The sequence below is a fragment of the Pseudomonas qingdaonensis genome (assembly GCF_018398475.1).
Taxonomy (GTDB): domain Bacteria; phylum Pseudomonadota; class Gammaproteobacteria; order Pseudomonadales; family Pseudomonadaceae; genus Aquipseudomonas; species Aquipseudomonas palmensis.
Map to the genome: position 1 here is coordinate 3874010 of NZ_CP074676.1, position 115343 is coordinate 3989352.

The window sequence follows — 115343 nt, forward strand, 5'->3', positions numbered from 1 at the left end:
CGTCCCTGTAGTAGCCGAGAAGGCAGGGAAGAACAATGGACCGAATACTAGCGCGGCGACAAAGCCGTATAGGAAGAAATCATACCATTCCATAATGGTACCGATCATGCTGGCCACGGCTACTCGTGTGGGCGTCACCGCGGAGGGGGTGCCGTTTTCTATTGTATTTGCCATGATTTGTCTCTCCATAATTAAAGCTATTGCTTTAATTTTTTTGTTTTTGTAAGAATGCAGAGGGAGGTCGACGTAAGTTTAAGCTGCGGCTTGACTGCTTTTCTCATCTCCATCGGCTTGCGGCGTGGGCTGCCCGCTTTCAATTATGGATATATATCTGCCCCTCGTCCACTTCAACGCTATAGGTCTCCAGTGACTCTTCCGCGAGACCTATAGGCTCGCCCGTCTCCACTTTCCATTGCCATAAGTGCTGGTGGCAAGTCAGTACTTCGCCATCAAATAGACCTTCCTCCAAGCAAACTTCTTGATGAGGGCAGAAGCTTTGGCATGCGTAGAAGCTCTCGTTTGAGTTAAGAATCAATACCCTTTTTGAGTCATCCAAATCGAAGACCTTCATACCATCCTTCGGAACCTGGTCTACTTGGCAAACCAATTTACGTGTCATTTTGAATACTCACTTCAACTGAATTTGTCGTACGCAATAAGCTTAGGATCCAACTTCGCCGTTATTACAAGTTGTCGAATAGATGCTTCTACGGATGGTGCAGGTCCGGCTAGATAAACCTGCACGTTCTTGTACTTTCCTTCCATATGTTTAGCGGCAATTTCGTGAATCATTCCGAAGTCGAATGAGAGTGATGGGTATTGCGCCTTATCCTCGTCCGTCGCGGCAACCGCAGAAAGGCCAATGACGATCTCCAGCCCTTTATCGGAAGCCAGCTTGAAAGCGGACAACTCCTCAAGAAAAAAAGCATCCTGCATAGTGCGTACACCAAAGAAGACGTAGCCTTTGTATTGTTCAAAATAGCCCTCTTGGGTGGCTCGGGCCAGGATTGACATGATGCCGGCTATGCCGCTGCCGCCTGCAATGCAAAGAATATTTTTTTTCAAGCCAGGGCTGAATATTGCGCGTCCAAGCGGTGCAACGACTTGCACTGTCCTACCGACGGGATTTTCCGAAAAAAGTGCGTTGGTCAGCTTTCCTTCCGGCGTTTTCTTCGTAAGAAAAGTTAGCTTTCTAGTCGATCGATCAAAATCGACCATGGAGTAAGCCCGATAGCCGTCCACGCCAGAAAAGCTAATCAACGCGAATTGCCCCGAATTGAACTCGCAAACTTCGGAAAGCTCCACTTCCCACAGCGCGACGTCACTGACCAACGTGCGCCAGCTGGTTACGACGCCGTTTAGCCGTCTCGGGAGGATTGTCCCAGGATCTGTACGGTAAACAAAATCTGGTACTAAGATTTCGAACTCGCCGTCGGCCAGTGCAGAGCACTGGCAAAGAAGAACCTCTCCGGCATCGGCATTCAACTTGGCCTTTCCCGGCGCATTGGCCCAATTATCCGTTACGTTACCGGAGATCAGCTTGGCTTTGCATGTGCCGCATGTGCCGGTGGCACATGCGTATGGCAGATCTAAACCCTCACTGAGCCCAGCTAAAAGAAGGCTTGTACGGTCTTCTGTTTGAAGCTCGTAGGCTCTGCTTTTAGTGTGTATTTTGAGGTTCATCGCTAGAGTTCCTTCAAAAAGGTACGTGGTAGCCCTTGCCCAGCATTCGGGTCTGAAGCCGCACTTCTCGATCGACGAGTAGCGGGCCTTCTGACGTAACGCGGACCTTGTCGCGATACTCTCCAATTGCCACCAATGAGGTTTCACCGCCGCTGTGCTCAGTACGGAACACTTGCAGCGTAGAGCGGATGTCATGTGTATTGTCTTGAGCGGACGAGACAGTACACATACTGAAATGGCGCGTAAGAGGTGTGCTATCCAAGTTCTGCTTTGGCAGTAGATTTATCATTGCTGCCATCCCTTCTTTGTCTTTCTCAAGCCAAACCATCTCTTTTTTTATTTCAGGGCTGTAAACCGCAATGCGATAATTGAAATCAGCGGCACATAACGCCAAATAACCATCGTAGTCAGCGCGATCCAGACAGACACAAAGTTGTGCAATAAGTTCGCGAATTGATTTTTCGAATTCCATGTGAGCGGGTTCCTTATCAGAAATTTTTTGCATGATCAAAGCCCTTCCTACTTCTCTGAGGCGAATGGGTTGGATGCACTTCTTCCCAGTCGACGTCCCCACTCTTCATAGAAGTGACGCATACCCACTTCGTCGTGAATTTTGTTATTTTCCACGCGGGCGTGCAGGATCATAGGGGCTTCCGAAGGATTAGCGAGGGCACGACCCTGCCCTACAATACCCATCATGTCTTCCGGTAGATTGCGACCAAAGGGTCCCCAGACCGAATTGTGATGGCGTATACGAGCTGCCCGCTCCTCTGGCGTGTCGCTTTTCAACCCGAGCCCCCTGTATTCGATGCATAATTTATTAGGACCCAGGGGAATTACCGTATCAATCCTCATGGCGGGAGAGCGGATGTTGTAAGTAATACCTGGAAAAAGATCTACGAGAGCCCATCGATTTGGGCCTAAACCAGGCCAGCCAAGCGACTGTTTCTCGTGCCCTTTCATCGCATCATATTTAAGGAGCATATCTGTAACTTGGGCATGGCCGCCCTTGAACGTACGGAATTCGCGATCGAAGTAACCGGGTTGCAACATTCCTGTGACACGGTTGTGGTAATGAAGATAGTCGTGATATAGCTCGCTGTTGGTGTCGTGCCACATCTTGAAGTTTGCATCCACGATAGCTCGGTTGTAGTGGAACACCTCCAATGGTTCAGACAACATTTCAGCCAGTGGGTCGAGCGCGCCGTTCAGCGTTTCGGTTAGCGGCAGGGCGCTGTCGTCAATGTTGACCCATACGAAACCGCCGTAGGCAACCTCAGACTTAAACTCCCGGAGAGAGTAATCGCATTGCTTCACTCGATCTTGATAGCCATCCTTTTGTCGAGGAATGTCTACACAGTTCCCTTGAGCATCGAATGACCAAGCATGAAAGATGCAAGTAATACGTTTTGGCCCGCCTGCAGGAGACGCATTTCGAATCGATCCGGCAGCATCAAAGATTAATAAGTTGCCGCGGTGCGGGCAGATATTGTTGTACGCATGGATCCGATTATCCTCATCACGGAGGATAATGATATTGTGCCCGCCTGGATGTTGATATGTACGGTAGTCCAAAGGCTCAGGGAGTTCGCTTTCATGACAGGCGATTAGCCAGCACTTATCGAATATTTTCTCCTGCTCCTCACGAAAAATTGTTTCGTCCGTGTACACCCTTGGATCCACATATTGGTTTGATTCCAGGTCGGGTTTTTTAGTCCACTGATTGTGATCTCGTGACATGTCTCTCTCCTTTGTTTTTGTTGGAAGCCTTTACGACTGAGCAATGCCCATGCCAACTTGTATTTTTTCTGCACTTAACGCTTAACAAAGGAGTGAGCGCTGAGCTTTCATTTTTTAGCATCGTGCACATTGTCCCTATAAGACACATTCATGCGTCAAATTGTCCCAGCTGGGACAACAGAGGAAGACGCAGGAACTTGCCAATGATGAGATTTTTTCGACTTATGCTCTAAGCCCAGTGCTCCTAATCCGAACGCTACTCCATTCCGGCATGCGTATTGCTTTACATGAGTGGAGGCCATCACCGGTCAAGAGGATCGGTATACCGCCGGCAGAGTAAGTCCCCGCAACCCTGGACTGTTCACATTGGAGAGACAATGAGTAAGCAATATAAGAGCTTTATTAATGGTGCCTTCGTTGCGTCCTCGTTGGACGCGGTGATCGAGGTATTTAATCCGGCGACAGAGGAATTAATCGGTAGCGTGTCGAATTCAACGGCTCATGAGATCAACGCAGCAGTTGAGGCCGCACGAAATGCGCAACCCGCTTGGGAGAAACTGCCCGCTATTGAGCGGGCAGGTTACCTGCGCAAGATCTCGAATGCGATTCGTGAAAACGTTGATTATCTGGCTGAAATTATCGCCAGAGAACAGGGCAAGACAATGGACCTTGCCAAGGTCGAAGTAAACTTCACAGCAGACTACATCGATTACATGTCAGAATGGGCGCGCCGAATCGAAGGGGAAATTATAACCAGCGATCGGCCAAATGAAACTATATTGCTAATGCGAAAGCCGATTGGGGTGGTGGTTGGCATATTGCCTTGGAATTTCCCGTTCTTCCTTATTGCTCGAAAGATGGCACCGGCGTTGATCACCGGTAATACAATCGTGATTAAGCCGAGTGAAGAGACGCCGCTCAACGCTTTTGCGTTTGCCGAAATCGTCGCCGGCCTCGATCTTCCTCCGGGAGTATTTAACCTGGTCTTTGGCGACGGACGTTCTGGTGGGCAATTGGTAACTCATCCAAAGGTCGACATGGTTTCTTTTACCGGTAGCGTGGCCACTGGGAAACGCATTATGCAGGCAGCCTCTGTAAACCTGACAAGAGTCAATCTTGAACTGGGCGGTAAGGCGCCCGCTATTGTTCTGGCCGACGCCGATATCGATCTCGCCGTCAATGCTATTCATCAGTCGCGCGTCATAAACTCCGGTCAGGTGTGTAATTGTGCTGAGCGCGTTTACGTTGAGCGCGCCGTGCTGGAAGAGTTTGTCGATAAGATGGTCCATAAGATGCGAGGCACGAAGTTCGGCGACCCCTTGGCTGGGCAGCCCCTGGACATGGGTCCGCTGATTAGTCGAGCTCAATTGGAGAAGGTAAAGAGCGCTGTGGACATCGCTGTCGAGCAGGGTGCAGTGGTGGCGGTCGGCGGGAAGGTCGCAGATCTGGGCAAAGGATATCATTATGAGCCCACAGTGCTCGTGAACTGCACCCATGATATGGACATTATGCGGAACGAGACGTTCGGGCCGGTTCTGCCTATTCAAGCAGTCGACAATCTTGATGAAGCCATAAAATTTGCAAATGATTCAGAGTACGGCCTCACTTCTTCGATATTCACTCGCGACATCAATGCGGCAATGCAGGCATGCCGTGAATTGAAGTTTGGTGAAACGTACGTCAATCGGGAGCATTTCGAGGCGATGCAGGGCTTCCATGCAGGGCGGCGCAAGTCGGGTATCGGCGGAGCGGATGGCAAGCACGGGCTCTACGAGTACATGGAAACACATGTCGTCTATCTCCAGAGCTAGCAAAGACACATTCGTTTTGCGCAAAGAGCGATCCACGCGTAACAGAGCCCTGAATAATGCGGAGTTTCATATCCTTGACTCCGCTTTTTTATAATCGTGTTTTTTAAGGGTCGCCAATTGGGGAGCCGAATACTTATTCGGCTCCAGCGTGATCTGATGAACAAGCGGGCCCTTACTGTGTCACCCGTTCCTTTCTCTATAATCGCAACTATCGACGCTCTATACGCGCTCGCAGAACGGCGCGCCTCATGTCTTTTAACAACTATGTCGATTCGGGCTCTTTGATCGAATCGAATTATTTTGCGAGCCAAGCTGGTCATGGCAGTACGTACTGAAACCCTACCGGAATCATTGCGTACTTTGCATTAATCGCCTGATTGGGCAAAGCCAGACCGATAATGTTGCCTTCGTCATCTATGAGGGCGTCACGAGACTTGCCTCGCTTCAACCAGTGAGAACAACCATGATCATCTCTGCCTCCACGGATTACCGCGCTGTCGCCAAACGCAAGCTGCCGCCGTTCCTGTTCCACTATGTCGATGGCGGCGCCTACGCCGAATACACGCTTCGGCGCAACGTTGACGATCTGGCCAGCATCGCCTTGCGCCAGCGCGTGTTGCGTAATATGTCGGAACTGAGCCTCGAAACCGAATTGTTTGGCGAAACCCTTTCGATGCCGGTTGCCCTCGCACCGGTCGGGCTGACCGGCATGCTCGCCCGCCGGGGCGAAGTTCAGGCGGCCCGCGCTGCCGACAAGAAAGGCATCCCCTTCACCCTGTCCACCGTATCGGTCTGCCCAATCGAAGAAGTCGCCCCGGCGATCAAGCGGCCGATGTGGTTTCAGTTGTATGTACTGAAAGACCGCGGCTTCATGAAAAGCGCCTTGGAACGCGCCAAGGCTGCGGGCGTCACCACGCTCGTGTTTACCGTGGACATGCCAACGCCGGGGGCCCGATACCGCGATGCGCATTCCGGCATGAGCGGCCCGAACGCCAATATGCGCCGCATGGTACAGGCCATGACTCATCCGTTCTGGGCTTGGGACGTTGGCCTGCATGGCAAACCACATGATCTCGGCAACATCTCCACCTATCGAGGAAGCCCGACGGGGCTCGAGGACTACATCGGCTGGCTCGCTGCAAACTTCGATCCGTCGATCTCCTGGAAGGATCTGGAGTGGATTCGGGAGTTCTGGGACGGCCCGATGGTGATCAAGGGCATCCTCGACGCCGAAGATGCCCGTGACGCTGTAACCTTCGGTGCGGACGGCATCATCGTGTCCAACCACGGTGGCCGCCAGCTGGACGGCGTGCTCTCCAGCGCCCGCGCCATGCCGGCCATCTCGGATGCGGTCAAGGGCGACCTGAAAATCATGGCCGACTCCGGCATCCGCAATGGTCTCGACGTCGTGCGCATGATTGCCCTGGGCGCCGACATCGTCATGCTTGGCCGCGCCTTTGCCTACGCGCTTGCAGCGGCTGGCGAAGCAGGCGTAACCAACCTGCTCGACCTGATCGAAAAGGAAATGCGCGTAGCCATGGTGCTCACTGGCGCCAAGTCCATCAACGAAATCACCATCGACTCCCTTGTCGGCGAACTGGGGCGGCATCAGACCACCAAACACGTCGGATAAAAGTACGAGGAGAGACCTTTCTGCCCTCTGTGCACAGAGGGCGAAAGCCTTGATCAGAGCCGGATCTTGGGATTGACCTGCAAAGCGGCTTTTCTCAGCTGCCTGAGCGAATCCTCTTCAAACGGCCGATGCGGTTGGCTCAATTGAGCGCGGGGAATGCAATTAGCTTCGAGTAACGGTCAAGTAAACCAATTAACGAGGCGGTGATGCGCTGTTGCGTACCGACGCTACCAGAACGCCAGGGTGTAGCTGAGAATCAGTCGGGTTTCATCAAGGTCGCTGCCGAAGTTGCTTCGCACGGTGGCGTTGCGGACTTTCATACCCAGGTTCCTCAGCGGACCGCTCTGCACGACATAGCCGATGTCGGTGTTGCGCTCCCATTCTTTACCTTCACCAGCTGCCAGGTTGACGTTGTCGCCGGACACATAGCGCGTCATCAAACTCAGACCGGGCACGCCCATGGCTGCGAAGTCGTAGTCATAGCGGACCTGCCAGGAATTCTCGTCTTCGTTGCCGAAATCGTTGATCTGCACGAGGTTGATCAGCATGTTGTCGCCGCCGCTGACGTAGGCAAAGCCGGTGTCGCCGCTCATTTTCTGATAGCCGGCGCTAAAGCCATGCCCGCTGAGTCGGTAGGTGAAGATTGCACCGAAGGCGTTGTTGTCGACGTTACTGCCACCGTCATCGGTAGAACGCATGTAGCGCAGGTCGGACTTGAAGCTCTGATTGTCACCCAACGGCGTTACGTGCACGAGATTGAAACTGTGCTGTTTATAGATGCCGTCCAGGCCGCCGTAATAGTAGCTGCCGGTCAGTGCGGGCATGAACTGGTAGCGTGCGCCGGTAAAGAGGAAATCGTCACTAGTTGTCGCGCTGCCCAGCGTGATGTTTCGAGCGCCAGCATTGAAGACGGTCATTTCTTCGCTGTCCGACGAGTCACGATAGTTGATGCGGTTGAGCCTGCCGATGTCGAACGTCAGCCCGTCGAGCTCTTTGCTCTGTATCCAGGCGCCGCGATAGGTGTTGGGCAGCAGGCGGCCGTCGTTGCGCATCAGGACCGGCAGAACTGGCTGCAAGGTGCCGACGTGAAGCGTGGTATCAGACAGCCTTGCCTTGGCGGTCAGGCCAGAAGAGCCAAAATCGTCTTGGGCGCGATTGGGTGCTTGCCGGTCGCGTTGCAGGATTCCGGTGCCGGTCCGATCGGGACTGGAATCGAGTTTGACGCCCAGCAAGCCAACCGCATCCACACCGAAGCCGACCGTGCCTTCGGTGTAGCCAGACTCGATTTTCATGATGAAGCCCTGAGCCCACTCCGCGGCCTTGGACTGAGTAGCGCCGCTTTGTCGGAAATCGCGGTTCATGTAGAAGTTGCGAAGCTCGACGCTGGCCTTGCTATCATCGAGGAACGCGGCGGACACCATCGTCGAACCGCTTAGCGCGCTGGCGGCCAGACTGTTGAAGACGAAGAAACGGCGTAAAAGCTTCAGGTGCTTAGTCATCTCTTATTATTCTCTTGAGTGATGCAGTCGTTAGATCGGCCTCGCTCCAGCCGGTCCCGCTTTACCGCAGTTGCGATAACTCGATTGCTGCCGCTCAGCCCGCGGCAGCCTTGGGTATGCGACCCAGCAAATAGAACTCCTCGTCGGGCGGTATCCTCGACATCGACACCTGGCTTTTCGTAAAACCCAATAGCGGATGCATATCGGCGACCTGGCGATCATGGATGACGAGGGCTACAGGTGAAGCAAGCTGACCGCGAACAAGCCGCCGATCATAAGCATGACGAACAGACACAGCGCGAGTACGAAGGGCTTGATGCCCAGCGAGGCGAGTTTCTCCAAGCGTGTTTCATAGCCGAGGGCGGCCATCGCCATCGCCATCGCAACCTGACCGGACAGAACCAGCCCTTGATGCAGGCTTACCGGCAGCGTGACAAAGCTGTTGAAGATGACCATCGCCAGGAAGCCAAAGGCGAACCAAGGGATGACCAGACCGGTTTTGCTCGACTCGCTGGTCGTGCTGCGCCGCTGCCACCATTGGTCGACGATTAATAGGAAGGGGATCAATAGCATTACCCGCACCAGTTTGACGATCACTGCGTTTGTCAGCGCCGCCGGCCCGACCGCATCTCCAGCAGCCACAACCTGTGCCACCTCGTGAACGGTGGCACCGATGTAGATGCCGAATAAACCTTCATCCATGCCGGTCAACGGATAAAACAGTGGGTACGTCAGCATTGCCAGCGTACCGAACAGCACGACGGTCGCTACTGCCATCGAAGTGGCCGCGGGCCGCGAGCGGATGGTCGCCTCGGTGGCGAGGACGGCAGCCGCACCGCAGATTGCGCTGCCAGCGCATGTCAGCAGCGTAACATCGCGTTCCATTTTCAATATCCGCGTACCGAAGAAATAGCCGACCACCAGCACGCTGGTGATGACCGCTATATCAAGCACCAGGATTTTTGGACCGAGCGCGAATATCTGCTGGAGTGTCAACGAAAGACCAAACAGTACGATGCCGCCACGCAAGAGCCAGCGCATGGAGAACAGCAGTCCGGGCCGAACATTTGGCACGCTGCGAGTCATCGGCAGGTTGCCGGCAACCAACCCCAGCAATAACGCGAATACCAGCGGACTAAAGCCCCCGCCAGCCAACCCAGGCGCCTTTGTCAGTGCGTAACCGCCTGCCGTCAGCACCCCACATAAAGCCAGACCTTGCCACATTGGATGCTCCTTGTGCTTGCCAATGAGGTCAGGGTATGGGCAGATAACAAAAGCGGAAAACGGGTTATAACGATATAACTAAATGGAAAAACTGATATGCACCCGAGTGTGAGTTTTCGACAATTACAAGTCTTCGTCGTCGTGGCGAAAGGCGGCACGGTGGCAGCTGCGGCCAGAAATCTCAATCTGTCCCAGTCGGCAACGAGCCAGTCACTCTCGGATTTGGAACGACAGTTGGGGCAGGTACTGTTCGAGCGGCTGGGTCGCCGGCTGCAGCTCAACGATGTTGGTCGCCGCTTACTGCCACGGGCCGAGAGGCTGCTTGATGATCTGATTCAGTTCATCGAGGCCTCGCAGGAGCCGGAAGGCTCGCTGCAGGGTTCGCTGACCGTAGCGGCCAGCGCCACCATCGGTACTTACCTGATCCCATCATTGGTTTGCCGTTTCGGTGAACTGCACCCCGGCGCCGACATCCAGATGCGGCTTCGCAATACTGGCGAGGTGGTGGGAGAGGTGCTGCGCTTCGAGGCCGACCTCGGTCTGATTGAAGGTCAGTGCAGTGAACAGCGGTTGATTTCTGAAGTGTGGCGCAAGGATGCAATGGTAATCATCTGCGCGCCGAACCACCACCTGGCTGCCGCCGGATGTCTGAGCGACAAGGATCTGGGCGAGGAACAGTGGATTCTCCGAGAGTCTGGCTCTGGATCTCGTGCCGTGTTCGAGTCTGCGATTATGCATCACGCTGAGCGATTGCGGGTGCGCATGGAACTTAACCAGCACGAAGCCATCAAGCAAGCGGTGCTGGCTGGGTTTGGCCTGGGCTGCATGTCGCGTCTCAGCGTGGCCGGCGAGCTGGAGCGGGGCGAACTGATAGCGTTGTCCAGCGATCTCGAACTGACCAGAACATTCTCTTTGATCTGGCACCCGGATCGCTATCGCAGTCCACTGTGGCAAGCCTTCAAGGTGTTTCTACAGGAAGCGAATTAGTCCCAATGAAAGCCAGCCGACCACGCTATTGACGCCACCCAATGGAGTACAATTAAGTTGCAAACCTACCTTCTGAATGGTAGCTTTTGATAAAAGCAACAAGGGACCAAACTTCAAGGTTTGTTGACATTAACTGCTAGTGGCTAGCAGCAGCCGCCTCCCCAAGCTGGTACTCCTGGCGATGAAAAGTACTACATCCCGCCCCTCAGGAGCCTGGTTTGATGATTTCACCCTGTTTACCTCGCCATTGTGTCCGGAACGATTGCCTCAGGCGTTGGTTATGCAATCTGGTACGCGGCGATACGTTCGCTTTCATCGTTCCGAGCAGCAACCATCTAATTGAGTGTTCCTGTTCTAGCGTCTCTCGCTGGGGTGTTCATCCTGGGTGACACCTCACGCTTCGCTTAGCACTGGCATCGTTAGAAGTGTTAGCAGTGTTAGCAGTGTTAGCAGTGTTAGGAGGAATTGGATTGGGGCTTAGCGACAAGCTTGGCAAATGGCGCTAACTGATGTTTCGGCTCCCGGTCGCTACGGGTGGGCATTGCCCAGGGGCGGACGTCGGTTCTTCATCGATCCAGATGGAGTGGTCGTATGGCGGGGAAACGAATCGAATGATTTGTCCGTTCGGCACTTTGTAGGTTGATTTTCAGGCTTGCCATTGAAACACTGCATACCGACCGATCGGTACAGGATAAGGTGCCGATGGGCCGCCATACTTGTTGATCAGGAGAACAAAAATGAAGAACGACTCAACAGATGACAAAACCGGGATGGCCACAACCTTGGCTCGCCGAGACTTCCTCAACAAAACAGGGATGATTGTCGGCACAGCAGCACTCGGCTCAGCATTTGCACCCTTTGTGCGGGCTACAGAATCCTCTGTCAGCAGTTCAGTCGGAGGAGAGCAGCTCGAGGTACCGGTCTGGACAAAAACCTTAGGTGGCCCTACTGCGGTGCCTTACGGCAAACCTTCCAGGTTTGAGACCGATGCAGTACGCAACTTGTACCCTGGGCTGAAGGAGCCCATGTCGGCCTATAGCACTTCTCCACTACAGGAATTGGATGGAATCATCACGCCCAATGGTCTGTTCTACGAACGCAATCACGCTGGGGTTCCAGAGATCGACCCTGCGAATCACCAGCTGGTGATTCACGGACTGACTAAAGCAGCACTTGTATTTACAGTGGATGAAATAAGACAGTTTCCAGCCATCTCTCGCATTCACTTCATAGAATGCTCGGGAAATCCCTCTTTTTTACCACCATGGGGCAAAACTGCGGCTGAAGTAGCAGGCTTGGTCAGTTGTGCCGAATGGACTGGTGTGAGCTTGAAAACGCTGCTGGAAGAAGCAGGTCTCAAACCTGAGGCGAAATGGGTAATTGCCGAGGGTGCGGATGGTGCAGCCATGACTCGAAGTATACCGATCGAGAAATGTCTGGATGACGTAATGGTCGTATACAGCCAGAACGGTGAAAGGCTTCGTCCCGAGCAAGGGTACCCGATTCGCCTCTTGGTACCTGGTTATGAAGGCAATACCCACATCAAGTGGTTGCGGCGCTTACATGTAACCGATGCCCCTGCTTATAGCCGTGAAGAGACAGCCAAATATACCGACCTCATGGCAGATGGGCGTTCAAGGAAATTCTCATTTGTGATGGAGTGCAAGTCGCTCATTACCTCCCCTTCAGGTACGCATAAGCTCACACGCAAAGGTCTCCATGAAATGCGTGGCATCGCTTGGAGTGGAAATGGAAAAATTACGCGAGTGGATGTGTCCGTCGACGGCGGGCGTAACTGGTATGAAGCGAAGCTCCAAGAACCTGTGCTCAATAAATCTCTAACGGCATTCCGCGCCCCATTCGAATGGTTGGGAACAGAAATGGTCATTATGAGCCGCGCTATTGACGAGACAGGGTACGTTCAACCAAGCCTCGAACAGTTGAAGGAAGTGCGCGGAGAGCTTTCTTTCTACCACAATAATGCTACCCAGCCTTGGCGAATCAACTCCCATGGGGAGGTGACAAATGGCCGTTCATAAAATGATAGTCATGAAGCTGGGGGTAATAAGTATTTGTGTCGCTGCGAGCGTAGCGGCTGAGCAGAAGCATGGTTTGGGACATTCAGTGACGGAGGAACAAATCAAAAGTTGGAATATTGACGTTGCCCCCGATGGCAAGAACCTGCCCGCCGGTCAAGGCACAATCATGGAGGGAGAGAAAATTTATCAGGCATCCTGTCTTGCCTGTCATGGCGCCAACCTTGAAGGCGGCATGGGGCCAGCGCTAATGGGTGGGAAAGGCACCTTGACCTCTCAGAAACCGGTGAAAACCGTCGGCAGTTATTGGCCCTACGCAACAACACTATTCGACTACGTCAGGCGCGCTATGCCGTTCCAACAACCTCAATCGTTGAGCGATGATCAGGTGTACTCAGTGGTTGGTTATATTCTGAACAAAAACGAATTGATGGAAGCGAACACCACGGTAAATGCAGACACACTCACAAAGGTCAAAATGCCAAATCGCGACGCGTTCTACGTCGACGACAGGCCCGATGTCAAAGTGAGTCCTTGCTACAAGGATTGTCAATAATCCGGGAGCACACAGGTAGCTGGAACGTCAGCTTCTGAGACGCAGAGGCTGACCCGCATTCAAAAGATCACTGCTGGTGTTTGCTCCCCCTTTTTATCATTCAAAGTATTAAGCTCTAATTTCAGACACAGAGGTTGGGGTCTTCAACCCCGGGAGCAGCATCTCGCAGAAAAAATCGGAGATTGCCTCCGGTGAACGACGGCCACCAGGTTTAATCCACAGATAGCTGTAGTGGTGAATTCCGAGGATTCCTTTGATAGCTAAGGAGTCCGCTGTGACGAATGCACCCTCCTCAACGCCCGATTTCAGTATTGCCGACCAGATTTGCTCGTACTGGCGGTGAAGGTCAAGCAGCTCTATTTTGCGCTCGCCAATCACTGAATAGACTTCCCGAAAACAAACAGTCATTTCAGCAAGATGATCGACGATTGCGCGCATGACTACCGATGAGAAACGCCTAAACTTCTCCTCTGCGGGGAGGTCGGATTCAATCAAAGGAACGCCTTCCGCGATTAGCACCCTGAGGTAACGACTCGTGATTTCGAACAGCAGCTCCTCTTTACTACCTATATGGTGGTAAAGCGCTCCTCGACCAAATCCAGTTGCTTTTTCAAGCTCGGCCATTCCGGTCGCATGGTAGCCTCGGGTGGAAAACAGCTCCGCCGCTATACGCAGAATGCGCTCTTTAGTGCCACCTTTGGCAATGGGCGACTGGCCAGCCGCTTCAGCCTTTGCCATGCGTTCCCTTCCTTCTGGTACAAATCTTTTTCACTCGTGACCTATTCAGCAGGCAAGACACTGAGGCCAGCTGTACAGAATCAAATGCTGGTACGACCAGCGTCTCGACCGTCGGTACACAATTTATATCACAAGAGACGTGTTTTTGATCATTAGGAATGCCTCGGCCAGAGGAAGCAGCCTCAGCGCCTAGAACGTATTTAAAAAGCTAGATACCCCATATGGCATAGAGGTAATTGGTTTCGGTTCCTTGGTTAACACTCCTCGACAGGCCAACACTCGACCCGGCCACCAGCCGATTTTCCGCGTCTGGCGCCTGAAGCAGCAGATTTTTGGCCAATGCTTGTCACCAGTTATAGTAGGCGTTTAAGCATCAAACCCAATCCGAGCACTATGGAAGAAAAGGCTGCAACGAGTGGAACGCAGCCAACGGATGCGTACGACTATTGGGCTGTACCAACCCCTTCCGTGAAAACAGGCTTTTGTTCCCAGCGACGTCTGCACTACAAAGATCATGGCTGCATCACGGTCCCGCGTTGCGAGGCTAACCGTCAACCGTGATGTTCAAATGCGGGAAAAAACCCACCGAGATCCCTTGGCGTACCGCCAATAAGTGCTTCTCAGGCTGCGGAAGGCAATGAGGTTTGAGAATCTTGGTTTCTCACACCTGTTAATTCACCCACCAGAACGATCAATGGCAGTGCTGTGCAGGTGTAATTACATGGCGTGTATCGCGGTACAAAATCGTCAGGCGCGCAGTCATTTCGACTCTAGTCCATTGCCGAGCCGCCATTCGCCAAAGGGCGCGCCGGTGTCTACATAACGCATGGCAGTGTGTACGTCACGCCAGCCGACATATTACGATTCATCGGCGGTAGCAGTTGCAGATCACGCTATCGAGGGTATTCAAGTTTAGCGAAAACGTTATCTGGAGGCGGGAATCGAAAGGTTGAGCGATTTGCCGCGTAGCGACCAACCTTAAAACTGGAACTCGAAAATCAACGAAATTCTGTATCCTCTAGGTGAAGAATGGCCAGGTCTGGGCCGACCTCAACTATCGCCTGAAGACGTTCAAAATTAGAAACAATCCTCACTTCGCCAACAAAGTATCGATGTGGTCTGGCTCTATGTGAACAGACGCGTTCCCCGGCATCCATTTTACCAATTCATTACAACGCCTGAAGCGATCGATCCTATGAACCGCGGCTAATGGATTGAACTCAGCCTGAAACCGGCTATCGTCTCAATGGATGCCATGCATCGACAGGTTAATAATCTGCTTTCCCGGACCCGATTGGGCACGCAGAGACCTGCTGTGAGAACCAAGGAATTACGTTGGATGAAGCTTAACGCCAACCACGTAGGGACGTAGACAAATGGAATGGCCTCACCGAATCTAAAATCCGCTTAAGCAACCACTGCCAGCATTTCCCCGCAGTGGGCGATGCAGGATGTTCCACGGAAGGCGGATCCATAGAAATGGAGGTCCATCCGTACATGCACGCCGACAATTTCAATCCGCTGGCTAAAACCTTCTATCGACCCATCGATGCCGTGTTGCGATGGTGCGATCTCATGCAATACGAGGCCGAAATCGTACAAGCTGGCGAGCATTGTCCGCATAGGCTCGGGGCCTTATTCCCCCAATGGCCCTGCCTTCAGGCCAATCTTGAGAGATTGTACGATGCGATACGCAACGCGGAGTTGCCCTATGGTCACTTCGGTGTTTCCGTGCCGCTGGGAACCCCTTGGGACCCTGTTGCGTTAACAGTCCGCCATTCTGACTTGCGCCTCTGGATGCAACGTTACTATCCCGATCAACGACCGGCGTTTCTGTTCGAGTCCGTCAATGACACCCATGAATACATCAGCCCAGCGGCTTACCTTTCCATTCAGGCTGAGCGCGACGCCCTCGTGCAAGAACGCAATACGTTGCAACGCCAACTGCGTAACGTTGAGGCTGACCTCCAAGCACTGGGACTGGAACAGCAAAGCCTTACCGCGTTAGTGAAGTCGCAGGGACAACTCAGCGAGCGCAGCGAAAACACCTACCTGCAGATCATTGGCGCTCTGAACTACACCGTATTGGACAAATCCCCGGCCGGCAACCCCCTGTCCGTGTTCAATAGCCAAGCCGCGATCGTCGATGCCATCACCGCGCGCTTTGCAGACGTTCCCTGCCTCAGCAAACGAACGCTGGATGCAAAATTCGCCGCAGCCAATCGCATCCTCAAAAAAGCCACGTGAGCCAACCAGCATTGCACTGCAATGCCCGCCATTGCAGTGCAATGACGCCCCCGCCTTTCTGCTCTTCAATTCAGGTCACATCCCATCACGCGCCAAGTGGCGCCAGGAGTGACCAGCATGTCCAGTTCATCCACCCCGCTCGCTGACAACCCTCTCCCACCGGCCGAACGCCACATCATGCGTCGCGATGAAGTGGAGCGCAAAACCGGGTTTAAACGGGCACACATCTACAACCTGATGAAGGAGGGCCGCTTTCCCCAAGCCAAACGCATTGGCCTGCGCGCCGTCGGCTGGGATTCGCTGGAGATCGAGCGCTGGATAACCGAACGCCTGACACCGCAGGCGCACTGACCATGCGCGTGGTGTCGGTAATCTCTACAAAAGGGGGGGTGGGCAAGACCACGGTGACCGCCAATCTTGGCGGCTTCCTGGCTGATGCCGGCCTACGCGTGCTATTGCTGGACCTGGACAGCCAGCCCACGCTGTCCAGTTATTTCCCGCTGGACCTGGTCGCACCGGCGGGCGCTTACGAACTGATCGCGCTCAACTTGACCGATCCCCTCCAGATCATTTCCCGCACACAGTTGGCTAACCTGGACCTGATTCTCTCCAACGACCATCAGGGGCAACTCAATACGCTGTTGCTGCATGCGCCGGATGGCCGCTTGCGTCTGCGCCACTTGCTGGATAGGTTTTGCGATCAGTATGACCTGCTGCTGATTGATACCCAGGGCGCGCGGAGCGTGTTGTTGGAAATGGCGGTCCTTGCCTCTGACTTGGCGCTCTCCCCGATCAACCCGGAAATGCTTGCAGCCCGCGAGCTGAATCGCGGCACACTGAAACTCCTCGGTGACCTGGAGCCTTTTCGCCACCTTGGGATTGCCGTACCGCCGTTGCGCCTGCTGTTGAACCAGGTGGACGTGGTCCGGCTGGATGCGCGGATGATCGTGGGCGGATTGCGCGACAGCTTCCCCGTCGTCGGTTCAATTGCCGTGCTGAACACCGTCATTCCCAATCGGGTCGCCTACGTGAATGCCGCCTCACTGGGCCTGCCAGTTCACCGGGTCGAAACGCACCGTCCGAGCAGGCGACGCTCGCCCTCAGCCCTGACAACCCTGCAAGCCCTGGCCAGCGAACTGTTCCCCGAATGGCAGGCCGCCATCTCAAACGTTGGCCTCAGTGCGGAGAAACCGTGATGAGCATCGCCAACCTTACGCCTCCCTACTCACTCGAAGCCGAGCAAGGCGTTCTCGGTGGACTGATGCTGGACAACAGCACCTGGGATTTACTGGCCGACCGGCTGATCGCCGAGGACTTTTTTCGCGCCGAGCACCGGGCGATTTTCAAGGCTATCGCGGTCCTAGCGCAGCAGGATAAGCCTTTTGACGTGGTGACCCTATTTGAACAACTCACCGACCAGCCGGAACTGGGTGGGCTCGCCTATTTGGGTGAACTGGCCAAGAACACGCCGTCAGTGGCCAATATCAAGACCTACGCCGAGATTGTTCGCGAACGGGCCCACCTGCGCCGGCTGATCCAGCTCGGGTTTGCTTGCAGCCGCGAAGCCGCTGAACCACAAGCCAGCAGCCAACGGGTCCAGGAACTGTTCGAGCAACGGCTGTTCGCACTGGGCCAGGCGCAACAACGGCAAGAGTTCATTGATCTGAATCACTGCCTATTGGAGGTGATCGAGGAGATCGACCAGCATTTTAACAGTGGCGAGATCACCACCGGCGTTCCCAGCGGACTGCTCGAGTTGGACCTCAAGACCGCCGGCTTTCAGCCGGCCGACCTGGTGGTGGTCGCCGCACGCCCGTCGATGGGTAAAACCAGTTTGGTGCTGAACTTTGTCGAAAGCGCCCTCACTGCTCGCCCCTGCACTTCGGTGCAGATCTACAGCCTGGAAATGCCGGCACGGGCACTGGTGTATCGGCTATTGGCTATTTTGGGTCAGCTCTCGCTGACCAATCTTATGAAGGGCCAATTGAGCGACGACGATTGGCCACGCCTGACCGCCGCGGCGGCCAAACTGCAGAGCTTCGGGGAGCGCTTGATCATCGACGACAGCCCGGCCCTGACCTGCATGGCGTTGCGCTCCCGTGCCCGTCGTGCGGCGCGCCGCTTTGGTGCTCCCGCCTTGGTGATGGTCGATTACCTGCAACTGATGCGAGCCCCGGGGCGCGAGACCCGCAATCTGGAAATCGCCGAAATCTCCGCGGGACTCAAGGCGCTGGCCAAGGAGCTGAACTGTCCGGTCATTGCTCTCTCCCAACTCAACCGCTCTCTGGAACAACGCAGCAACAAGCGCCCGGTACTGGCTGATCTGCGTGAATCCGGCGCCATCGAGCAGGATGCCGACCTGATCTTGTTCGTCTATCGCGATGAGGTGTACCACCCCGAGAGCGTCGATCGCGGCACCGCCGAACTGATCATCGGTAAGCACCGTAATGGTCCGACCGGTTTTCTGCGGGTCCTGTTCATGGCCGAGCAAACCCGCTTTTCCTCCCTGCATGCCAACAGCGCTTGGCAAGGAGCCTCCTGATGTCTAACAACCTTTCACACACCTGCCTACCGACTCGGCGTCCGCTGCCGGGTGTTCTGGACGAAAAATACTGCACCGTGGTGTTTCGTCTGCAAGGCGGTCGCCCGTCTATGAGTGAGTTTCTGTTCGAATTGTCCCAGCACGTTGAAAAGTCGGAGACAGTCGACATTGTCCGTTTTCAAGTCGGTGATTCCATAGGTCACCCACACGCATGAGGCTTGCCGAATGAAAACGCCTACTCAGGAAGACATCACCGGCAAGCTGCTAGCCGGAAACTTCGGGCACCACCTTGAAGTACATCAGGTCGCCGACCCTATTGTCGACACACCCATGTTGGTGACCCTGGAGCAGCTGCGGCCGTATGAGCACAACCCGCGTTTTCTCCGTAATCCACTGTACGACGACCTCAAGGCTTCGATCCGCGAACGCGGTTTGGATCAGCCGCCACCGATCACCCGCCGACCTGGCGAAGCCTCCTTCATCATCCGCAATGGTGGTAATACCCGTCTGGCGATTCTCGGCGAGCTGTGGCAAGAAACCCGTGATGAACGTTTCTTCCGCATTCACTGCCTGTTCAAACCCTGGACCCATGAAATCAGCGCCCTGCTCGGCCACCTGGCCGAAAGTGATCTGCACGGTCAGCTCACCTTCATCGAACGGGCGCTGGCAGTCGCCAAACTCAAGGCCATGTTTGAACAGGACGGCCCCTCGCTGCCCCAACGCGAGCTGGCCACCCGCCTGGCCGCCGGCGGTTATCCGATTTCGCAGGCGCACCTCAGCCGGATGCTCGGCACCCTGGAGCACCTGCTGCCGGCCATTCCGCAAGTGCTCTATGCCGGCTTGGGAAAGCCCCAGGTCGAGCGTTTGATTAGCCTACGCAACCAGGCCGAGCAGACCTGGAACCGCTACCCATCGACCGCCTATGCCTTCAACGAGTTCTGGCTCGACACCTTGGCCAGTTTCGATACCGAGCCAGAGAGCTTTGATGTCGAGCGCGTTCAGGATGAATTGCTTGAACGAATGAGCCAATTACTCGGGCAGTCCTATCGCATGTTGGCGTTGGAGCTGAGCGCCAACCAAAGCCCCCAGCCGCAACCAGGCATCGTGGTCAGCCCATTGCCCGAACTCGCTCAACCTCCGAGCCCGACCGAGTCAGCTCCAGCCGCAGTCGAGACTGGATCCGCGCCCTCTGACGCTCAGGTCCCAGCACGCGACATCGCCGTAGCGCCCGCTATGCACAGCGATGAACCGAGTGCGTCGACACCGCCCCCTCCTTCACGGGTACAGCACATCCGCGAATTGATCGCCCGCGAGACCATGAGCGAGTCACTGTCAGTCGTTGAGGGAGCTGCCATCGTCTCCACTCTGACCCAGGCGGATGGATGTAATTCGCTGGACGGTCTCTGGCCCATCGAGCCTGCGCACGACACCCCCGAGCAGCTGCGCTCCGCCATTTTCAAGCTGGCAAAGAGCCTGGCCAGTTACGCCGGACAGGCTGACCGCGTGGTCGAGCAGAGCGACGGGCTCGGTTATGCCTTGCAAATAGAGCCGCTCGGCTTGAGTGCACCCCGAGCCACCGGCATTCAGCTGCTGCTGACCGCTCTATTGCGCGCGCATGACGAGGTCCCGTGGGAGGACCGTCAACAACTGCCCGCGGCCCTATTCGGCCAGCTGCTGCTTGGTGTTTACCAGGTCCCGTTGAATGATCGCCCCGCCGTAAACGTGGGCTTGGAGCGGCTTCCGGATGAGCAGCTGCTCCAGCTCTTTCGTCTTACTCGCCTGGCCCGACGCCTGATCGAGCAGATGCTTGAGCCCTCATTAGCCCCTCCGGAGGCACTGTCATGAGCCTGTCCTTCAACCTGCTCAATCAGGCCATGCTGACCCAAGTGCTGCATGAACTGCGGCAGGGCAACCTGCAGCGCTGCAAGGCATTAGGCTTGGGCGAAGACGACCTGACTCTGCTGCAATCCTTACCGCCCACCACCTTGTCGCGCCTGGCCCATGCCAGTGTGTCCTGGGTCGAAATACGCATTGACTCACCGGTGCTGCGGCGCCTGATTGAGCAAGCTGATCGCGATGAACAGAACGAACGGCTGATCAATCGAGCCCTCAAACTCGGTGCCAGCAGCACCATCATGTACCAGTGCTTCGGTTTGGCCCATTCGGAAACCGCCCTGCGCCGACGCCTGCTGAAGATCGAAACCCGTAAGGGTCGTCCTCATCACCTGAGCGAAGCACAAGAACATGCGTTGTGGCGGCGCTGGTGCCAATTGCGTGAGCAGGAAGGCAGCGAGGATCAACTCGACGCCATGATGATGCTGGCCGAGGAGCAACAGATCAGCTTGGTAATGGTCTGGCAGCAAATCGCCCAGCACAACACTCAGCCGTGAATGCGATGACGACCTGCCGCTGGCAACGGGTGCTGCAACAGTGCGCCAGACAGTTAGAAAAGCAGTGGCCTGCCCGTCCAGCGTCCCCGAAACCGTCCGTCTGCGGCTTGCAGGTCGGCTTTCTGTACAGCGGCCAATCCCTCGATGCCGTGCCCCGTCGCCTGCTGCTGGACAGTCGCTTGACGCCGCTCGAGCGCAACGCCTGGCAGGTGTTTCGTTTGTTATTGGACGGCCAGGGCTTGGCCACCCCCCGCTACCAAGATTTGCAACCTTACTTGTCGACCGTCCCGTATGGCCCTGCGGCCTCTCGCGAGACCATCGCCCGTGTGCTTACCGTGCTCCGTCTCACCCGCTGGCTCAGCCTGGTGGCGCGTGGACGTCACCCCATCACGGGGCGTCTGCAGGGCTCGCTGTATGTGTTGCACGATGAGCCACTGACCCCAGCTGAAGCCATGGAACTGGATCCTGACTATTTAGAGCTGGTCGGGCATGGCCTCGGTCATGCTGCAAAGAACGTCCGCATCGTTGCGCAACATGTTCTGGAGGAGGTTCAGCGGGATACCGATATTGATCAGCGCCGGCTGCCCACCCGGCTGGATATCTTGGGTGAACGCTTGGCAGAGCACACCTTGGAGACACCCGTGCTCGAAGCCACCCTGCACGAATCCGAACTGGGTGAAATCGCCGCCGTTCGGATTCGTGCAGCCCCCCGTTCGGAGTCCGAACCCGGTCTAAAACGCAGCATTCACGGCAGCGTTCGGAATCCGAACGCCGCCTGTACTGTATTAAAAGCATGTATTAGTACTGTACAGCACGTGAGCTCCGGTATGGAAAAGCCGAGTTTGCAGTGGCCCGCTGCATTGCATCTGCGCCCAGAGGAGCAACAGGCTGTGGGCATTGCGCTGAACAAACTTGAGCCCTGTGCTCGCCAGGCGGTGCTGAATGAGGCGGGGGCTCGCTGCGCGGCCGGTGGCATCCGCAAACCCACTGCGTATCTGATGGGTCTGATCCAGCGTGCGCTGCGCGGTGAATTCCATCCTTGGGCCGGGCAGGCCGCAGCATCACCCGGCGTCAGCTCAGGCCCAACTGCACCACCACCACCACCACCACCACCACCACCACCACCACCATCCAGAAAACCGGGCGAGCCGCTATCACCCTTGGTGCAAGCTTGCCTGAATGAGTTGCGCAAACTCCCCACGAAACACCCTGGCAGTCAGTAGATTTGATGCCAGTGGCATCAAATCTACTGACTGCCAGCCTCTTTCACTCGAGGAAAGCAACCGCCTCAGGACCCACAGCTCTCCGGACTGGTCGTAGACCTCAGTGGATTTGATGCCACTGGCATCAAGTCCACTCCGATCTGCAACACACCTCCCTCCTTGGCAAACCGAACAGACAGCGTTCAGCTTTTGGGCTGCCCTTGCACGTCTCCGCAGCAATGCTCTCGCCCAAGCACCTGCGAGGACAACACCGTGGCCGATCATTATCAACTCAATCTGGGCTCGTTGCGCAGCAGCATCACCCTGACCCTGCACACCCACCACGCCGCGCGTATCTGGCAAGGGCGGACGGCCCGCGAAGGCGTTCACCCGATCATGGGCATGGCCGGTTATATCAGCGTCACCAACCTGATCAAACAAACCTCGGCCCAAGACGATCCCTACGCCGATTGGGCCATGTTGCAACTCGAAGAAAAACTGCTGCAGGCCAAGGTTGGGATGCTGCAACTGACCCAGCAACTGGATCGGGTCAAGCAGGACCTGCCAACCCAGATCGATATGGGTGACAACCTCAATATCCACCCGGTGACCTTGCCGTTGTACATCGGCAGTCAGTTGGGCTTTCTCGCGGTGTACCTGCTAACCGACTACGACACCTTGGTGCGCCGGACTTTACTGGCCCATCACACCGCGCTGATCGGTCGTGTCGACCTGGAAGCCTGGATCGACGACGGTGCCCATCTGCTGCGCAGCCTGTTCGGCCTCGCGCAACGCTTTCGGCATGCCGGCGTCACCCGAGATGACATGGCGGCGAACAACGCCCGTGCCCATGAGGCCATTGACAAGTTCGGCCTGCCGCCGCAGGACATCCTTGAAGGCCTGCGGCGCTCGCAGTTTGCACCGCCGATCATACGCGGCGGAGTTGTGCCCATGGCGGATACTGAAGCGCTTATAGGTAACGCGGTAGATCCGCCAGCGATCCTGCCTGAGCCGGAGGATGAAGCATGACCCCCAACCCGGCGCAATTTATGCCCCTCGACGTGCTGACACCGGACGCCTATCGACAGCTCGAACACGCTGCCTCCCTAAAAGGCCTTTTAAAACCCTTTAAGGGTAAGGGGGAGCTGGAACACCTGGCGCAGGTGGCGAGGGATATCGAGGCGCAGTTAGGCCGGTTGATGGAAGCCGTCATGCAGCAGACCGGACGACCGCCTTACTCACTGCTGGAAATGCGTCTGGTGCGGCAGAACACCGGTGCCGGCAGCACCTTTCTACGCTGGCGCACCCGTGACTTCGTCCGCATGGGCGTTGCGGTCTGGGAGCAGCAAATGGCCAACCCAGCCCTGCCGCCCGCCGTGCGCGACGGGCTGCACCGATTCGAATGCGAACGCATTGCCCTGAACCTGCAGATGAGCGTGGTGCATTCGCTGTTTCGCCAGGCCAGCACCTGCGCGATCAAGATGGCCAGCGCCGAGCAGGTGCTGCGCCAGTTCACCATCGCAGTGGAGGTATCACCATGAGTACGTTTTTCGTCGGCGAAGGCAACATCGGCAGTGCGCCAGAGTTCCAGGAGTTCACTTCCGGCCAGGATGAGCCGCGCCGTTTGCTCCGGCTAAATGTGTATTTCGACAACCCCGTGCCCCGCGAGGGCAACTATGAAGACCGCGGCGGGTACTGGGCGCCGGTGGAGCTCTGGCACCGCGAGGCCGAACACTGGAGCACGCTGTACCAGAAAGGCATGCGCATCCTGGTCGAGGGTCGCACAGTCAAGGACGAGTGGGAGGACAGCGAAGACAACGCGAGGGTGACCTTCAAGATCGAAGCCCGTCGCGTCGGCATCCTGCCACACCGCGTGCACAATGTGGTCATGCGCGAGCGCGTCAGTGAACCGGCTGCACCTGGGAAACGCGTCGAGCACGGTACAGCCCGGGCCAACAGCCAAGGTGCTTCAGCAACCGCAAAATCCAGGAAGCGCAAGGCGTAATCGACCAACAATTGGAGGGCGACCAACCTGTGCGCATGGAGGTCGCCCTGTGATGCTTGGCTTCCTGCATGACTAATGTGAGGAATCTGGCATTCAGCTTTCTCCTAGCCCGCCCCGGCTGTTTCCCCTGACGCTGCTCTGGACCCCAACCGGAGCAGTGTTATGCGCCTTTTCCTCTGTGAAAAACCCTCTCAAGGTCGAGACATCGCCAAAGTACTGGGCGCCACCCGGCGCGGAGAGGGTTGCCTAATTGGCAGTGATGCCACCGTCACCTGGTGCATCGGCCACCTGCTCGAGGCCGCCCCGCCCGAAGCCTATGGCGAGCAGTACAAGTCCTGGTCGCTGGATCAGTTACCGATCATTCCCAGGCAGTGGAAGGTCGAGGTCAAACCCAAGACTGCCGCACAGTTCAAGGTCATCCAACGCCTGCTCAATGAAGCCTCCAGCGTGGTTATCGCGACAGACGCCGACCGTGAAGGAGAGATGATTGCCCGCGAGTTACTGGAGCTCTGCCACTATCGAGGCCCCCTGCAGCGCCTCTGGCTGTCAGCGCTCAACGAGGCGTCGATTCGCAAAGCCCTGGCCGCGCTGCAGTCTGGTGAGGAAACCTTCTCGCTCTACCACGCAGCCCTCGCCCGCAGCCACGCCGATTGGCTGATCGGCATGAATTTGAGTCGGCTGTTCACCCTTCTCGGCCGGCGCGCGGGCTACGACGGGGTGCTGTCAGTGGGCCGGGTACAAACCCCGACCTTACGTCTGGTGGTCGACCGGGATCGTGCGATCGCCAGTTTTGTCCCGGTGCCTTATTGGGACGTGGAGGTGCGCCTCTCCTCGATGGGGCAGCGTTTCAGCGCGTCCTGGGTACCGCCCAACTCAGAACGGGATGACGCAGGCAGGTGCCTGCAACAGGCACTGGCCCGTCAGGCGGTTCGAGCGATCACTGACGGCAAGACCGCCACGGTGCTCTCGATGCACACCGAGCATAGCCGCGAAGCACCACCCCTGCCCTTCGATCTGAGTACGCTGCAGGAAGTCTGCTCGCACAAGCTGGGGCTCGGTGTTCAGGAAGTCCTGAATATCGCCCAGGCCCTGTATGAAACCCACAAGGCCACCACCTACCCGCGCAGTGATTGCCGCTTTTTGCCGGAGAACATGTTCGACGATGTACCCACGGTTCTCGACGCCCTGCTCACCACCGATCCTGCGTTGCAGACCGAACTCGGCAGACTCGATCGCTCGTTGCGCTCACGGGCCTGGAACGATGCCAAGGTCACCGCGCACCATGGCATCATTCCCACCAACGAGCCGGCGAACCTGGCGCGGATGTCCGAAGCAGAGCGCCAAGTCTACGAGCTGATCCGTAGCCATTACCTGGCGCAATTTCTGCCCCATCATGAATTTGATCGGACCCAGGTCGAATTGCAGTGCGGCGGCCACCGGCTATCCGCGGTAGGCAAACAGATCCTGGTCCTCGGCTGGAAAGGCTTGCTCGACGACAGCGCCGAAGACGATGCGCCCCGCCAAAAGTCCCAGGTATTGCCCGCCTTACAACAGGGCACCCCGTGCCCCGTGAGCGACGTCGAACTCAAGGCCCTGCGCACCACCGCCCCCAAGCCCCTCACCGAGGGTGATCTGATCAAGGCGATGAAAAACGTGGCCAAGTTGGTCAACGCCCCCCGCCTGAAACAGAAACTACGGGACACCACCGGCATCGGCACCGAAGCCACACGCGCCAGCATCATCAAGGGCTTGATCGACCGTGGGTATTTGCTGAAGAACAAACGCGCCCTAAAGGCTTCGGCAGCGGCCCACACCCTGATCGAGGCGGTACCGGCTGCGGTCGCCGATCCGGGAATGACCGCGATCTGGGAACAGGCGCTGGACGAAATCGAAGCCGGACGCCTGAGCCTCGAAGCGTTCGTTGCCAAGCAGGCGAATTGGATGGCGCAGTTGATCGAACACTGTGGGGCGCTCACCTTGGCGATGCCAGTCAAAGCCGGTCCGGCTTGCCCGGTTTGCAACGACACGATGCAGCAGCGTAAGGGCAAGGCAGGACTGTTCTGGTCGTGCTCCCAGTACCCGGCATGCAAGGGGACTTTGCCCCTCAAAAAAGACAAGCCTCGCCAATGATGCGTCGTCCAGACATCAGGATGGATCTTGAGGGAATCGTGGAGTAATTGATCGGACCGCTCAGCAATACCTCGGCGTTGAGCGAAGACTTGACGCTGTCGCGCCGTCTCTGCTGTAGTAGCTTCGGTGCATCGCCCATGGCGACCCAAGACCGATTAGCTCCGGGTAGCTCGGTCGGACTCTCAGAGTTCGGAGCCCTCTTCTCAGTGGAATCATGTTCCCACTTCGTGCTCGACCTGATCGTGGTGGCGGATGACCACTGTTGCCTCTGCCAGGCAATAGCGGTCATCCGCTGCGACGCTCGTATTCAGCCCCGGCGCCCACCGGGGAAACACTGGGCACCCTTTGTGCGCGGATGCGTGCCAGCAGGTCCCGACCCAGGCCACGACAAGGGTCGGTTGGCGAATCATGACGCAGTAAAAACAAGCTTTGCGAGGCGCTGTTCGACTGCGCAAGACCGTCAAAGGTGGCTGTTCTCTTCCACGCCTGGCCCCCGCCAGGCCCCCCTCTTCACTTTGTGATATTGCATCCCACTGATCAGGTAATTGCCGTGGTACTGACCAAAGTTTGCATCTGGTTTGATCACTGCACGCCGAAGAGGCGACCGGTAGAGAACGGCCAAAAGCTGTCCGTCGGAACGCTTTGCCCGTCAACTTGTTACTCCGGTGCCAGCGCCATCAACAATACCTTCCCCGAGCTGGCGTTGCGCACATAGGCCCATGTATCGCACTCTCCTCTTTCAAAATATATTGCAATGGATAGCATCGGGGGAATAAGGATGTTCGGCACACTTTTCAAACGCATCTACAAAAGCCAGAGTACTTCGCAGGTTTCTCTTATGGCATCAGCGGCCTACGGGAGCGAGTCAATAAGTTTCCCCGATGCGGTGGCCAATGATCCGGTCACACTGTTAGCCTTTAATGAGCTGGCTCAGCATGTGTGTCAAGCCTCGCGGGCAACCAAATGATCGCAGAAGGATTTTCGCTGCTTATCGACTATGGAATTTACCTGCTTCCTGGTATTACCCTCTGTGCCCTCTGGTTCTGTCTGACACCGAAGACACAGCCAGGTTTGCGCATAGTTATCCTGCTGCTTGGCTTCGTACTGATGCGCGATGTGATGACCCCGCTGCGCTTTTGGTTCCTGAGTGGCGACGTTCAGATCGGCTTTATTTCGAATCCGTTTGTCTTGGCCCCGCTGGGTGTCCTGTCGCTGGCAATTGTCGCCGCGCTGGCAAGAATCGCTCCAGAACTCTGGGAACTCATCTCCTGGAGTAAAGGCAATCGGGCTGTCGGACTCACTCTGGGCATCGCCGCCGGATGTGCGATCGGCGTTCCATTGCGGCTTTATCAAGGAATCGATACAGGCCAGATCGCGGGTTATTGGCCATGGTTGCTGAGCGTGGTCGTGCTGGCTTATGGCGGTAATGCATTAGAAGAGGTGCTGTTTCGCGGCTTCCTGCAAGGTCACCTCGAACACCACACCTCTGCGCTGAGAGCAGCCTTAGTCAGCGCTGTCGCCTTTGCAGCCTGCCATTCTTTCCTGGCGCTAAGCGTCACCCGGATTGGCTGGCCAATTTCATTGTTCACTCTGGTTGAGGGTCTGGCCTGTTCTTTCGTTCGCACGCGCTATGGCGTGAACGCCGCCATAGCCGCACACGGGACTGCAATATTACTCATTGCCACGCCCATGTGATTGATCCACTGGTATTAGCGCCGTCGACACTGCGCATAGCGCCTTTTCCCTCAGACTGGCGGTTCAGGGTCGTTCTCTGCCGGTCATGGTCACGAAGCGTGCTGCTCAAGGCTGGTCAAGTAAATGCAATGACGCACATTTTTTCATTCCCCTGATTGCCACTGTATTCCAGGTGTAGAAAATCAAACTCCAGCGCCTTGACGCACGCCATTGCCGGACCTATAGAAAGGGTGTGGTTCGCTGTCGTTGACAGCCCAGCCCAGGTAGCCAAAACCTTCAAGGCTACGCCACGTTCGTGGTGGTTGACCCAAGTGCGATTAGCGTTCGGAAGCTCGCACGGTTACCGCTTCAGCGGTGATGAATGCCCACTCCCCCCAGGTCCTCGGACTTTTCCCGCGGACGCTCTTCTGCCGTACCGCTATTCCCCAGCTGCAGCGTCCTGCTCGTCATCGGCTTGCAGATGGAGAGTCGTTCATTGCTGACTTTTATCTTACCCACCCTGACGGGGCTCACTTCCCCGTCCCGGGAGTGTGTGTCGCCGTTTCCCCATGAAACAGGAGAACCATCATGGCCCACGCCAACCAACCCCAAGAAGCCACGACCTACTTCAATCTGCACACCGTCGGTATCGGCTACCTCAACCGTGTTCGTGAAGTACAAGTCCGCCGCGGTCAGCCGTTCATGGCCTGCGATATCGCCGCCCTACACGGTGCCACCGATGCGGTGGAATACACCCGCTTCGATTGCAAGGTCGCCGGCGGCGAAGCTGAACGCTTGATTCGTCTTTATATGGACGCCGTCAAAGCCGAGAGAAAGGTTTTGCTGTCGTTTCGTATCGGTGATCTGTGGATCGATCCGTTTCTCTACGAGAAGGGTGAGAGACAGGGCCAGCCAGGCGCAAGCCTGAAAGGTCGTTTGCTCTTCATCGACTGGATCAAGGTCAACGGCTCGCTCGAGTACAAAGCGCCCGCCCGGCAGGAAGCAACAGCCCCTGCTGAGCAAACGCCAAATCATGAATCCTCTCCAACGTCGGCGGATGCCGAAGCGGAGGCACAACCCTACTCCACACACCGCGGGCCGTGACGCTACCCACACTGTCCAGTCCATCTGAACAGTCCGAGATGTTCCTCACCAAGGCGCTCCGTCGAGCGCCTGTCTTCATTCAGCACAGGAGAACCGCCATGGAATCCTTCTGGCTTTGCGACAACTGTCTGTCCGCTGCCGCTTATGAGGACTACAGCGCGTTATCTCTCTACTACACACCGGATGAAGTCGAGAAACGCCTCGCTGCTATCCAACCTGGACTGATGCACTTGATGCCCATCAGCGCTGATTTCGACGCCGAGGCCGGCTGGGGAATCAAAGCTTTTTCCTCATTGCCCTGTGAGGGTTGTGGTTCGCCCCAATCGGGTCAACGCCACCAATTCACTCGGCTGTAAGCGACGCAACATCGCCGGACACCCGCGACTTCATACCCACCTGGGGAGACCACTCCCCTGGAGTGTGCCCCCTGATGATCCCATCGGAGGTACCACCATGGGCACTCAACTCATGCTGATTGAACACTCGGATCGCAAGGCCGATCGTATCGCCCAAGAAAACCGGGTGATCGACGAAGCCCTGCTTATTCTGGATCGTCGGCTGTTCTCCCGCGGCCCCGACCTGGTCTCGCCGGACGTCGTGGCAGCCTATCTAAAACTGCACCTTGCGCAACAAGAGCATGAAGTGTTCGGGGTGATTTTTCTCGATGCCAAGCACCGGGTACTCGCGTTCGAAATCCTGTTTTACGGCAGCATTGACGGCGCCAGCGTTTACCCGCGACAGGTCGTTAAGCGATCCCTGGCTCATAACGCGGGCGCTGTCATTATGGTTCACAACCACCCCTCAGGTTGTACCGAGCCCAGCCAGGCCGATCGCCTGCTGACGGCACGGCTGAAGGAAACCCTGGCCTTGGTCGACGTGCGTGTACTGGACCATTTCATCGTGGGTAAAGGCCGTCCACTTTCCTTGGCCGAATATGGCTGGCTTTAACCCTTACAGGCGCCTTCGGGCGCCTTGTTCATTTCATCCTGGAGAAGCCCACCCACCAAGCCCAAAATCTGATGGTGATGAGTCACGACGTGAAGTCGTGTGGCTTTAAACGACCCGCCCTGAGTCAACTTTCTCACGGAATCCTCCCTTCTTCTTATGTCAGGCTCTGCACTGAATCTGACATAAGGAACTTTCTATGGGCCACTATTTCACGCCTGTCTGCCTGCTGGGGATGCTGAGCGCCTGCACCGCACAAGCCCCCAACACCTCACCACACCAGCCACTGATCGACAGCGATTCCAATCGAGTCCAACTCTCGATAGGGACTACCGAAGGCAGTCAGCCAGAGCTTCGATCCGGCCGCTATACGCTGGTCAGTATCGAGCCGACCACGGAGCAGCAGGACCTTCTCGCGCAAATTATCGAAGTCACCATTCCCTCTAACCTGAGCCCATCGGTGCAAGACGCCCTGCACCACGTACTACAACGTTCGGGCTACTCGCTCTGCCCGGCCAGCCCAGCGGTGCAGGTGCTCTTTACCCGCCCCTTGCCTGCAGCGCACTACCGGCTTGGCCCAATCACCTTGCGTAACGCGCTTCAGGTACTGGCCGGTCCGGCCTGGCCACTCACGGTCGATGAAGTCAATCGCTCGGTCTGCTTCACCCAACAAACAACCGATCGTCCCGCCCCGCCGCTGACGACTGTGTTGTCCAACTCAGCAGAGGCGCGCCCATGAAAGCTTCGACCTTTCAAACCGTCATCGTGGGAGGCCTGTGCCTGGCGATCGCCGGCCTGAGCGGTGAGTTATATAACCAGTACCAGCGTCTGGACGAGCTGCAGAGTACGACCACCCAACGCCTGAAAACCCTAGATACCCTGCGACACGATTTAAGTGCCCTGCAGGACACACAGGAAAAACTGCAGTTCGCGTTGAACGACTTGAAGCGAGCGGTTGATACCGGTGAGCAACAAGCTAATACCCTCGATCCCCTGTTGGATCAGTGGGCGCAAGAGATCCAAGAACTGCGCGATGGGCTGGCAGCCCGCGCCACCGCAGCTGACATGACGGCACTGCGTGCACGCCTAGAACGGGTCGAACAGCAACACCAGGAGCTCAAGGCTCAGCCGTCAGTCCCGCCATTAACACCATCGGCGGCCAAACCGAAAAAGACCGCTCGCCCCCATCCTGTCTCACTCTCGCCACCGTTCTCGGTGCTGGCTGTCGAGTCCCGCGCCGGCGAGCGCTTTCTGGCCACCGCGCCGCAGGGCAGTCGCTCGCTCGCGGATATCCGGCTGCTGCATAACGGCGAGCAGATCGGCGCCTGGCGCTTGAAAGCGCTGGAAGCGAGATCCGCCCTCTTCGCGGTAACGGATCAACCGGATCAAACCGTGCCACTGCCGTGAGGAGCGATCATGAACAGAACGCTGCTGCCCGCCATCGTCTGCCTCGTTTCGCTGCTTGCCAGTGGTCTTGCACTGGCTGATCCCAACACGACCCAGTCATTGATTCAAGCCACGCCGTCGACTCCTTTGGAACGGTCCCGAACCGCGCAAGCGGCAAACTGGGGCCTGACCGAGCAGGAGTGGTCGCGCTTCGAGCACATCCAAGCGGGGCCACGCAGCATCTGGAGCCCGAACCTCGATCCGTTGACCGCACTCGGGATCGAAGCTGAGACCGACCAGGCACGTCAGCACTATGCCGAATTGCAAGTCACGCTGGAGGCCAAACGGGCCGAACGTGAACTGGCTTACCAAAACGCCTACACCGCCGCGTGGGCCAAGCTGTTTCCTGGACTGTTGCCCATCCAGGGCATGGCGTCCCCGTCCCCGACCAGCTCACCGGTCGCCCCCCGCCCAGCCTTGTTTGTGGAAGACCAATGCCCCGCGTGTACCGCCGAAGCGCAGCGCCTGCAAAGCGCTGACGTAGCATTCGATCTCTACTTAGTGGGCAGCCAAGGTGAGGATGAGCACGTGCGCACCTGGGCTCGGCAAGCCGGCATTGACCCGGCTCGGGTGCAACGTCGGCAGATCACCTTGAACCATGACCGTGGTCACTGGTTCAGCCTCGGCGCGCCAGGGCCATTGCCCGTCACGTTCCAACAGGTGAATGGGCAATGGCAACGCTTCGACTGAGTAGCCTGGTACTCATGCTGATGACGCTGGAGACTCAGGCCGCCGAGCTGCCGCCACCCGCCTACCAACTGGCGGCACAGGGCGCCGACATCCCTTCGACGGTGCTGTTCGCCATTGCCTTGCAAGAGAGTGGCATTCGCGTCCGGGGTCGACTGTTGCCCTGGCCCTGGACCCTGAATATAGCCGGAAGCCCTTATCGTTTCGCCACCCGCCAAGCGGCATGCCAGGCCTTGTTCCAGGCGCTCGCCCAGCATGACGCGAAGCGGATTGATGTCGGTCTCGGGCAAACCAATCTGGGCTATCAGGGACACCATTTCTCCAGCCCCTGCGAAGCCCTCGACCCCTACCGCAATCTCGCCGTGACCGCCGCCCTGCTGCGTGAGCATCACGCCGTCACCGGGGATTGGGTGTTGGCGGCCGGGCGCTATCACCGCCCGGCGGGCGGTGCACCGGCTGCGCGCTACCGCGCGGGCTTTTCCCGGCAACTCGAACGACTGCTGATTTCCCTCAACGAGGTCACTCCACCATGAAGCGCATCCCCCTCATCTGTTATTGCATCCTGCTTTGGGCATCTTTCGCCCAGGCGGAATTGACCGTGGTCGGAAATTCGCCTGACGACGTCACCCTGCCCTATTTACACATGACGGGAGCTCAGATGAGTGACCGAGCTCAGCCTGATCGGGCCATGCATGCCGACTTGTCCACGGTTACCGATGAGGCTTGGATCCTGCCAGTCCGCAGCTCCCAATTGAGTCCTGGCCCGATCACGCCACGAGCCCTGAACATGCCTGGCCTACAACCCTTCTTCCTGGTGGGCGGCGATCCTCAGTCGCTGACCTGGCTGCGTCAACACGCCGTTGGCTTGCGCGAAATGGGCGCGGCTGGCCTGGCCGTCGAAGTCGCCGATACCGAAAGTTTGACCCGGATTCGAGCCGCGGCGCCGGGTCTCACCATCCTTCCGGTGAACGGAAACGAAATCGCCATCCGCTTGAAGATCGAGCACTACCCCGTCTTGATCAGCGCCAGCGCATTGGAACAGTGAGCCCAGACCATGGCCGAACATGCGATGGAGTCCAAGCTTCGGCCGGCGGTGGAGCTGTACACCGTAGCAATCTGCTTTGCGGCGGCGGTACTGTGCCTGTACTCGCCCTGGGCCGTGGCGCTGACCCCCGAAATCGGCCTGGTCGCGGCGCTGGCCTATGCCTTGTTCGGTTTTATTCGGCTGCGCCAAGCCTGGGACGTGCTGCACTATCGGCGCAATATCCGGCGCTTGCCCCGCTACGAACTGACCAGTCGACAGATTCCGGTCAGCCGCCAGCGCTTGTTCATGGGTCGCGGCTTTCGCTGGACTCGCCTGCACACCCAACGCTTGGTTGAGGCCCAGGACCCGGCCGTGGCCCATTATGTCGATCCGCCGACCCGCTACCGCCTGGCCCGCGGGACTGAGCGGCGTCTGGAGCAGGCGCCGTTTCCGCTCTCGATACTGGCGCGGATTACCGCGTGGGACAGCGCCTACAACCCGTTGCGTCCGTTGCCCCCCGTAGGCGGTTCACCACTATTGCATGGGGTTGAGCCGGATGAGATGGAAGTCAGTTTGCCGCTGGGCGAACGGGTCGGGCATACCTTGGTGCTGGGCACTACTCGCGTGGGAAAGACACGTCTGGCCGAGGTGTACATCACCCAGGACATCCACCGTATCCAACCTGAGGTGGTGATCGTCTTCGACCCCAAGGGCGATGCTGACCTGCTCAAACGCATGTACGTCGAAGCCCGCCGCGCCGGTCGGGACAAGGAGTTCTATGTGTTCCATCTGGGTTGGCCAGAGATCTCAGCCCGCTACAACGCCGTAGGACGGTTCGGGCGGATCTCGGAGGTGGCCTCACGCATCGCCGGTCAGCTCAGCGGCGAAGGTAACTCTGCCGCCTTTCGCGAGTTTGCCTGGCGTTTCGTCAATATCATCGCCCGGGCCCTGATCGAGCTTGGCCGGCGCCCGGACTACCTACAGATCCAACGGCATGTGGTCAATATCGACGCGCTGTTTATCGAATACGCCCAGCAATTTTTCGCCAAGACTGACCCGAAAGCCTGGGAAGTGATCGTCCAACTCGAAGGCAAGCTCAACGAGAAGAACATTCCGCGGCATATGGTCGGCCGCGAAAAGCGCGTGGTGGCCATCGAACAATACCTGGCAGTGAAACGGGTCTTTGATCCGGTGCTGGACGGGCTGCGTTCGGCAGTGCGCTATGACCGCACCTACTTCGACAAAATCGTCGCCTCGCTGCTGCCGCTGCTGGAAAAACTCACCACCGGCAAGACCGCGCAGTTGCTGGCCCCCAATTACACTGATCTGGAGGATCCACGGCCAATCTTCGACTGGATGCAGATCATCCGCAAACGCGGCATCGTCTATGTCGGTCTGGATGCGCTGACCGACGCGGAAGTGGCTGCCGCCGTAGGCAACTCCATGTTCGCCGATCTGGTCTCGGTGGCTGGGCACATCTACAAACATGGCATCGACCATGGCTTGCCTTCCGCAGGCAGCAGCGCCGACAAGCTACCGATTAACCTGCATGCCGATGAGTTCAACGAGTTGATGGGTGATGAGTTCATTCCGCTGATCAACAAGGGCGGCGGAGCGGGCATCCAGGTGACGGCGTACACCCAGACCCTCAGCGATATCGAGGCGCGCATCGGCAACCGGGCGAAAGCCGGCCAGGTCATCGGTAATTTCAACACCCTGCAGATGCTCCGAGTGCGCGAAACCGCCACTGCGGAGCTGCTCACCCAACAGTTGCCTAAGATCAACGTACTGACGAAAACCTTGGTCTCGGGTGCCACAGACACCTCCGACCCCGAGGCCAACACGGACTTCACCTCGTCCTCCCAAGACCGGGTCAGCAGCACCAGCGTGCCCCTGATCGAGCCGGCTCACATCGTCAGTTTGCCCAAAGGGCAGATGTTCTCCTTCCAGGTGGGAGGGCAGCTCTGGAAAGTCCGCATGCCACTGCCCAAGCCTTCGCCGGACGATGCGATGCCCAAGAATCTGCAGGAGCTGGCTAAGCGGATGCGCTCCAGCTACAACGAGCAGGCGGGACACTGGTGGAGTGCGAGCGGGGGCGGTCCCACGCTCGACTTCGATCCGGACCGAGTCACGCCACCCCGCCCCTCTGTAGCGGTGGACACGAGTGGGCCTACTCAGGAGGTCCCATGACGATGTCGGCCCAGCGCGCCTCGCGGAGTCAAGGACGATGACTTCAGCTCAGCGCCCTCCACCGCAACCCATCCAGCGCCCTGGGCTGATCGTCTCGGCGATTAGCCTGGTCTTGCGCATTATCGGTTTGCTGATCGCCTCGTTGCTGTTCTCGATCCTGGTCGAGTTCGTCGGTCTGCTGCTGTTTTGGGGCGATCAAGGCTGGCGACACAGTCAGGCGATGCTGAGCAGTGAACTGGGCTGGCTCAGTGAGCACTTCAAATCCTCACTGATCCTGCAGCGACCTGGACAGACGGTTGTCCAGTGGCTGGACTTCCTCCGTCAATGGTTGTTAATCAACACCGGTTTTGCGGATTTCGCCCAGCAGGCGCGGATGTCGAGCCAGGACAACGGTTCGTGGGGAGGGATTAATCAGCTGTATGTGAGCATTGAGGATTTTGTCCTGGCGGCGGTGTATGTCAGCTTCACCTTTGTGGTGCGTCTGAGCATTCTGGCCCTGGCGACCCCCTTGTTTCTGCTGGCCATGTTCACCGGTTTCATTGACGGTCTGATGCGCCGCGACCTGCGCAAATTCGGTGCGGGACGAGAAAGCAGCTTTGTTTATCACCGGGCCAAGCGAGCGGTCATGCCACTGCTGATCGTACCCTGGATCCTTTATCTGTCGCTGCCCTTTTCGCTCAATCCCATGGCGGTATTTCTGCCGTGCGCCGTGATGCTCGGGGTGGCCATGGCCATCACGACGGCGACATTCAAAAAATATCTCTGAGTTCAACACGCATACTATCTGCTGAAGCGCTCAAGAGCCGAGCTAATGAGATGCCCAAGCTCTCGGGCGTAAGGAGCCGTTAGTCCCGCGTTAGTGGACAACCCCCACAGTTGGTATCGCCTTGTTCCCTGATAACAACACTTTTTTTTTATTTCCCAATCCTCAATTCTGAGCTTCCTGGCCCAATGCGTCCAGTTAGGGATGTCTATAAAAAGCGGGGCAATTCGCTCACCTTTCAGGCCAGCGAAAGATAAATGGCGGCTGCCAGGGTGCTTCGGACATCCTCCGCACGGGTCGCGGCTCGAAGTCCACCGTTGATCGAGTACAGCCAATGTGCGCGAGGTCTGCGATAATGACGGCCACAGCGGCACGATGACATATTGAATGCTCGTACCCTCATCCGGCATTCGGGTTTGGAGGACTCCATGCGTGACATTATTGACGGCTTTCTGCGCTTTCAGCGCGAGGTTTATCCGCAACGCGTCGAGCTTTTCAGGCAGCTCGCGACGACACAAAATCCGAAGGTGTTGTTCGTCACCTGCTCGGACAGTCGTGTGGTGCCTGAACTCCTTACACAGCGCGAACCGGGCGAGCTGTTCGTGATTCGCAACGCCGGTAACATTGTGCCGTCGTATGGTCCCGAACCGGGCGGCGTCTCGGCTACCGTCGAATATGCGGTCGCAGTGCTCGGCGTACAGGACATCGTGATCTGCGGCCACTCGGACTGCGGCGCAATGGGCGCGATTTCACGCTGCACGTGTCTGGACCATCTTCCGGCGGTCGCTAACTGGTTACGTCACTCGGATGCCGCGAAAGCGATAAACGCGGCGCATGAGTTCGACACGCCTCGCGCGAAGCTCGACGGCCTCGTGCGCGAAAACGTGATCGCGCAGCTGGCGAATCTTCGTACCCACCCATCGGTGGCACTCGCGCTCGAGCAGGGCCGCATGAATCTGCACGGCTGGGTCTACGACATCGAGGCGGGTTGCATTGATGCGCTTGATGGCGCGACACGACAATTCGTTTCACTTGCTGATTCGCCTACGACCGTTGCGATCGCTGCGCGCAACGGCAGACAGATGTAATAGCGAGAGCCAAGAGGGGGTGGTCGCATTACTTCCGGAATACTTCGCCCCAGCTAAGGCCAACGAAGCGGCATTGTCTCTACCGGACAAGTTTTGGAGAAGATCACCCGTTCGACGAAGCTCATTGAAAGCGGAGTCGCCCAAAGATCCTAACCACTTTTCACCAAAGCCTGAAGGGCCACATAGCTGTAAGTAAACGTCTCCAGCGCTCCCCCAGAAAAAGCGATCCACCGTCACTCGCTTTTCTTACTGAACAACCCCTCTATTAGCTCAATTCTGACCCCATATTCACATGGGGGCAGAATCATGTTGACTACCGCCTTTCGCTGCTGGTTACTGCTCTCACTGGCCGTCTTCCATGGCAGCAGCTATGCCGCCTCCGCCCAGGAGCAGGGTCAGCTCAGTCTGATGCTGCAGCAACTCGACACGATCAAACGCCTTGCCACGCGTGCCGAGGCCGCCGTCACATCTGATCCTGTCGAACGCTATCGCTTCGACTACCCCCGTTTGACCCAGGACATTCAGCGCATCCGCCAAGGGATACAGGTCTATTTGTCCCCTTCCCGCGCCCAACCGCGCGACCCTGCGGAACTGGTCGGCAACTACCGCCTCGACACTCTGCCCGCGGAGCCCTCGCCATGAGCATGACGGCTTCACAGACCGCCGCGTTCCAAATCGCCTCCGGCTTCTCAGCCCAGAGCAGTTCGATGCTCTGGCTCTCCCTGACGCTCGTCCTGGCGTTGCTCTGGTGTACCTGGGTGATGTGGACGGCGTATCGGGGTTGGGCGGCTGGCAGCGTGCGTTTCGGTGCGTTTGGCGGCAGTGCCACGCGGGTCGTGCTGGTGTTGCTGGTCCTGATGCTTTTCACCCTGTCTTAATCCAGGAGATCGCCGTCATGCTTAAGTGCTTTGCCACCCTGAAAAACAACCTGCGGGATCGTGCCAGCCAGCGTCTGATCGGTCTGTTGTTGGTGCTCGGTCCAAGTTTGGCCATTGCCGCACTGCCGACCATGGAAGCCCCTTCGCGGGGTGAAGGCACGGGCTTGATCGAGACGATCAAAAACTACGCCTACGACGGCGGCATTCTGCTCGGTCTGCTGATCGCCCTGCTCGCTTTTTTGGGGGTGGCTTGGCATTCACTGACCGTGTATGCCGATGTGCAGAACCAGCGCAAGACCTGGAAGGACCTCGGTGCGGTGGTCGGCATTGGGGCCCTGCTGGTGGTGATCATCCTCTGGTTCCTGACCAAGGCTGCCGCGATTTTGTGAGGTCGACATGAACGACACCATCGAATGCCTCGCCGACGGCACCTTGGTCTTTCTGCCAGAGAGGCTCAACCGGGATCCGGCGGTACTGCGCGGTTTAACCAATGATGAGATGTGGCTCGCCCTGTGTTCCGGCGCAGTCCTCGGGCTGATCTTGGGTGTTCCTCTGGCGCTCGCCACCGCTTCGATTGCCGTGGTACCGACCAGCATGATCGCCGGCATGGCGTTGGTGCTCTTCGTCGGTGGCACGCTGCTGCGGCGGGCCAAACGCACCCGCCCCGAAACCTGGTTGTACCGCCAACTCGAATGGGTTCTGGCCAGCCGCTGGCGCTTGGGCCGCGAGAGTTTGATCCTGCACTGCGGCGCTTGGACCATTCGCCGTTCGCGTCGCCTGCGCCCCGCCCTGTCGCGGTGGCAGCCATGAGCCGCTTTCGGAACAAGGTCGATGCCCAGCAGGCGCATATCGTCAGCCTGCGCCTGGCACTAGCGATTCTGGCCTTGATCTGTGCCGGACTCTGGTATGGCTGGCGCTCAGCACCGACCGAGCTGACCGTGCATGTCCCTCCGGATCTGCGCTCGGGCAGCACTCGCAAATGGTGGGATGTGCCCCCGGAAAACGTCTATGCCTTTGCCCTGTACATCTTCGGTCAGCTTAACCGCTGGCCCTCGGATGGCGAGCAGGATTATCGCCGCGCGATCTACAGTTTGGAGGCCTACCTCACTCCCTCCTGCAAGACCTTCCTCGACGGTGACTACGTATACCGCCAGGCCGCCGGCGAGCTGCGTCAACGGGTACGCGGGGTCTATGAAGTGCTGGGCCGCGGTTACAGCGAGGATCCGGCCTTACGGGTCAAGCAACTCGACCGCGACAGCTGGCTGGTCACACTCGACCTGAATGCCGACGAGTATTACGCCGCGGAACCGGTGAAACGGGTGGTGGTGCGTTATCCCTTGCGCGTGGTGCGGTTTGACCTAGATCCCGAACGCAACAAGTGGGGGCTGGCGTTGGATTGTTACCAGGGCACGCCGCAAAAACTCTCCCTACCCGGAGGTGAGCCATGAAACGAAGGTTAGCAATTGGGGCCGCCGTGCTCTTGGCGCTGTGTGGAGGCCTGGCGCAGGCCGTGGAGCTGATGCGCTGGGAGCGCCTGCCCCTCGCCATCCCATTGGTGATTGGTCAGGAACGGGTGGTCTTTGTCGACGAGGACGTTCGCGTCGGCCTGCCCTCATCACTCACCGGCAAACTGCGCGTGCAATCCACCGGCGGCACGCTGTACCTGCGAGCAGCGGAGGCGATTGCCCCGACCCGATTACAGCTGCAGTCGGTGGCGACGGGCGAGATCATCCTGCTGGATATCGCGGCCACCCTGGGCGAGCAAGCGCTGGAACCCGTGCGAATCCTCCAGAACGCTCGACCACAGGCCACCGGCGGCGAACCGAGCACCGCCCCCATTGCAGAACGCACACCGATCCCGGTCGCCTTGACCCGCTATGCCGCACAAAGTCTCTACGCGCCGTTGCGCACCGTCGAGGCCCTGCCCGGCGTACGGCGGGTGCCGCTCAAGCTACGTACCGAGCTGCCGACCTTGCTGCCAAGCGAACACGTGTCTAGCACACCCCTCGCTGCCTGGCGACTCGGTGATTACTGGGTGACCGCCGTGAAGTTGCGCAACCGTGGTTCAGCAACCGTGCAACTCGATCCCCGCTGGCTGCAGGCCCGGCTGTTTGCCGCCGCCTTTCAGCATGCCTTCCTCGGATCGCTCGGCAGTGCCGAGGACACCACGGTCGTCTATCTCATCACCCGCGGCGCAGGCCTCGAGCACGCCATTTTGTTGCTCCCACCCCCTGCGCGAGGTGATGACAATGAAAGCTAATGCGTTGCTCAAGTGGCTGGTACCGGGGGCACTGCTGGCCGTGGTGCTGATCATCCTGAAAACCTGGGTCGCGAGCGGTAGCTCGCCCGCTCCGGAGAGTCCGCTTGATCAGGGCAACCTCCAACTGTCCGCCGAACAAGCCAAGTCGCTCGGCATCGCGGGCGATACCCCTCGCGACACGGTCGCCACCCTAGTCGGCCAGGTGAAGGCGATGCGCAGCGACATGCTCAGCCTGAAGAAGAACAACGACTCGCTGCAGACAGAGAACAACCGTCTGCGTGAACGGGAAAACAGTGTCGACTCGCGTATCCAGAGCGCACTCGGCAGTGTGACCCAGCAGGTCGACGAAGGCCGCCGCCAAGCCAACGACGCTCGCCTCAAGGCGGAACAAGACAGCCGGCAGGCCCAGGGTTTGCTGACCCAACTGCAGGCGCAGTTGTCCGGCCTGACCAGCAAAAACCAGGATTTGCCGGTCGGCCTAGGACTGCAACCGGGCGATGGGGCGCAGTTCGACAGGCATGGTCCGGCCAGTGAGACAACCCAGTGGATTGAGCCCTCGGACACGTTGCCCGCCGACACTCACAACAAAGAAAAAAGCTCCTCCGGGCTAAACTTTCCCCGCGCCTTCAACGCGCTGGAGGGTCTGGGCGACAACGCCATTGATCGCAGCCAGAAACAGTTGCGCGCGGTCACTAAGGGTGAGCGCGACCTGGCACGCTCCGTGGAGCGTAGCGAGGGCGCGAAGCCGATCTACACCATTCCTGAAAACGCGACCTTAATGGGTTCGGTCGCCATGACCGCATTGATTGGCCGGGTCCCGGTGGACGGTACGGTGAATGACCCCTACCCCTTCAAGGTGCTGGTGGGTCCGGAGAACTTGACCGCCAATGGCATCGACCTGCCGGAAGTGGCCGGTGCCGTGATGAGCGGCACCGCCTCCGGTGACTGGACGCTGTCCTGCGTGCGCGGGCAAGTCGAGTCGATCACCTTTGTCTTCAACGACGGCACCATCCGCACCGTGCCGCAGCCGCAGGCAGTGGCCAACCGCAATGCGTCTACCCCCCAGAGTTCGAACACCGACAAAATTCGCGGTGGGCTCGGCTACCTGTCCGATCCATATGGTATTCCGTGTATCGCTGGCGAGCGTCGCTCGAACGCCCAGCAGTACCTCGGCAGCCAGAGTTTGATCACCGCCGCCGGGGCCGGGGTCGCTGCCCTGCTCGAGAATGAGCGGAACAACAGCAGCGTGATCAACGCAGGCGGCACTACGCTCGGGGTCACCAGCAGCACGGGCAACAATGCACTGAGTTCGATCCTCAGTGGCGGGGTCAGTGATATCCGCGAATGGGTCAAAAAACTCTATGGCGAGGCCTTCGCCGCGGTGTACGTCCCTCCTGCCGCGCAGGTCGCCCTGCACCTCGACCATGAAATCACCCTCGACTATGAGCCTAACGGCCGGAGCGTTCGCCATGAACCATCGCATGCCACTCTGCCTGACCTGGATTAGCCTGCTCTGCATGGTCCTGGTCGGCTGTTCCACCGACAAGGAGACGCTCATGCCCCATGGTGAGCAAACCATGCTGGACATCTGGAATGGCGCCGGCTCGCAGGGCACTCAGCAGCAACTGCTGGAGGTTCGGCAGCAATTACGCCGCCCCCTGACTCAGGGGGAGCTTTCTTCGACTGTGCAAGAGCCCTACACCCGTACGGCGGAGAACGAGATTCGTAGCCTGTTCCCGCGCCTACCCAATCCCGATCTGCTGCTGTACGTCTATCCGCATTTAAGTGGCACCGAGCAGGCGCCGGTCCCGGGGTACTCGACAGTGTTTCCGTTCTACCAGCGTGTGCAGTACGCGCTGCCCGGCGAACGTCAGGAAGACCTGTAATGCGCAACGACAAAGCGGACAACCGCGCTCAGGGCTGGAAAGCCTGGCGCAATCCATTGCGCCCTCGCGCCACCGTGGCCGATGAAGCCGCGCTCTACGCGCACCACCCCAGCTTCACCGATCACCTGCCTTGGGTCGAATACCTAGAGACCGAACAGTGCTTTCTGTTGGAGGACAATCGCTCGGTGGGCGCGGTGTTCGAGCTGCTGCCCCTCGGCACCGAAGGCCGCGAACTCGACTGGCTGATGGCGGCGCGCGATGCCCTCGAGGATGCCCTGCAGGACAGTTTTGACGAGCTGGATCAGTCGCCATGGGTGGCGCAGTTTTTCTGTCAGGATGACCATGACTTCACTTCCTACCTGAACCGGCTCACGAACTATATTCGGGACAGCGCACGCGGCACCGTTTTCACCGAGGCCTACCTGGAGCTCAGCCGCCGCCACCTGCAGGCCATCGCCAAACCTGGTGGACTGTTTGAGGACAAGGTGGTCACGCGCCTGCCCTGGCACGGCAATAACCGGCGGATACGGCTGGTGGTCTATCGCTGGCTTGAGTCTGACGCTGAAGGGACGGGGCTCACGCCGGTGCAATCCCTGCAACAGACCTGCGAACGGATCAGTGCCGCACTGCAGGCCTGTGGAGTGCACACGGTGCGGGTCGACGGCCGGGGGCTTTACGCCTGGCTGTTGCCGTGGTTCAACCCTGCACCCGAGCTCACCGATGAGGCACCCGAGGCGTTCTATCAACAGGTGGCCTACCCGGCATCGGGCGACAGCGAGTCGCTGGCACTGCCCTTCGATCACGACTTCGCCGAGCGGTTGTTCTTCAATGAACCGCGTTCGGATGTGCAGCGCGGACTCTGGTATTTCGACGCTCAGCCCCATCGGGTGCTGGTGGTGGATAAATTGCGCCGCGCCCCCTTGATTGGCCAACTGACGGGGGAAACTCGCAAGGGCGATGCGGTGAACGCGCTGTTCGACCAGTTGCCGGAAGGCACGGTGATGAGCCTGACCCTGGTGGTCAAACCGCAGGATGTGCTGGAGGAGCAGTTGAGTCGGCTGGCCCGTAAAGCCATCGGGGAAAACCTGGCCTCGACCCAAACCCGCCAGGATGTCGACGAGGCGCGGACAATCATTGGCCGCAAACACAAGCTGTACCGCGGGACGTTGGCGTTCTACCTGCGCGGTCACGATGAAGCGCAATTGCACCAGCGCTCGGTCAGTCTGGCCAACGCGTTGTTGGGGGCGGGGCTACAACCAGTGCGCGAAGGGGATGAAGTGGGGGCCTGCAACAGTTACCTGCGCTGGCTGCCGATGGCCTATAACCCGGCGCGTGATACACGAAATTGGTACACCCGCCTGATGTTTGCCCAGCACCTGGCTAACCTGGCGCCGGTCTGGGGTCGCAGCACGGGCACCGGCCATCCGGGCATCACCTTGTTCAATCGCGGCGGCTCGCCCTTGAGCTTCGACCCTTTGTCTCGCCTGGACCGGGCCATGAACGGCCACCTGCTGTTGTTCGGCCCGACCGGTGCGGGTAAGTCGGCCACCCTGGTCAGCCTGCTGATGCAGGTCATGGCCGTCTACCGCCCACGGCTGTTTATAATCGAGGCTGGCAACTCGTTTGGTTTGCAAGGCGACTACTTTGCGACGCAAGGCCTGTCGGTCAACAAGGTTCAATTGAAACCGGGCGCCGCAGTGAGCCTCGCGCCCTTTGCCGATGCCTGGCGCTTGGTCGAGCAAGCGGACCAGGTGGCGAGTCTGTCGGTCGATGAATTGGACGATGAGACCGCCAGCCATCGCGAAGACCAACGCGATATTTTGGGCGAACTGGAAATCACTGCGCGCCTGATGATCACCGGCGGCGAAGCCAAGGAAGACGCGCGCTTGAGTCGCGCCGATCGCAGCCTGATCCGCGAGTGCATTCTGGATGCCGCGCAGACCTCCGTCGCCGCGGGCAGGCAGGTCCTGACCCGCGATGTGCGCAATGCCTTGCTCGGCGTCGCCGCCGATCCACACTTACCGGAGAAGCGTCGCGAACGTGCCCAGGAAATGGGTGAGTCCATTGACCTGTTCTGCCAGGGTTTCGAGGGTGAACTGTTCGATCGCACGGGGACCTCCTGGCCCGAGAGCGATGTGACCCTGGTTGATCTCGCCACTTACGCCCGTGAAGGTTATGAAGCGCAGCTGTCCATCAGTTACATCAGCCTGATGAACACCGTGAACAACCTCGCCGAGCGCGACCAGTATCTGGGACGGCCGATCATCATGGTCACCGACGAAGGCCATATCATCACCAAGAACCCGTTACTGGCGCCGTTCGTGGTCAAGGGGACGAAAATGTGGCGCAAGCTCGGCGCCTGGTTCTGGTTGGCCACGCAAAACCTGGCTGACTTCCCCAATGCCGCACAGACCATGCTCAACATGATCGAGTGGTGGATTTGTTTGAACATGCCACCGGCGGAGATTGAGGAGATCGCTCGGTTCAAAAAGCTCACGCCAGCGCAAAAAGCCTTGTTGCTCTCGGCCAGCAAGGAGCCCGGCAAATACACCGAAGGCGTGGTGCTGTCGAAAAAGCTCGAAACCCTGTTCCGGGTGGTGCCGCCCAGCCTCTACCTGGCTTTGGCCATGACCGAGCCCGAGGAAAAAGCCGAGCGCTGGAGCCTGATGCAGGAGCACCGCTGTTCGGAGTTGGACGCGGCCTACCGGGTCGCGGCACGGATCGATAGCGCCCGCGGCATCGATCCAGATCCACCATAGGAACGTCTATTCAGGCCCCTCGCGGCTGAGCCAGGGCAAGGGCAAGGGCAAGGGACTATTGCGCTACACCGCGCAGTCGTTGCTGAATCCGCAATAGAAACCCAGCTTCAAAGGCATCCTGATCGTCACCGACAGGAAAGGTCTTGCGCGCTTGCGCCAGTGCCCACCACAGCGGAGTCTCGCTGCTGCTCTCGAGCCACGCGTGAGCGCAGTGCACGCCCTGCTCGATCATCGACGCAAACTCACTGCCCCAAGGGGTCTGAACACTTGGGTAACCATCCGCAGCAGGAATTGAAATCAAGTTTTCGTCCATAGGCACCTAAATGTTCATTATGTAGCTAGAAGTAGGAGTCGATAAGACCACCGTAACGCCAGAAAATTCACGCTCAATGTCGACAATGATGATCAAGTAGCTTAGACCATTTCAAATGTAGACTATATCCCGTGGATTGAGAGTCTCTCAAAGCGCAATTTGCGCGCATGGCTCAAGACTACGAACAACTTCGCGTGCAACTGGCGGAGAACATCCGCTTGATGCGGCGCGTGAAGAACCTCACCCAAGAGCAGTTAGCGCTCATGGCTGATGTGGATCGTACCTACGTCAGTCAAATCGAACGCAGCACGGGCAATCCGTCGCTGATGGTCCTGTGCAAGCTCGCCAATATTTTGGGCATCACCACCGATCAACTGCTGATCGAGCCCAGCGCCCTGCAGCAGATGATGCACGCCGACTAATAATCGTCGCGATCGCCCCCGTGTAAACCGATCTTGCGGTTCTCGCATTTAGCGCTGACAGCCCGCATGGGGTCGTCGAACCTGACCAGGCTTTTCACCTCAAGAGCCTGAATCATGCCTGCGTCCTCCGCTCTGAATGCCTACTCTGAACTGCGCTCGTGGGCACTGAGCCTACTGCTGGTATCTGGCCCCAGCTTAGCGCTGGATAGCGCCCGCATCACGGCTTCCGCGCTGTCGCCAAACTGTCTCGAATACCGCGTCGTCGGTCTCTGCTTTTGGCTGTTCTGTACGCCCTTTGGCTGCAAAGTCAAAACCTCGACCAAAGTTCGGCATTTCATTCCTGAACTGGTTGTCTCCAGCTACGCCACCACCGGCAACAACCCGTGGACCGAAATGGCCGCCCTCTCCAGCCCGATTAGCGGTGCAGAGGGCGGCGGCAACTTGATCACCCCCAACACCCTGCGTGACAACCTACCCCGCTTCAAAAATGTCGATGGCATCGGCCACCCCGGTGGCGTGGTCGCGACGCAATTGGCGGCGCAATCCGGCTATGCCTGTGCCATCGGTGCCACCGCGTTTCAGCCGTACTACCTGAGCACCCTGGACTCTTTGGCTTGGCGTCGCGGGATTCCGGAAAGTGTTTATCCCGAATCCCTCACCCCTGGCGTGCGCGAAATCGGTCAGCAGGCTTTGGGAAATATGTGGGGCAATGTCTATCCCCGTCAGGGCTTTCTGGTGCAGCCCGATGACTTCAAGGCCGCAGCCGTCATGGCGCAGCGAGCCGGTGATGTCATTACCCGTCACGGACAGCCTCATGTGTATGTACCGATCACGCCCGCGCCAAGCGACGGGTACTGGCCGCCGGGTCCGATCGTGGAAAACGAGGCCTCGACCCACAAATGGCAATTGCTCTCCCCCCAAGTACAGCCCACCTGCGCCATTTTCCCCAGCGAGCCAATGCAGAGCGCCGATGGCGGCTACGCCTGGTCGCTGTGGCGGCCCTATAGCTGCTGCAAACGTGAGGGGCAGACCTTCCTATTCAGCCTCGACTTTGAAGGCGGTGCATCATGAATCACCCCCTCACACGACCGGATATGGGCGCGATGCGTCTGTTGCTCTGCGGGTTGTTGGTCATGGCCACCCTTGCCCGCGCTGCCGAAGACGATTACCGCCTGGGCACTCAGGGTGATGTGCTCGATGACCGGGTGATGTACACCATTGGCGGCGGCTCGGCGGTGGGCTCACCGAGTTCGTTCTACCGCCCCAGCGGTCTCGGGATCGGCGGCTCCTGGCGAGCGAACCTGATGTGCGGAAACATGAGCCTGAGCAATACCCTGCAAAACCAGTTGAACGGCGCCACCGAGGGTTTTCAGCAAATCATGGGCAGCATTGTGCAGAACGCGACCCAGGCCGTGATGTCACTTCCGGCACTGATCATCCAGCGCGCCAACCCCGGCCTCTATGAGTTGTTGAGCAACGGGGTGATGCAAGGGCGCATCGACTTCGACCGCTCCAAACTGACCTGCCAAACCATGGCCGAGAAAATGGCGGACAAGGTCGGTCCCGCCGGTTGGGGCGCACTGGCCAAGAACCAAGAAATGCAGAGCCATCTAGAGCAAACCGGCGGGGATGCCGTGGCCGCGGTGAACAATACCGAAGCACAGAACGGTAACCACGGGGTGTCCTGGGTCGGCGGGCAGAAGGCTGGCGGCAGCGGACAGACGCCGATCCGGGTGACCGCCGACGTGGTCCGCGCCGGTTACAACCTACTGCATAACCGGTCGGTGACGGACAGCGCGTCGATCAGTAGCCAAGACTGTCAGGGCGGGGCCATTTGTCAGACCTGGGCGTCGCCCCAGGAGGAGTCCGAGTGGGCCGTTCGCGTCTTGGGCGAGACGGAGGTCGCGACCTGCGACAGCTGCGAAACCTTGCGGGCGACCGCGGGCAGCGGCTTGACGCCGCTGATCCAGGAAGCCTACAGCGAGCGGCTGAAAACCTTGCAACATTTGCTGTCCGGCTCTCTCCCGACTACCCCTGACAACTTGCTCAAGGCCTCCAGTCCGATGCTGCCGGTCACCCGCCGTGTCATCGAAGCCCTGCGTGACGATCCCGATCAGGATCTACTGGCCCGACGCTTGGCCAGCGAGACGGCCTTATCCAGCGTGCTCGACAAAGCCCTCCTACTGCTACGCACCCTGTTGGCCGGTAGTCACGATCCGAACATCGCTGCCGCCGAGCCGGGCCAAAACGCCTTGACGAAAAACATCGACGCCCTAGAACGCGAAATTCGCCTGCTGCAAACCGAACTGCAGGTCCGACAGATGTTGGCCACCAACACCGCCAGCCTGGTCCTCGATCGGCATGCCGGGGGGGCCGAGGCCTCACGCACCATCGAGCAAGGTGATCCCGAGCCGGGCCGGCTCAATCACGCCGACGCCGACGCGGCAGTGACACCATGAACCGCTCACGGCTGCTCACGCTGCTCTCGGCGTTGGGAGTTGCCGCGGTGATGCTTCTGGTCGCCTCCCTGGTCACACAGCTCGGCAGCATGGCGCTGGGCAGTGTTGATACCTGGCAACACGCGTTCGAAGCGACGCGACCTTATTTACGGGTATGGCGGGTTCTGCTCTACGGCGCCCTGTTTGCCCTCTGGTGGGACCTGCTTCGGCGCTACCGCCATCGACCAGCAGATCGACTGCGGGTGCAGCGCATCGGGACCATGGGGCTCGTGCTCGTTACCTTTGTCGAACTCACCCGACTGTGAGGCCACGGCCATGCTAATGAGCACCAACAGCTACCTCGAGTTTTACCTCTCTCTGCTGGCCTGGATCATCAATAACGGCCTCTGGAGTGTCCTGTCCGACACCGGGCTATTCGCCGCGCCCTTTGGTGCAATCATCTTGCAGGAATGGTTGTCTGCCCGTCAGCAAGGCGCGGATGAAGGCAACAAGGGACTGCTCTCGGTACCGCGGATCGAGAACCGGTTGTGGCTGGCCTACATCGTCGTGTTGTTCGGTTGCGCGCCTGTGTTTCCGTTGAGCCTCTCGTCAATGACGTTCGATGATGCGGCGAGTCAGCGCTGCGGCGTGAGTGTGGCCCAACCGACGGAAACCGCCTGGGGGGCGACCTTCAATACTATCGGCGAACGCTCCGCCAACGTACCGATCTGGTGGTTTCTGGTGCATGCCTTGAGCAAAGGTGTGACCGCGGCGGCCACCGCCTCCATCCCTTGCGCAGCGGATATCCGGCAGATGCGCATGGAGATCGACAGTTCGCGCATCGATAATCAGGTACTGCTGCAGGAAGTCGCCGACTTCACACGCGACTGCTATGGCTATTCCCGTTCTAGGCTGTTCACCAACCGCCCGCGGTTGGACAAGGCACAAAGTCACGACGCAGCGTGGATTGGTTCAAGCTATTTTCTCGACACGCCCGGCTACTACGACACGGATCGTTCACGCACACCGCGAGTCAGCTGGCCGTATGACGAAAGCCGCGATGTCTCCTTGCCGCAGCTAGAGAACGGCGCGGGCTACCCCACTTGCAAGCAATGGTGGAGCGACAGCGGTGTTGGCTTGCGCGAGCGGTTGATCCAGCAGGTTGATCCCTCTCTGCTGACTCAGCTGAAAGGTTGGTTGACTGGCCGCTCGAGCAACGAGATCGAGGATGCCACCCTGCGCGAACTGGTAAGTCCGCGCCAGCAATCGATGTCCATGTCGCCCGGACAGGTGTACCAGGACTATGGTTCCAGCGCTCGTGGCGGCTCGATCAATCAAGGGCTTAATAACCTGGCCACCAATACCGGCTTGGCCCTCGGCTCCTTCAGCAACTTCCCGGCGATGAATGCGCTACGCGCCGCCCTGCCGATGGTGCAGGCTTTCCTGATCATGGGCATCATCATCAGCTTGCCGCTGATCTTGCTGGTCAGTACCTATCAGTTGAAGACCGTCATGACCGTGACGTTCGCGCTGTTCACCTTACACATGCTGACCTTCTGGTGGGAACTAGCGCGTTGGGTCGACTCCAGCATGCTCGATACCCTGTACAACCAGGTTTCGGCTTCCAATCAGGTGCTGTTGTCGCTGCCCACATCCGGGTTTATGGATGGGACTGTCACCGCGCAGGTGATCGAGTACGTGATGGGGGCGATGTTCATCGTGCTGCCGATGGTTTTTCTAGCCACCATGAGTTGGGCCGGATATAGCGTAGGTTCAGGCGTAGAAGGAATGCTCAGCAGGGGAACCCACGCAGCACAGACAGCGAGCTCTAACGGAACCTCTCAGTTGATGAACGGTGCAAGAATTGTTTCGGGTAAATCGAGCTCAAAATAACCAAGAGGCTACTTCAGAGAACCCCATTTATCGTACCGCTCAGGCCAAGACGTTCTATGCATTGGATTATCGATATCGTCATTACCTGGAGTGTCTGAATCTTGAATTGGGATAGCTGCTAATACGACGATTGTGCACATCAGCGCAAACAACCAGAAGCTAACAAAAAGAGATGCTCCAAGCAGAGCAAACTTGGCAGTCAGAAAGCTCCCGCGAACAAGTAATTTACCTGCAGGTATACCTGCCGTTTCCGCATGCTCAACCACGCGGAATTCAAACGTTTTCAACTTACGGTAACCACTCTTCACCAACAGACCACAGCCATACGCCCAGCGGTGGGCACGTGATCTCTGAACAGGTTGCTGAGTCGGCATGGTCTCGTTCTCTTCTGAGCGTTTTCATGGTTGAGACAAGAGTAACAGCCTACTACTGAAAACGGCCAGGGCCTGACCGCTTATCAGTTTTTCCGGCCGAAAAATCTTCATTAGAAGCCAGAAGACAAAACCCGTGAAACAGCGTCTCTACAGTCATTGACTCATACAAATCGTCCGGTTAATTACAATGTACGGATCGCTGTTATCAACAGCACTTTCCCAGGTAGCCAGAACCTTCAAGGCTACATCACTTCGGTGATGGTTCCCCCCAAGTGCGATTAGCGTTCGGTGGCTCGCACGGTGACCGTTTCTACGGTGATGAACGCCTACTGCTCTTCTGAGCGCCTTCCGAGCGCGGCTCGTGAGGTAAGCCCTCTTGATTTTCTTCAACCAACTGTGGGGAAATCTTTTCCCGCACGGGGCAGGTTTCTTCGCGTTTTCAACGGAGACATACCATGCCCGACTCACTTACACCGGAAACACTGAACACCCTTCGGTTGCCCATCGTGTTCACCCTTGGCGCGTGGCAACGCGCAGTACTCCTCGAGCAATCCGATCGCACTGAGAAGCTGCAGGTCGATCGGTTGAGCCACGTATTGCGCGCAGCCTTCGAAGCCCATCTGGCCTATCCACACAAGCCTTACGTGCTGTTCGAAGTTGTCCACATTGAACGAACCGATCACTTCGACCACGACCCGTTGCTGCAATTGAGTCTCAGCCTACTCCAAGAACCGGGTCAGCCTGGCGCCTTACTGATAGCGCTTACAGGAGAACACCAGCGCTAAGCGCAATTGGCGGCGCCCACCTCCACATTCGGACGGCATGCAGGCCTGCATCAATCCAGCCCATCACCCACCGGGGAACCCTCCCCCGGCGGGCAAGGCGTTCCTCCATTTTTCTCTCGAGGAAATTGCCATGCGCGATATCTACCAAGACGTAACTGACAAGATCGTTACCGCGTTAGACCAAGGCGTTGCTCCTTGGATCAAACCCTGGTCCTCAAGTGGCTCAGCTTACATCGGTCATCAACCCTACCCCATCAATGCCATCACGCGACGTCCGTATTCGGGCATCAATTTACCGCTGCTTTGGGCCGAGGCCAGGTTGCAGGGGTTCACTCAAGATCGTTGGCTGACCTTCAACCAAGCTAAGAAGGCCGGTGGGCACATCCGTAAGGGTGAGCGCAGCACTCTGGCAGTGCTCTACAAGCCGATGGAACGCGAGGAACAGACCGAGTCAGGCCAACCCGTACTCGATGAAAACGGTCAGCCCAAGGTCGCTCACTTCGGCATTCTCAGGACGCATTTTCTGTTCAACATCGAGCAAACGGAGGGGCTCGAGATGTTCAATCAAACCCTGCTCGAAACGGAACCGACCGATCCATTCCAGGCCAATAGCGTTGCGGAAAATCTGCTGTTAAGTTCAGGTGCACACATCGTTCATCGGCCTGCCGACGAAGCCTTTTACCACCCGATCAGGGATCTCATCCAACTGCCGACAAAAGCACAATTTCACGATGAAGGCGGGTACTACGCCACCGCACTGCACGAGCTGACGCACTGGACCGGGCATCACGCTCGGTTGCACCGCGAGGGGGTGACGTCAGCCTGTCCGTTCGGCTCGCCAGGCTACGCGTTTGAGGAGTTGATCGCCGAGATGGGCGCTGCGTTTTTATGTGCTTACGCCGGCATTCAGGGAGAGCTGAGGCACGAGGGCTATATCGATTCCTGGCTCAGCCTGCTCAAGGCTGACAAGCGCGCGATCTTTCGGGTCAGTGGTCACGCCCGAAGCGCCTCGGAGTATGTACTCAACCTGGAGCAGCAACTGAAGCAAACTGTCTTGGATGACTCACTCTGCATGAACGATGGCGCTTAATCGTTACCTCGCCGCTGCAATCGCTTCACAGGGCCCAACGCAAGTTGAGCCCTTTTTTCTGTGCCTAGAAAAATCCGCATGCCGCGGGACTCTGACGCAATCTACAAGAGATGCGCGCACACCCGCAGCATGCCGTTACGAATCCAGATTCTGCGCTAGAAAATTCACCAACTCGAGCGGACTTCGGCTGTCGATCACCTTGTAGATCAGATCACGTTTGCTGCGCGGTAACTTCTTGACCACACTCTTCGCCGACGCCCTGACGGCTTCGTCTGTTCCATGAATACGTGCTGCGAGCAGCAGTATGAGCGTGGCGTCAGTGAGGTTCATGGCAAGACCCAATAAAATTCGCACCACAGTGTACCGACACTTTCCTTTTTCGTACCAGCACGCGCATCCAACAAAACGGCACAAGGATAAATCGATATTTCGATAGCCGCACAAAGGGAAACGCACCAAAAGGACGGGTAAGGGTTGGAAGGGGAATGGGGCTCAAGAGTAAGAGCCCTATCCGAAAAGGCTAAAAGGCTACTGACCCGGCCATTTCCCGGGAGGCCACGATGTTCGGTCTGTTTCGCCACAAAAGGCAGAAGCCCCCTTCGCCACCAATCGTAAGCGTCGCCGAAGGTTACCTGCCCATCGAGTCGTCCCAGGGCTTGTTAGCCGCCGAGCACCGCCGTCAGTTGCTCGATCGCATCTGGCAATCCACCGCCCTCTCTCATCAGCAGTTTAGCCAGCTCTATTTAAATCCGATTCATCGCTACGCCGAACAGGTCCAGCAACTCCCGGCCAGCGAGACGCACCACCATGCGTATCTCGGTGGCATGCTCGACCATGGCCTGGAGCTGGTCGCTTGCAGTTTGAAACTGCGTCAGTCGTATCTGCTGCCCACCGGCGCCGCGCCCGAAGACCAAGCCGCCCAGACCGATGCCTGGTCGGCGGGTATTGCTTATGGCGCGCTGCTGCATGACATCGGCAAGATCGCCGTGGACCTGCTGGTCGAACGCCAGGATGGCCGTGTTTGGCATCCTTGGCAGGGCTCCTTGGATCAGCCCTACCGTTTTCGTTACATCAAGGGTCGTGACTACCACCTGCACAGCGCCGCCGCAGGCTTGCTCTACACCCAAATTCTCGACCGCCCAATCCTCGATTGGCTCAGTGGGTTTCCGCCACTGTGGGCCAGTCTGCTGTATGTCCTGGCGGGCCAGTACGAACGTGCCGGCGTGCTCGGTGAGTTGGTGATGCAGGCCGACCGTGTTTCCACGGCACAGAACATCGGTGGTAACCCGAGCAAGGCGCTGAAAGCGCCGATTCATTCGCTGCAACATCACTTGATCAGCGGACTACGTCATCTGGTTCAGCACGAGCTGAAACTCAACCAGCCAGGTGCCGCGGGATGGCTGACCCAGGACGCACTGTGGCTGGTCAGCAAAACGGTCACGGACAAGCTGCGAGCCTATCTACTGTCGCAAGCGATTGAGGGCATTCCCTCCTCCAACCTTGCTGTGTTCGACGAACTGCAATCGCATGGGCTGGCCGAGTCGACTCCTGAAGGCAAAGCCATCTGGACCGCTCTTGTCGCTCAGGGGGACTGGCAGCAGACCTTCACGTTTTTGCGCATTCAACCGGCATTGATCTGGGGGAACGAAGACCGCCCAAAAGCTTTCAGCGGAACGGTGAGCGTGGCAGCCGATGATCACTCGACGGTCGCTCCTGCATCAGCACCGGCACCCAAGGAAGTCAGTACTGGGACACGTCAAAGCGAATTTCAACCAGATACATTGGCCATGATGGAGCATGCCGATTACCTCGGGAGGCTGCTGGATATGTTCGAGCTAGAGGAGCCCGAGATCCGTAATGCGCCGTCAGCAACTGCTTTCGAAGTCTCAACACCCCTGTCGAACAACCCTGGTCAGGTATTTCTGGATTGGGTCAAGGAAGGCATCCAAAGTCACAAGCTGATCATCAATGACAGCAAAGCCAAAATCCACACGGTGGGTGGTACCTTCTTCCTGGTCACGCCTGGTCTTTTTCAGCGCTATGCTCAAGAGTTTCCGGGCATTTCTATGGGCGCAAGCTCCGAAGATGAAGAATGGCGATGGGTGCAGAAGCAGTTCGAAAAACTGAAGATCCACAGGAAGCATGACAACGGCTTAAACATCTGGGTGTGCATAGTGCTAGGACCTAGGAAGAAATCGACCTTGAAGGGTTACCTGATTGGGGAGCCAAATTCACTTCTACCATCGATACCACCAAACAACCCTTTTCTTGCATTTGATGACGGCTAGCGACCTCACATCGATAGCCCAAGCCCGACTGGTTTCTTGGTACTGCTTCTGAAGAATACGTCCCTGAAGCCGCATTTTTTGCTACTTACAATTCAGGCCTACAGATTTCCCAGTCCATGACCTGTCCTTTCCGGAGCGTTTCGCTTTGCTCTAAAGCCACGCTTCGGCGATCCACAAGATTAATCAAGGCATTTTATGTCCTGAGCAATCCTTCAGCCTGGTCTTGGCGATGAGGGTGAAGTTTATCAGCAAGCCGCTGGACCACAGCCACAATTGCCCCCCCGTGGCGAGCGCCCTGCCGTAGCTTGGTCTTTGACGATGGTCAGGACCAACCGCCAGTTACCTACACCGCTAGACTTACGTGCTACGTTTGATCACCATGCTCCATCGTTCGAGGGCCGGGTCCCGCTGACCCCAAGGCGCGCGCCTTTGTCGCCCTCAAATTCATTCAAGAAATTCGTGCGAGTACCTATGTCCAGACGTCAAGCCGCAGCACCATTCCGCTACGAATTCGAAAAAAATGGCGCGTTTGGCGTCTTCAAAACTAATGGTTCCGTTCCTATTGAATACTTCATGACCTCCTTCAAGGTCGACGAACTGCCGTATCTCTCTTACGCAAAAGACGTCAATACCGAGCTCAATTTTGATTACTTAATCCAACGTGACATTGATGAAGACAGAGCGATCGCCGAGATAAGTCAATACCTCGCCGCAAAAGAGGGTGTAGTGCAGAAAGACATCGTCTTCCTCCCCCCGTTGCTGGTCGCAGTGGTCTCCGTTGATCATGATAATTGCTTGGATGACTACTACCCCGACTCCACATTTTCCGAGGACGCAGACTCGGTTGGCGAGCTCTACGTTCGCGAGTGGCCAGGTATTTTAAAGGTGACCAACTACGCGATGGCTCAAGAGCAGTCGCGTACGTTCAGCTGCGCGGATGGGGATCATGAGGTCTCCGTGACGGTCGACAGTGCTAAAATTCAGGTCAACTTGACTCGTGATAATGTCAAAGGTGCACGATTAGTAGTCATCGATGGGCAGCATCGCTTGTTCGCTCTAAACACACTGATGACTCACGACCGCTCGCTGATCGAGGGGCTGACGCTGCCGATTTGTCTTGTGTATCCGCCTAATTCGATTGCACACAACTCAGACAGCCAACCTAAAGTACCCGAGGTGTTGCGCAATCTGTTTGTCGATGTTAACTCCACTGTGGAGCGTGTCAGCGGTCATTTCCTGACCCTCTTGTCGGAACAGACCCTCGGTTCGATTATCTGTCGCGAATTCTGCAAAGCTGTGCTCGAGCAGAAGCAGAGTGAAGGCTTAGGTTTAATAGAATGGAACACGAAAAATCACAAGCAATCATTGGAAATTTCGCGCGAGCACACCCTGACCAGCATCGGCGTTATCAATAATGCATTTGAAGAAATTTTCAAAACCAAAAGTGGTGTTCGACTGCTCGCCGCCATACTGGGGATTGACAAGCGTGCTAGCGAATTCGACTTTGGCACAGATGAGTACGACGAAGAAAAGAGCGCGCCGGAGTATTTCCCTTGGCGTGACTTTTTGTCCCGCCATCGCGAGCGTTTAGTGGGACTAGTCAACGAGACAATCACCCCTTCACTCATCGAGATGTTCTTTAACACCACCTTCTTCTCGCGCTATTGCCAGGAATTCCAGGACTTTTTCGTTAATACAGAAGACGAGATACGCCGCGAACGACGCAGTGACCAGAACATTTTCTCTAATGTGAAGGACCATGTGCTGTTCAACGGCATGCTCATCAAGCCGGCGCAGGCCATGCATGCTCATGTACGTGCGGACTTGGGGCAATTGATTGCTGGCATCATCCCCGACTTCTCGCGGAAGGCTATTTTTCAGAAAGCCATGATTGAGGCCTGGTCGCTGCTTTGCTCAAAGTTTGTGGCTCACGATATACCTGTGAACCGCGCCGCGCACTACATAAAACAGTTTGTTGAGCACTCATTTGCGGTCAAGGCAGGCCTGTTCGACGACCGACATCTGTATCTGCAAGATACAATTTTCAGTGGCTCTCGTATTAAGGTGACCAAGTCGGCCAAGCGCCAGATTGTCCGCTTGCTCCTATCCAATGGCGAGAAGGCAATTTGTGAGGATGCCAAGGAAAAAAGCGTGATCTCGGCGCTGGCCAAGGAAGAAGTCGGCAGCTTCATCAAGCAGATGCGCGACGATAAACGTAAGGTTTTCGAAAAATCCTACCGCACCAACTTTAGCTTGGCGGCAATCGATCGGGAACGGCTGCATGCCGCCGAACTGGACAAGTCGAGAGAAATGAAAGAGCTGGCAGGGGATTCATCCAAGACCACCTTCGATCGTCTGGTGGATGATCTCATTGCTGAGAATCTCAAGGACTCGTTCGACGATTTAGCCCGCACCTTGAAATTTAAAGACTTCCTTTACTCGAAGAGTGAAGAGCTTGATGAAGAGCTCTAAGGACACCTACTTCGCCGTTGTCGAAGGGGACGCACTCGCCCTCGGCCCCCGCGAACTGCTGAGCGCGGCGGTGCTAGAATATGAGGAGTTCATCCTCGTAGGGGATAGTGAGCGCTTGTTGACCGATTTGTCGCAGTACGTACATGCAACAATTGCGGCCCGCCCGATATGTGTCTTGGCATCCAGCAACGCCCTCCTGTTGACCGTTGAACATTTCCTTGACCATGCTTACCTACATGAAGACGCCAATCGCCGTTTTTTTAAAGTATGCCTTGATACGGGAGAGGTGACGCTAGTACCTCAAGTACGCGATGCCAGTTTCAAGACTGACGCCAATCTGCATGTCTACTATGAGCCAGGTGTGCAGGGATTGCATCCGGTGGTCAAAAGTGTCGTAGAAGCAGCTTGTGCGCAGCACAACGAGGTAACCAAATTGGTGTGCCGTTTACTTATTGGCTACAGCTTTCTGCCAGATCAGCAGCTGAAAAGCAAAAGCGCCGGCAGCGATCTCGATGCGCTACAGCTGCACGAGCTCCAAGCATTCCTTGGCCACCTTACTGGACTCGTGCCTATTTTTACGCTGCTCCAAGAAGAGCTGACAGACCTGATCACTCATTGCAACACCCTGTTGGCAGTTTGCCCCAGCAGCGCCTCAGATTTGGCGAACATCCAAGCGACGGCCGCGCTGCAAAATGGATTTCCCTGTATCTACAAAGTGATGTCGGTTTTGCACTACTTGGCCTATCAGCTCGCCATAGAGCGCAACCTGTTCAGCAAAGCTTTTATGCACATTTTTAGAGCATATGAGTGCTACACATCGGGAGCTCTGTTTCTTGACAATGCGACGATTCGCTTACATACAAAAAGCGGGACAAGCCTTGATTCGTATATGATCAACAACCAGCGTATCTTGGGTTTTACGCCCGTGTTTAAGGGTATAGGTACTTACTTCAACTTAGAACAGAACGCGGACTATTTGACCTGCAAGTTTTACATCGACCTGCGCAACAAATTTCATTACACCCATGGTGACGTCAAACCAAGTGCCAGTTTGGCGAATGAGTTTGCCCGCGCGGTCATCAGACAAATTCTCAAAATTGAAAAAGCCGCGAATCAGCAAAATTTTCTTTGGCGCGATGTATATATGCAAACACGAAAGCACTTGATAAAGGACCCACAATGGGAAGTCCCCGCAGCCATTCGACGAGCGCTGCAAGCTCATCAACTGACCTCCTTCATGGTGCCTTGACGACAGTAACCGATGGCTTCGAGCAGGTTAAATGGGCGCAAAGCAATGGAGGTTAACGCACCGCCATTACAGGAGCTTACATACGATCATTCTTGTCTCAGCGCCGCGCCGCGCGGCATGATTTCTGCGACACTCACGTTCCGCTGCTTACACCCCACTGACCGACCTCCCGCTCATAGGCAAGCTGCAAGACCTACCGTCGTGGTATCCAACCTTGCGTGTATGTTAAAAATATGCAAAATAACGTACCTGCTGAGAAAAGACATGCGAACACATGACGACCTATATCCACTCCTTCCCCTGCGTCAGAGGCATTCAAGCCGGTAGGCCATGCTACATAGCGATGTGCCCGATGCGCCTCGTGCCGAAAATCTTCATTTTCAACGAGGAAAACGTGCCTGCGGATTTGCGCGCGCAGCGCACGCTGAACTTGGCTAGAGTTCCTGAGATTTCCGCATATTTGCTTGATAATCGCGATGACTACACCCTTTCTGCAATCACCGCTTCAGTTGATGGGGTAGTCCAATTTACCCCTGCTTCCGACACTGGACTGGGGCAAAGCATCGGCACGCTCACAATCCCCATGGAAGCTCCGATCCTGATCAACGACGGCCAGCATCGCCGCGCAGCCATCGAGCAAGCAATTCGTGAGAATCCAGAGCTTGGCCACGACAACATCCCAGTCCTTTTCTTTATTGATGAAGGGCTCAATCGCAGCCAGCAAATGTTCGCCGACCTCAACAAGCATGCCGTACGGCCGAGCAACTCAATCAGCACCCTGTACGACCACCGCGATCAGATTTCTGATCTGGCCAGGTATCTGGCAAAAAATGTAGACGTCTTTTCTAGGATGACTGAGCTGGAGAAGTCCAGTCTCTCCCCTCGCAGTTCCAAGCTCTTTACTCTCAGCGCCATCAAAAATGCGTCCCGTGTCCTCTTGAAAAAAGGGAAAGGTGATCTCATCGCGCAAAACGAGAGAGAGCTCGCAAAATCTTTCTGGGAAGAGGTATCTCTACAGATGCCCGATTGGATAAGGGCCAAAAACAAAGAGCTGTCGACGTCTGAGCTACGTGACAACTACATCCATGCCCACGGCGTGATGCTGCAAGCGATGGGACTCGTCGGTGCTGAGCTGATTATCCGCAAAGAATCCGAGTGGAAAAAAACCATCAGCCAACTGCGCACCATCGACTGGTCCAGAGCCAATCCTGAATGGGAAGGCCGGGCCATGGTTCACGGCCGGATCTCCAAAGCCACAACGAACGTTGCACTCACCGCCAGTCTCATCAAGAAGAAGCTTGGTGTCCCGCTGTCCACGGTTGAACGCGAGTTAGAAAACAGGTTTCCTCAAAAATGAGTAATGATCAATTTCTCTATCCATCACACGATGACTTCGTCCAAGAAGCGATCATTGCTGGTAGACCTTTAGCGGACGCTGTCCGCGAGCTTCAGAGCATTTACAAGGCAGATAATCGCCCTTGGGTGGTAGGGTTCAGCGGTGGTAAAGACTCCACCGTGATTCTCTCGCTCACATACTACGCGTTGAAGATGTTGCCGCCTGAGGAACGCCATAAGCATGTGTACGTGGTTTCCTCCGACACTCGAGTGGAAACCCCTGTAGTCGTCGACATGATCCGCCAGGTGCTTGATTCGGTGAACGCCCAGGCGATTCAGGATCAACTACCCATGACAGCACACTCTGTCACTCCTCAAGTCGGCGAGACGTTTTGGGCCAACCTGCTGGGCAAAGGCTACCCTGCCCCAACCAAAGCATTCCGCTGGTGTACTGAGCGGATGAAAATTGACCCTGTGAGCGAGTTTATCAAGGATAAGGTAGCTCGCTTCGGTGAAGTCGTGGTTGTGCTTGGCTCCAGGCGAGAAGAAAGCTCCACGCGTGCCCAGGTAATCACACGCCACAAAATCGATGGTTCTGCACTGGGTCGACACACGACATTGCACAATGCGTATACCTACATGCCCATTGAGCTTTGGCACGCTGATGATGTGTGGGAATACCTCATGAGCGCTGCAAGGCCTTGGGGTGGCTCCAACCGAGTACTGTTTGAGCTCTACAAAGACTCCAATGCTGGAGAGTGCCCGCTCGTCATCGATACCAATACACCATCGTGCGGAAACTCGCGTTTCGGATGCTGGACCTGCACTGTTGTGACACACGACAAAGCGATCGAAGGACTCGTAAACAGCGGAGAGGACTGGATGCTACCGCTGCTCCAGTTCCGCAACCAACTGCACGCCAGCTCGCTGCCCGAAAATAAGACAGAATTCCGTAACTACAAACGCCGTACCGGGAAAGTGACCTTCGCAAGAGGGGCTATCGATGACGACTCCAATACCGCCGCCAAGCACGTGCCTGGTCCGTACTGGATGAAATATCGTCGAGAGTGGCTGAAGCTACTTTTGGAAATTGAGAAGGGTATTCGTGAGACTGATCGCGAGATTGAGCTGATCGGCCGCGACGAGCTGCAAGTGATTCGCCAACAGTGGCTCAAGGATCCAAACGAACCGGACTGGATTGATTCGCTTCCTAAAATCTACGGAGAGGTTTACCCCGAAGATACAGTCGAGTGGATCAAAAATGATGCCGGCGCGTTTACTGAACCTGATGCGGCCATTCTCAACGCACTCGAGGCTGAGCGCGGCGTTCCAGCAGTGCTGATCATGAAACTCATCGATACAGAGTTGTCATTCTCAGGGCTTTCACGCCGAAAAGGCATTCTGGACGAGCTGCAGAAAGTCCTGGAGCAAGACTGGGGTGGATTGGACGAGGCGATGGAACGACGCGCCGTACCTAAAGTTACCGATACGTACAAGACTGCTTTCGAATCTCTGAAAGCCGACATAGATGGCTTGCTGCAATGATTATTGACTCTCTTTCAGTACTAGATTTCCGCGTGTTTAGCGGAGCCCACGACTTTGACCTGGTTCCGAAGATCAAAAGAGGCAAAAACGCACCTATTGTTTTGTTTGGCGGCCTAAACGGCGGCGGCAAAACGACCATTCTGAGCGCGCTGAAGCTTGCCTTGTACGGCAAAGGCGTACTGGGCTCCGGCGCAACGGTTGCCGAGTACCATCAGTATCTTCGTGAATGCATACACAGAGCTCACAACAGCATCGCCAAGCCTACGCGATCGGCTGTCGAGCTGACTTTTCGCTATGCACAATATGGTGTTATTTCAAGCTATCAACTGACACGCGATTGGTTTGTTGACCATGCTGGCAAGGTAAAAGAAGGCCTGATCATTTCAAGGGACGGGCACCCTCTGACCGAGCTTTCCTATGATCAGGCACAAGCATTTCTCAACGAGCTGATCCCGATCGGCGTCTCTGAGCTGTTTTTCTTCGACGGCGAAAAAATCGCGAGCCTTGCCGAAGAAACATCCGGAGATGCTTTGCGTGAATCGATCAACAAGCTTTTGGGCTTGGATCTCATCGATAGATTGCACTCCGACCTCTCCGTTATCATTAGAGGGCGCTCGATCAAAAAGGCTTCTGAAGATCGCAAGCAAAAAATTGTTGAAGCAGAACGGACATATAACGATCTGAACGAGCAACTGGCAGAAGTACGCGAAAAGCTTCTCCTCATGCGCGTGAATACTGTCGAGGCCAACAAGAACCTTGGCAACATCGAAGCGAGCATCAATGCACGCGGTGGCGCCTGGAGCGCCTCCAGGCAAGAGGAAACGGTCAACCTCGATGCATTGGTTAGCGACAAAAAAGCTATAGAGCACACCCTGCATGACATGCTCAGCGGCCTGCTACCTTTCGCTATAACTCAAAGTCTCAACGAGAAACTGCTAGCGCAAATAGACGCTGAGCAACGCGCGGAAAAAACACAGGTACTCTCCGAATACTTGCAACGTCAGCAGAGCAATTTTCTAGCAGAAGTCGAATCTGCCTTCGCTATGACAAAGGATCAGCTCCCTGCCCTTCAAGATATTTTTCTGAGGACATTCGGCTCAGAGGTCGCGAACAGCGCTGAACAACAAGCTCCAGTACACGAGCTCTCGGATACTCAACGATTCAGCATCACTCATCGCCTACAGAACGATGTTGGCTCGCTCCAACAGCGTGCTGCTGACTTAGTGATGACGCTTCAGGAAACCGATAGCCAGATCGAATCCGCCCGGGAAAATATCGCTAGGGCGCCCGACGAAAAAGTACTGACCCCACTGTTTAACAAACAAGGGCAGCTACAAGGACGGCTTTCCGCTCTTGAGGAGCAGAAATCGGTATTGGCTGAAGAGGCAAAGGCCCTCCTCGCACGTCTCTCGGTGGCTGCACGCCAGTTAGACGATCTCTACACCGAAATAGCGGAGTCCCAGGAAGAGGAGCGCCTGACCGGTCTTGCACAGAATGCCAAAGACGTATTGAAAGAGTTCTCTACTCGCGCTCGAATTGAAAAACTCAAAGAGCTCGAGTCGCAGTTTTACACCTCATTCAATGGCCTGGCTCGCAAAGAGGATCGGAATCTCAGCATTCAGATCGATCCAAACACCTTCGAGGTCGTACTGATCGACGATGAAGGCGTAATACTTCGTAAAGAAGAATTGTCAGCCGGCGAGAAGCAAATCTTTGCGATCTCGATCTTGGAAGCGCTGGCCCGCACTTCAGGGCGAAGCCTGCCAGTTGTGATCGACACACCACTGGGCCGACTGGACTCGGTTCATCGGAAAAAGCTCGTGGAAAATTATTTCCCTAAAACAAGTCACCAAGTCATCATTCTCTCGACGGATACGGAAATTGATTACGCCTTCTATGAAGGCCTACAGGGAAGTATTTCGCACTCTTATCATCTGGTATACAACCCAGAAACCCGGTCCACTCAAGCAGAGGAAGGCTATTTCTGGCGGTGGGCACAAAAAGCATGAACGTATTTCCGCACAAATTTAAAATATCAGCCTCATCCACTGCAAAGCTGAAGTACCTAAAATCGAAGACAGGCCTGACGCCCAATATTTTGAGTAGATTTGCGATCGCGCTTGCACTCGCTGACGAGAATGGGCTTGGCAATGCAAGTGTGTCAGACCTGGATGGCCAGGAATTTAACGCCCCAACTCTATTTGGCGAGCACTTGGATATCTATGAAGCACTACTCAGGCAGTTCACGCATCAAAGTGCTCTAGAGTGGGATCCCGTCAGGCATGTCGCATCTCTCATCGAGGTAGGCTTGCATAAAATGGGACATGTACGCTCCCTGAAAGACGTAGCCTTGCTGATAGCAAGTAAATAAAAAGAGCCCACCTTCAGCGGTGGGCTCAACCGTTAACGAGCCTATATGGCGTTAAGCTCAATTGAAAAACACTAAGACTACATTCTAACGTGTGCTTTCCGAATATCATTTATGATTCTGATTTTCTGACTATCGTGTTCAACCATTGATTTACACTTCGCCCAGCTAAATCTTTTCAAACTTTTTCCCTACGTCATTCCCACGTCACCGGCAAGCCCCACTGCACTCTGCAGTTTTGGAGCCGGAGGCCGGACCTTAGGCGCCCAGCGCCGTAATATCATCAATGATCGTGTGCTCGGCCTGCTCGTCGAGAATCAGCCTAATGATGGCACTTTGTGCATCCAGTCCCGGGTCGATGATCGTGCTTTTGATAATATCCAAACCGCCGCAGGCGTATTCTTCGAAGAGCTTGATCTTGGCGTCAAATTTATCGCCCTCAGGCTCCAAGTAACTGGAATCCTGATGCTCGAACAGGGCCAGCACGTTCATAAAAGCGTCGTCGTACTCCCCCCGAAACACCGACAAGGGGATGGGCTCGCTAGACTTGTCGAACGCCACCGACTTTTTTCTGGAAAAACCCAAGGCCGCGGCAAACACCATGGCGTCCTTAAAGGAGGCGAAGACACCCACGTCATCCTTCAGATAACTTAAGGTGTCGGTGTGTTTAGCTGGTTTCCGGACGCGATCAACCATAGAACCCTTCCTCCAACTTTGTATATTCGAACTTTTCATCACTGCCTGGGTTAGGCTTTTGATATGTGAGCGTGTATTGCTTACCCAGGCGCTTGGATAACTCTCTTTCCACCTCGCCGCGCCACTGAGATTTCGACACCATGACGATGACCTGGTCAGCAAGGGCAGGAATGAAGTTCGCCACTTTTTGGCGATACTCAGGGTCCAACGCACCAAACGGCGAGTCCATCACGATTGGATAAATGCCACCCTTTTGCAACCCACCCGATTTAGTGACCCGCTCTTTAGCGCTGTTAACGACGCTGCTAATAAAACAAAGGCTTGTAACCTGGTTCTCACCGGTGGATTTCTCCCACACCGGCTGCTTACCGTGCCCTTCGATGTTCTTAAATATTTTGAGCGTAAAGCCCTCATCGATTTCCGCCCAATAATCTTTCTTCATGATTTTCCGGAAGGTGTCATCGACTTTTTTCGACAAATCTAAGCGTACCTGGTGGGCCATCGCTTCGTGAAATTCGCCAATGGTCTCCGCTACTTCCTTTGCCAGCTGTTTTCTGCGCTGGCTCAAATCCGCCTGATTGGAATTGGCGAGTTCTTTTTCAATTTCCTTTTCCTTGTCTTTTAGCTGCTCTTCCCAGTCGGATTTGGCGTGCTCGCCGACGGCGCAGTTGGCGTTGAGTCTTCGGCTATCCGCCTTTAATCCCACTCGCCGCTCCTCCAAATCGGCGGAATCCTCTACGCCCTTAATCTTTTCGCCTAGCTCATCAATTTGCCCCAGAAAGTTCATTCGCCGGTCGTCCAGCTCGGTCAATTTAGTCATCGACTCATTAATGTTGGCGAACAATGCTTTACGTTCGGACTGCAAATGGGACATGTGACCAAACAGCGTCATGAACTGCTCTTCAACGCCATTATCCTTGAGAGTGGTTTTGTACGACTCAAGTGCCATCACACAGTCACTTCCCGGCTCCAGCGGCTGACCGCAGATGCACTTACCCAGTCCGATCAGATCATCGATAAAAGTGGCTTTTATCTTGCTGGGTATCTCCCCCCGGATCCGCATTTCATCCAGATATTGTTTCACCCCGGTCAGTTGTGAATCAATAAACGCCAGGAAGCCCCGTTCTGTGACGTTTTTGTTGAGCGCAGCCGAGGCGTCAGCTTTATCTATTATGATTTGCTCGAGCTGCTCCTCAAGCATCTTTCGCCGCTTTTGCTTTTCAGCGATCGCCTCGATCGACTGTAACCGTTTATCGATGGCTTCGATCTCTAGGTCAATTTCACTCAGGGTACTTTTCCAACCCTTGATCTCGTCTTCTTTTTGCTGGATTTTATCCGTCAACTTCGATTGCTCTTCCAGCAACACCGTCATATTGCCAGAAGAACTGTCTTTGGCTTCTTTGTTGAAATGCCGGATCACCGGACCTTTCAGCTGCTTTTCAGCACGATCCAGAATATTCAGGCCCATTAGGCACTTAATAGCCTCTCTGACCTGAGTGGAGGCACTGTTGTAGGCTAATTTTTCGATGCGCTCCCCGTTAAAGAAAAAATAGCCGTGCATATCTTCCGGCAAGATTTGATTGAGCTGGCTGCCCGGGTTCGAAGAACGACCGGATAGGCCTGCAGAATTAATCCAATTGAGTAACGGTACGGAGGGGCCCAAGGACTCCGCGTGCAAACCCGCTCCTTTGACAAATTTCTGCTCCCGGTGCGCGGTGTAGGCGAATCCGTCATCATCAAACTCCAACGTCACCGACATGATGATCGGGCTGTCCTGGCCCGCTTCCGCAATAGCTCTTTCACTCAGAATGTTTTGGTTGTTGGTATCGAAGTCGGTGGTTCCGTAGAGCACCCATTTAAAGGCGTTCAACAGGGAGGTTTTGCCGGCACCGTTTTCTCCGTGGATGACCGTGACGCTGGCCTTGTCATCGGTTGAAAAACTGATCGACACTTCGCCATAGAACTGCCGGAAGTTCCTGATGGTTAATTTTTTTAATTTCATGCCTTCACTTCGTCCTTAATCACCTTGATGATGCGCTCACAGAAATCCCGCTCCATGTCCCCTGGCAGATCTCTGTAATGCTTGCCTTCTTGATGAATTTTCAGGACTTGATTGATAACCGACTGGACTTCCGGAGAAGCAGCTTTGATGACCTCAATGTCGCCAGCCTTAAAACTGCCAAGAATCTCGGCGCGCTGTTCTTTGCTTTCTTCGGCCGTGAATTTGGCCACGCGCCATTGGCAGTCCCTCCCGGCAATCTGAACAATCCGGTCGATATCCCGTTCGCCGTCGTTGATGGCCTCACTGGAATAGATCAGGGTGTGTTGTCGGTCCTGACTTTCGTTCAGCAGTTGTTTCAGTTTGCGCTTTTTGCCCCCACTGCTGCCGGTGAGCTTGGCGCGCTTGATAAGCTCGAGCTTTAGGCTGGTCGAAAAATCGTCTTTATTCCCCATGGCCATGAGCCGGGCAATCTTCTTGCTTAACCGGATGTATTCGTCCAGCTCCTCCGGATCTAACTCACAGACGATCGGGTAATAGTTGTACTTGCACAGAAAGCCGGCGTCGATGGCGTCCTTGATGTCAAACTCAATTACCGGCTCACCGAAGTAGTCAAAGATGGCCTTGGTGCCAAAGGGGTCGTTGTGGCGGATGGGCGTGGCCGACAACCCAATTCGGAATCGCGCCTGCTGGGGCAGCTTCTGGACAATGTTCTCAGCGCCCATGTTATGCACCTCGTCCGACACCAATAACAAGTTGGCACGGATACCATCAAGGAACGACTGGAACTGGCTGTTCTTGAAGGTGTCATTGACCGCAATGGCTACCATATGGTCACGGTCCCCTGACAGCAGCTGATTGTAGGCGGACTGCAGCGTACCCAACCACTTGTCTTTGCCCCCGTAGCATTTGATCGCGTCATAGCCAAAGAACGCCGCTTCGTCCGCCCACTGCTCCCCTAAGTGCAAGTAGGGGACGGTAATAACGATGACAAGCTTGGCTTGTTGAGTGCGGAAGTGGTCCAATAGCCGGGTGGTCGCCGTCAGGGCGGTGATGGTTTTGCCGGCTCCGGTGGCCATGCAGAACAGCCCTTGCCCATTCTGAACAAACCAGGCTTTGATGGCTTTTTCCTGGTACCCCCGGATCCTTCCCTCTTCATTTTGAATGGCTTGGGGGACGGCCGGGTGGCCAGATGGCAAGCTGTAAGGGCGAGAGCCCGTCGTGGCATAAGCTTTGATTTTATCCAGCGTCGTGGATGTGGGTGTAAATATCAGGAGATTGGGGTCTCTACCTTGCCAGGTGCTCTCGAATTCGCGCTTCTTTTTCTCGCACCGCTGGCGACCTTCCTCACTCGCCCACGACCGATAAATGTCAATGGTCTCCCAGTTGGACGAGGCTCTGGAGGTCAAATTGTACGAGCCGCTGAAGGCGATATCGTTGCCCGCCTCGTCCGAAAAGATGCCATTTTTCGCATGGTAAATCCCACTCAGCTTATTGGTGGGCACTGCCACTTTCAGCTCAACAATGCCATCTCTGATCAGCCAAGCCAGCGCTAGACGGGCGTCCTCTTTGAGTGCCGAGAACACCTGATCCACCTCTTCCTCAAAAATCCGTTTGGCCTGAAACTCCTTATCCGCCATCGCTTTCGAATTCACGATGCAGTCTAGGTCCTTCTCCTGCAACTCGTGGCCGACAATCCACCGAGCTTTGCCCCGGGACCGGGCGAACTGCGAGATACCCTGAGCGGTATCCGCAATCCAGCCGGAGGTAAAATACCCCACACCTACGTCGTAGGTGACTGCTCTCTTTAGAACCGGGTCGAAGAAGATCGCGCTGGGATCTTCGGAAGAAGTATTAATCGACAGCGGAAGATCGATTTCATCAAACATACAGATCGAATTCCTTTTTCAATGCATCCAGAACGCCCGTATCAATAGACTTTTCTTCCGTATGGTTACGATAATCCAGTTGCCATAAGGTGGTTGGCTCGCCGGTGGCGTAGTAGCGCTCAATCTCCGCATCCGTTCCATCAAAGCGCACACGATCCCGCTCTAAGACGATATCCGGAAGGGCCTGCTTCAACTCATTCATGCACAGCACTCCGCAGCCGCCTGCTATAGTGCGGGCCAGCCCAATTCAAACTGGGGTGGCAATTAAGACGGGGTCGGAGGGTGGCGCGGCGGTATGCGGCGGTTGCCGCAGCACATTCGGAGGGCCATCCCTGGTGTACCGCAATCTGCCATTTTGCGATGCCTGACAACATATACACTGACGAATCGTGGGTAAAGCCAGACGCGCCCTTTACTCACCAGCCAGCTCCCATCAACAGGCCAGCACACCGCCGCATTGCCTCACACAGGCTGAGCCCATCACGCCAGGCTGGCCTCGATAATATGCTTGCGCTCTTCAGCACCCAGCATCGACACGCCCTCGTACACCAGCGCCTTGTTGTCACCGGTATTCGGGTTGGCGTTCCAACGCAGGTTTAAGGCAGCCAGTTTGCCGAGCCGACCCCGTCACCTCTACGGACTCGTGCCATACTCGCTTGCACCTCACAAAAAATGGCACAGTGCCAGTAAAATGGATAGCATAGTCTCATATCTCGCAAACTTGTATCGATACCGTCGCGAACTCGCTCATCAGCTCCTGGGTGCTCCCACTAGTGGGCTTCTCGGCAAAAACGGGCTGATGATTTCAAGCATGCCTGTGCCTTTTGCAGCCGCTCGCCTTTGCAGGTGTTGGTGAAGGAAGTCGGGGTAGGCCAAGCGCCCAGGTGCAGCTCCGGAAAATAGAAGCTGCAGTCGGGATCATCGGCATTCGGCGACGAACCTGCCTGCACCGCGACGATCCCATCCAGCGCAGGTGTCGCTCTGCTGGCCTGGAATAACCGCAACGCCCGGCGAAGCGGCCCAAGGATAGGCCGTCTTGTCAAAGCGCTGCAGTGCTTAAGCCTACATTCCAAATTCTGCGGAGTCTGGATATTGCCGATCCCTCTCCATAAGCGGATTCTTCCACGCCTTAATAGACGCTGACTACATAGATGTACTCATTCATGGCAATCTGCTAGCAACAGAAGGCGCCAGGATTTAGGATCTGGAGCAGCAGATGAACATCGCCGCATGAGCACATAAAGCTACGCACATGCATTTTTGGCAGGCGTAGTCGTGATTATTTGAAACAGGGAGTGCTTCAATGAGTACCACTGATGCGTTGGATCTTGCCAACGACGCCCTAGATTCGTTCCACCAAATCGAACAGATTGCCTCCAAACAACTCGCATCGGGCAGTCGCGAGGCCTCCGATGCCTTGGCAGTCGTAAATACCTTCACCGGCTCGGCAGCAGTGGAGCAGATAGCATCCATTTCTGACGACGTAACTAAATCGCTAGCGAGCCTCGTCCGCGAACCTGCAGTCTCCCGGATAGTTGTGGAGAACGATAGGGGTCAGGTTGAGACTTACTACATCTGCCGCACGACTGGAGGATTCGTCCTCAATCGGGGGAAGCTAGCGGGGTATCGCACCCCCTTCGGGCGACTGGCTGCTCACGACGTAGGTGAGGACGTCGAGTTAGAGATCGCGGGAAAGAAAGTCAGCTTTCGAATCCTAGACAAGCTAGAACTGAAGCCGCAGAAATTCGCTGAGCTGTGGGATTCCATCGACGGCGTTTGGCGACAAGAAAGCTCAGCCCCGCAGACGATTCCCTCTCTTCGGAAGGTTGTACAGCCAGACGATGGCGATGAATTCTTAGCAATGCTGGGTGGTCACTCTGAAATTGAGAAAATCCGCAAAGGTGTACGCCACGAAATTCGAAAGGCTATGGCCCTGCGAGACCAAGCAATTCTCGACAAATTTCAAGACGAGGTCTTCCGTCTTTCCATTGATCACCAGCTGATTATCTTGGGCCCGCCAGGCACAGGTAAAACAACAACGCTGATCAAACGGCTCGGCCAGAAGCTCGATTGGGAGGCGCTTAGCCAGGACGAGCGACTGCTACTAGGCCCTCAATCAAGACGTTCACGGTGGGTGATGTTCACCCCTTCAGAGCTGTTGAAGCACTACGTAAAAGAGGCCTTCAGTCGTGAGAATGTGCCAGCTTCCGATGAACATATCAAAACCTGGAGCAAGCGCCGGCACGAACTGGCTAGATCAGCATTTGGCATCCTCAAGACGGGTAACGGCGGTACATGCATTCTCAGGGAGCAGTTCTGCTGAGAGATTCGGCTCCTAACCTAGTAGATGCAGTGGTGCATAAACTGTACGCCACGGCAAATGAGCTCCGACCAGAGGGACTGCTCAGCGCTTACGCCGAATGGAACAACCTCGAGGCACGGATTGATCCGATGATCAAATCCAGTCGTGCAACCACAGACAAGTTGATCCAGCAGCAAGGCAACCTCCTTCACAACCGTAACAAAGCTGTCTTCGGGGAGATGGCTACATTCCTCGAAAGCCTCGGTCAAAACGATGATGACGACGAAGATGGGGCTGAGTTTGATGACGACGCCACAGAGGACATGACACCTACTCCCACTCATACCGCGGAACTCAGAGCCTTCCAGGCCTACAAAAAGTTTCTCCAGAGTTATGCACGCACTCGCTATCGCAACAGCAATCTAGGAAAGACAAGCCGAGCGACGCAGATCCGAGACTGGCTCGGTGACCGGGTGCCTTCTGATGAATGGCTCAAAACGCTTGGACGAGAGATGAGCTTCCAGAACGCCTTGCGGCGTTTCAGAGACGCATGGAAGAGATACTTACTTGATGTACCCGCAAGCTACAGAGCATTCCGCCGCGATTGCTTGGCGTTCGATCGGTACGGCTATCAACGACCAGAGCAGCCTTCCCACATTGATGAGACTGAGCTTGATGCAATTCTTCTCCTCATGCTTCGCTCCGCTCGAGAGCTCATCCGGCAGGACTTCATTAAGCGGCACCTCGACGAACCTCGCTTTACGGAGCTGGCTAGAATCTCGAGCCAGTTCCTGCAGCAGGTCTTAGTCGACGAAGCGACAGACTTTTCAACCCTCCAGCTGGCATGCATGGAGAGCCTGACTGACCCGGCGATCGAGTCGTTCTTCGCTTGCGGAGACTTCAATCAACGAATCACTGGGAATGGTCTCAAGCACATAGATCAGCTCGAGTGGATCTCGCCACGCCTCAAGCCTCACCGAATCAATACTGTGTATCGTCAGAGCCGCCTTTTGAATAGCTTTGCCATCAAGCTGCTTGGACTCATGGACGGAGACACCGAGGCGGTAGGTCGCCTACCAGAGCACTCTTCTCACGAAGGCGTTAAGCCGGTGCTCGGGGAGAACCTTGAGGGTGAAGAGGTCGTCACTTGGGTAGCCGAGAGGATTTTCGAGATCGAAGATCAGATCCGCGCCAAGGGCGAAGCTGTTCCTACGATTGCCATTTTGGTGACCTCGGAGGCGCATGTGAAACCAGTAGCTCAAGCGTTGACCGACAAGTTGGAAAGCCGGAGCCTGCGCGCGACTCCGTGCGTAGATGGCCAGTCATTGGGCAACGAATCCGATATTCGCGTGTTCGATGTCCAGCACATCAAGGGCCTCGAATTCGAAGCAGTGTTCTTCATCGGGTTGGACGAGCTTGTCAGAGCCAAACCCGCGCTGTTCGAACGGTTCCTGTATGTGGGTGCCACCCGAGCGGCGACGTACCTAGGCCTGGTCTGTCATCAGGAGCTGCCGCCTGCCCTAGTAAGCCTTCGCCCCGCCCTCGCCGAACGCTGGTAAGCACTGGCAAATGACTGCGCCGGCTCAAAGGACTTTTCGATCCGGCGGAGTAACCATTTCACAAAACCCAAAAGTAGATCGGTTTCAAGGCCATCTAAGGCAAAGATTCCTGACTGTAAAGCGACATTTCGATGTATTAAGAGCTGATTATGGCGTTGCCAAGACTGAGCGATCAACAAGACGTGAGACGAGTTATTCATCATGAGCTAGGGCACTGGCTTATGGCCCGGGAAGTTGGGTTTGATATCGGGGCAATAACCGTTGACACGCACAGAGGGAAGGCTGGAGGTGCCGCGAAGGTCTTCCCCAGGGCGCAGACTCAGCTCAAAAATGCAGCGCCAGTCGATGAGTACCTTACGAAAAGAATCATGGTGCTCTGCGCCGGGGTACGCACCGAGGTCGAGTGGTACTAACGAGACCCCACGATTGTAGGCGCTGATGAATAATTGACCCATCTGCCGAAAAAACTCTGACCCAAAGAGCTTTCAAAGCTACGACCGTCTGTGCTGGGTATCTACCTATCTATGTTGGGGCAGTCTTGCCACAGCAGGTAGGGCAATTCTGCATCACCGCCAACAAACGCCTCTCAGATGCCATAGCTACCAAGATCCAAGATATCCGTGGGAGTAAATGTGGGAGTATTTTTTCAGATATGAAAAAGCCCAACCGGTGAAGATTGGGCTAAGTCATTGAAAAATATGGTCGGGACGGAGTGATTCGAACACTCGACCCCTAGCACCCCATGCAAGTGCGCTACCGGGCTGCGCTACGCCCCGACTGGGCTTGAAGCATGTTCCCCTTGTTGCTGAGAACGATGAAGAATTTACCTTAACCTTTTGAATTATGGAAGCTTTTTTTCCAAAATTCCTGAAACGGCTTCGGTCACTTCTTCAACACCACCAGCACATCCTCCAATTCGACAATCATCTGCCGAATCATCTGTTTGTACTGGGTCGTGTCATCCTTGGCTTCATCCCCCGACAGGCGCAACCGCGCACCGCCGATGGTGAAGCCCTGGTCGTACAACAGCGCCCGGATCTGCCGGATCATCAGCACGTCCTGGCGCTGATAATACCGGCGGTTACCGCGGCGCTTCACCGGGTTAAGCTGGGGAAACTCCTGCTCCCAGTAACGGAGCACGTGCGGTTTTACCGCACAAAGCTCGCTCACTTCACCAATGGTGAAGTAGCGTTTGCCTGGAATCGGCGGAAGCTCGTCGTTATGACTTGGTTCCAGCATAGGCCTCAACTCGGGCTTTCAACTTCTGCCCTGGACGAAAGGTGACGACTCGACGCGCCGTGATCGGGATCTCTTCACCCGTTTTCGGGTTGCGGCCCGGCCGCTGGCGCTTGTCACGCAAGTCAAAGTTGCCGAAACCCGACAATTTGACCTGCTCGTTGTCTTCAAGAGCGTGCCTGATCTCTTCAAAAAACAGCTCGACCAATTCCTTGGCCTCGCGCTTGTTCAGGCCCAGCTCCTCGTACAGCCGTTCGGCCATCTCAGCTTTCGTCAGAGCACCCATACGCTATTTCCTTAACGTGGTGTTCAACCTTTGTTCAAGCGAGGTGAGAATGTTTTGCGTGGTGGCGTTCACCTCATCGTCGTTAAGAGTGCGCGATGGATGCTGCCAGGTCAAGCCGACGGCCAGGCTTTTTCTATCAGGATCAATACCTTTACCCTGATACACATCAAACAGCCTGAGGTCGGTGAGCCACTCGCCCGCGTTTTCACGGATTACATCCAGCACCGCGCTGGCCGCCACATCACGCCCTGCGATCAACGCCAGGTCACGGCGTACTTCGGGGAAGCGCGACAGTTCGTGGAACTTCGGCAGGCGCCCTTCCACTACATCCGCCAGCACCAGCTCGAACACATACACGGTGCGATCCAGGCCCAGGGTCTTGACCAGCTCGGGGTGCAAGGCGCCCAGGTAGCCGACTTCGACGCCGTCACGCTCGATGCGCGCGGTCTGGCCTGGGTGCAGCGCCGGGTGTTTGCCGGGCACGAAGGTGAAGTCGTCGAGCGAACCGGAGAAGCCCAGTACCGCTTCAACGTCGGCCTTCACATCGAAGAAGTCGATGGTGTCGCGGCCGTTGGCCCAGCCTTCCGGCAGGCGGCTGCCGCAGACCACACCAGCCAGCATCGGCTGTTGCTTGAGGTCGCCCAGCTGGCCGACGAAGCGCTGGCCGCTCTCGAACAGGCGCACGCGGTCTTGCTGGCGGTTGAGGTTGTGCTGCAGTGCCTTGACCAGGCCCGGCCACAGGCTGACGCGCATGGCCGCCATGTCGCTGGAAATCGGGTTGGCCAGCAGCAGCGGCTCTACGCCAGGGTTGAACAGCTCGAACTGCTTGGGGTCGATGAAGCTGTAGGTGATCGCTTCCTGGTAGCCACGGGCAACCAGCAGGCGACGCAGCGCAGGCAGTTCGCCACGCACTTCAGACCTGGCCTGCGGGGCCAGGCGCGCTTGCGGGTAACGGACCGGCAGGCGGTTGTAGCCGTACAGACGGGCCAGCTCTTCGATCAGGTCCACTTCCAGGCTGATGTCGAAGCGATGGCTGGGTACTTCGACCTGCCACTGCCCCGCCTCACCGCTGGTTTTCAGGCCCAGGCCGTTGAGCAGTTGCTCGACTTCGGCGCTGTCCATCTCCATGCCCAGCATCTGGGTGATACGCTCGGCACGCAGGGTGACCGGGGCGATGTTGGGCAGGTGCTCTGGGCTGACGGTCTCGATGATCGGGCCGGCTTCGCCGCCTACGATATCCAGCAGCAGGCCAGTGGCGCGCTCCATGGCTTCGCGGGCCAGTTGCGAGTCGACGCCACGCTCGTAGCGGTGCGAGGCATCGGTGTGCAGGCCGTAGGAACGGGCCTTGCCAGCCACCGAGATCGGCTCGAAGAAGGCGCTTTCAAGGAAGATATCCTTGGTGGTGGCCGCAACGCCGCTGTGCTCGCCACCCATCACGCCGGCAATGGCCAGGGCGCGATCGTGGTCGGCGATGACCAGCGTGTCGGCACGCAGGGCAACTTCCTGGCCATCGAGCAGGACGAACTTCTCGCCCTCCTCGGCCATGCGCACTCGGATGCCACCGTTGATTTCAGCCAGGTCGAAGGCGTGCAGCGGCTGGCCCAGCTCGATCATCACGTAGTTGGTGATGTCGACGGCAGCATCGATGCTGCGCACGTCACTGCGGCGCAGACGCTCGACCATCCACAGCGGGGTCGGGCGTGACAGGTCGACGTTACGGATAACGCGGCCCAGGTAACGCGGGCACGCGGCAGGCGCCAGCACGTCTACCGGGCGCACGTCGTCGATGCCTGGCGCAATGGCCGGCACGGTCGGGCGGGTGACCGGGGCGCCGTACAGGGCGCCGACTTCACGGGCGAGGCCGGCCAGGGACAGGCAGTCGCCGCGGTTCGGGGTCAGGTCGACCTCGATGCTGGCATCGTCCAGGTCCAGATACCCGCGAATGTCCTGGCCAACCGGGGCGTCTGCCGCCAGTTCCAGCAGGCCGTCGTTCTCTTCGCTGATCTGCAGCTCGGCGGCCGAGCACAGCATGCCGTTGGACTCGACGCCACGCAGCTTGGCCTTCTTGATTTTGAAGTCGCCTGGCAGTTCGGCGCCGATCATGGCGAACGGGATCTTCAGGCCAGGGCGCACATTCGGCGCGCCGCACACTACCTGGAAGGTCTCGCTGCCATTGCTGACCTGGCACACACGCAGCTTGTCGGCGTCGGGGTGCTGCTCGGTGCTCAGCACCTCGCCCACCACGATGCCGCTGAATTGACCGGCGGCCGGGGTTACGCTGTCGACCTCAAGACCGGCCATGGACAGACGTGCCACCAGCTCGTCACGGGATACCTGCGGGTTGACCCAACCGCGCAGCCACTTTTCACTGAATTTCATCCTGCTCTCCTAAAGATTCGTTACGGGTGCGCGACCTAGCGAAATTGCGCAAGGAACCGCAAGTCGTTGTCGAAGAACAGGCGCAAATCGTTGACGCCGTAACGCAGCATGGCCAGGCGCTCGGCCCCCATGCCAAATGCGAAGCCCGAGAACTCTTCGGGGTCGATACCAGACATGCGCAGCACGTTCGGGTGCACCATGCCGCAGCCCATGACTTCGAGCCAACCGGTCTGCTTGCACACACGGCAGCCCTTGCCGCTGCACATCACGCACTGGATATCGACTTCAGCCGAAGGCTCGGTGAAGGGGAAGAACGACGGACGGAAACGTACCGCCAGCTCTTTTTCGAAGAACACGCGCAGGAATTCTTCGATGGTGCCTTTGAGGTCGGCAAAATTGATGTCGCGATCGATCAGCAGGCCTTCGACCTGGTGAAACATCGGCGAGTGGGTAATGTCCGAGTCGTTGCGGTACACGCGACCCGGGCAGACAATGCGAATCGGCGGCTGAGTGGACTCCATGGTCCGCACTTGCACCGGCGAGGTGTGGGTGCGCAGCAGCATGTTGGCATTGAAGTAGAAGGTGTCATGCATTGCCCGGGCCGGGTGGTGGCCGGGAATGTTGAGCGCTTCGAAGTTGTGGTAGTCGTCTTCGACTTCCGGGCCTTCGGCGATGCCGTAGCCGATATGGGTGAAGAACTGCTCGATGCGTTCGAGGGTACGGGTGACAGGGTGCAAACCACCGGAGGTCTGGCCACGGCCAGGCAAGGTGACGTCAATGCATTCGGCAGCCAGGCGAGCGCTGAGCTCGGCTTCTTCATAGGCGGCCTTGCGGGCGTTGAGCACCTCGGTAACGCGTTCCTTGGCTTCGTTGATCAGCGCGCCGACTTTGGGCCGCTCTTCAGCCGGCAGGTTGCCCAGGGTCTTCATCACCTGAGTCAGTTCGCCTTTCTTGCCAAGGAATTGAACCCGGATCTGCTCCAGGGCATTGATGTCTTCAGCGCGCTCCACAGCCTCGAGGGCTTGGGAGACCAACGCATCCAGGTTTTCCATGTACAGACTCCAGATACAAAATAGGGGAAGAGCTTACAGGCTCTTCCCCTATCTATGACGTTTAACATCCGCCGCCGACATCGACGGCGAATGATTGTCGTGGGTACTTAAGCCAGAACGGCTTTAGCCTTTTCGACAATCGCAGCAAACGCCGCTTTTTCGTTCACTGCCAGATCAGCCAGAACTTTGCGGTCGATTTCGATCGACGCTTTTTTCAGGCCAGCGATCAGGCGGCTGTAGGACAGACCGTTGACGCGAGCACCAGCGTTGATACGAGCGATCCACAGAGCGCGGAACTGACGTTTTTTCTGGCGACGGTCGCGGTAGGCGTATTGGCCTGCCTTGATGACCGCTTGCTTGGCAACACGGAATACGCGCGAGCGAGCGCCGTAGTAACCTTTAGCCAGTTTCAGAATTTTCTTGTGACGCTTACGAGCGATGACGCCACGCTTTACACGAGCCATGAGTAATTTCCTCTATCTATAACCAAAAATTAACGAAGGCGCAGCATGCGCTCGACTTTTGCAACGTCCGACGCGTGCAGCAGGCTGCTACCGCGAAGTTGACGCTTACGCTTGGTCGACATTTTGGTCAGGATGTGGCTCTTGAAAGCGTGTTTGTGCTTGATGCCGTTAGCCGTTTTCAAGAAACGCTTGGCTGCACCGCTTTTGGTTTTCATTTTTGGCATGTTCGGATACTCCGCATTCAGTTGATAAACATAACCGCAAGGCCTGCCGTGCCCTGGTGGTTATTTCTTTTTCTTGGGGGCGATGACCATCAAAAGCTGGCGTCCTTCCATCTTAGGATGCTGTTCGACGGTCCCGTATTCGGCAAGATCAGCTTCGATCCGCTTCAACAGTTCCATACCCAGCTCCTGGTGGGCCATCTCACGACCACGGAATCTCAGAGAGATTTTGGTCTTGTCCCCATCAGTAAGGAAACGTACCAGGTTGCGTAGTTTTACCTGGTAATCCCCTTCCTCCGTCCCTGGACGAAACTTGATTTCTTTGATCTGGATGATCTTCTGGTTCTTCTTCGCCGCAGCCTGCTGCTTTTTCTTCTCGAACAGGCTTTTGCCGTAGTCGAGGACTTTGCAGACAGGCGGAACGGCGTCAGCAGAAATTTCTACCAGGTCCAGTTTCGCTTCTTCAGCGATACGAAGCGCTTCTTCAATCGAGACGATGCCCAACTGCTCGCCGTCAGCGCCAATTAACCGAACCTCACGTGCCGAGATATTCTCGTTGATCGGGGCTTTCGGTGCAGCTCGTTTATCTTGTCTCATATCACGCTTAATAGTAATTACTCCGAATCTTGGCGACCACGCCGGGAAACCGCTTGCGCGAGCAGGTCCGCAAATTGGGCGACGGGCATGGAGCCCAGGTCAGCACCTTCGCGGGTACGCACAGCGACAGTTTGCGTTTCGACTTCCCGATCCCCGATAACCAGGAGATAGGGAACCTTGAGCAAGGTATGCTCGCGGATTTTAAAGCCGATTTTCTCATTTCTCAAGTCGGACTTGGCACGGAAGCCGCTTTCGGCCAGAGTTTTTTCCACTTTCTGGGCGAAATCCGCTTGTTTGTCGGTGATATTCATGATCACCGCCTGCGTAGGCGCCAGCCAGGCTGGGAATGCACCTTCGTAGTGCTCGATGAGAATTCCGACGAAACGCTCGAACGAACCGAGGATGGCACGGTGCAGCATTACTGGATGCTTGCGGCCGTTGTCTTCGGAGACGTATTCGGCGCCCAGACGGATCGGCAGGTTGAAGTCGAGCTGCAGGGTACCACACTGCCACACACGGCCAAGGCAATCCTTCAGCGAGAATTCGATTTTCGGGCCGTAGAACGCCCCTTCACCCGGCTGCAGGTCGTACGGCAGGCCGGCGCTGTCGAGCGCGGCGGCCAGTGCGCCTTCGGCACGGTCCCACAGGTCGTCGGAACCCACGCGCTTTTCAGGGCGCGTCGAGAGCTTGAGCTCGATGTCCTTGAAGCCGAAGTCCTTGTACACGTCCAGGGTCAGCTTGATGAACGCGGCGGACTCGGACTGCATCTGTTCTTCGGTGCAGAAGATGTGCGCATCGTCCTGCACGAAGCCGCGCACACGCATGATGCCGTGCAGGGCGCCCGAAGGCTCGTTGCGATGGCAAGCGCCGAACTCGGCCAGACGCAGCGGCAGCTCGCGGTAGCTCTTCAGGCCCTGGTTGAACACCTGTACGTGGCACGGGCAGTTCATCGGCTTGATGGCGTAGTCGCGGTTCTCGGACTGGGTGGTGAACATGTTGTCACCGTAGTTGGCCCAGTGCCCGGACTTCTCCCACAGCGTGCGGTCGACCACTTGCGGGGTCTTGATTTCCAGGTAGCCGTTGTCGCGTTGCACCTTGCGCATGTACTGCTCGAGCACCTGGTACAGGGTCCAGCCATTGGGGTGCCAGAACACCATGCCCGGCGCTTCTTCCTGGAGGTGGAACAGGTTCAGGCGCTTGCCGATCTTGCGGTGGTCGCGTTTCTCGGCCTCTTCGATGCGCTGGATGTAGGCGGCCAGCTGCTTCTTGTCAGCCCAGGCCGTGCCGTACACACGTTGCAGTTGCTCGTTCTTGGCGTCGCCGCGCCAGTAGGCACCGGACAGCTTGGTCAGCTTGAACGACTTGAGAAAGCGCGTATTGGGCACGTGCGGGCCGCGGCACATGTCGACGTATTCTTCATGGAAGTACAGGCCCATGGCCTGTTCGTTCGGCATGTCTTCGACCAGGCGCAGCTTGTAGTCTTCGCCACGGGCCTTGAACAGCTCGATCACCTCGGCGCGCGGGGTGACCTTCTTGATGACGTCGTAGTCCTTCTCGATCAGCTGCTGCATGCGCTGCTCGATCGCCGCCAGGTCTTCCGGGGTGAAGGGACGCTCATACGCGATGTCGTAGTAGAAGCCCTCGTCGATGACCGGGCCGATCACCATCTTGGCGGTCGGGTACAGCTGCTTGACGGCATGACCGACCAGGTGAGCGCAGGAGTGACGGATGATCTCCAGCCCCTCTTCGTCCTTGGGCGTGATGATTTGCAGGCTGGCGTCCTGCTCGATCAGGTCGCACGCGTCGACCAGCTTGCCGTCGACCTTGCCGGCCACGGTGGCCTTGGCCAGGCCTGCACCAATGGATGCGGCGACCTCGGCTACGGTTACGGCCTTGTCGAACGAACGTTGACTGCCATCGGGAAGAGTAATAGTGGGCATGGCGCCTCCTCTCCTAGTGGTGACCCCTACCAAAGGTCACGTGGGTTGGGATGAGCCAGTACGCGATTCGACCCTGTCTTTGCAATGCAAAGCCTGCCTCACAGTGGCAGAAGCCCAAGGGCCTGCCAGGGTACGAACCAGAGTGACTGGATACATATATATAGAAAGATTTGAGCGGCAAGACGAATCGGCCAAATCCTGAGCCAGGCATGCTAGCACAAAGCTTTCGGCGCGTAGGGCCATGGCCCGGGGATATGCAGAAATATTCTGAAATTAGACCGATGCGGTGAACTTGAGCGGTTTTTTTCCGCTCAGAGATTAGGAAGCGACCTACTCTAGATACACCCGACCTAATAAAGGAGTGACCGGTATGCGACTTCATTCTCTTCTGGCCTTGGCGGCCACTGGTGCCCTGCTGCTGCCGCTTGGCGCCAACGCAGGCACTGTTCCACCAGGCTACCTGACGTCCTGCGTGGCCACCGCCTCTGCCCAGCCGGGCATGACGAAACAATCCGCCGAAAAGCACTGCAGCTGCAGCGTGAATGTGATCGAAAAAAACTTTTCGGACGCAGAGATCAAAGAGCTCAACAGCACTGACGGCGTAGACCAGAAGCTCATAGACAAGGCAACCCAGCTGGTTACGAAGGCCTGCAAGCCCCAGAAATAAGGGCGCAGGCCATACAAAACTCAGTTAATTTGCGCCAGATCAGCATTCGGCACACGTAAAAGTCACCACAAGCGCAAAATTAGACTATGATGCCTCTGTGCACCTTGTTGGCCTCGGCGACACCGCACTACTGAAAAACATCATGTTTCCTGGAGATACACCCATGTCCAATCGCCAAACCGGCACCGTCAAATGGTTCAACGATGAAAAAGGCTTCGGCTTCATCACTCCACAAGGTGGCGGCGACGACCTGTTCGTACACTTCAAGGCCATCGAGTCTGACGGCTTCAAGAGCCTGAAAGAAGGCCAGACCGTCTCCTTCGTTGCCGAAAAAGGCCAGAAGGGCATGCAGGCTGCACAAGTTCGTCCAGAGTAAGTTCTGACGAATTAAAAAAACCCGTCCTTGGACGGGTTTTTTTTTGCCTGCCGTTTATGCAACGGCAGGCCCGGGGCGGAATCAGCCGCAGTTGACCCGGGTGACCACGCCCTTGTCGTCGGCGTTGAGGTTCAAGCGCTCGGAACGGTACTCCAGGGTGATCATGTCGGTCGGCTTGAGCACGCGGGCGATCTGCGCCCCGCTCGCCTTGCGCGCCTGCTCCAGCAGCTCGGGGGTTGCCGGCTTGCCGACGGTGAATGCGGCGTTGCTGGCATCGCAGCGACCATCGAGGTTCGGTGCTGCCGCTACCTCTGGCGCCTTGGACGATGAGCCATCGGTACTGCAACCTGCCAGAACCACGGCTGCCAACAGGCTCGCCAATGTTGCACGCGTGCGGAACATGAATCCTCCTTTCAAATACTGGAATGCTGTCTGATACGACAGTTTTAAGCACTTTTGGTTGCAAAAACGTCCCAGTCTGCCTGAGACGTGCTCGTCAGGGAAACCTCAATCGTGACCGGATTTTGCCTGAGCGCAGCGGTTCAGTAGATATCGATGTAGTCGCTGGCGGGCTTGGGCCAGTTGCTGGCCAGCACGTTGTACACCTGCATGACCCAGCGTTCGTCGTCGGCGGCAACAGGGCCCACGCAGCCCGAGCCGGCGGCCCAGGTCTCGAGGCGAAACAGCAGGCCATCGAGCTCGCGCCCGCCGGTAATCTGCGACAGGTAGGCAATGCCGCCGCGGGTGACGCGCAACTGGTTGTGGATTCGGTCGTTGCCTTCGGCCAGCAGCTGGCGCACCTGCTGGGGGGTGAGCTGCTCGGGGGTGTTCAAGTCGATCTGCACGGGGTGTCCTCGGGCGTGCGCGGTGGCTGTGGGGTGCAGGGTACATCAGGCGGACTCTGTTCGCCCTCTTCGCTGGCAAGCCAGCTCCACGGCTACCGCGCCGACCCAAGTGCCAACGACGAATCGGTACAGACGTCACGAATAGGCGAACCCAACCACCAATTAGTTTGCCTAGCCCCGCTGCTTATGCATAAGTAGCAGTGCTGGCCCTGTTGCAACATGTTTAACTTGTACCTGTTGGCGGAGCGCAATCATGCCCCCGCTGTAGACGCCAGGGCCCGGCATCTGCACCAAACAGCACGCGTATTTTCGATCGAGACCCCCATGAATAGCCCCACCCTGGACACCAACATCAAGGTCACATGGCCTGACGGCCATCGTTCCTACAGCCCCGGCACCACCGAAGAGCTGTTCATCATCGCCGCCGACCTGCTGCTTCAAGACCTCGGCCACGAAGCTGCCCGCACCTTCGTCGACCAGGTGTTCGAACGCCACTGGCCCGCGACCGAACACCAGCCCACACCCATTACTGCAATCGAGCAAGACGCTCGCTGAGCAAATCGAAAAAGCCCTGGGCATCGCCGCTCTCGATCCACATCACATTGGCCGGTAGCTCGAGCGTGCCGTACCAGTCCGCAATGGTCTGACCAAAGGTCGGGCCTTCGCGGCTATCCACGCTCATGTGAATCTGCCGGCCACTGAACAGCTCGGGCTTGAGCAGGTAGGCAATCACGCTGGCATCGTGCACCGGCCCACCCGGCAGGCCGTAGTGCGCCATGTCCCCCTTGACGTAAGCATCCAGAATATCGCCCACCAGCTTGCTGGCGTGGTTGTTCAACCCGCGAATCTGCTTCAGGCGCGCCTCGCTGGTGAGTACCTTGTGGGTCACGTCCAGCGGCAGGTAGGTGAGCTTGACCCCGCTGCGCAACACGACCTCTGCCGCCTGTGGGTCGGCGTACAGGTTGAACTCGGCCACCGGGGTGATATTGCCGCCATTGAAGTGGGCACCGCCCATCACCACTACCTCCTTGATGCCCTTGACGATCTGCGGGGCCTGAATCAGCGCCAGTGCCAGGTTGGTCTGCGGGCCGAGCATGGCAAGGGTGATGCTGTTGGGTTCAGCGCCACCGAGGGTGTCAATCAGGTACTGCACTGCGCTGCCCTGGGCCAGGCCCTTTTTCGGCTCGTGCACCGCCACGCCAGGCAAGCCCTCCTCGCCATGGATGTTCTCGGCATAGATGGGCGTGCGCACCAGCGGCGTGGGCGCGCCGGCGTACACCGGCACCTCTTCGCGCCCCGCCCACTCCCGGGCCAGCCGTGCGTTGCACGAGGTCTTGTCGAGTCGCACATTACCGGCCACGGTGGTAATGGCGCGCACCTTCAGTTCCTCTGGCGACGCCAGGGCGAACAACAACGCCACCACGTCATCCGCGCCGGGGTCGGTATCGATGATCAGGTCGCGGGGCGCGGCCAGCACGGCAGTACTCGACAGGGCAGACATAAGCACTAAACCTCGTAGCAAACGTTTGGCTTTTTGGACACGTTCAGGCATTGGGCACTCCTTGTGCTCAGGGGACAACAGTCAAAAGGTCACGCCCGCCACCAGCGCGATGTTGGTATAGGGCTGGCATTCGCCGGTGCGCACGATGGCCCTGGCCTGCGCACCGAGCTGCTTGAACGCCGCATGGCTCATCAAATGGCGCGCGCCCAGCTCGCCGCGGGCATGCAGCAGCTCGATGCCTGCCAGGGCCGGCGGCCTGTGTTGCAGGGTCTCGTCGGCCAGCACGTGGCTTTCGACCTGCATTTCGGCCAGCACCGTGTGCAAGGTACTGATGAAATCCGGTATGCCGGGCGTCAGTGCAAGGTCGATCAGCTCGACACCGGCAGGCACGGGCAGGCCGGCGTCGCCGATCAGCACCACATCGCCATGCCCCAGCGACGCGATCAGGCGCGACAGGGCGATATTGAGCAACGGAGTCTTCTTCATGGCGTGCTCCCCTGCAGTTCACTCAGATACGGAATGGAGGGCTGGGCACCGGCGCGGGTGACCGAAATGGCGGCGGCCTGCTGGCCAAAGGCAATGGCCTCGCGCTCCGACCTGCCAGCGGCCAACGCAGCGGCAAAGCCACCGACGAAGGTATCCCCGGCCGCCGTGGTGTCCAGTGGCTGCACCCGCGTCGCCGGAAAATGCGCAAAACCCTGGCCATCGGCGAACAGAGCGCCTTGCGCGCCCAGGGTGACGATCACCTTGCCCACCCCCAACACCAGCAGTCGGCTGGCGGCTGCCTGCGCCTCCTGCAGCGAAGCCACCGGCAGCCCGGTCAGAGCGCTGGCCTCGCTCTCGTTGGGGATCAGGTAGTCGATGTTGGCAAACCAGTCAGCCGGCAGCGGCCCGGTGGCCGGGGCCGGGTTGAGGATCACGGTCTTGCCCAGCGCCCGGCCACGGGCCAGGGTATGTGCCACGGTGGCCTGCGGTACTTCGAGCTGGCAGATGATCACATCGGCAGCCTGCAGCAGGCGGTCCAGGCGCTGTACCGATGCCGGCAGCAAGTGCCCGTTGCCACCGGCCACGATGACGATGGCGTTCTGGCTGCTGGCATCCACCACGATCAGTGCCACACCACTGGAAACACCCGCCGCCGTGTCCACGCCCTGGCAATCGATGCCCTCGTCGAGCAGCGCCTGACGCAACTGCGCACCGTAGGCGTCCTCCCCCACACAGCCGATCATTGCCACCGCTGCCCCCAACCGCGCAGCTGCTACCGCCTGGTTGGCGCCCTTGCCGCCCGGCACGGTGCCGAACCACTCGCCGGCCAGGGTTTCCCCCGCCTGCGGCAGGCGCTCGGCGCGGGTCACCAGGTCCATGTTCAGGCTGCCTACCACCACTACATTCGCTTGCATGGCATGTCGGTCCTAGCGGTAATCATTGAAGAGGTCGGGACGCGGCCCGGTGGACTCGCGCAGCACGATGCTCGGTGCGACGATGCGCTGCTCTACCCCACTGCGCTGCGGCTCACCGATACGCCGCAGCAACAGCTCGGACGCCATCTCGCCCAGCTCGCGGATCGACTGCCCTACCGTGGTCAGCGCAGGGTAGACGTACTGGCTCATCTGGATATCGTCGAAACCGATCACCGACAGTTCGCTCGGCACGCAGATGTTGCGCTCGGCCGCGGCACGCAGCACGCCCATGCCGATCATGTCGTTGGCCGCGAAGATCGCGGTCGGGCGGTCGTGGCCCAGCAGTTGCGCTGCGGCGCCATAGCCGCCCAGGCTGGTAAAGTCGCTGTCCACCACGCGGCCCTCGCGCAGGGGCACCCCGGCCTGGGCCAGTGCCCGGTGAAAGCCGGCCAGGCGCATCTTGGCCACGCTGGTGTGTGCCGGGCCGTTGATGCAGGCGATGTCCTGGTGCCCCAGCTCCAGCAGGTGCCGGGTGGCCAGGTAGGCCCCCTGCTCGTGGTCGATGCGCACCAGGTCGGCGTCGACGCCCGCCAGCGCGCGGTCGACGATCACCATGGGCGTGCGCACGCTGGCCAGGCTGTCGAGCAGGTCGGCCTCCTCGCCCACCGAGGCCACGATCAGACCGTCGATGCGTTTCTCCAGCAGCACGCGCAGGTAGCTGCGCTGCTTGCGCGGGTCGTCGTCGGAGTTGCACAGGATCACGCAGTAGCCATTGCGCTCGCAGCCATCCTCGATGCCCCGCGCCAGTTCGGCGAAATACGGGTTGACGCTGTTGGGCACCAGCAGGCCGATGGTGGCCGTGCAGCGCGCCTTGAGCGAGCGCGCCACCGCACTGGGCACGTAGTCCAGCTCGGCAATCGCCGCTTCTACCTTGCGCCGCACCGGTTCGCTCACCGGGCGGGTCTTGTTCAGCACGTGGGAAACGGTGGTATAGGAAATACCCGCCAGCGCCGCTACATCTTTGATGGTTGCCATTGTTCAGGTCCGCCGGCGCGCGCGCCGGCTGCGGTAAGTGTCGAGAACCACGGCGATCACGATGACCGCCCCGGTGATGATGCGTTTGGTCGGCTCGCTGGCGCCGATCTGCGCCAGCCCTGCGGCCAGCACCGAAATTATCAGCACACCGAAGAAGGTGCTGATGACCGAACCGCGACCGCCCATCAGGCTGGTGCCGCCGATCACCACGGCGGCAATCACCTGCAGCTCCAACCCGGAGCCGGCGTTGGGGTCGGCGGCCTCCAGCCGCGAGATCTGGAACAGCGCCGCCAGGCCGGCCAGCAGGCCCATCAGCGAGAACACCAGGATCTTGTACGGGCGCGGATCGATGCCGGCCAGGCGCACGGCCTCTTCGTTGGTGCCGATGCCGATCAGGTAACGGCCGAACACGGTGCGGGTCAGCACCAGTTGCGCCACCACGATCACCAGCAAGGCGATGATGAAGGCCGGCGAAATGCCGAAGGCCACCGGCTCCGACAGCCAGGCAAAGGCATCACCGATGTACGCGGTGCGCGAGTCGGTGAGCTGGTAGGCCACGCCACGCGCCATTTCCAGCACACCCAGCGAGACGATGAACGAAGGGATGCGCCAGGCCACGGTGATCGAGCCGGTAAGGGTCCCGGCCAGTGCCGCGCACCCCATGCCGAGCAGTGCCGCCGGCAGCACGCTCCAGCCCCAGCCCAGAATCGCCACGCTGACCGCCGACGCGGCCAGGGCCAGTACCGAACCCACCGACAGGTCGATGCCGCCGATGATCAGCACGAAGGTCATGCCCACCGCCAGCACCATCAGGTCGGGGATCTGGTTGGCCAGGGTGCTGAAGGTGCCGTACGACAGAAAGTGGCTGCTCAGCAACGAGAACAGCACCACCATCGCCAGCAGCGCACCGGCCAGGCCCAGGTAGGTCCCCAGGCCGAGGTAGGTACCGCTGCGCCGGGCTGGTGGGCCAGGCGGTGTGTCTATCGGGGAAGTGTTCATGCGGGGTTCCTGGGCACTGCGTCTTGCAGCAGCGCGTCACGTTTCTGATAGCCGGCAAAGGCGGCGGCCAGTAGCTGGTCCTGGCTCCAGTGCTCACGCTCGAAGGTTTCAATCAGGCGCCCTGCCGAAAGCACACCGATGCGATCGCAGATCAGCATGAGTTCGCGCAGGTCGCTGGACACCACCACCAGCGCCTTGCCCTGGCGGGTCAGCTCGGCGAGCAGCCCATAGATGTCGAACTTGGCGCCCACATCGATACCGCGCGTGGGCTCGTCGAACAGCAGCACGGCGCAGTCGCGCTCCAGCCAGCGGCCGATCACCACCTTCTGCTGGTTGCCACCCGACAGCTCCCCCACCGTTTGTGCGGGCCCGGCGCTGCGGATGCGCATGGCCTGGATCTGGCGCTCGGCCAGGGCACGCTCGGCAGCACCATCCACCAGGCCCGCGCGTGAGATCGCCGGCATGTTGCCCAACGCCAGGTTGGCGCTGACCGACTGCGACAACAGCAGGCCTTCGCCCTTGCGGTCTTCGGTAATCAGGGCCACGCCGTGGCGCACTGCAGCCATGGGCGAGTCGATACGCACCGGGCGCAGCGGGCTGCCCAGCTCGATGCTGCCACTGTCGGCCGTGTCGGCACCGAAGATCAGGCGCAGCAGCTCGGTACGCCCGGCACCGATAAGCCCGGAGATGCCGAAGATTTCGCCGCTGCGCACCTCGAACGAGACGTCCTGCACCTTGTCGCCCCGGCCCAGGCCGCTGACACGCAGTACCGGCTCGCCGATCGTGCGGCGCCCCAGGTCGATATGCTCGCCCAGCTCGCGCCCCACCATCAGGTTGACCAGTTGCTCGCTGCTGTAGCGCTGCATCGGTTCCACGCACACCAGCTTGCCGTCGCGCAGCACGGCAATGCGCTGGGCGATGCGCTTGAGCTCTTCGAGGCGGTGGGAAATGTAGATGATCGACACACCCCGCTGCTGCAGGCGCTCGATCTGGCTGAACAGCAGCTCCACCTCGCGTGCGGTGAGCATCGCGGTGGGCTCGTCGAGAATCAGCACATGGCAGTCGCCGATCAGGTTGCGGGCGATCTCCACCATCTGCTGATGGCCGATGCCCAGCTCGCCGACCAGCGTATCGGGGTCGATCGCTTCGAGCCCCACCTGCGCCATTGCCGCGGTCGCCAGTTGGCGCAGGCGCGTGCGATTGACCCAGCCGGCGCGGCTGGGCAGGTTGTGCAGAAACAGGTTCTCGGCCACGCTCAGGGTGGGCAGCAGGTTGAGCTCCTGCATCACCATGCGCACGCCCTGGCGCTCGGCCGCGGTGCGGCTGGCGGGCTGATACACCTGGCCCTGGTAGAACATCTGCCCGGTGGTGGGGGTTTCGAGCCCGCCGATGATTTTCGACAGGGTGCTCTTGCCCGCACCGTTCTCGCCAGTCAGGGCCAGCACTTCGCCGCGCAGCAGGGACAGTTCTATATCGCCCAGCACGGGCTGGGCGTAGGTCTTGCCGATTGCACTGACCGACAACACGACATCCGCAGTCGCCGACATAAGGTGTTCTCCTGGCGCCCGCACCACGGCAGGCACCGTCAGCGGGCTAGGGCTGCTTGACCAGCTCGACCGGGGTCTGGATGACGTTGTCGGCATCCACGTCCGGCTTCTCGCCGCGCAGCATCTTCAGGGCCGCCTCGATACCGAACACCGCCTGCTTGGCGGCGTATTGATCGGCCGTGGCCAGCACACGACCGTCGCGCAGCATCGGCTGGATCGCCTTGATGTTGTCGTAGCCCACCACCTGCACCGCACCGACCTTGCCTGCCGCGCGCACCGCCGACACCGCGCCGAGCGCCATGCTGTCGTTGCCGGCCAGCAGCGCCTTGAGGTCGGGGTATTCGTTGAGCATGGCCGAGGCCACGGCATTGCCCTTGTCGATCTCCCAGTTGCCCGATTGCACCGAGACGATCTTGATCTTGGCTGCCTCCATGGCCTCCTTGAAACCGGCGGTACGCTGCTGGGCGTTGGTGGTGGTCGGCACGCCCTCGATGATGCCGACCTGATCGCCCACGCTCAGGCGGGTGGCCAGGTACTCGCCCACCAGGCGCGCGCCCTTGCGGTTGTCGGGGCCCACGAAGGGCACGCTGAGGTTCTTGCTCTTGAGTACATCCGGGTCGAGGCGGTTGTCGATGTTGACCACGGTGATCCCCGCGTCCATGGCCTTCTTGACCACTGGCACCAGGGCCTTGGAATCGGCCGGGGCAATCACCAGCGCGTTGACGCCGGAGACGATCATCTGCTCAACGATGCGGATCTGATTGCTGGTATCGGACTCGTCCTTGATGCCATTGGATACCAGGTCGAACTCGCCTGCGTGGTCTCTCTGGTAGGCCTTGGCACCGTCTTCCATGGTGAGGAAGAACTCGTTGGCCAGCGACTTCATCACCAGGGCCACCTTGGGCTTGGCGGTGTCGGCATGGGCGTGGCTGAAGGGTACGGCGGTGGCGAGGGTGGCCAGCATGGCAACGGCCAGCAGGCGTCCAGCGAAGGGCAGCGTCATGGGTTCACTCCGAATCTTATGATTTTTGTCGGGTCGCAAACGTTTGCGGTTAACAACTATGGAAACGCTACCGGGTTTTGTCAAATCTGCCGACCGCCCTTCATGGCCCCAATAGTGCCGGGAATTATCCTTAAAATCTTCGGAAAACCGAACATCTGGCACCGCAATAATTCGGGTTTCCGAAAACAGTTCCGGGCAGCACGGGGCATAAGCCCAAATAAATTTCTTATAAATCAATGAATTGACATCAACGCTCAGTTAATTGGGCAACTGGTACGCTTTCTGCTGAACTTGTGTGGGCAACACAGCAATTTCACTCATAAGGAACAATAACGATGAAAGCTGCGCTTCACTCCTTCGCTCCGGCCGCCCTGGCCCTGTTCATGTTCTTCCCTGCTGGCGCCTACGCCAAGGAAGCCGAAACCCAACAGAAACTCGCCAACGTGGTTATCCTCGCCACCGGCGGCACCATTGCCGGTGCTGGTGCCAGCGCCGCCAACAGCGCTACCTATCAAGCCGCCAAGGTGGGCGTCGACAAGCTGATTGCCGGTGTTCCGGAGCTGGCCAACCTGGCCAACGTACGCGGCGAGCAGGTGATGCAGATCGCCTCCGAAAGCATCACCAACGAAAACCTGCTGCAACTGGGCAAGCGCGTTGCCGAGCTGGCCGACAGCAAGGACGTGGACGGCATCGTGATCACCCACGGTACCGACACCCTCGAAGAGACCGCCTACTTCCTCAACCTGGTGGAAAAGACCGACAAGCCGATCGTGGTCGTGGGCTCCATGCGCCCCGGTACCGCAATGTCGGCTGACGGCATGCTCAACCTGTACAACGCCGTGGCCGTGGCCAGCGACAAGCAATCGCGCGGCAAGGGCGTGCTGGTGACCATGAACGACGAGATCCAGTCCGGTCGCGACGTGAGCAAGTCGATCAACATCAAGACCGAAGCGTTCAAGAGCGCCTGGGGCCCGATGGGCATGGTCGTGGAAGGCAAGTCGTACTGGTTCCGCCTGCCGGCCAAGCGCCACACGATGGATTCGGAGTTCGACATCAAGACCATCAGCAGCCTGCCTGCCGTGGACATCGCCTACAGCTACGGCAACGTCAGCGACACCGCCTACAAGGCCCTGGCGCAAAATGGCGCCAAGGCCATCATCCATGCCGGCACCGGCAACGGTTCGGTGTCTTCGCGCGTAGTGCCGGCCCTGCAGGAACTGCGCAAGAACGGCGTGCAGATCATCCGTTCGTCCCACGTCAACCAGGGCGGGTTCGTGCTGCGCAACGCCGAGCAGCCTGACGACAAGAACGACTGGGTAGTGGCGCACGACCTGAACCCGCAAAAAGCGCGCATCCTGGCCATGGTCGCCCTGACCAAGACCCAGGACAGCAAAGAGCTGCAGCGCATCTTCTGGGAATACTGAGTGCAGTAGCCCGGCAGGCCGCCCTTCCTACAGCGGGGCGGCCTAACCTCTTGTAACCTCGCCATTTTTATTTTGCCCACGGTGCAGCAAAGCCTGCGCCGTGTGGTCACATGGGTTCTTTGAGCGACACGCAGTTGCGAAAAGCCTTACAGTAAAATACTGTATGCGCATACAGCAAAAACAAGGAACCTGTACCTGTGGCCACCTCCTCTGCCGCCAAGCCCGTCAGCAGCTACGAGCAACTGGGCATCCGCATTCAGAAAATCATCAACTCGCCAACCGCGCAGAAGTCCCGCGCGGCGCTGATCTTTCGCCTGGAGCACGAGTCGCCTGCCGACTGGGAGACCCTGCTCGAGGAAATCGCCGAAAACGACAACGTCACCCTGGCCTACAGGGATGACGGCGGCGTGCAGATTTTCTGGGTTGTGCCCAAGGAAGACTGAAGCCGTCGCCAGGCGCTGCCCGCCCACCCTGCTCCGACTTGTCGCCCTTCTGGGCGATGGTGTTATCCGTAGAATCTGGAAGTAATGATGTTCAAGAATCTTGCAGCTGCAGTGATGCTGCTGATGTTGTTGTGTGGCCAGGTGTTTGCTGAAACGCGTATCGGCACCTGGAACCTGGAACACCTGAGCGACCGCCCCAACAAGGACTTCAAGGCCATTGCCAAGGTCGCCAAAAATGTGGATTTTCTGGCTGTGCAGGAGCTGATGAGCGAAGCGGCCCTGGACAAGCTGGCCAGGGAACTCAGCCGCCAGAGCGGCGAGCCCTGGAGCCACATGGCCTCCGATGCGGTAGGCAGGTCTTCGTACAAGGAAATGTATGGTTTCGTGTGGAAGGACAGCAAGGTCGCCTATGAAGACGGTGCGGTGTCCTACCTGGACCGCAAGAAGATCTTCGAGCGCGAGCCCTACTCCGCGCGCTTCAAGTCACTCACCGACAATGCCTATTTCGTGGTGGCCACGGTGCATATCGTGTACGGGAAAAAGCCGTCTGACCGGGTCGCGGAAATCGATGCGCTGTCGAGCTACTGGACCTGGCTGAAGGAAGTCTACCCCGGCAACAATCACATCCTGCTGATGGGCGACTTCAACATGCCGCCCACTTCGCCTGCCTGGAAGTCGCTCAATGCCGCCGCCAGACCACTGGTGGTCGCAGGCGCCAGCACGTTGTCCACAACCGACGGCAAATTCGCCAACCTTTACGACAATATCTTCGTCAGCCATTCCTCGCCGCTGAAGGTCAACAGCGTGGGCGTGTACGACTACCCGAAACACCTGGGCATGACTCACCAGCAAGGCCGGGCGAACATCTCCGATCACGCGCCGATATTCCTGCGTGCAGAGCTGGGGCAAGGCAAGGGCACGGCCACGACCGCCGCGTCACCGGCAAGGCCCGCTGCACCCGCAAAAACCAAGGCTGCAACCGTGGCCGACGCCACCGGGCAAGTGCGCGGCAACCGGGCCAAGAAGCGCTACCACCGCCCGGACTGCCCGTCGTACAACAGCATTGCCGAAAAGAATCGGGTCGAGTTCAGCAGCGAATCTGCCGCCCAGGCAGAGGGCTACAGCATCGCCGGCAACTGCCAGAAGGCCAGCTAAGGGGATAACGGTGCAGCCTTGACGCCAAGGCTGCACCTGAAGATCACTTGACCAGCTGGAACTGACTGGCGCCCTGCAACTCCAGACGCGGCACGCCCTTGTACTGCTCGATACGCCCTATCACGCACACCGTGCGCCCCTCCAGCGGCTGCGCCAGCAACGAGGCGAACGCCGGGCGATGCTCGCCCCATACCACCAGCCCCAACCGTCGCTTGCTGGGGAAGCTGGCACCCAGGTCGATCCAGGTCGGCTGGCCCCTGGACGACGGTTTGTAAGTCACCTTCATGATCGGGCCCAGCACCGCAGCGCTCTGCCCGATATGGTCGGCGGCCTGACGCCAGTCCAGCGGGTTGTCGCAGGTGGCGCCCTGCAAGGTGGCGGGTGACGCCGGCGCCGCCACTGCCTGGCTGACCACGGCCGAGCCTGCAACCGACTCGGTGCCCTTGAACGCAAACACCACGATCAGAACCCCGATCAGCACAGTGAATGACATGATCGTGTACTTCATGACCGAAACCTCCTTGTTGAGCCCGTTGATCCGGCTGCCCTGCGCCTGCGCCAACTGCTGCACGCTGGCGCTCTGGCGCGTGCTCGACAGCAGGTCGTGGGCTTTTTTTCGCTCGGCATCGAGCAGTACGCTGATATCCCGAGCACAACGCTGCGGGTGATCCCTGACGTCGCGGTTGGCAAAGCGCAGCACCCGCCAGCCCTGGGAAGTGAGTGCAGACTGTCGCCGCTGCCAGTCGATGAACTCGGGGTGCGACATTCCGGTACCCGTACCGCTTTTGTCATAGCCATCGATTTCGATGGCGATGCGCACGTCTCCCTCTTCATTGATGACAAGGTCGCAGTAGCGTTGCTTGCCGTCATTGTCCTTGAAGGGGTATTGCGCACTCAGCGACTCGTAACGGATGCCCGCCACGAGGCTGAGCACGTTGCTGGCGAACAATCGTTCGTAGTCACTGCCGAACCGCGCCGCATTGGCCTTCAACCACTCGTCCTGGGTCATGTCCTGTCGTCTGCGCTGGAAAGTCGGGCCGGTGCAAAAGCACCCACTCTCGACCGATGCAGTCAAAAAGCCATAACGCAGCCGAGCCGCCGATTCTGGCCGACTCTGTAGGAAAAGTCGATTTTCAAGTGGGATCAGACGGCGGTCATTCGGGCGACTTCGCCGGCAAGGCCGGCCCGTGCAGGGGGTGACCGGTGGCGCTCAACATGGCTTCGCCCACTGCTGGTTTGCCCGACGCCTTCAACCCCTGGGCGGCGCCCTGGATATCCCGCGCCTCCTTGTTCTGGCCCAGCTTGAACTTGCCGACCAGACGGGTGATCTCGATCTCGAGCCCGACGATGGCCTTGAGCATGTCGCGGATGTAGTCCTTCGGCGCGTCGGACATCTTCCACGGCACGGGCTGGGATGCTTCGTGGGTGCGCGTGAGCAGCGCCACCAGGCCACGCACGTAGTGCTCGTCATCGTGCAAGGTGACGCGGCCATGGGCGTGCACCACCTGATAGTTCCAGGTGGGCACCTGTTTGTGGGTCTCGTGCTTGCTGGGGTACCAGTTGGGCGAGATGTAGGCATCGGCGCCGCGGAAGATCACCAGCACTTCATCGCCATCCTTGAGTTCACGCCACAGCGGGTTGGCCCGCGATACGTGAGCATGCAGCACCCCCTGCGTGCCCTCCTGCGGCTTGAAGTGGAACGGCAGATGGTTGGCATCCAGCCCACCCTCGCCGTGGCTGACCAATACACCCAGCGGGTTCTGCATGATCAGTTGATGCAGCACCTCGGGGCGCGACTCGTTGAAAGACTGCGGTACGTACATGGTTTGCATCCATCAGGCACAGGGCGATGGCAAATTGTGTGGCGCAACTGGCCCATGGTATAGATCCACTATCGAACAAAATGACTGGACCAGAAAACATGGCGCGCAAAGCCAACGTGGTGGATATTCCTTCGCTGGGCACGCTGGACCGCAGCAGCGGCCAACTGGGGCGCCAACTGGCCCAGGCGCTGCGTGCGGCGATCCGGCGCGGCGACCTCAAGCCCGGCGAGGCGCTGCCCTCGACCCGCATGCTGGCCAGATCGCTGATGATCGCGCGGGGCACGGCCATCGAGGCGTTCGAGCAACTGACGGCCGAGGGGTTTCTGGAGTCCCGCGGCCGTGCCGGCACGCGGGTCGCGCACAGCCTTGAAGAGCCACCTGCCGCGCACACGACAGGTGTGGCGCGGCCCGCCGCCAGCTCGGCACGCATCGAACGCTTTGCACAACTTGCCCGCCGCTTCGGCGAGGTACCCCAGGTACCGTTCGCCGTCTCGGTACCGCTGGGCAAGGCCGCGCCGGATGATATCTGGCGGCGCCTTGGCAACCGGGTGCGCGCCCGCGGCCCGGGCGCCCCTGCCGGCTATGGCGACCCGCTGGGGGAAATCGAGCTGCGCGAGGCGGTGGTGGACTATGTGCGCAAATCGCGCTCGGTACGCTGCGAGGCCAGCCAGGTGATCATCACCTCCGGCACCCAGCAGGGCCTGTACCTGGCCTGCCAGGTGCTGCTGGACATCGGCGATTTCGCCTGGGTCGAAGACCCGGCCTACCGCGGTATCACCGCCATTCTCGAAAGCGCCGGGCACAGCGGGCAGATGGTGCGCGTACCGGTGGACGCCGAGGGCATGGACGTGGAACACGCCGTCGCTACCTGCCCCCACGCCCGCGCCGCCTTCGTCACCTCTTCGCACCAGTACCCGCTGGGCATGCCGATGAGCATGACCCGGCGCGAGGCACTGCTGAGCTGGGCCAGAACCCACAATGCATGGGTGATCGAGGACGACTACGACGGCGAGTTGCGCTATGCAGGGCACCCCTTCCCCTCGTTGCAGGGGCTGGACCCTGAACGGGTGATCTACCTGGGCACCTTCAGCAAGATCCTGTTCCCGTCACTGCGCCTGGGCTATGCGATCGTGCCGCCGGACCTGGTTGACGCCTTCTGCGGTGCCCGCGTGCTGATGGACCGTCATCCGGCCAACGCCGACCAGCAGGTACTGGCGGCCTTCATCAACGAAGGCCATCTGGACCGGCACATCCGCCGCATCCGCGGTGTGTACGCCACCATCCATCGCCAGGTGAACGAAGCGGTGGCGCGCTGGCTGGAGCCTGAGCTGGCCTGGCTGCAACCGACCGACCAGGGCATGCACCTGGTGCTGTGGCTGGCAGCCGGTATCGACGACAGGCAGGTAGCGGACCAGGCCGCAGAGGCCGGGGTGGTGGTGCGCGCGGTATCCCCCATGTATGCGGGGCCGCACGGCAGGCCCGGGCTGGTGCTCGGCCTGGGCGGGTTCAGTGGCGAAGCCATCGATGCGGCGATGCAGCGCCTGGCACGGGTGATCGAAAGCGCCAGCGTTCAGGCCAGCGCCTGCAGGTAGGCGCTGGCCTGCTGATAGCGCTGCAGGCGCGCGATGTCTTCGGGGCCGGGCATGGCGATGCGCGAAAGGTCGCTGTTGTCGGCAAGGTCGGCAAGCTTTACCACCCGTGCCAGCGGGTCGCTGCCCAGCCGCGCGACGAAGGCCTCGTAGCTTTCGTCATCGCGCCGGCTCAGCGCCTGCACCGCCGCCAGTATCTTCAGGGCGAAGCCTTCGCGGGCCAGGTCCGACAAGCTCATGCTGGTATCTTCAAGCACGTCGTGCAGCACCGCGACGATGCGCTGTTCGGTGGTCTGCACCCTCAGCATCACCCGCAACGGGTGCAGGATATACGCAGTGCCGCCCTTGTCCTGCTGCCCTTCATGGGCCCTGGCGGCAACCGCAATGGCTCGCTCCAGTGTGGACATAAGCCCCCTCCTCTAACCCTCGCGCCGTCGCAGGCGCGCCATGCTGCAGGCATCGGTGAACACACCGTCACGTAAAGCATAGTCGCGCAAATGCCCTTCCACCTCGAAGCCGTGGCGCCGGTACAGCGCCAGTGCCGGCTGGTTATCGGCGTAAACAGTGAGTTCGACGCGCTGCAGGCCCATCCAGTTGTCCGCCACCTCGAGCACCGCCGACAACAGCCGTGTGCCCACCCCCTGCCCTTGCCAGGCCGGGGCGACGCCCATGCCGATGCCGCCGCAGTGGCCGCGACGTACACGTATGAACTGCTCGAGCGTACAGCTGCCGATCACCTCGCCTTGATGTAAGGCCACCAGAAACACCATTCGTTCGTTGTCGGTGGCGATGCGTTTGCGCCACAGGTCGGCGCTCTGATACGGCATCTGCAGCACCTGCCGCGCCACCTGTGGGTGGTTGTACAGGGCCGTGAGCCCCTCGACGTGCTGTTCGGTACAACGTTGAAGGGTAATGGCGAAGGGCGAATCACTCATGACGGCTCATCCTTGAAGACAAACCGTGAGTGTAAGAGGCGCCGCCGCGTGCTGGCTAGCGCTCGGCGCCGTGCTGGATGACCACCGAATCGGTACCCAGGCGCGCCATCACATCGTTCTTGCTGGCCAGGGCCTCCTCTTTGGTCGGGTAAGGGCCCAGCAGTACCACCGGCTTGCCGTCGCGGTACACCACCGAGGATGGAATCTGTTTTTCGATCAGGCGCGCGGTCATGTCGCTGAGGGCGCCCATGTTCGGGCCCTGGATGATCTCGACGTCCCAGCCTTCGGGCGCGGGCTGGTCGGCCAGGGCATCGGCACGGCGCTGCAGGTCGGCACCACCGCAGATTTCGCGGATGCGCAGGTCGCCGCCGGTTTCGTCGATGATGATCTGGTAGTCGTCGCCCTGCTTGATGACCACGTAGCTGCGGTAAGGCTGGAACACACCGGCCGCGTCCTTGCCACGGAACTGGCCGCAGATATCGCCCTGCTTGTTGAATCGCACGTTGGCGAACTTGGCCGTCTTCGGGTTATCCAGATGCTCGGCAACCTGCTTGTGTACCCGTTCGGCATCGTTGTCACAGCCGGCCAGGGCCAGCACTGCCATTACCACCGCCACTTTGCGCACGCGTCTATCTCCAGGTTTCAAGCGGCGGATTTTAGCATCTGTGCAAGGCCGGGGGTTACAATCGCCCGGCCTTGAACTTCCATAGGGCCTTCCATGCGCCAGGTACTGCTGATTATCGACGTACAACCCTCGTTCAACCCGCCGCAATGGCTGGTAGACGGCATAACATCACTGATCGGCCGCATGCCGTCGGTGGCGAGCGTGGAGCGCCATGATGAATCGGTGACCCCGTTTCAACGTCAGCTGGGCTGGCAACCGGCGGCGCACGACCAGAGCCTGGTGGCGGCAGATCGTATCTTCATCAAGCATGGCTACGCCCCGACGGCCGAGATGCTGGATTACCTCAGGCAATTGAACCCCGAGCGCGTGCTGGTGTGCGGCATACAGACCGACACCTGCGTGCTGGCGGCGGGGTTCGCGCTGTTTGATGCGGGGCTGCAGCCGACCCTGATCAGCGACCTCACGGTAGGGTCGTCGCTGGATCGCTCGGGGCAGTTGGGGGTGAGCCTGTGGCGGCATCATTTCGGGCACGTGGTGAGTACGCAACAGTTGCGGTGAAGGCTTCGCCGGCAAGGCCGGCGAAGCGGCCAGCACAAACCATCCCTCATTCGCGGATGCAATCCACCGTATACACGTCCCCCACCTCATGCTGCAGCCCGTGCACATCGGCCACAAACCCGGGGAACCCACGGTCGAACGCCCGTGCAAAGCCCAGGTAGTCGATGATCGAGCGCGTCGACTCGGTAAACCGCTCCCCGGGCATGATCAACGGAATCCCCGGCGGGTACGGCACCAGCATCACCGCCGCCACCCGCCCGATCAGGCGCTCGATCGGCACCGCCTCGACCTCGCCGCGCACCAGCTTGTCATACGCATCCCCCGGCTTCATCACCACCTCGGGCAAACGCGTGTACAAGCGCTTGAGCTGCTTGGCCGTGGCGTTGGCGCGGTAGCATTCGTGCAACTGCTCGCACAGGTCGCGCAGGCCCATGCCGTGGTAGCGCAACGGGTCCAGCTGCGCCACGCACGGCAGGCTCTGCAGCAGCGCGGTATTGGCGTCGTAGTTGCGCTTGAACTCCAGCAGTTCGGTGAGCAAGGTGCTCCACTTGCCCTTGGTGATCCCCATCGAGAACAGCACCAGAAACGAATACAGGCCGGTCTTCTCCACCACCAGCCCGCGCTCCCACAGGAACTTGCTGACCACTGCCGCAGGAATACCATGCTCGCCCAGGCTGCCGCCCGCATCCAGCCCCGGCATCACCAGCGTGACCTTGATCGGGTCGAGCAGCACGTAGTCTTCGCTCACATCGCCAAAACCGTGCCATTCGGCCTGGGGTTGCAGCAGCCAGTCCTCGGTCGCCACGCGGTGAATGCCACCCACCTGCGGCGGTTGCCAGATACTGAACCACCAGTCGTCGTCGGCCAGGTGCTCGCGCAGGTTGGCCAGCGCACGCCGGAAGCTCAGCGCCTCGTCGAACATTTCCTGCAGCAGCGAGCGCCCAGCCGGGCCTTCCATCATCGCCGACGACACGTCCAGCGAGGCCAGGATGCTGTACTGCGGCGAGGTGGAGATATGCATCATGAACGCCTCGTTGAATCGATCACGGTCGAGCTGGCGTGCACCGCCGTCCTGCACGTGGATCATCGAGGCCTGGCTGAACGCGGCCAGCAGCTTGTGGGTGGAGTGGGTGCTGAACACCAACGGGCTGTCGGCACTGCGCGAAGTACCCATGGCGTAACGCCCGGCAAAGAATTCGTGAAACGCCGCGTAGGCGTACCAGGCCTCGTCGAAATGCAGCACCTCGACACTGTTGCCCAGCACCTGCTTGATCATCTCGGCGTTGTAGCACAGCCCGTCATAGGTGGAGTTGGTCACCACCGCCATCTTCACCCGCGGCTCGCGCCCTGCGGCCAGCGGGTTGGCCGCGATCTTGGCCTGGATCGCCTCGCGGCTGAACTCGCTCAGCGGGATGGGGCCGATGATGCCCAGTTCGTTGCGCTCCGGACACAGGTACAGGGGGATTGCGCCGGTCATGATGATTGCGTGCAGCACCGACTTGTGACAGTTGCGATCCACCAGCACCAGGTCGTCACGCCCGACCATCGAGTGCCAGACGATCTTGTTGGCGGTGGAGGTGCCGTTGATCACGAAGAAGGTGTGGTCGGCGCCGAAGTTGCGCGCCGCACGCGCTTCGGCCGCTGCCAGGGGGCCGGTATGGTCGAGCAGCGAACCCAGCTCCGGCACCGACACCGACAGGTCCGAACGCAGGGTGTTCTCGCCGAAGAACTGGTGAAACGCCTGGCCCACCGGGCTCTTGCGATACGCCACGCCACCGCCATGGCCCGGCGTGTGCCAGGAGTAGTTCGATTGCGCGGTGTGCTGCACCAGGGCCTTGAAAAACGGCGGCAGCAGGCCGTCCAGGTAGTTGTGCGCCGCCCGCGCCACTTGCCGGGCCAGAAACGGCACGGTGTCTTCGAACAGGTAAAGGATGCCGCGCAACTGGTTCAGTTCGCTCATGGCGTCGGCCGGCGCGTTCTCCAGGGTCACCTGCTCGCCCAGTGCGAAGATCGGCAAGTGCGGTGCGCGCACCCGCGCCAGGCGGATCAGCTCGACCATGTTCTGCAGCAGGTGGGTGTTTTCCCCCGCGCCTTCGGCCGCAATCAGCATGCAGGCCAGACCGTGGTGGGTGGCCGCTACCAGGCGGCCCTCGGCGTAGTCCACCGCCGGCAGAATGGTAAAGCCGTCCTGGGCCAGTTCCTGGGCAATGCCGCGCACGCGATCACCGGCCACACTGTCGGCCTTGATATCGCGGTGCACGATGAGTATCGGAAACTTGAGGTCCTTGTACATGGGCGCCGGCACCTTCTGAGCGACAGGCCGTGAGGCCGTTCATTTCAGGGTAGAAGGTCGGCGCCAGGTACGCGGCGGGATTTGCTTCAGCGGGCCTCGAGCAGTTGCTGCCACAAGGCCGGGCCACCGGTGGATTTTGCCACCGCTTCAAGGCGCGCCATGTGCGCTTGCAGCTCTGCCTCGGTGGCCGGGATGATGCGCCCCGGCTGACGCCCCACCAGCCGACGGATCTCGCTGCCCTGGCTGGACTGGCCTTCGCCCTCGCTGTCGCTGCCGGCCAGTGACAGGCTGGTCTGGCCGCCGGTCATGGCCAGGAACACGTCCGCCAGCAACTCGGAGTCGAGCAACGCGCCGTGCAGTTCGCGGCCGGAGTTGTCTACGCCATAGCGTTTGCACAAGGCATCGAGGCTGTTGCGCTGGCCCGGGTGACGCTCGCGGGCCATCAGCAGGGTGTCGAGCACCTCGCAGTGCTGTGCGATATCGGCGCGATCGTGCTGGCCGAGCATGGCGAATTCGTTGTTGATGAAACCAACGTCGAACGCCGCGTTGTGGATGATCAGCCGCGCGCCCTTGATGTACTCGAAGAACTCGTCGGCGATTTCGGCGAAACGCGGCTTGCCCACCAGGAATTCGTCGGTGATGCCGTGCACCCCGATCGCGCCCTCGTCGCTTTCGCGGTCGGGCTGCAGGTACACGTGGAAATTGCGTCCGGTCATGCGCCGGCCGACCAGCTCGATACAGCCGATCTCGATGATGCGGTGACCATCGGCCACCGGCATACCGGTGGTTTCGGTGTCGAGCACTACCGACCTGTTGTTCTGCATCTCCACGTCGGTCATCTCCTGCCGCGTACTGCCTGAATATTGAAAGCGGCGAATTTTACCTCACCCGGGGCAGGATGTGGCGAATTCGCTAAAGGGAGGGTTCAGCGTTGCTTGCGCAGATCGTCGACGCCGCGGTTGGCCAGCTGGTCGGCACGCTCGTTGCCGGCGTGACCGACGTGCCCGCGCACCCACTGCCATTTCACGTTGTGGCGGTTGACCTGTTCGTCGAGCTGCTGCCACAGGTCGGCGTTCTTGACCGGCTCCTTGGCGGCGGTCTTCCAGCCACGCTTCTTCCAGTTGACCATCCACTCGGTGATGCCTTTCATCACGTACTGCGAGTCGGTCACCAGCAGCACATCACACTGGCGCTTGAGCGCCTCGAGGCCCTTGATGGCGGCCATCAGTTCCATGCGGTTGTTGGTGGTTTCGCGCTCGCCGCCCCACAGCTCCTTTTCGACGCCCTTGCAGACCAGCAGCGCGCCCCAGCCGCCCAGGCCAGGATTGCCCTTGCAGGCACCATCGGTGTAGATCTCGACGCTTTCGACGCTTTCGCTCATGTACAGCCTTTATTCATCATTGAAGGTGCGGCCCTCGGGGTGAGGCGTGCGCCGGTTGACCTTGGCCATCGGCAACGGCAGCAGCTTGCCCATCGGCTCGCGGCGCACCTGGCGCAGCGGGCGCAGGCCCACCACCATCTTGCGCGCCACCAGCACGTACACACCGCCACCGGATATCTGCCAGCGCCCGGCAGCACGCTCCCAGCCAGACAACCGTGCCTGCCAGGCCGGCGAGGCAAGCGGCGGACGATAGCACCCGAAGCGGCGTTTCTCCAGCGCGAAGCCCAGCAGGTTGAGCCAGTCGCCCACCCGCGACGGCGAGATGCAGCGCGCCTTGCGCAACGCATCATGGGCAAACACCCGGCGCAGGCCCCAGGTGCTCCAGGGGTTGATCCCGACGATCAGCAGGTGCCCGCCAGGGCGCACGCTGCTGGCCGCCTCGCGCAGCAGGCCGTGGGGCGAGAGGCTGAAGTCCAGCCCGTGCTGCAGCACCACCACGTCGGCGGCGTGCTCGCTCAGGGGCCAGGCCTGTTCTTCGCACACGATCTCGACGCCCGGCAGCGGCGCCCCCAGGCGCACGTTGCGTTGCACCTGCGGGGCATTGGGCGGTGCCTCGGCGCAAGGGCCGTAATGCACCAGGTAGCCACCGAAGAAGCGCCCCAGCTCCTCTTCGAGCAGGCGCTGTTCCCCGGCGAGCAGCTGCTGGCCCAGCGGGCCGGCGAACCACTCGCGCGCCTGGCTGATCAGCTCGAGCCACTGCGGGTCGGCCTGGGCAAAGGCTTGATCGGTCATTGCTGTCTCCCTTGGAAGGTTCTCGACAACGCACATAGCTACTAAGATGCACCCATGTCCACCGTTTGGCGAATCGCACGATGATACAGATACAGGCCCTGCCCGCTTTCAGTGATAACTACATCTGGTTGTTACAAGATGCCGTGAACCAGCGTTGTGCGGTGGTCGACCCGGGCGATGCCGCCCCCGTGCTGGCCTGGCTGCAGGCGCATGCCGACTGGCAACTGACCGACATTCTGATCACCCATCACCACCACGATCATGTGGGCGGCGTTGAGCAGCTCAAGGCGCACACCGGCGCCCGCGTCAGCGGCCCGGCCAACGAACGCATACCCGCCCGCGACCAGGCCCTGAACGACAATGACCGCCTCGAGGTACTGGGGCTTGAGTTCCAGGTATTCGCCGTACCCGGCCACACCCTGGGGCACATCGCCTATTACTGTGCCCAGCCGCAGTTGCCGATGCTGTTCTGTGGCGACACGCTGTTCGCCGCCGGCTGCGGGCGCCTGTTCGAGGGCACGCCGGAGCAGATGCACCACTCGCTGGAGCGCCTGGCAGCGCTGCCGGCGGCCACCCAGGTGTATTGCGCCCACGAATACACCCTGAGCAACCTGCGCTTTGCCTGTGCGGTCGAGCCGCAGAACCCGCACGTTATCCAACGCTTCGAAGACGTTACCGCACTGCGCGCGCAAGATCGCATCACTTTGCCCTCCACCATCGCGCTGGAGAAGCTGACCAACCCGTTTTTGCGGGTAGCAGAAACATCCGTTAAACAAAAAATAGACGAACGGGTGGGCCGCATAAACCCTACGCCCAGTGCTGTTTTTTCAGGGTTGCGGGCCTGGAAAGACACGTTCTAAACAGGCGCTGTGAAGGTCGGAAAATTCTCAAAGGTTGACCGATGGGGGGTGCCTTTCTAGAATCGCCCGACATTTTTGCCCGGAACTTTCCCCCAGCCAATGTCGTCCCCTAGCCGCAGAACCTTCAATTCCGTTGCCCTGACGCGCCTGGCCCAAGCCAGTGCGCTGGCCCTGGCCGCCACCCTCGTGGGCTGCCAGAGCACGCGCCAGGTCGATGAATCCGATAGCGTTCGCGCGCACAACTTCCAGGCGCGGATCAAGCAGAAACCGATCTTCGTGCATGACAAGAAGCCGGTCGAGCCAGCCGTGGCCCAGGACGTCTGGGAACGCATGCGCCAGGGCTTCCAGTTGCAGGACGGCATTGCGGTGAACCCGCGCATCGAGCAGCAGCGCCTGTGGTTCGCCAGCAACCCTTCGTTCCTGGAAGGCGCCGGCGACCGCGGCAGCCTGTACATCCACTACATCGTCGAGCGTCTTGAAGAGCGCGACATGCCGCTGGAGCTGGCCCTGCTGCCGGCAATCGAAAGTGCCTACAACCCGATGGCCTATTCCCGCGCTCACGCGGTGGGCCTGTGGCAGTTCATCCCGTCGACCGGGCGCTACTTCAACCTGCGCCAGACGCGCTTCTACGATGGCCGTCGCGACATCACCGCCTCGACCAACGCGGCGCTGGACTACCTGACCCGCCTGCACGACATGTTCAACGGCGACTGGCTGCTGGCCCTGGCGGCCTACAACGCCGGTGAAGGCACGGTCAGCCGCGCCATCGAGCGCAACGAGAAGCTCGGCCTGCCAACCGACTACTGGAACCTGCCGCTGCCCAAGGAAACCCGTGACTACGTGCCAAAGCTGCTGGCCCTGTCGCAGGTGGTACTGACACCGCAGGCGTACGGCGTGAACCTCAACCCGATTGCCAACGAACCCTACTTCGAAGCCGTGGCGATCAAGGACCGGCTCGACCTGTCGCGGGTCGCCGCACTGGCCGAGATCGACGAAGACGAACTGTTCCAGCTCAACCCGGCCTTCAAGAAACGCATGACCGTGGACGGCCCGCAGCAGTTGCTGGTACCCACCGCCAAGGCGCAACTGCTGACCACCAGCCTGTCGAACATGAAGCCCGAAGAGCTGCTCAGCCTGCAGCCGAAAAAGGCGGTATTCGAGGCAGCCCTGGCCGAAGCCTCGACGCCGGTGCGCAACAGCCGCTACCGGGTCAAGCGTGGCGACAACCTGGGCAGCATCGCCCGGGCCAACAAGGTCAGCGTCAAGGACCTGCAGCGCTGGAACAAGCTGCGCGGCAACAACCTCAAGGTCGGCCAGACCCTGGTGATGCAAGGTGCGCAGCCTGCCAGCGCGGCCGGCAACCAGAAGAAGCCTACCCAGTACAAGGTGCGCAAAGGCGATTCGCTGTACATGGTGGCCAAGCGTTTCAACGTTGAAATGCAGCACCTCAAGCGTTGGAATCCGCGCAGCGGCCACGCCCTCAAGCCCGGCCAGACCCTCACCGTCTACCTGCCGCACTGAGACCCGGGCCAGGCCTGCCTGGCCGCGGCCCCGGCGATCTCCGGGGCTGCTCTTTTTCCTGCCGATACAAGCTGTTACTGTAGCCGGAATAAAGCCCAAGCCCGGATCGGATCGCCGACTTGATACGTCCCCTCCTGTTGCTGTCATTCAGCCTGGCCTTGAGCTTTCCCGCGGGCGCGACCATCAGCGAAAGTCACGGTTACGCCCAGTTCGGCACGCTCAAGTACCCAGCCAAATTCACCCATTTCGATTGGGTAAACCCGCAAGCGCCCAAAGGCGGCACCTTGCGCGCCATGGCATTCGGCACGTTCGATACCCTCAACCCCTATACCTTCAAGGGCTCAAGCCCGGTCACCACGCCCAACTTCCTGCAGTACGGGGTGAACGAGCTGAACGAGACCCTGATGGTGGGCACCGGCCAGCGCGACCCCTCGGGCGATGAAGCCACCTCCAGCTACGGGCTGATCGCCCGTTCGGTGGAGTACAGCGAAGACCGCAGCTGGGTGGTGTTCAACCTGCGTCCCGAGGCACGCTTTCACGATGGCCGGCCGATCACCGCCGCCGACGTGGCGTTCTCCTACCGCACCCTGCTCAAGGAAGGCCACCCGCTCTACCGCACCAACCTGCAGGAAGTGCAGCGGGTCGACATCCTCAACCCCAAGCGCATCCGCTTCGTGTTCAAGCGTGCCGGCAACCCGCTGCTGATCTTGCGCCTGGGCGAAATGCCGGTGCTGCCCCAGCATTACTGGAAAGGCCGCGACTTCAAGGCCACTACCTTCGAACCGCCACTGGGCAGCGGCCCGTACCGCATCACCCAGGTACAGCCAGGTCGAAGCCTGGTGTTCGAGCGGGTCAAGGACTACTGGGGCAAGGACCTGGCAGTCAACCGCGGCAAGTACAACTTCGACCGCGTCGAGTTCGAGTTCTACCGCGACAGCGATGTGGCCTTCGAGGCATTCAAGGCGGGTGAATTCGATGTCTACATCGAGCACCAGGCCAAGAACTGGGCCACCGGCTACAACTTCCCCGCTGTGCGTCGTGGCCAGGTGATCCAGGCGCAGATCGCCCACCAGATCCCGACCCAGACCCAGGGGTTGTTCATGAACAGCCGGCGCGCCGCCTTCAGCGACGACCGCGTGCGCCAGGCGCTGGGCCTGATGCTGGACTTCGAATGGACCAACCGCACCCTGTTCAGCAGCGCCTACAAGCGCGCCAGCAGCTACTACCCCAACAGCGAGTTCAGCGCCACCGGCCTGCCGGTGGGCAAGGAGTGGCTGCTGCTGGCGCCGTACCGCGACCAACTGCCTGCCGCCCTGTTCACCCAGCCCTACAGCGTGGGCAAGACCAACGGGCGCGGTATCGACCGCGATACCCTGCGCCAGGCCCTCAGCCTGCTCGGCCAGGCAGGCTGGAAGCTCAGCGGCCAGCGCCTGCTCAACAGCAACGGGCAGCCGCTGAAGCTGGAAATTCTGCTGGTGAACCCGAACCTGGAGCGGATCCTGCAACCTTATGTCGAAAATCTTGCCAGCATCGGTATCGACGCGCGCTTGCGCACGGTAGACCGGGCCCAGTACAAACAACGGCTGGACCAATTTGATTTCGACATGATTCTGATGACCCTGAACCAGACCCTGAGCCCGGGCCTTGAGCAGTGGCTGTATTTTCATTCCAGCCAGGCCGCCACCAAAGGCAGCAAGAATTACGCGGGCGTGAAGAGCCCGGTGGTCGACCACCTGCTAGAGTCCCTGCTCAATGCACAGAGCCGCGACGACCAGGTGGCTGCGGCGCGCGCCCTCGATCGAGTGCTGCTATGGCAGCACTACATGGTTCCCAACTGGTATCTCGACTATCACCGCCTGGCCTACCGCAACCGGTTTGCCTTTGTCGCCACGCCGCCCTACACCCTGGGGCTGAACAGCTGGTGGCTCAAGCCCACGGAGAACGCCCAATGATGCCATTGCCGTGCCTGCGCCTGATCGCAGGCGGCCTGCTGCTGGCCAGCCTGAGCCTTCAGGCCCTGGCCGCCCCGCAACATGCAGTGACCCTCTACGACGAAGCGCCCAAGTACCCGGCCAACTTCAAGCATTTCGACTATGTGAACCCCGACGCGCCCAAGGGCGGCACCTTTCGCGTCAACGGCTCCGGCAGCTTCGACAGCCTCAACCCCTTCATCAACAAGGGCGTGCCGGCCGACAACATCGATCTGGTATACGACACCCTGGCGCGCAACAGCCTCGATGAGCCATTCACCGAATACGGGCTGCTGGCCAGGCAGATCGAAAAAGCCCCCGACAACAGCTGGGTGCGCTTCTACCTGCGCCCCGAGGCGCGCTTTCAGGATGGCCATCCGGTTCGTGCCGAAGACGTCGTGTTCACCTTCAACACCCTGGTCACCAGCGGCGCACCGCTTTACCGCGCCTACTATGCCGACGTCGACGAAGTGATCGCCGAAGACCCGCTGCGTGTGCTGTTCAAGTTCAAGCACAAGGGCAACCGTGAACTGCCGCTGATCCTCGGCCAGTTGCCGGTGCTGCCCAAGCACTGGTGGGCCAACCGCGACTTCACCAAAGGCAACCTGGAGATCCCCCTGGGCAGCGGGCCGTACAAGGTCGCCGAGGTCAAGGCCGGGCGCTCGGTCCGCTACGTGCGCGACCCCGACTACTGGGGCAAGGACCTGCCGATCAACCGCGGCTTCTACAACTTCGACACCATTCGCGTCGACTACTACCGCGACAATACCGTGGCGCTCGAGGCGCTCAAGGCCGGCCAGTTCGACTACTGGCTGGAGGTCAGCGCCAAGAACTGGGCCACCGCCTACAACATCCCGGCAGTTCGCCAGAACCGCCTGATCCGCGAAGAGATCGCCAACGGCAACCCGACCGGCATGCAGGGCTTCGTGTTCAACCTGCGCCGCCCGATCTTCCAGGACGTGCGCGTGCGTGAGGCACTGAGCCTGCTGCTGGACTTCGAGTGGACCAACAAGCAGCTGTTCAATGGCGCCTACACCCGCACCACCAGCTACTTCGAAAATTCCGACATGGCGGCCAGCGGCCTGCCGGATGCGGCCGAACTGAAACTGCTGGAACCGCTGCGCGGGCAGATCCCCGACAAGGTGTTCACCGAAGCGTTCAAGAACCCGGTCACCGATGGCAGCGGCATGATCCGCGAGCAGCAACGCCAGGCCTACAAGCTGCTGCAGGAAGCCGGCTGGCGCATCCAGGACGACAAGATGGTGGATGCCCAGGGCAAGCCGGTGGTGATCGAGTTTCTGCTCGCCCAGACCGAGTTCGAGCGCATCCTGCTGCCCTACAAGCGCAACCTGGCCGACCTGGGCATCGAGCTGAACATTCGCCGGGTGGACGTATCGGAGTACATCAACCGCCTGCGCTCGCGCGACTTCGACATGATCGTGGGCGGCTTCCCGCAATCCAACTCGCCGGGCAACGAGCAACGCGAGTTCTGGCAGAGCGCGAGCGCCGACAAGCCCGGCAGCCGCAATTTCATGGGCCTCAAGGACCCGGCCGTGGACACCCTGGTGGACGGCCTGATCAATGCCGACTCGCGCCAGAGCCTGATCGAACACACCCGTGCCCTGGACCGCGTGCTGCAATGGGGCTACTACGTGGTGCCCAACTGGCACATCAAGACCTGGCGCGTGGCGTACTGGAACCATATCGGCCACCCGGCCACGCCGCCCAAGTACGACATCGGCATCAACACCTGGTGGATCAAGCCGGACGTGAAACCGGTGGTGCCGGGGGCCGCAGACGCCGCCCCAGCCGATGCTGCCCCAGCGGGCGAGGCACCTTGACATGCTGGCCTATATCTTTCGCCGCCTGTTGCTGATCATCCCCACCCTGCTGGGTATCCTGATCATCAACTTCGTGATCATCCAGGCCGCGCCCGGCGGCCCGGTGGAACAGATGATCGCCAAGCTCGAGGGCTTCGACGGCGCCACCAGCCGCATCGCCGGTGGCGGTTCGGAAGTATCCGTGGCCGGCTCCAACTACCGTGGCGCCCAGGGCCTGGACCCTGCCCTGGTCAAGGAAATCGAGCGCATGTACGGCTTCGACAAGCCGGCGCCGGAACGCCTGTGGATCATGATCAAGAACTACGCCCGGCTGGATTTCGGCGACAGCTTCTTCCGCGACGCCAAGGTCATCGACCTGATTGCCGAGAAGATGCCGGTGTCGATCTCGCTGGGGCTGTGGAGCACGCTGATCATGTATCTGGTGTCGATCCCCCTGGGCATCGCCAAGGCCACGCGGCACGGCAGCCACTTCGACGTGTGGACCAGCTCGGCCATCATCGTCGGCTATGCGATCCCGGCATTCCTGTTCGCCATCCTGCTGATCGTGCTGTTTGCCGGCGGCAGCTACCTGGACTGGTTCCCCTTGCGCGGGCTCACCTCGAACAACTTCGATGAACTGAGCACCACGGGCAAGATCCTCGATTACTTCTGGCACCTGACCCTGCCGGTGACCGCGCTGGTGATCGGCAACTTCGCCACCATGACCCTGCTGACCAAGAACAGCTTCCTCGACGAGATCAACAAGCAGTATGTGATCACCGCCAAGGCCAAGGGCCTGAGCCCCAACCGGGTGCTTTACGGGCACGTGTTTCGCAACGCGATGCTGCTGGTGATCGCGGGCTTCCCCTCGGCATTCATCGGCATCTTCTTCACCGGCTCGCTGCTGGTGGAGGTGATCTTCTCCCTCGACGGCCTGGGCCTGATGAGCTTCGAGGCGGCCATCAACCGCGACTACCCGGTGGTGTTCGGCACGCTGTTCATCTTCACCCTGCTGGGCCTGGTGGTGAAGCTGATCGGTGACCTGACCTACACCCTTGTCGATCCGCGTATCGACTTCGACAGCCGGGAGCACTGAGATGACCCTATCCCCTCTCAACCGCCGCCGCTTCGAACGCTTCAAGGCCAACCGCCGAGGCTGGTGGTCGCTGTGGCTGTTCCTGATCCTGTTCGGGCTGAGCCTGGGCGCCGAGCTGATCGCCAACGACAAGCCGCTGGCGGTGCGTTACGACGGCGAATGGTACTTCCCCGCCCTCAAGCGCTACCCCGAGACCACCTTCGGCGGCGAGTTCCCGCTGGAGGCCAACTACAAGAGCCCGTACATCCGCGAGTTGCTGGCAGCCAAGGACAGCTGGGTGCTGTGGGCACCGATCCCGTTCAGCTACCAGAGCATCAACTACGACCTGAAGGTGCCCGCCCCGGCCCCGCCCTCGGCGCAGAACCTGCTGGGCACCGACGACCAGGGCCGCGACGTGCTGGCGCGGGTGATCTACGGTTTTCGCATCTCGGTGCTGTTCGCCCTGACGCTGACGGTGTTCAGCTCCATCATCGGGGTGATCGCAGGCGCCCTGCAGGGCTTCTATGGCGGCTGGGTCGACCTGGCCGGGCAGCGCTTTCTGGAGATCTGGTCGGGGTTGCCGGTGCTGTACCTGCTGATCATCCTGGCCAGTTTCGTGCAGCCCAACTTCTGGTGGCTGCTGGGCATCATGCTGCTGTTCTCGTGGATGAGCCTGGTGGACGTGGTGCGCGCCGAGTTCCTGCGCGGGCGCAACCTGGAATACGTGCGCGCGGCGCGGGCGCTGGGCATGCAGAACGGCGCGATCATGTACCGGCACATCCTGCCCAACGCGATGGTCTCGACCATGACCTTTTTGCCGTTCATCCTGACCGGCGCCATCGGCACCCTCACGGCGCTGGACTTTCTCGGCTTCGGCCTGCCACCGGGCGCGCCGTCGCTGGGCGAGCTGGTGGCCCAGGGCAAGTCCAACCTGCAGGCGCCGTGGCTGGGCATGAGCGCCTTCGCGGTACTGGCACTGATGCTCAGCCTGCTGGTGTTCATCGGCGAGTCCGCCCGCGATGCCTTCGACCCGAGGAAATGAGATGAGCAACGACACCTTGATCGAAGTGCGCGACCTGTCGGTGGAGTTCGTCACCGGGGCGCAGCAACAACGCGTGGTCGAAGGCATCAGCTTCGACATCCGTCGTGGCGAGACATTGGCACTGGTGGGCGAAAGCGGCTCGGGCAAGTCGGTGACCGCGCACTCCATCCTGCGCCTGCTGCCCTACCCGCTGGCCCGCCACCCCAGCGGCAGCATCACCTACGAAGGCCAGGACCTGCTCAAGCTGGAAGAAAAACAGATGCGGCGCATTCGCGGCAACCGCATCGCGATGATCTTCCAGGAGCCGATGACCTCGCTCAACCCGCTGCACAACATCGAGAAGCAGATCAACGAGATTCTCATGCTGCACAAGGGCCTGCGCGGCAAGGCGGCCACCGAGCGCACCCTGGAGCTGCTGGAACTGGTGGGCATTCCCGACCCGGTCAAGCGCCTCAAGGCCCTGCCCCACGAGCTGTCGGGCGGTCAACGCCAGCGGGTGATGATCGCCATGGCCCTGGCCAACGAGCCGGAGCTGCTGATCGCCGACGAACCGACCACCGCGCTGGACGTCACCGTGCAGCTGAAAATCCTCGAATTGCTCAAGGACCTGCAGGCGCGCCTGGGCATGGCGCTGCTACTGATCAGTCACGATTTGAACCTGGTGAAAAGAATTGCCCACCGCGTATGTGTCATGCAGCGCGGTTGCATCGTCGAACAGGCGTCGTGTGACGAATTGTTCCGTGCCCCGCAGCATCCGTATACGCAAATGCTGCTCGGTGCCGAGCCCAGCGGCAAGCCTGCCGACAACCCGGTGGGCCCGCCGCTGCTCGAGGTCGAGGACCTGCGCGTGTGGTTCCCGATCAAGAAGGGCCTGCTGCGCAAGACCGTGGACCACGTCAAGGCGGTGGACGGCATCAACTTCAGCCTGCCCCAGGGCCAGACCCTGGGCATCGTGGGCGAGAGTGGTTCCGGCAAGTCTACCCTGGGCCTGGCGATCCTGCGGTTGATCGGCAGCCAGGGCGCGATACGCTTTGAAGGCCAGGCGCTGGACGGCCTGACCCAGCAACAGGTGCGGCCGTTGCGCCGCCAGATGCAGGTGGTGTTCCAGGACCCCTTCGGCAGCCTGAGCCCGCGCATGAGCGTGAGCGATATCGTCGGAGAGGGCCTGCGCATTCATCGGATCGGCACGGAGGCAGAGCAGGAACAGGCGATCATGGAGGCGCTCGAGGAAGTAGGACTGGATCCGCAAACCCGGCACCGCTACCCTCACGAGTTCTCCGGTGGCCAGCGACAACGTATTGCCATTGCCCGGGCACTGGTATTGAAACCGGCGCTGATACTGCTGGACGAGCCCACTTCGGCGCTCGACCGGACCGTTCAGCGCCAGGTGGTGGAACTGCTGCGTACGCTGCAGACCAAGTACAACCTGACCTACTTGTTCATCAGCCATGACCTGGCGGTGGTCAAGGCGCTCAGCCACCAGTTGATGGTGGTCAAGCAGGGCAAGGTGGTGGAACAAGGTCCGGCTACGGGTATTTTCAGCGCCCCGCAACATCCCTATACACAGCAGCTGCTGGAAGCCGCCTTTTTGGCCCCCACAGCTGTCGATTAACCTGAAGAGGAACAACACATGGGTTTTCTCGCCGGTAAGCGCGTACTGATCGTCGGTGTCGCAAGCAAACTGTCCATCGCATCCGGCATCGCTGCCGCCATGCATCGCGAGGGTGCAGAACTTGCCTTCACCTACCAGAACGAAAAGCTCAAGGGCCGCGTCGAAGAGTTCGCCGCTGGCTGGGGCTCCAGCCCTGAGCTGTGCTTCCCCTGTGACGTTGCCAGCGATGAAGAAATCGCCAAGGTCTTCGAAGAACTGAGCAAGAAGTGGGACGGCCTGGACTGCATCGTGCACTCCGTAGGCTTCGCGCCGGGCGACCAGCTCGACGGCGACTTCACCCAGGCCACCACCCGTGATGGCTTCCGCATTGCCCACGACATCAGCGCCTACAGCTTCGTGGCCCTGGCCAAGGCCGGTCGCGACATGATGAAGGGCCGCAATGGCAGCCTGCTGACCCTGTCGTACCTGGGCGCCGAGCGCACCATGCCCAACTACAACGTGATGGGCATGGCCAAGGCCAGCCTGGAAGCCGGCGTGCGCTACCTGGCGCGCAGCCTGGGCCCGGAAGGCACTCGTGTGAACGCCGTTTCGGCCGGCCCGATCCGTACCCTGGCAGCCTCGGGTATCAAGAACTTCCGCAAGATGCTGGACGCCAACGAAGCGCAGACCCCGCTGCGTCGCAACGTCACCATCGACGAAGTCGGCAACGCCGGCGCGTTCCTCTGCTCGGACCTGGCGTCGGGCGTGAGCGGTGAAATCATGTACGTGGACGGTGGCTTCAACACTACCGCCATGGGCGACCTTACCGAGTAAGGTTGGCAGGATGGGAAAAGGCCGCTGATGCGGCCTTTTCTTTTGTCCGGGATCTGGCCATTCGCCGGCAAGGCCGGCTCCTGAAGAGGTTGTGATCCCTGTAGGAGCCGGCCTTGCCGGCGAACGCCCCCGTACAACCAACACAAAAACAGAAAGGGCCGCATCAGCGGCCCTTTCCGTTTACAGCAGCATCACTCAGTAACGGGTGATGTCCGCCTTCTCTTCCAACTGCTTGCGGTATGCAGCGAAGTCCTGCTGGCCAGCACGCGACGCCAGGAAGCGACGGTAGGCCGCCTTCTCTTCGTCACTTGCCGCAGCACCTTCGTTGACGCCGTTCAGGCGCAGGACCACAAAGCTGCCGTCGTTCAAGGTGACGCTACCGAAGGTCGGCTTGTCCTTGGCTTGCGGCTTGCTCATGCGGAACACCGCCTGCAGCTCGGCCGGGTCGATGGCCTCCTGGTTGCGTGTGACCGCTTCCTGGACCTTCCAGCTCTGCCCTTCCTGGCTGGCTGCCAGTTCGACCTTGCCGTCGCGCAGGCCGGCGATCAGCGCCTCGCCCTTGGCCTTGGCCGCCGCACTGGCGTGCTCCCTGGCCAGGTGCTTGCGAATGCTGTCGCTCACCACTTCCAGCGGCAGTTGCTCAGGCTTGCGGTGCTCCTTGACACGGATGACCACGACCGTCTCCGGGTCCAGCTCGATGGCGGTGCTGTTGGCACCCTCTTCCAGCACTTCCGGGCTGAACGCCGCCTGGATCACCGCACGGTTGGCCGTGATGCCATCGCCACCTTCACGGCCGAACGGCGCCGAGGTGTTCAGCTTCAGGCCAAGCTCCTGGGCCGGCTGGGCCAGGTCGGAGGCTTCGAACGCCGAGTCCTCCAGCTGCTTGGTCACTTCGACGAAGCGCTGTTCGACCTGCTGGGTCTTGAGCTCGCGGGTCAGCTTGTCTTTCAGGCTGGCGAAGGTCGGCACTTCAGGTGCCTGCACATCCAGCAGCTTGATCAGGTGCCAACCGAAGTCGGTACGCACCGGCGCCGATACCTGGCCCTTGTTCAGCGCATACAGCGCCTCTTCGAAGGCCGGGTCGTAGACGCCCTGGCCGGCATAGCCCAGGTCACCACCCGTGGCGGCAGAGCCCGGGTCCTGGGAGAACTCCTTGGCCAGCTTGGCAAAGTCTTCGCCTTTGTCCAGACGCTGCTTGATCTCTTCGATGCGGGCCTTGGCCTGGGCATCGTCAAGCTTGTCGTTGACTTCGATGAGGATGTGCGCGGCATGGCGCTGCTCGGCCAGGTTGGCGATTTCCTTCTGGTACAGCGCCTGGAGCGCCTCGTCGTCGACCTTGACCTGGTCGAAGAACGCGGCCTTCTTCAGCTCGATGTAGTCGATGACCACCTGATCGGGGCTCATGAACTCCTTGGCGTGCTCGTCGTAGTGCGCCTTGATCTCTTCGTCGGTGACCTTGACCGCGGCCGGGTCGGCCTTGAAGGTCAGCGAAGCGAAATCACGGGTCTGCTTCTCCAGGCGGGCAAATGCCTCGACCTGCGAATCGGTAACGAAACCGCTGCCGGCCAGGCCAGCACGCAGTTGGCCGATCAGCATTTCCTGCGCCAGCATGTCGCGGAACTGCAGGCGACCGTAGCCCAGCTGACGAATCACCTGGTCGAAACGCTCGGGGCTGAACTTGCCGTCAACCTGGAACTCCGGCGTTTGCAGGATGACCTGGTCAAGCGCGGCTTCGGAGAAGCTGAACTTGGCATCCTTGGCGCCCTGGAGCAGCAGCTTGCGCTCGATGAGGCCCTTGAGTGCTGCTTCACGCAGCATTTTTTCATCCAGCAGGGAGGCGTCGAAATCCTTGCCCAGCTGTTGCATCAGTTGCCGACGTTGCATGTCGACAGCCTGGCTCAGCTCATTCTGGCTGATGGT

At 58.9% G+C, this 115343-nt stretch carries 111 protein-coding genes, 1 tRNA gene and 1 pseudogene (2 of these 113 running past the window's edge); 70 read left to right on the top strand and 43 right to left on the bottom strand.

What is annotated here, in order from left to right; all coding sequences use genetic code 11:
• The 5 genes from KH389_RS17535 to KH389_RS17555 all read right to left on the bottom strand — a co-directional run.
• On the bottom strand, positions 1-174 hold the 5' portion of the coding sequence (locus tag KH389_RS17535) for an MFS transporter (RefSeq protein ID WP_213605923.1). Its footprint begins 1164 nt before the window's first position; 174 of the gene's 1338 nt are visible here — the first part of the coding sequence; its start codon is at positions 172-174; the stop codon falls past the left edge of the window.
• A 139-nt stretch (positions 175-313) separates the two neighbouring features.
• Complete coding sequence (locus KH389_RS17540; RefSeq protein ID WP_213605924.1) at positions 314-619, bottom strand: Rieske 2Fe-2S domain-containing protein; 306 nt, start codon at positions 617-619, stop codon at positions 314-316.
• A 14-nt stretch (positions 620-633) separates the two neighbouring features.
• Positions 634-1683 carry a 2Fe-2S iron-sulfur cluster binding domain-containing protein gene (locus KH389_RS17545; RefSeq protein WP_213605925.1) on the bottom strand — a complete coding sequence of 350 codons (1050 nt, stop codon included), beginning with the start codon at positions 1681-1683 and terminating at the stop codon, positions 634-636.
• Positions 1684-1696: 13 nt separating this feature from the next.
• Complete coding sequence (locus KH389_RS17550; protein WP_213605926.1) at positions 1697-2155, bottom strand: aromatic-ring-hydroxylating dioxygenase subunit beta; 459 nt, start codon at positions 2153-2155, stop codon at positions 1697-1699.
• 47 nt (positions 2156-2202) lie between these two features.
• Entirely contained in the window at positions 2203-3423 is a 1221-nt protein-coding gene (locus KH389_RS17555) for an aromatic ring-hydroxylating oxygenase subunit alpha (RefSeq protein WP_213605927.1), read from the bottom strand.
• A 377-nt stretch (positions 3424-3800) separates the two neighbouring features.
• Here KH389_RS17555 and aldA point away from each other — a divergent pair, with 377 nt between their 5' ends.
• Positions 3801-5234 (top strand): aldehyde dehydrogenase, encoded by a 1434-nt coding sequence (gene aldA / locus KH389_RS17560; RefSeq protein WP_213605928.1) that lies wholly within the window; start codon positions 3801-3803, stop codon positions 5232-5234.
• 463 nt (positions 5235-5697) lie between these two features.
• Positions 5698-6867, top strand: coding sequence for an FMN-dependent L-lactate dehydrogenase LldD (lldD, locus tag KH389_RS17565; protein ID WP_213605929.1), 1170 nt, complete (start codon positions 5698-5700; stop codon positions 6865-6867).
• 227 nt (positions 6868-7094) lie between these two features.
• On the opposite strand, the gene KH389_RS17570 is transcribed toward lldD, so the two are convergent.
• Together KH389_RS17570 and KH389_RS17575 are read right to left on the bottom strand one after the other, a co-directional pair.
• A complete protein-coding gene (locus KH389_RS17570; RefSeq protein WP_274611466.1) occupies positions 7095-8288 on the bottom strand; it encodes an OprD family porin in 1194 nt (397 codons plus the stop codon).
• Positions 8289-8600: 312 nt separating this feature from the next.
• On the bottom strand, positions 8601-9590 hold the full coding sequence (locus KH389_RS17575; protein ID WP_213605931.1) for a YeiH family protein: 990 nt from the start codon (positions 9588-9590) through the stop codon (positions 8601-8603).
• A 96-nt stretch (positions 9591-9686) separates the two neighbouring features.
• On the opposite strand from KH389_RS17575, the gene KH389_RS17580 reads away from it, so the two are divergent.
• From KH389_RS17580 to KH389_RS17590, 3 genes are all read left to right on the top strand, one after another.
• Positions 9687-10577, top strand: coding sequence for a LysR substrate-binding domain-containing protein (locus KH389_RS17580; RefSeq protein WP_213605932.1), 891 nt, complete (start codon positions 9687-9689; stop codon positions 10575-10577).
• Between the two features lie 737 nt (positions 10578-11314).
• Positions 11315-12616, top strand: coding sequence for a sulfite dehydrogenase (gene soxC / locus KH389_RS17585; protein WP_213605933.1), 1302 nt, complete (start codon positions 11315-11317; stop codon positions 12614-12616).
• Positions 12603-13169 carry a c-type cytochrome gene (locus KH389_RS17590; RefSeq protein ID WP_213605934.1) on the top strand — a complete coding sequence of 189 codons (567 nt, stop codon included), beginning with the start codon at positions 12603-12605 and terminating at the stop codon, positions 13167-13169. The genes soxC and KH389_RS17590 overlap by 14 nt, the downstream gene beginning before the upstream one ends.
• Before the next feature lie 108 nt (positions 13170-13277).
• On the opposite strand, the gene KH389_RS17595 is transcribed toward KH389_RS17590, so the two are convergent.
• Positions 13278-13907 carry a TetR/AcrR family transcriptional regulator gene (locus KH389_RS17595; RefSeq protein WP_213605935.1) on the bottom strand — a complete coding sequence of 210 codons (630 nt, stop codon included), beginning with the start codon at positions 13905-13907 and terminating at the stop codon, positions 13278-13280.
• 1497 nt (positions 13908-15404) lie between these two features.
• Between KH389_RS17595 and KH389_RS17600 the strand changes: the two genes are divergently transcribed.
• The 33 genes and pseudogenes from KH389_RS17600 to KH389_RS17760 all read left to right on the top strand — a co-directional run bounded on the left by KH389_RS17600 (position 15405) and on the right by KH389_RS17760 (position 45127).
• The gene (locus tag KH389_RS17600) at positions 15405-16154 is read left to right on the top strand and encodes a hypothetical protein (protein ID WP_213605936.1); all 750 of its coding nucleotides are present in this window, start codon (positions 15405-15407) and stop codon (positions 16152-16154) included.
• A gap of 117 nt (positions 16155-16271) precedes the next feature.
• A complete protein-coding gene (locus KH389_RS17605; RefSeq protein ID WP_213605937.1) occupies positions 16272-16505 on the top strand; it encodes an AlpA family transcriptional regulator in 234 nt (77 codons plus the stop codon).
• A gap of 2 nt (positions 16506-16507) precedes the next feature.
• The gene (locus tag KH389_RS17610) at positions 16508-17350 is read left to right on the top strand and encodes a ParA family protein (protein WP_213605938.1); all 843 of its coding nucleotides are present in this window, start codon (positions 16508-16510) and stop codon (positions 17348-17350) included.
• A complete protein-coding gene (gene dnaB / locus KH389_RS17615) occupies positions 17350-18696 on the top strand; it encodes a replicative DNA helicase (RefSeq protein WP_213605939.1) in 1347 nt (448 codons plus the stop codon). Before KH389_RS17610 ends, dnaB begins: the two co-directional genes overlap by 1 nt.
• Positions 18696-18911 carry a hypothetical protein gene (locus KH389_RS17620; protein WP_150743743.1) on the top strand — a complete coding sequence of 72 codons (216 nt, stop codon included), beginning with the start codon at positions 18696-18698 and terminating at the stop codon, positions 18909-18911. The genes dnaB and KH389_RS17620 overlap by 1 nt, the downstream gene beginning before the upstream one ends.
• 10 nt (positions 18912-18921) lie before the next feature.
• Positions 18922-20541 carry a ParB family protein gene (locus KH389_RS17625; RefSeq protein WP_213605940.1) on the top strand — a complete coding sequence of 540 codons (1620 nt, stop codon included), beginning with the start codon at positions 18922-18924 and terminating at the stop codon, positions 20539-20541.
• Positions 20538-21086: a DUF2857 domain-containing protein gene (locus tag KH389_RS17630; RefSeq protein ID WP_213605941.1), complete on the top strand. Its 549-nt coding sequence runs from the start codon at positions 20538-20540 to the stop codon at positions 21084-21086. Before KH389_RS17625 ends, KH389_RS17630 begins: the two co-directional genes overlap by 4 nt.
• Positions 21083-22309: an STY4528 family pathogenicity island replication protein gene (locus KH389_RS17635; protein ID WP_213605942.1), complete on the top strand. Its 1227-nt coding sequence runs from the start codon at positions 21083-21085 to the stop codon at positions 22307-22309. Before KH389_RS17630 ends, KH389_RS17635 begins: the two co-directional genes overlap by 4 nt.
• A 252-nt stretch (positions 22310-22561) precedes the next feature.
• Complete coding sequence (locus KH389_RS17640; RefSeq protein WP_213605943.1) at positions 22562-23317, top strand: PFL_4669 family integrating conjugative element protein; 756 nt, start codon at positions 22562-22564, stop codon at positions 23315-23317.
• The gene (locus KH389_RS17645; protein ID WP_244988650.1) at positions 23314-23829 is read left to right on the top strand and encodes a DUF3158 family protein; all 516 of its coding nucleotides are present in this window, start codon (positions 23314-23316) and stop codon (positions 23827-23829) included. The genes KH389_RS17640 and KH389_RS17645 overlap by 4 nt, the downstream gene beginning before the upstream one ends.
• Complete coding sequence (locus KH389_RS17650; protein ID WP_213605944.1) at positions 23826-24293, top strand: single-stranded DNA-binding protein; 468 nt, start codon at positions 23826-23828, stop codon at positions 24291-24293. Before KH389_RS17645 ends, KH389_RS17650 begins: the two co-directional genes overlap by 4 nt.
• A 162-nt stretch (positions 24294-24455) precedes the next feature.
• Positions 24456-26423: a DNA topoisomerase III gene (locus tag KH389_RS17655; protein WP_213605945.1), complete on the top strand. Its 1968-nt coding sequence runs from the start codon at positions 24456-24458 to the stop codon at positions 26421-26423.
• A gap of 963 nt (positions 26424-27386) precedes the next feature.
• Complete coding sequence (locus KH389_RS17660; protein WP_213605946.1) at positions 27387-28118, top strand: CPBP family intramembrane glutamic endopeptidase; 732 nt, start codon at positions 27387-27389, stop codon at positions 28116-28118.
• A 567-nt stretch (positions 28119-28685) separates the two neighbouring features.
• Positions 28686-29229 (top strand): annotated as a pseudogene (locus KH389_RS17665) (STY4534 family ICE replication protein).
• Between the two features lie 70 nt (positions 29230-29299).
• Positions 29300-29557, top strand: a complete 258-nt coding sequence (locus tag KH389_RS17670; RefSeq protein ID WP_213605947.1) for a hypothetical protein — start codon at positions 29300-29302, stop codon at positions 29555-29557.
• Positions 29558-29654: 97 nt separating this feature from the next.
• Entirely contained in the window at positions 29655-30149 is a 495-nt protein-coding gene (gene radC, locus KH389_RS17675; protein ID WP_213605948.1) for a RadC family protein, read from the top strand.
• A 196-nt stretch (positions 30150-30345) separates the two neighbouring features.
• Positions 30346-30885, top strand: a complete 540-nt coding sequence (gene pilL2 / locus KH389_RS17680; protein WP_213605949.1) for a PFGI-1 class ICE element type IV pilus protein PilL2 — start codon at positions 30346-30348, stop codon at positions 30883-30885.
• A complete protein-coding gene (locus tag KH389_RS17685; RefSeq protein WP_213605950.1) occupies positions 30882-31553 on the top strand; it encodes a chemotaxis protein in 672 nt (223 codons plus the stop codon). The genes pilL2 and KH389_RS17685 overlap by 4 nt, the downstream gene beginning before the upstream one ends.
• A 9-nt stretch (positions 31554-31562) precedes the next feature.
• Positions 31563-32282 carry a TIGR03759 family integrating conjugative element protein gene (locus KH389_RS17690; RefSeq protein ID WP_213605951.1) on the top strand — a complete coding sequence of 240 codons (720 nt, stop codon included), beginning with the start codon at positions 31563-31565 and terminating at the stop codon, positions 32280-32282.
• Positions 32264-32812: a lysozyme family protein gene (locus KH389_RS17695; protein WP_213605952.1), complete on the top strand. Its 549-nt coding sequence runs from the start codon at positions 32264-32266 to the stop codon at positions 32810-32812. The genes KH389_RS17690 and KH389_RS17695 overlap by 19 nt, the downstream gene beginning before the upstream one ends.
• Positions 32809-33324 (top strand): integrating conjugative element protein, encoded by a 516-nt coding sequence (locus KH389_RS17700; RefSeq protein ID WP_213605953.1) that lies wholly within the window; start codon positions 32809-32811, stop codon positions 33322-33324. Before KH389_RS17695 ends, KH389_RS17700 begins: the two co-directional genes overlap by 4 nt.
• A 9-nt stretch (positions 33325-33333) precedes the next feature.
• Positions 33334-35493, top strand: a complete 2160-nt coding sequence (traD, locus tag KH389_RS17705) for a type IV conjugative transfer system coupling protein TraD (RefSeq protein ID WP_213605954.1) — start codon at positions 33334-33336, stop codon at positions 35491-35493.
• Between the two features lie 37 nt (positions 35494-35530).
• A complete protein-coding gene (locus KH389_RS17710; protein ID WP_213605955.1) occupies positions 35531-36259 on the top strand; it encodes a TIGR03747 family integrating conjugative element membrane protein in 729 nt (242 codons plus the stop codon).
• Positions 36260-36684: 425 nt separating this feature from the next.
• Positions 36685-37344, top strand: a complete 660-nt coding sequence (locus KH389_RS17715; RefSeq protein WP_213605956.1) for a carbonic anhydrase — start codon at positions 36685-36687, stop codon at positions 37342-37344.
• Positions 37345-37650: 306 nt separating this feature from the next.
• Positions 37651-37986, top strand: a complete 336-nt coding sequence (locus KH389_RS17720) for an integrative conjugative element protein, RAQPRD family (protein ID WP_213605957.1) — start codon at positions 37651-37653, stop codon at positions 37984-37986.
• On the top strand, positions 37983-38222 hold the full coding sequence (locus KH389_RS17725) for a TIGR03758 family integrating conjugative element protein (protein WP_213605958.1): 240 nt from the start codon (positions 37983-37985) through the stop codon (positions 38220-38222). The genes KH389_RS17720 and KH389_RS17725 overlap by 4 nt, the downstream gene beginning before the upstream one ends.
• 17 nt (positions 38223-38239) lie before the next feature.
• On the top strand, positions 38240-38611 hold the full coding sequence (locus KH389_RS17730) for a TIGR03745 family integrating conjugative element membrane protein (protein WP_213605959.1): 372 nt from the start codon (positions 38240-38242) through the stop codon (positions 38609-38611).
• Between the two features lie 7 nt (positions 38612-38618).
• Positions 38619-39032, top strand: a complete 414-nt coding sequence (locus tag KH389_RS17735; protein ID WP_213605960.1) for a TIGR03750 family conjugal transfer protein — start codon at positions 38619-38621, stop codon at positions 39030-39032.
• On the top strand, positions 39029-39670 hold the full coding sequence (locus KH389_RS17740; RefSeq protein WP_213605961.1) for a PFL_4703 family integrating conjugative element protein: 642 nt from the start codon (positions 39029-39031) through the stop codon (positions 39668-39670). Before KH389_RS17735 ends, KH389_RS17740 begins: the two co-directional genes overlap by 4 nt.
• On the top strand, positions 39667-40482 hold the full coding sequence (locus KH389_RS17745; protein WP_213605962.1) for a TIGR03749 family integrating conjugative element protein: 816 nt from the start codon (positions 39667-39669) through the stop codon (positions 40480-40482). Before KH389_RS17740 ends, KH389_RS17745 begins: the two co-directional genes overlap by 4 nt.
• Positions 40472-41989: a TIGR03752 family integrating conjugative element protein gene (locus tag KH389_RS17750; RefSeq protein WP_213605963.1), complete on the top strand. Its 1518-nt coding sequence runs from the start codon at positions 40472-40474 to the stop codon at positions 41987-41989. Before KH389_RS17745 ends, KH389_RS17750 begins: the two co-directional genes overlap by 11 nt.
• Complete coding sequence (locus KH389_RS17755; RefSeq protein ID WP_420831944.1) at positions 41952-42368, top strand: TIGR03751 family conjugal transfer lipoprotein; 417 nt, start codon at positions 41952-41954, stop codon at positions 42366-42368. Before KH389_RS17750 ends, KH389_RS17755 begins: the two co-directional genes overlap by 38 nt.
• Entirely contained in the window at positions 42368-45127 is a 2760-nt protein-coding gene (locus KH389_RS17760) for a conjugative transfer ATPase (protein WP_213605964.1), read from the top strand. Before KH389_RS17755 ends, KH389_RS17760 begins: the two co-directional genes overlap by 1 nt.
• A gap of 55 nt (positions 45128-45182) precedes the next feature.
• Here the strand turns inward: KH389_RS17760 and KH389_RS17765 are convergent, their stop codons facing one another.
• The gene (locus tag KH389_RS17765) at positions 45183-45440 is read right to left on the bottom strand and encodes a LasR-specific antiactivator QslA (RefSeq protein ID WP_150743703.1); all 258 of its coding nucleotides are present in this window, start codon (positions 45438-45440) and stop codon (positions 45183-45185) included.
• Positions 45441-45607: 167 nt separating this feature from the next.
• On the opposite strand from KH389_RS17765, the gene KH389_RS17770 reads away from it, so the two are divergent.
• The 5 genes from KH389_RS17770 (at position 45608) to KH389_RS17790 (ending at position 50193) form a co-directional block, all read left to right on the top strand.
• Positions 45608-45862 (top strand): helix-turn-helix domain-containing protein, encoded by a 255-nt coding sequence (locus KH389_RS17770; RefSeq protein ID WP_213605965.1) that lies wholly within the window; start codon positions 45608-45610, stop codon positions 45860-45862.
• A gap of 114 nt (positions 45863-45976) precedes the next feature.
• Complete coding sequence (locus KH389_RS17775; RefSeq protein WP_213605966.1) at positions 45977-46933, top strand: TIGR03756 family integrating conjugative element protein; 957 nt, start codon at positions 45977-45979, stop codon at positions 46931-46933.
• Positions 46930-48321 carry an integrating conjugative element protein gene (locus KH389_RS17780; RefSeq protein WP_213605967.1) on the top strand — a complete coding sequence of 464 codons (1392 nt, stop codon included), beginning with the start codon at positions 46930-46932 and terminating at the stop codon, positions 48319-48321. Before KH389_RS17775 ends, KH389_RS17780 begins: the two co-directional genes overlap by 4 nt.
• Positions 48318-48626, top strand: coding sequence for a hypothetical protein (locus KH389_RS17785; protein ID WP_150782904.1), 309 nt, complete (start codon positions 48318-48320; stop codon positions 48624-48626). Before KH389_RS17780 ends, KH389_RS17785 begins: the two co-directional genes overlap by 4 nt.
• Positions 48627-48636: 10 nt before the next feature.
• On the top strand, positions 48637-50193 hold the full coding sequence (locus KH389_RS17790) for a conjugal transfer protein TraG N-terminal domain-containing protein (RefSeq protein WP_213605968.1): 1557 nt from the start codon (positions 48637-48639) through the stop codon (positions 50191-50193).
• Between the two features lie 8 nt (positions 50194-50201).
• Here the strand turns inward: KH389_RS17790 and KH389_RS17795 are convergent, their stop codons facing one another.
• Positions 50202-50567: a DUF3742 family protein gene (locus KH389_RS17795; protein WP_213605969.1), complete on the bottom strand. Its 366-nt coding sequence runs from the start codon at positions 50565-50567 to the stop codon at positions 50202-50204.
• A 455-nt stretch (positions 50568-51022) separates the two neighbouring features.
• On the opposite strand from KH389_RS17795, the gene KH389_RS17800 reads away from it, so the two are divergent.
• A complete protein-coding gene (locus tag KH389_RS17800) occupies positions 51023-51352 on the top strand; it encodes a hypothetical protein (RefSeq protein ID WP_213605970.1) in 330 nt (109 codons plus the stop codon).
• A 130-nt stretch (positions 51353-51482) separates the two neighbouring features.
• On the top strand, positions 51483-52442 hold the full coding sequence (locus tag KH389_RS17805; RefSeq protein WP_213605971.1) for an ArdC family protein: 960 nt from the start codon (positions 51483-51485) through the stop codon (positions 52440-52442).
• A gap of 135 nt (positions 52443-52577) precedes the next feature.
• On the opposite strand, the gene KH389_RS17810 is transcribed toward KH389_RS17805, so the two are convergent.
• On the bottom strand, positions 52578-52772 hold the full coding sequence (locus KH389_RS17810) for a DUF7740 domain-containing protein (protein ID WP_213605972.1): 195 nt from the start codon (positions 52770-52772) through the stop codon (positions 52578-52580).
• Between the two features lie 230 nt (positions 52773-53002).
• On the opposite strand from KH389_RS17810, the gene mobH reads away from it, so the two are divergent.
• From mobH to KH389_RS17845, 7 genes are all read left to right on the top strand, one after another.
• Complete coding sequence (gene mobH / locus KH389_RS17815) at positions 53003-54730, top strand: MobH family relaxase (protein ID WP_213605973.1); 1728 nt, start codon at positions 53003-53005, stop codon at positions 54728-54730.
• Positions 54731-55201: 471 nt separating this feature from the next.
• Positions 55202-57202, top strand: coding sequence for a ParB N-terminal domain-containing protein (locus KH389_RS17820; protein ID WP_213605974.1), 2001 nt, complete (start codon positions 55202-55204; stop codon positions 57200-57202).
• Positions 57189-58451, top strand: coding sequence for a hypothetical protein (locus KH389_RS17825; RefSeq protein ID WP_213605975.1), 1263 nt, complete (start codon positions 57189-57191; stop codon positions 58449-58451). The genes KH389_RS17820 and KH389_RS17825 overlap by 14 nt, the downstream gene beginning before the upstream one ends.
• Before the next feature lie 274 nt (positions 58452-58725).
• Positions 58726-59808, top strand: a complete 1083-nt coding sequence (dndB, locus tag KH389_RS17830) for a DNA sulfur modification protein DndB (protein ID WP_213605976.1) — start codon at positions 58726-58728, stop codon at positions 59806-59808.
• Positions 59805-61331, top strand: a complete 1527-nt coding sequence (dndC, locus tag KH389_RS17835) for a DNA phosphorothioation system sulfurtransferase DndC (RefSeq protein ID WP_213605977.1) — start codon at positions 59805-59807, stop codon at positions 61329-61331. The genes dndB and dndC overlap by 4 nt, the downstream gene beginning before the upstream one ends.
• Positions 61328-63340 (top strand): DNA sulfur modification protein DndD, encoded by a 2013-nt coding sequence (gene dndD, locus KH389_RS17840; protein ID WP_213605978.1) that lies wholly within the window; start codon positions 61328-61330, stop codon positions 63338-63340. Before dndC ends, dndD begins: the two co-directional genes overlap by 4 nt.
• Complete coding sequence (locus tag KH389_RS17845) at positions 63337-63702, top strand: DndE family protein (RefSeq protein ID WP_213605979.1); 366 nt, start codon at positions 63337-63339, stop codon at positions 63700-63702. Before dndD ends, KH389_RS17845 begins: the two co-directional genes overlap by 4 nt.
• Positions 63703-63957: 255 nt before the next feature.
• Here KH389_RS17845 and KH389_RS17850 read toward each other — a convergent pair whose 3' ends face one another.
• From KH389_RS17850 to KH389_RS17865, 4 genes are read right to left on the bottom strand one after another with little or no spacing between them, the layout of a single operon-like run.
• On the bottom strand, positions 63958-64395 hold the full coding sequence (locus tag KH389_RS17850) for a DNA phosphorothioation-associated protein 4 (protein WP_213605980.1): 438 nt from the start codon (positions 64393-64395) through the stop codon (positions 63958-63960).
• Positions 64388-66397: an AAA family ATPase gene (locus tag KH389_RS17855; RefSeq protein WP_213605981.1), complete on the bottom strand. Its 2010-nt coding sequence runs from the start codon at positions 66395-66397 to the stop codon at positions 64388-64390. The genes KH389_RS17850 and KH389_RS17855 overlap by 8 nt, the downstream gene beginning before the upstream one ends.
• Entirely contained in the window at positions 66394-68283 is a 1890-nt protein-coding gene (locus KH389_RS17860; RefSeq protein WP_244988651.1) for a DEAD/DEAH box helicase family protein, read from the bottom strand. The genes KH389_RS17855 and KH389_RS17860 overlap by 4 nt, the downstream gene beginning before the upstream one ends.
• Positions 68276-68485 carry a hypothetical protein gene (locus tag KH389_RS17865; RefSeq protein WP_213605982.1) on the bottom strand — a complete coding sequence of 70 codons (210 nt, stop codon included), beginning with the start codon at positions 68483-68485 and terminating at the stop codon, positions 68276-68278. Before KH389_RS17865 ends, KH389_RS17860 begins: the two co-directional genes overlap by 8 nt.
• Positions 68486-69586: 1101 nt before the next feature.
• Here KH389_RS17865 and KH389_RS17870 point away from each other — a divergent pair.
• Together KH389_RS17870 and KH389_RS17875 are read left to right on the top strand one after the other, a co-directional pair.
• Complete coding sequence (locus KH389_RS17870; protein ID WP_213605983.1) at positions 69587-70606, top strand: ATP-binding protein; 1020 nt, start codon at positions 69587-69589, stop codon at positions 70604-70606.
• 128 nt (positions 70607-70734) lie between these two features.
• Complete coding sequence (locus KH389_RS17875; RefSeq protein ID WP_213605984.1) at positions 70735-72144, top strand: ATP-binding domain-containing protein; 1410 nt, start codon at positions 70735-70737, stop codon at positions 72142-72144.
• 699 nt (positions 72145-72843) lie between these two features.
• On the opposite strand, the gene KH389_RS17880 is transcribed toward KH389_RS17875, so the two are convergent.
• The 9 genes from KH389_RS17880 to thrS form a co-directional block, all read right to left on the bottom strand.
• Positions 72844-72920 (bottom strand) — tRNA-Pro (locus KH389_RS17880).
• Between the two features lie 106 nt (positions 72921-73026).
• Positions 73027-73383, bottom strand: coding sequence for a MerR family transcriptional regulator (locus KH389_RS17885; RefSeq protein ID WP_043860798.1), 357 nt, complete (start codon positions 73381-73383; stop codon positions 73027-73029).
• Complete coding sequence (gene ihfA / locus KH389_RS17890; protein WP_002553164.1) at positions 73364-73666, bottom strand: integration host factor subunit alpha; 303 nt, start codon at positions 73664-73666, stop codon at positions 73364-73366. Before ihfA ends, KH389_RS17885 begins: the two co-directional genes overlap by 20 nt.
• A gap of 3 nt (positions 73667-73669) precedes the next feature.
• Entirely contained in the window at positions 73670-76045 is a 2376-nt protein-coding gene (pheT, locus tag KH389_RS17895) for a phenylalanine--tRNA ligase subunit beta (protein ID WP_213605985.1), read from the bottom strand.
• Between the two features lie 35 nt (positions 76046-76080).
• Complete coding sequence (pheS, locus tag KH389_RS17900; RefSeq protein ID WP_054915262.1) at positions 76081-77097, bottom strand: phenylalanine--tRNA ligase subunit alpha; 1017 nt, start codon at positions 77095-77097, stop codon at positions 76081-76083.
• A 107-nt stretch (positions 77098-77204) separates the two neighbouring features.
• Positions 77205-77561 (bottom strand): 50S ribosomal protein L20, encoded by a 357-nt coding sequence (rplT, locus tag KH389_RS17905; RefSeq protein WP_043860801.1) that lies wholly within the window; start codon positions 77559-77561, stop codon positions 77205-77207.
• 29 nt (positions 77562-77590) lie between these two features.
• A complete protein-coding gene (gene rpmI, locus KH389_RS17910; protein WP_027620572.1) occupies positions 77591-77785 on the bottom strand; it encodes a 50S ribosomal protein L35 in 195 nt (64 codons plus the stop codon).
• A 60-nt stretch (positions 77786-77845) separates the two neighbouring features.
• Positions 77846-78397, bottom strand: coding sequence for a translation initiation factor IF-3 (gene infC / locus KH389_RS17915; protein ID WP_173925091.1), 552 nt, complete (start codon positions 78395-78397; stop codon positions 77846-77848).
• The gene (thrS, locus tag KH389_RS17920; RefSeq protein ID WP_043860803.1) at positions 78397-80319 is read right to left on the bottom strand and encodes a threonine--tRNA ligase; all 1923 of its coding nucleotides are present in this window, start codon (positions 80317-80319) and stop codon (positions 78397-78399) included. Before thrS ends, infC begins: the two co-directional genes overlap by 1 nt.
• Before the next feature lie 370 nt (positions 80320-80689).
• Between thrS and KH389_RS17925 the strand changes: the two genes are divergently transcribed.
• Both KH389_RS17925 and KH389_RS17930 read left to right on the top strand, forming a co-directional pair.
• Entirely contained in the window at positions 80690-80986 is a 297-nt protein-coding gene (locus KH389_RS17925) for a hypothetical protein (protein WP_043860804.1), read from the top strand.
• Positions 80987-81149: 163 nt separating this feature from the next.
• Positions 81150-81362, top strand: coding sequence for a cold-shock protein (locus KH389_RS17930; protein ID WP_003179963.1), 213 nt, complete (start codon positions 81150-81152; stop codon positions 81360-81362).
• Positions 81363-81443: 81 nt separating this feature from the next.
• On the opposite strand, the gene KH389_RS17935 is transcribed toward KH389_RS17930, so the two are convergent.
• Complete coding sequence (locus tag KH389_RS17935) at positions 81444-81764, bottom strand: I78 family peptidase inhibitor (RefSeq protein WP_043860805.1); 321 nt, start codon at positions 81762-81764, stop codon at positions 81444-81446.
• Positions 81765-81904: 140 nt separating this feature from the next.
• Complete coding sequence (locus tag KH389_RS17940) at positions 81905-82207, bottom strand: hypothetical protein (RefSeq protein WP_054915264.1); 303 nt, start codon at positions 82205-82207, stop codon at positions 81905-81907.
• A gap of 324 nt (positions 82208-82531) precedes the next feature.
• On the opposite strand from KH389_RS17940, the gene KH389_RS17945 reads away from it, so the two are divergent.
• A complete protein-coding gene (locus KH389_RS17945; protein ID WP_043860807.1) occupies positions 82532-82762 on the top strand; it encodes a hypothetical protein in 231 nt (76 codons plus the stop codon).
• On the opposite strand, the gene KH389_RS17950 is transcribed toward KH389_RS17945, so the two are convergent.
• From KH389_RS17950 to KH389_RS17980, 7 genes are read right to left on the bottom strand one after another with little or no spacing between them, the layout of a single operon-like run.
• A complete protein-coding gene (locus KH389_RS17950; RefSeq protein WP_213605986.1) occupies positions 82734-83759 on the bottom strand; it encodes a nucleoside hydrolase in 1026 nt (341 codons plus the stop codon). The two genes, KH389_RS17945 and KH389_RS17950, sit on opposite strands and share 29 nt — an antisense overlap.
• A 30-nt stretch (positions 83760-83789) precedes the next feature.
• Positions 83790-84194, bottom strand: a complete 405-nt coding sequence (gene rbsD, locus KH389_RS17955) for a D-ribose pyranase (RefSeq protein WP_043860809.1) — start codon at positions 84192-84194, stop codon at positions 83790-83792.
• Complete coding sequence (gene rbsK / locus KH389_RS17960; RefSeq protein WP_213605987.1) at positions 84191-85108, bottom strand: ribokinase; 918 nt, start codon at positions 85106-85108, stop codon at positions 84191-84193. Before rbsK ends, rbsD begins: the two co-directional genes overlap by 4 nt.
• 12 nt (positions 85109-85120) lie before the next feature.
• On the bottom strand, positions 85121-86143 hold the full coding sequence (locus KH389_RS17965; protein ID WP_043860811.1) for a LacI family DNA-binding transcriptional regulator: 1023 nt from the start codon (positions 86141-86143) through the stop codon (positions 85121-85123).
• A 3-nt stretch (positions 86144-86146) separates the two neighbouring features.
• Positions 86147-87142 (bottom strand): ABC transporter permease, encoded by a 996-nt coding sequence (locus KH389_RS17970; RefSeq protein ID WP_054915267.1) that lies wholly within the window; start codon positions 87140-87142, stop codon positions 86147-86149.
• A complete protein-coding gene (locus KH389_RS17975; protein WP_116054978.1) occupies positions 87139-88689 on the bottom strand; it encodes a sugar ABC transporter ATP-binding protein in 1551 nt (516 codons plus the stop codon). The genes KH389_RS17970 and KH389_RS17975 overlap by 4 nt, the downstream gene beginning before the upstream one ends.
• 46 nt (positions 88690-88735) lie before the next feature.
• Positions 88736-89692: a sugar ABC transporter substrate-binding protein gene (locus tag KH389_RS17980; protein ID WP_213605988.1), complete on the bottom strand. Its 957-nt coding sequence runs from the start codon at positions 89690-89692 to the stop codon at positions 88736-88738.
• A 335-nt stretch (positions 89693-90027) separates the two neighbouring features.
• On the opposite strand from KH389_RS17980, the gene KH389_RS17985 reads away from it, so the two are divergent.
• The 3 genes from KH389_RS17985 (at position 90028) to KH389_RS17995 (ending at position 92714) form a co-directional block, all read left to right on the top strand.
• Positions 90028-91116: an asparaginase gene (locus KH389_RS17985; RefSeq protein ID WP_043860815.1), complete on the top strand. Its 1089-nt coding sequence runs from the start codon at positions 90028-90030 to the stop codon at positions 91114-91116.
• A gap of 197 nt (positions 91117-91313) precedes the next feature.
• Positions 91314-91559, top strand: a complete 246-nt coding sequence (locus KH389_RS17990) for a DUF1654 domain-containing protein (protein ID WP_043860816.1) — start codon at positions 91314-91316, stop codon at positions 91557-91559.
• 87 nt (positions 91560-91646) lie between these two features.
• Positions 91647-92714, top strand: coding sequence for an endonuclease/exonuclease/phosphatase family protein (locus KH389_RS17995; RefSeq protein ID WP_088515221.1), 1068 nt, complete (start codon positions 91647-91649; stop codon positions 92712-92714).
• Between the two features lie 43 nt (positions 92715-92757).
• On the opposite strand, the gene KH389_RS18000 is transcribed toward KH389_RS17995, so the two are convergent.
• A complete protein-coding gene (locus tag KH389_RS18000) occupies positions 92758-93723 on the bottom strand; it encodes a DUF559 domain-containing protein (protein WP_213605989.1) in 966 nt (321 codons plus the stop codon).
• A 145-nt stretch (positions 93724-93868) separates the two neighbouring features.
• Entirely contained in the window at positions 93869-94537 is a 669-nt protein-coding gene (locus KH389_RS18005; RefSeq protein WP_078479642.1) for an FMN-binding negative transcriptional regulator, read from the bottom strand.
• A gap of 98 nt (positions 94538-94635) precedes the next feature.
• On the opposite strand from KH389_RS18005, the gene pdxR reads away from it, so the two are divergent.
• Positions 94636-96129, top strand: coding sequence for a MocR-like pyridoxine biosynthesis transcription factor PdxR (gene pdxR / locus KH389_RS18010; RefSeq protein ID WP_043860820.1), 1494 nt, complete (start codon positions 94636-94638; stop codon positions 96127-96129).
• Here the strand turns inward: pdxR and KH389_RS18015 are convergent.
• The 3 genes from KH389_RS18015 to KH389_RS18025 are packed head-to-tail and all read right to left on the bottom strand — an operon-like array spanning position 96108 to position 97686.
• Complete coding sequence (locus tag KH389_RS18015; protein ID WP_043860821.1) at positions 96108-96533, bottom strand: HD domain-containing protein; 426 nt, start codon at positions 96531-96533, stop codon at positions 96108-96110. The genes pdxR and KH389_RS18015 overlap by 22 nt on opposite strands.
• A gap of 12 nt (positions 96534-96545) precedes the next feature.
• Positions 96546-97061: a GNAT family N-acetyltransferase gene (locus KH389_RS18020; protein WP_043860822.1), complete on the bottom strand. Its 516-nt coding sequence runs from the start codon at positions 97059-97061 to the stop codon at positions 96546-96548.
• 55 nt (positions 97062-97116) lie between these two features.
• Positions 97117-97686 (bottom strand): SPOR domain-containing protein, encoded by a 570-nt coding sequence (locus tag KH389_RS18025; protein WP_213605990.1) that lies wholly within the window; start codon positions 97684-97686, stop codon positions 97117-97119.
• A 93-nt stretch (positions 97687-97779) separates the two neighbouring features.
• Between KH389_RS18025 and KH389_RS18030 the strand changes: the two genes are divergently transcribed.
• Positions 97780-98244: a cysteine hydrolase family protein gene (locus KH389_RS18030; protein ID WP_054915274.1), complete on the top strand. Its 465-nt coding sequence runs from the start codon at positions 97780-97782 to the stop codon at positions 98242-98244.
• Between the two features lie 46 nt (positions 98245-98290).
• Here KH389_RS18030 and KH389_RS18035 read toward each other — a convergent pair whose 3' ends face one another.
• From KH389_RS18035 to KH389_RS18050, 4 genes are all read right to left on the bottom strand, one after another.
• Positions 98291-100537, bottom strand: a complete 2247-nt coding sequence (locus tag KH389_RS18035) for an Orn/Lys/Arg family decarboxylase (protein ID WP_210015101.1) — start codon at positions 100535-100537, stop codon at positions 98291-98293.
• 86 nt (positions 100538-100623) lie between these two features.
• Positions 100624-101376 (bottom strand): DNA polymerase III subunit epsilon, encoded by a 753-nt coding sequence (gene dnaQ, locus KH389_RS18040; protein WP_229589435.1) that lies wholly within the window; start codon positions 101374-101376, stop codon positions 100624-100626.
• A gap of 86 nt (positions 101377-101462) precedes the next feature.
• Positions 101463-101918, bottom strand: a complete 456-nt coding sequence (gene rnhA, locus KH389_RS18045; RefSeq protein WP_043859728.1) for a ribonuclease HI — start codon at positions 101916-101918, stop codon at positions 101463-101465.
• 9 nt (positions 101919-101927) lie between these two features.
• Positions 101928-102710: a class I SAM-dependent methyltransferase gene (locus KH389_RS18050; RefSeq protein WP_043859727.1), complete on the bottom strand. Its 783-nt coding sequence runs from the start codon at positions 102708-102710 to the stop codon at positions 101928-101930.
• Between the two features lie 80 nt (positions 102711-102790).
• Between KH389_RS18050 and gloB the strand changes: the two genes are divergently transcribed.
• The 8 genes from gloB (at position 102791) to fabI (ending at position 113423) form a co-directional block, all read left to right on the top strand.
• A complete protein-coding gene (gene gloB / locus KH389_RS18055) occupies positions 102791-103570 on the top strand; it encodes a hydroxyacylglutathione hydrolase (RefSeq protein ID WP_213605991.1) in 780 nt (259 codons plus the stop codon).
• 99 nt (positions 103571-103669) lie between these two features.
• Positions 103670-105091 carry a LysM peptidoglycan-binding domain-containing protein gene (locus tag KH389_RS18060; protein WP_043859725.1) on the top strand — a complete coding sequence of 474 codons (1422 nt, stop codon included), beginning with the start codon at positions 103670-103672 and terminating at the stop codon, positions 105089-105091.
• Positions 105092-105210: 119 nt separating this feature from the next.
• Positions 105211-107043 carry an extracellular solute-binding protein gene (locus KH389_RS18065; RefSeq protein WP_210015099.1) on the top strand — a complete coding sequence of 611 codons (1833 nt, stop codon included), beginning with the start codon at positions 105211-105213 and terminating at the stop codon, positions 107041-107043.
• Positions 107040-108902 (top strand): extracellular solute-binding protein, encoded by a 1863-nt coding sequence (locus tag KH389_RS18070; RefSeq protein ID WP_088515226.1) that lies wholly within the window; start codon positions 107040-107042, stop codon positions 108900-108902. The genes KH389_RS18065 and KH389_RS18070 overlap by 4 nt, the downstream gene beginning before the upstream one ends.
• A 1-nt stretch (position 108903) precedes the next feature.
• On the top strand, positions 108904-109977 hold the full coding sequence (locus tag KH389_RS18075) for a microcin C ABC transporter permease YejB (RefSeq protein ID WP_043864486.1): 1074 nt from the start codon (positions 108904-108906) through the stop codon (positions 109975-109977).
• Between the two features lies 1 nt (position 109978).
• Positions 109979-110998, top strand: coding sequence for an ABC transporter permease (locus KH389_RS18080; protein ID WP_043864487.1), 1020 nt, complete (start codon positions 109979-109981; stop codon positions 110996-110998).
• Position 110999: 1 nt separating this feature from the next.
• Positions 111000-112610, top strand: a complete 1611-nt coding sequence (locus KH389_RS18085; RefSeq protein ID WP_043864488.1) for an ABC transporter ATP-binding protein — start codon at positions 111000-111002, stop codon at positions 112608-112610.
• An 18-nt stretch (positions 112611-112628) separates the two neighbouring features.
• Positions 112629-113423: an enoyl-ACP reductase FabI gene (gene fabI, locus KH389_RS18090; RefSeq protein ID WP_043864489.1), complete on the top strand. Its 795-nt coding sequence runs from the start codon at positions 112629-112631 to the stop codon at positions 113421-113423.
• 195 nt (positions 113424-113618) lie between these two features.
• On the opposite strand, the gene KH389_RS18095 is transcribed toward fabI, so the two are convergent.
• Positions 113619-115343, bottom strand: partial view of a SurA N-terminal domain-containing protein gene (locus KH389_RS18095; protein WP_054915281.1) — the 3' portion only. Its footprint extends 147 nt past the window's final position; only the last 1725 of its 1872 coding nucleotides appear in the window; the start codon falls outside the window, past its right edge; its stop codon occupies positions 113619-113621.

Coding starts and splice junctions, on each gene's coding strand:
- KH389_RS17610 (WP_213605938.1), top strand. CDS start 16,508: ATGCGCGTGGTGTCGGTAATCTCTACAAAAGGGGGGGTGGGCAAGACC.
- KH389_RS17570 (WP_274611466.1), bottom strand. CDS start 8,288: ATGGTGTCCGCCGCGTTCCTCGATGATAGCAAGGCCAGCGTCGAGCTT.
- KH389_RS17760 (WP_213605964.1), top strand. CDS start 42,368: ATGCGCAACGACAAAGCGGACAACCGCGCTCAGGGCTGGAAAGCCTGG.
- KH389_RS17775 (WP_213605966.1), top strand. CDS start 45,977: ATGCCTGCGTCCTCCGCTCTGAATGCCTACTCTGAACTGCGCTCGTGG.
- KH389_RS17845 (WP_213605979.1), top strand. CDS start 63,337: ATGAACGTATTTCCGCACAAATTTAAAATATCAGCCTCATCCACTGCA.
- dndD (WP_213605978.1), top strand. CDS start 61,328: ATGATTATTGACTCTCTTTCAGTACTAGATTTCCGCGTGTTTAGCGGA.
- KH389_RS18015 (WP_043860821.1), bottom strand. CDS start 96,533: ATGTCCACACTGGAGCGAGCCATTGCGGTTGCCGCCAGGGCCCATGAA.
- KH389_RS18000 (WP_213605989.1), bottom strand. CDS start 93,723: ATGACCCAGGACGAGTGGTTGAAGGCCAATGCGGCGCGGTTCGGCAGT.
- radC (WP_213605948.1), top strand. CDS start 29,655: ATGGGCACTCAACTCATGCTGATTGAACACTCGGATCGCAAGGCCGAT.
- KH389_RS18050 (WP_043859727.1), bottom strand. CDS start 102,710: ATGACCGATCAAGCCTTTGCCCAGGCCGACCCGCAGTGGCTCGAGCTG.
- KH389_RS17725 (WP_213605958.1), top strand. CDS start 37,983: ATGAGCATGACGGCTTCACAGACCGCCGCGTTCCAAATCGCCTCCGGC.
- KH389_RS18005 (WP_078479642.1), bottom strand. CDS start 94,537: ATGTACGTACCGCAGTCTTTCAACGAGTCGCGCCCCGAGGTGCTGCAT.
- KH389_RS17710 (WP_213605955.1), top strand. CDS start 35,531: ATGACTTCAGCTCAGCGCCCTCCACCGCAACCCATCCAGCGCCCTGGG.
- KH389_RS18070 (WP_088515226.1), top strand. CDS start 107,040: ATGATGCCATTGCCGTGCCTGCGCCTGATCGCAGGCGGCCTGCTGCTG.
- KH389_RS17785 (WP_150782904.1), top strand. CDS start 48,318: ATGAACCGCTCACGGCTGCTCACGCTGCTCTCGGCGTTGGGAGTTGCC.
- KH389_RS17670 (WP_213605947.1), top strand. CDS start 29,300: ATGGAATCCTTCTGGCTTTGCGACAACTGTCTGTCCGCTGCCGCTTAT.
- KH389_RS18030 (WP_054915274.1), top strand. CDS start 97,780: ATGCGCCAGGTACTGCTGATTATCGACGTACAACCCTCGTTCAACCCG.
- KH389_RS17740 (WP_213605961.1), top strand. CDS start 39,029: ATGAGCCGCTTTCGGAACAAGGTCGATGCCCAGCAGGCGCATATCGTC.
- dnaB (WP_213605939.1), top strand. CDS start 17,350: ATGAGCATCGCCAACCTTACGCCTCCCTACTCACTCGAAGCCGAGCAA.
- KH389_RS17870 (WP_213605983.1), top strand. CDS start 69,587: ATGAGTACCACTGATGCGTTGGATCTTGCCAACGACGCCCTAGATTCG.
- KH389_RS17685 (WP_213605950.1), top strand. CDS start 30,882: ATGAAAGCTTCGACCTTTCAAACCGTCATCGTGGGAGGCCTGTGCCTG.
- KH389_RS18020 (WP_043860822.1), bottom strand. CDS start 97,061: ATGAGTGATTCGCCCTTCGCCATTACCCTTCAACGTTGTACCGAACAG.
- KH389_RS17555 (WP_213605927.1), bottom strand. CDS start 3,423: ATGTCACGAGATCACAATCAGTGGACTAAAAAACCCGACCTGGAATCA.
- KH389_RS17925 (WP_043860804.1), top strand. CDS start 80,690: ATGCGACTTCATTCTCTTCTGGCCTTGGCGGCCACTGGTGCCCTGCTG.
- KH389_RS17885 (WP_043860798.1), bottom strand. CDS start 73,383: ATGCTGGAACCAAGTCATAACGACGAGCTTCCGCCGATTCCAGGCAAA.
- KH389_RS17935 (WP_043860805.1), bottom strand. CDS start 81,764: ATGTTCCGCACGCGTGCAACATTGGCGAGCCTGTTGGCAGCCGTGGTT.
- KH389_RS18035 (WP_210015101.1), bottom strand. CDS start 100,537: ATGTACAAGGACCTCAAGTTTCCGATACTCATCGTGCACCGCGATATC.
- KH389_RS17965 (WP_043860811.1), bottom strand. CDS start 86,143: ATGGCAACCATCAAAGATGTAGCGGCGCTGGCGGGTATTTCCTATACC.
- traD (WP_213605954.1), top strand. CDS start 33,334: ATGGCCGAACATGCGATGGAGTCCAAGCTTCGGCCGGCGGTGGAGCTG.
- KH389_RS17825 (WP_213605975.1), top strand. CDS start 57,189: ATGAAGAGCTCTAAGGACACCTACTTCGCCGTTGTCGAAGGGGACGCA.
- gloB (WP_213605991.1), top strand. CDS start 102,791: ATGATACAGATACAGGCCCTGCCCGCTTTCAGTGATAACTACATCTGG.
- KH389_RS17950 (WP_213605986.1), bottom strand. CDS start 83,759: ATGCCTGAACGTGTCCAAAAAGCCAAACGTTTGCTACGAGGTTTAGTG.
- KH389_RS17650 (WP_213605944.1), top strand. CDS start 23,826: ATGAGTACGTTTTTCGTCGGCGAAGGCAACATCGGCAGTGCGCCAGAG.
- KH389_RS17975 (WP_116054978.1), bottom strand. CDS start 88,689: ATGTCGGCGACTGCGGATGTCGTGTTGTCGGTCAGTGCAATCGGCAAG.
- KH389_RS17575 (WP_213605931.1), bottom strand. CDS start 9,590: ATGTGGCAAGGTCTGGCTTTATGTGGGGTGCTGACGGCAGGCGGTTAC.
- KH389_RS17875 (WP_213605984.1), top strand. CDS start 70,735: ATGATCAAATCCAGTCGTGCAACCACAGACAAGTTGATCCAGCAGCAA.
- KH389_RS17770 (WP_213605965.1), top strand. CDS start 45,608: ATGGCTCAAGACTACGAACAACTTCGCGTGCAACTGGCGGAGAACATC.
- KH389_RS17730 (WP_213605959.1), top strand. CDS start 38,240: ATGCTTAAGTGCTTTGCCACCCTGAAAAACAACCTGCGGGATCGTGCC.
- KH389_RS17550 (WP_213605926.1), bottom strand. CDS start 2,155: ATGGAATTCGAAAAATCAATTCGCGAACTTATTGCACAACTTTGTGTC.
- KH389_RS17790 (WP_213605968.1), top strand. CDS start 48,637: ATGCTAATGAGCACCAACAGCTACCTCGAGTTTTACCTCTCTCTGCTG.
- KH389_RS17690 (WP_213605951.1), top strand. CDS start 31,563: ATGAACAGAACGCTGCTGCCCGCCATCGTCTGCCTCGTTTCGCTGCTT.
- KH389_RS17865 (WP_213605982.1), bottom strand. CDS start 68,485: ATGAATGAGTTGAAGCAGGCCCTTCCGGATATCGTCTTAGAGCGGGAT.
- KH389_RS17945 (WP_043860807.1), top strand. CDS start 82,532: ATGAATAGCCCCACCCTGGACACCAACATCAAGGTCACATGGCCTGAC.
- mobH (WP_213605973.1), top strand. CDS start 53,003: ATGTTCGGTCTGTTTCGCCACAAAAGGCAGAAGCCCCCTTCGCCACCA.
- KH389_RS17855 (WP_213605981.1), bottom strand. CDS start 66,397: ATGAAATTAAAAAAATTAACCATCAGGAACTTCCGGCAGTTCTATGGC.
- KH389_RS17860 (WP_244988651.1), bottom strand. CDS start 68,283: ATGTTTGATGAAATCGATCTTCCGCTGTCGATTAATACTTCTTCCGAA.
- KH389_RS17795 (WP_213605969.1), bottom strand. CDS start 50,567: ATGCCGACTCAGCAACCTGTTCAGAGATCACGTGCCCACCGCTGGGCG.
- pilL2 (WP_213605949.1), top strand. CDS start 30,346: ATGGGCCACTATTTCACGCCTGTCTGCCTGCTGGGGATGCTGAGCGCC.
- KH389_RS17850 (WP_213605980.1), bottom strand. CDS start 64,395: ATGGTTGATCGCGTCCGGAAACCAGCTAAACACACCGACACCTTAAGT.
- KH389_RS17580 (WP_213605932.1), top strand. CDS start 9,687: ATGCACCCGAGTGTGAGTTTTCGACAATTACAAGTCTTCGTCGTCGTG.
- KH389_RS17970 (WP_054915267.1), bottom strand. CDS start 87,142: ATGAACACTTCCCCGATAGACACACCGCCTGGCCCACCAGCCCGGCGC.
- KH389_RS17590 (WP_213605934.1), top strand. CDS start 12,603: ATGGCCGTTCATAAAATGATAGTCATGAAGCTGGGGGTAATAAGTATT.
- KH389_RS18080 (WP_043864487.1), top strand. CDS start 109,979: ATGACCCTATCCCCTCTCAACCGCCGCCGCTTCGAACGCTTCAAGGCC.
- KH389_RS17720 (WP_213605957.1), top strand. CDS start 37,651: ATGTTGACTACCGCCTTTCGCTGCTGGTTACTGCTCTCACTGGCCGTC.
- ihfA (WP_002553164.1), bottom strand. CDS start 73,666: ATGGGTGCTCTGACGAAAGCTGAGATGGCCGAACGGCTGTACGAGGAG.
- KH389_RS18060 (WP_043859725.1), top strand. CDS start 103,670: ATGTCGTCCCCTAGCCGCAGAACCTTCAATTCCGTTGCCCTGACGCGC.
- rplT (WP_043860801.1), bottom strand. CDS start 77,561: ATGGCTCGTGTAAAGCGTGGCGTCATCGCTCGTAAGCGTCACAAGAAA.
- pheS (WP_054915262.1), bottom strand. CDS start 77,097: ATGGAAAACCTGGATGCGTTGGTCTCCCAAGCCCTCGAGGCTGTGGAG.
- rbsK (WP_213605987.1), bottom strand. CDS start 85,108: ATGCAAGCGAATGTAGTGGTGGTAGGCAGCCTGAACATGGACCTGGTG.
- KH389_RS17545 (WP_213605925.1), bottom strand. CDS start 1,683: ATGAACCTCAAAATACACACTAAAAGCAGAGCCTACGAGCTTCAAACA.
- KH389_RS17620 (WP_150743743.1), top strand. CDS start 18,696: ATGTCTAACAACCTTTCACACACCTGCCTACCGACTCGGCGTCCGCTG.
- soxC (WP_213605933.1), top strand. CDS start 11,315: ATGAAGAACGACTCAACAGATGACAAAACCGGGATGGCCACAACCTTG.
- rpmI (WP_027620572.1), bottom strand. CDS start 77,785: ATGCCAAAAATGAAAACCAAAAGCGGTGCAGCCAAGCGTTTCTTGAAA.
- thrS (WP_043860803.1), bottom strand. CDS start 80,319: ATGCCCACTATTACTCTTCCCGATGGCAGTCAACGTTCGTTCGACAAG.
- KH389_RS17700 (WP_213605953.1), top strand. CDS start 32,809: ATGAAGCGCATCCCCCTCATCTGTTATTGCATCCTGCTTTGGGCATCT.
- rbsD (WP_043860809.1), bottom strand. CDS start 84,194: ATGAAGAAGACTCCGTTGCTCAATATCGCCCTGTCGCGCCTGATCGCG.
- lldD (WP_213605929.1), top strand. CDS start 5,698: ATGATCATCTCTGCCTCCACGGATTACCGCGCTGTCGCCAAACGCAAG.
- pdxR (WP_043860820.1), top strand. CDS start 94,636: ATGGCGCGCAAAGCCAACGTGGTGGATATTCCTTCGCTGGGCACGCTG.
- dndC (WP_213605977.1), top strand. CDS start 59,805: ATGAGTAATGATCAATTTCTCTATCCATCACACGATGACTTCGTCCAA.
- KH389_RS17820 (WP_213605974.1), top strand. CDS start 55,202: ATGTCCAGACGTCAAGCCGCAGCACCATTCCGCTACGAATTCGAAAAA.
- KH389_RS17750 (WP_213605963.1), top strand. CDS start 40,472: ATGAAAGCTAATGCGTTGCTCAAGTGGCTGGTACCGGGGGCACTGCTG.
- KH389_RS17800 (WP_213605970.1), top strand. CDS start 51,023: ATGCCCGACTCACTTACACCGGAAACACTGAACACCCTTCGGTTGCCC.
- KH389_RS17540 (WP_213605924.1), bottom strand. CDS start 619: ATGACACGTAAATTGGTTTGCCAAGTAGACCAGGTTCCGAAGGATGGT.
- dndB (WP_213605976.1), top strand. CDS start 58,726: ATGACGACCTATATCCACTCCTTCCCCTGCGTCAGAGGCATTCAAGCC.
- KH389_RS17735 (WP_213605960.1), top strand. CDS start 38,619: ATGAACGACACCATCGAATGCCTCGCCGACGGCACCTTGGTCTTTCTG.
- KH389_RS18075 (WP_043864486.1), top strand. CDS start 108,904: ATGCTGGCCTATATCTTTCGCCGCCTGTTGCTGATCATCCCCACCCTG.
- pheT (WP_213605985.1), bottom strand. CDS start 76,045: ATGAAATTCAGTGAAAAGTGGCTGCGCGGTTGGGTCAACCCGCAGGTA.
- KH389_RS17655 (WP_213605945.1), top strand. CDS start 24,456: ATGCGCCTTTTCCTCTGTGAAAAACCCTCTCAAGGTCGAGACATCGCC.
- KH389_RS17780 (WP_213605967.1), top strand. CDS start 46,930: ATGAATCACCCCCTCACACGACCGGATATGGGCGCGATGCGTCTGTTG.
- KH389_RS17985 (WP_043860815.1), top strand. CDS start 90,028: ATGAAAGCTGCGCTTCACTCCTTCGCTCCGGCCGCCCTGGCCCTGTTC.
- KH389_RS17715 (WP_213605956.1), top strand. CDS start 36,685: ATGCGTGACATTATTGACGGCTTTCTGCGCTTTCAGCGCGAGGTTTAT.
- KH389_RS17755 (WP_420831944.1), top strand. CDS start 41,952: ATGAACCATCGCATGCCACTCTGCCTGACCTGGATTAGCCTGCTCTGC.
- fabI (WP_043864489.1), top strand. CDS start 112,629: ATGGGTTTTCTCGCCGGTAAGCGCGTACTGATCGTCGGTGTCGCAAGC.
- KH389_RS17595 (WP_213605935.1), bottom strand. CDS start 13,907: ATGGCAAAGGCTGAAGCGGCTGGCCAGTCGCCCATTGCCAAAGGTGGC.
- KH389_RS17600 (WP_213605936.1), top strand. CDS start 15,405: ATGCACGCCGACAATTTCAATCCGCTGGCTAAAACCTTCTATCGACCC.
- KH389_RS17630 (WP_213605941.1), top strand. CDS start 20,538: ATGAGCCTGTCCTTCAACCTGCTCAATCAGGCCATGCTGACCCAAGTG.
- dnaQ (WP_229589435.1), bottom strand. CDS start 101,376: ATGACCGACGTGGAGATGCAGAACAACAGGTCGGTAGTGCTCGACACC.
- aldA (WP_213605928.1), top strand. CDS start 3,801: ATGAGTAAGCAATATAAGAGCTTTATTAATGGTGCCTTCGTTGCGTCC.
- KH389_RS17930 (WP_003179963.1), top strand. CDS start 81,150: ATGTCCAATCGCCAAACCGGCACCGTCAAATGGTTCAACGATGAAAAA.
- KH389_RS17605 (WP_213605937.1), top strand. CDS start 16,272: ATGTCCAGTTCATCCACCCCGCTCGCTGACAACCCTCTCCCACCGGCC.
- KH389_RS17645 (WP_244988650.1), top strand. CDS start 23,314: ATGACCCCCAACCCGGCGCAATTTATGCCCCTCGACGTGCTGACACCG.
- KH389_RS17695 (WP_213605952.1), top strand. CDS start 32,264: ATGGCAACGCTTCGACTGAGTAGCCTGGTACTCATGCTGATGACGCTG.
- KH389_RS17805 (WP_213605971.1), top strand. CDS start 51,483: ATGCGCGATATCTACCAAGACGTAACTGACAAGATCGTTACCGCGTTA.
- KH389_RS18085 (WP_043864488.1), top strand. CDS start 111,000: ATGAGCAACGACACCTTGATCGAAGTGCGCGACCTGTCGGTGGAGTTC.
- KH389_RS17810 (WP_213605972.1), bottom strand. CDS start 52,772: ATGAACCTCACTGACGCCACGCTCATACTGCTGCTCGCAGCACGTATT.
- KH389_RS17980 (WP_213605988.1), bottom strand. CDS start 89,692: ATGACGCTGCCCTTCGCTGGACGCCTGCTGGCCGTTGCCATGCTGGCC.
- KH389_RS17625 (WP_213605940.1), top strand. CDS start 18,922: ATGAAAACGCCTACTCAGGAAGACATCACCGGCAAGCTGCTAGCCGGA.
- KH389_RS17995 (WP_088515221.1), top strand. CDS start 91,647: ATGTTCAAGAATCTTGCAGCTGCAGTGATGCTGCTGATGTTGTTGTGT.
- KH389_RS17660 (WP_213605946.1), top strand. CDS start 27,387: ATGATCGCAGAAGGATTTTCGCTGCTTATCGACTATGGAATTTACCTG.
- KH389_RS17765 (WP_150743703.1), bottom strand. CDS start 45,440: ATGGACGAAAACTTGATTTCAATTCCTGCTGCGGATGGTTACCCAAGT.
- rnhA (WP_043859728.1), bottom strand. CDS start 101,918: ATGAGCGAAAGCGTCGAAAGCGTCGAGATCTACACCGATGGTGCCTGC.
- KH389_RS17745 (WP_213605962.1), top strand. CDS start 39,667: ATGAAACGAAGGTTAGCAATTGGGGCCGCCGTGCTCTTGGCGCTGTGT.